This window comes from Cognatiyoonia sediminum, assembly GCF_900129845.1.
Classification (GTDB): Bacteria; Pseudomonadota; Alphaproteobacteria; order Rhodobacterales; family Rhodobacteraceae; genus Cognatiyoonia; species Cognatiyoonia sediminum.
Window position 1 is genome coordinate 1360303 of the sequence record NZ_FQXB01000001.1, and the last position, 115343, is coordinate 1475645.

The 115343-nt window shown below is 56.2% G+C and carries 108 protein-coding genes, 1 tRNA gene and 1 pseudogene (1 of these 110 running past the window's edge); 58 read left to right on the top strand and 52 right to left on the bottom strand.

What is annotated here, in order from left to right; genetic code table 11:
• From BUA85_RS06840 to BUA85_RS06855, 4 genes are all read left to right on the top strand, one after another.
• Positions 1-298 carry the 3' portion of a DMT family transporter gene (locus tag BUA85_RS06840; RefSeq protein ID WP_072900078.1) on the top strand. Its footprint begins 155 nt before the window's first position, so 298 of the gene's 453 nt are visible here — the last part of the coding sequence; its start codon lies off the left edge, out of view; it ends in the stop codon at positions 296-298.
• Positions 295-729, top strand: a complete 435-nt coding sequence (locus BUA85_RS06845; RefSeq protein WP_072900079.1) for a DMT family transporter — start codon at positions 295-297, stop codon at positions 727-729. The genes BUA85_RS06840 and BUA85_RS06845 overlap by 4 nt, the downstream gene beginning before the upstream one ends.
• 66 nt (positions 730-795) lie before the next feature.
• Positions 796-1374 carry a nitroreductase family protein gene (locus BUA85_RS06850; RefSeq protein WP_072900457.1) on the top strand — a complete coding sequence of 193 codons (579 nt, stop codon included), beginning with the start codon at positions 796-798 and terminating at the stop codon, positions 1372-1374.
• Positions 1371-2075 (top strand): EI24 domain-containing protein, encoded by a 705-nt coding sequence (locus BUA85_RS06855; protein WP_072900080.1) that lies wholly within the window; start codon positions 1371-1373, stop codon positions 2073-2075. The genes BUA85_RS06850 and BUA85_RS06855 overlap by 4 nt, the downstream gene beginning before the upstream one ends.
• On the opposite strand, the gene BUA85_RS06860 is transcribed toward BUA85_RS06855, so the two are convergent.
• Both BUA85_RS06860 and mce read right to left on the bottom strand, forming a co-directional pair.
• On the bottom strand, positions 2047-2325 hold the full coding sequence (locus BUA85_RS06860; protein WP_072900081.1) for a DUF1467 family protein: 279 nt from the start codon (positions 2323-2325) through the stop codon (positions 2047-2049). The genes BUA85_RS06855 and BUA85_RS06860 overlap by 29 nt on opposite strands.
• Positions 2325-2729 (bottom strand): methylmalonyl-CoA epimerase, encoded by a 405-nt coding sequence (gene mce, locus BUA85_RS06865; protein WP_072900082.1) that lies wholly within the window; start codon positions 2727-2729, stop codon positions 2325-2327. The genes BUA85_RS06860 and mce overlap by 1 nt, the downstream gene beginning before the upstream one ends.
• A gap of 146 nt (positions 2730-2875) precedes the next feature.
• On the opposite strand from mce, the gene BUA85_RS06870 reads away from it, so the two are divergent.
• Positions 2876-3592, top strand: a complete 717-nt coding sequence (locus tag BUA85_RS06870) for a response regulator (RefSeq protein ID WP_072900083.1) — start codon at positions 2876-2878, stop codon at positions 3590-3592.
• Here BUA85_RS06870 and BUA85_RS06875 read toward each other — a convergent pair.
• Positions 3585-4295 carry a GNAT family N-acetyltransferase gene (locus tag BUA85_RS06875; RefSeq protein ID WP_072900084.1) on the bottom strand — a complete coding sequence of 237 codons (711 nt, stop codon included), beginning with the start codon at positions 4293-4295 and terminating at the stop codon, positions 3585-3587. The two genes, BUA85_RS06870 and BUA85_RS06875, sit on opposite strands and share 8 nt — an antisense overlap.
• A gap of 130 nt (positions 4296-4425) precedes the next feature.
• Positions 4426-6285 carry an aspartate--tRNA ligase gene (gene aspS, locus BUA85_RS06880; protein ID WP_072900085.1) on the bottom strand — a complete coding sequence of 620 codons (1860 nt, stop codon included), beginning with the start codon at positions 6283-6285 and terminating at the stop codon, positions 4426-4428.
• 575 nt (positions 6286-6860) lie between these two features.
• Between aspS and carB the strand changes: the two genes are divergently transcribed.
• Both carB and BUA85_RS06890 read left to right on the top strand, forming a co-directional pair.
• Positions 6861-10232, top strand: a complete 3372-nt coding sequence (carB, locus tag BUA85_RS06885; protein WP_072900086.1) for a carbamoyl-phosphate synthase large subunit — start codon at positions 6861-6863, stop codon at positions 10230-10232.
• 107 nt (positions 10233-10339) lie between these two features.
• Positions 10340-11458, top strand: a complete 1119-nt coding sequence (locus tag BUA85_RS06890; protein WP_072900087.1) for a beta-ketoacyl-ACP synthase III — start codon at positions 10340-10342, stop codon at positions 11456-11458.
• Here BUA85_RS06890 and BUA85_RS06895 read toward each other — a convergent pair.
• Both BUA85_RS06895 and BUA85_RS06900 read right to left on the bottom strand, forming a co-directional pair.
• Entirely contained in the window at positions 11455-13722 is a 2268-nt protein-coding gene (locus tag BUA85_RS06895) for a molybdopterin-dependent oxidoreductase (protein ID WP_072900458.1), read from the bottom strand. The two genes, BUA85_RS06890 and BUA85_RS06895, sit on opposite strands and share 4 nt — an antisense overlap.
• Positions 13723-13779: 57 nt before the next feature.
• Entirely contained in the window at positions 13780-16062 is a 2283-nt protein-coding gene (locus BUA85_RS06900) for an adenosylcobalamin-dependent ribonucleoside-diphosphate reductase (RefSeq protein WP_072900459.1), read from the bottom strand.
• A gap of 215 nt (positions 16063-16277) precedes the next feature.
• Between BUA85_RS06900 and BUA85_RS06905 the strand changes: the two genes are divergently transcribed.
• Positions 16278-16709: a DUF1489 family protein gene (locus BUA85_RS06905; RefSeq protein WP_072900088.1), complete on the top strand. Its 432-nt coding sequence runs from the start codon at positions 16278-16280 to the stop codon at positions 16707-16709.
• Positions 16710-16724: 15 nt separating this feature from the next.
• Here BUA85_RS06905 and hisG read toward each other — a convergent pair whose 3' ends face one another.
• Genes hisG through hisS form a run of 3 tightly spaced genes read right to left on the bottom strand, consistent with a single transcriptional unit; the run spans position 16725 to position 19989 of the window.
• Complete coding sequence (gene hisG, locus BUA85_RS06910) at positions 16725-17417, bottom strand: ATP phosphoribosyltransferase (protein WP_072900089.1); 693 nt, start codon at positions 17415-17417, stop codon at positions 16725-16727.
• Positions 17414-18499: an ATP phosphoribosyltransferase regulatory subunit gene (locus BUA85_RS06915; RefSeq protein WP_072900090.1), complete on the bottom strand. Its 1086-nt coding sequence runs from the start codon at positions 18497-18499 to the stop codon at positions 17414-17416. The genes hisG and BUA85_RS06915 overlap by 4 nt, the downstream gene beginning before the upstream one ends.
• The gene (gene hisS / locus BUA85_RS06920; RefSeq protein WP_072900091.1) at positions 18496-19989 is read right to left on the bottom strand and encodes a histidine--tRNA ligase; all 1494 of its coding nucleotides are present in this window, start codon (positions 19987-19989) and stop codon (positions 18496-18498) included. The genes BUA85_RS06915 and hisS overlap by 4 nt, the downstream gene beginning before the upstream one ends.
• Positions 19990-20091: 102 nt before the next feature.
• Here hisS and BUA85_RS06925 point away from each other — a divergent pair, with 102 nt between their 5' ends.
• Positions 20092-20292 (top strand): SlyX family protein, encoded by a 201-nt coding sequence (locus BUA85_RS06925; protein WP_072900460.1) that lies wholly within the window; start codon positions 20092-20094, stop codon positions 20290-20292.
• Between the two features lie 44 nt (positions 20293-20336).
• On the opposite strand, the gene dnaE is transcribed toward BUA85_RS06925, so the two are convergent.
• Positions 20337-23834, bottom strand: coding sequence for a DNA polymerase III subunit alpha (dnaE, locus tag BUA85_RS06930; RefSeq protein ID WP_072900461.1), 3498 nt, complete (start codon positions 23832-23834; stop codon positions 20337-20339).
• 103 nt (positions 23835-23937) lie between these two features.
• Here dnaE and BUA85_RS06935 point away from each other — a divergent pair, with 103 nt between their 5' ends.
• The 11 genes from BUA85_RS06935 (at position 23938) to BUA85_RS06985 (ending at position 36714) form a co-directional block, all read left to right on the top strand.
• On the top strand, positions 23938-24225 hold the full coding sequence (locus BUA85_RS06935; protein WP_072900092.1) for an ArsR/SmtB family transcription factor: 288 nt from the start codon (positions 23938-23940) through the stop codon (positions 24223-24225).
• Positions 24226-24426: 201 nt separating this feature from the next.
• The gene (gene xdhA, locus BUA85_RS06940) at positions 24427-25782 is read left to right on the top strand and encodes a xanthine dehydrogenase small subunit (RefSeq protein ID WP_072900093.1); all 1356 of its coding nucleotides are present in this window, start codon (positions 24427-24429) and stop codon (positions 25780-25782) included.
• Positions 25779-28163, top strand: coding sequence for a xanthine dehydrogenase molybdopterin binding subunit (xdhB, locus tag BUA85_RS06945; RefSeq protein ID WP_072900094.1), 2385 nt, complete (start codon positions 25779-25781; stop codon positions 28161-28163). Before xdhA ends, xdhB begins: the two co-directional genes overlap by 4 nt.
• The gene (gene xdhC / locus BUA85_RS06950) at positions 28160-29053 is read left to right on the top strand and encodes a xanthine dehydrogenase accessory protein XdhC (protein WP_072900095.1); all 894 of its coding nucleotides are present in this window, start codon (positions 28160-28162) and stop codon (positions 29051-29053) included. Before xdhB ends, xdhC begins: the two co-directional genes overlap by 4 nt.
• Complete coding sequence (locus BUA85_RS06955) at positions 29050-30567, top strand: ABC transporter ATP-binding protein (RefSeq protein WP_072900096.1); 1518 nt, start codon at positions 29050-29052, stop codon at positions 30565-30567. Before xdhC ends, BUA85_RS06955 begins: the two co-directional genes overlap by 4 nt.
• Positions 30560-31642: an ABC transporter permease gene (locus BUA85_RS06960; RefSeq protein ID WP_072900097.1), complete on the top strand. Its 1083-nt coding sequence runs from the start codon at positions 30560-30562 to the stop codon at positions 31640-31642. The genes BUA85_RS06955 and BUA85_RS06960 overlap by 8 nt, the downstream gene beginning before the upstream one ends.
• Positions 31639-31935, top strand: a complete 297-nt coding sequence (locus BUA85_RS06965; RefSeq protein WP_072900098.1) for a hypothetical protein — start codon at positions 31639-31641, stop codon at positions 31933-31935. The genes BUA85_RS06960 and BUA85_RS06965 overlap by 4 nt, the downstream gene beginning before the upstream one ends.
• Before the next feature lie 10 nt (positions 31936-31945).
• Positions 31946-32860: an ABC transporter permease gene (locus BUA85_RS06970; RefSeq protein WP_072900099.1), complete on the top strand. Its 915-nt coding sequence runs from the start codon at positions 31946-31948 to the stop codon at positions 32858-32860.
• 28 nt (positions 32861-32888) lie between these two features.
• Positions 32889-33968 (top strand): BMP family ABC transporter substrate-binding protein, encoded by a 1080-nt coding sequence (locus tag BUA85_RS06975; protein WP_072900100.1) that lies wholly within the window; start codon positions 32889-32891, stop codon positions 33966-33968.
• A gap of 743 nt (positions 33969-34711) precedes the next feature.
• Positions 34712-35647: an aldo/keto reductase gene (locus tag BUA85_RS06980; RefSeq protein WP_072900101.1), complete on the top strand. Its 936-nt coding sequence runs from the start codon at positions 34712-34714 to the stop codon at positions 35645-35647.
• Complete coding sequence (locus BUA85_RS06985) at positions 35644-36714, top strand: NAD(P)/FAD-dependent oxidoreductase (protein WP_072900102.1); 1071 nt, start codon at positions 35644-35646, stop codon at positions 36712-36714. Before BUA85_RS06980 ends, BUA85_RS06985 begins: the two co-directional genes overlap by 4 nt.
• Before the next feature lie 2 nt (positions 36715-36716).
• Here the strand turns inward: BUA85_RS06985 and BUA85_RS06990 are convergent, their stop codons facing one another.
• Both BUA85_RS06990 and BUA85_RS06995 read right to left on the bottom strand, forming a co-directional pair.
• The gene (locus BUA85_RS06990) at positions 36717-39221 is read right to left on the bottom strand and encodes a GcvT family protein (protein ID WP_072900103.1); all 2505 of its coding nucleotides are present in this window, start codon (positions 39219-39221) and stop codon (positions 36717-36719) included.
• 145 nt (positions 39222-39366) lie between these two features.
• Complete coding sequence (locus tag BUA85_RS06995) at positions 39367-40353, bottom strand: 2-hydroxyacid dehydrogenase (protein ID WP_072900104.1); 987 nt, start codon at positions 40351-40353, stop codon at positions 39367-39369.
• A gap of 116 nt (positions 40354-40469) precedes the next feature.
• On the opposite strand from BUA85_RS06995, the gene BUA85_RS07000 reads away from it, so the two are divergent.
• Positions 40470-41006 carry an SH3 domain-containing protein gene (locus tag BUA85_RS07000; RefSeq protein ID WP_110559052.1) on the top strand — a complete coding sequence of 179 codons (537 nt, stop codon included), beginning with the start codon at positions 40470-40472 and terminating at the stop codon, positions 41004-41006.
• A gap of 50 nt (positions 41007-41056) precedes the next feature.
• Here BUA85_RS07000 and BUA85_RS07005 read toward each other — a convergent pair whose 3' ends face one another.
• From BUA85_RS07005 to BUA85_RS07025, 5 genes are all read right to left on the bottom strand, one after another.
• Positions 41057-43084 (bottom strand): M3 family metallopeptidase, encoded by a 2028-nt coding sequence (locus BUA85_RS07005; RefSeq protein WP_072900106.1) that lies wholly within the window; start codon positions 43082-43084, stop codon positions 41057-41059.
• A 51-nt stretch (positions 43085-43135) separates the two neighbouring features.
• Positions 43136-44182, bottom strand: a complete 1047-nt coding sequence (locus BUA85_RS07010; protein ID WP_072900107.1) for a HesA/MoeB/ThiF family protein — start codon at positions 44180-44182, stop codon at positions 43136-43138.
• The gene (gene dut / locus BUA85_RS07015; RefSeq protein WP_072900108.1) at positions 44179-44652 is read right to left on the bottom strand and encodes a dUTP diphosphatase; all 474 of its coding nucleotides are present in this window, start codon (positions 44650-44652) and stop codon (positions 44179-44181) included. The genes BUA85_RS07010 and dut overlap by 4 nt, the downstream gene beginning before the upstream one ends.
• Positions 44649-45851 carry a bifunctional phosphopantothenoylcysteine decarboxylase/phosphopantothenate--cysteine ligase CoaBC gene (gene coaBC / locus BUA85_RS07020; RefSeq protein ID WP_072900462.1) on the bottom strand — a complete coding sequence of 401 codons (1203 nt, stop codon included), beginning with the start codon at positions 45849-45851 and terminating at the stop codon, positions 44649-44651. The genes dut and coaBC overlap by 4 nt, the downstream gene beginning before the upstream one ends.
• Positions 45852-45914: 63 nt before the next feature.
• The gene (locus BUA85_RS07025) at positions 45915-46793 is read right to left on the bottom strand and encodes an RNA polymerase factor sigma-32 (protein WP_072900109.1); all 879 of its coding nucleotides are present in this window, start codon (positions 46791-46793) and stop codon (positions 45915-45917) included.
• Positions 46794-46885: 92 nt separating this feature from the next.
• Between BUA85_RS07025 and cobU the strand changes: the two genes are divergently transcribed.
• The 4 genes from cobU to BUA85_RS07045 are packed head-to-tail and all read left to right on the top strand — an operon-like array spanning position 46886 to position 50304.
• A complete protein-coding gene (gene cobU, locus BUA85_RS07030; RefSeq protein WP_072900110.1) occupies positions 46886-47413 on the top strand; it encodes a bifunctional adenosylcobinamide kinase/adenosylcobinamide-phosphate guanylyltransferase in 528 nt (175 codons plus the stop codon).
• Positions 47410-47988: a histidine phosphatase family protein gene (locus BUA85_RS07035; RefSeq protein ID WP_072900111.1), complete on the top strand. Its 579-nt coding sequence runs from the start codon at positions 47410-47412 to the stop codon at positions 47986-47988. Before cobU ends, BUA85_RS07035 begins: the two co-directional genes overlap by 4 nt.
• 58 nt (positions 47989-48046) lie before the next feature.
• Positions 48047-48736 carry a glutathione S-transferase gene (locus BUA85_RS07040; protein ID WP_072900112.1) on the top strand — a complete coding sequence of 230 codons (690 nt, stop codon included), beginning with the start codon at positions 48047-48049 and terminating at the stop codon, positions 48734-48736.
• A 56-nt stretch (positions 48737-48792) separates the two neighbouring features.
• Positions 48793-50304 (top strand): YifB family Mg chelatase-like AAA ATPase, encoded by a 1512-nt coding sequence (locus BUA85_RS07045; RefSeq protein ID WP_072900113.1) that lies wholly within the window; start codon positions 48793-48795, stop codon positions 50302-50304.
• Here BUA85_RS07045 and gshB read toward each other — a convergent pair.
• From gshB to rsmI, 3 genes are all read right to left on the bottom strand, one after another.
• On the bottom strand, positions 50301-51242 hold the full coding sequence (gene gshB / locus BUA85_RS07050) for a glutathione synthase (protein ID WP_072900114.1): 942 nt from the start codon (positions 51240-51242) through the stop codon (positions 50301-50303). The genes BUA85_RS07045 and gshB overlap by 4 nt on opposite strands.
• Positions 51243-51313: 71 nt before the next feature.
• Positions 51314-51664, bottom strand: coding sequence for a YraN family protein (locus BUA85_RS07055; protein ID WP_072900115.1), 351 nt, complete (start codon positions 51662-51664; stop codon positions 51314-51316).
• Positions 51661-52524, bottom strand: a complete 864-nt coding sequence (rsmI, locus tag BUA85_RS07060; protein WP_072900116.1) for a 16S rRNA (cytidine(1402)-2'-O)-methyltransferase — start codon at positions 52522-52524, stop codon at positions 51661-51663. Before rsmI ends, BUA85_RS07055 begins: the two co-directional genes overlap by 4 nt.
• Positions 52525-52625: 101 nt before the next feature.
• On the opposite strand from rsmI, the gene BUA85_RS07065 reads away from it, so the two are divergent.
• From BUA85_RS07065 to murJ, 3 genes are read left to right on the top strand one after another with little or no spacing between them, the layout of a single operon-like run.
• The gene (locus BUA85_RS07065; RefSeq protein ID WP_072900117.1) at positions 52626-53810 is read left to right on the top strand and encodes a penicillin-binding protein activator; all 1185 of its coding nucleotides are present in this window, start codon (positions 52626-52628) and stop codon (positions 53808-53810) included.
• A complete protein-coding gene (locus BUA85_RS07070) occupies positions 53770-56568 on the top strand; it encodes a [protein-PII] uridylyltransferase (protein ID WP_072900118.1) in 2799 nt (932 codons plus the stop codon). Before BUA85_RS07065 ends, BUA85_RS07070 begins: the two co-directional genes overlap by 41 nt.
• Positions 56565-58118: a murein biosynthesis integral membrane protein MurJ gene (gene murJ / locus BUA85_RS07075; protein WP_072900119.1), complete on the top strand. Its 1554-nt coding sequence runs from the start codon at positions 56565-56567 to the stop codon at positions 58116-58118. The genes BUA85_RS07070 and murJ overlap by 4 nt, the downstream gene beginning before the upstream one ends.
• Here murJ and BUA85_RS07080 read toward each other — a convergent pair.
• Positions 58115-58798, bottom strand: a complete 684-nt coding sequence (locus BUA85_RS07080; RefSeq protein WP_083526192.1) for a rhomboid family intramembrane serine protease — start codon at positions 58796-58798, stop codon at positions 58115-58117. The two genes, murJ and BUA85_RS07080, sit on opposite strands and share 4 nt — an antisense overlap.
• Positions 58799-58882: 84 nt before the next feature.
• Between BUA85_RS07080 and trpS the strand changes: the two genes are divergently transcribed.
• The 3 genes from trpS to BUA85_RS07095 all read left to right on the top strand — a co-directional run bounded on the left by trpS (position 58883) and on the right by BUA85_RS07095 (position 61552).
• On the top strand, positions 58883-59899 hold the full coding sequence (gene trpS, locus BUA85_RS07085) for a tryptophan--tRNA ligase (RefSeq protein ID WP_072900463.1): 1017 nt from the start codon (positions 58883-58885) through the stop codon (positions 59897-59899).
• A gap of 103 nt (positions 59900-60002) precedes the next feature.
• Entirely contained in the window at positions 60003-60494 is a 492-nt protein-coding gene (locus tag BUA85_RS07090; protein WP_072900121.1) for a VOC family protein, read from the top strand.
• A 188-nt stretch (positions 60495-60682) separates the two neighbouring features.
• Complete coding sequence (locus BUA85_RS07095) at positions 60683-61552, top strand: branched-chain amino acid aminotransferase (RefSeq protein WP_072900122.1); 870 nt, start codon at positions 60683-60685, stop codon at positions 61550-61552.
• On the opposite strand, the gene BUA85_RS07100 is transcribed toward BUA85_RS07095, so the two are convergent.
• Positions 61549-62304 carry a DsbA family protein gene (locus tag BUA85_RS07100; RefSeq protein WP_131802775.1) on the bottom strand — a complete coding sequence of 252 codons (756 nt, stop codon included), beginning with the start codon at positions 62302-62304 and terminating at the stop codon, positions 61549-61551. The genes BUA85_RS07095 and BUA85_RS07100 overlap by 4 nt on opposite strands.
• A 135-nt stretch (positions 62305-62439) precedes the next feature.
• On the opposite strand from BUA85_RS07100, the gene BUA85_RS07105 reads away from it, so the two are divergent.
• The 10 genes from BUA85_RS07105 to BUA85_RS07150 all read left to right on the top strand — a co-directional run bounded on the left by BUA85_RS07105 (position 62440) and on the right by BUA85_RS07150 (position 71281).
• On the top strand, positions 62440-62895 hold the full coding sequence (locus BUA85_RS07105) for a universal stress protein (RefSeq protein WP_072900124.1): 456 nt from the start codon (positions 62440-62442) through the stop codon (positions 62893-62895).
• Positions 62896-62972: 77 nt separating this feature from the next.
• Positions 62973-63536, top strand: coding sequence for a NifU family protein (locus BUA85_RS07110; RefSeq protein WP_072900125.1), 564 nt, complete (start codon positions 62973-62975; stop codon positions 63534-63536).
• Between the two features lie 49 nt (positions 63537-63585).
• Complete coding sequence (gene tsaB, locus BUA85_RS07115) at positions 63586-64188, top strand: tRNA (adenosine(37)-N6)-threonylcarbamoyltransferase complex dimerization subunit type 1 TsaB (protein WP_423219902.1); 603 nt, start codon at positions 63586-63588, stop codon at positions 64186-64188.
• Complete coding sequence (locus BUA85_RS07120; protein ID WP_072900127.1) at positions 64185-64604, top strand: GNAT family N-acetyltransferase; 420 nt, start codon at positions 64185-64187, stop codon at positions 64602-64604. Before tsaB ends, BUA85_RS07120 begins: the two co-directional genes overlap by 4 nt.
• A 178-nt stretch (positions 64605-64782) precedes the next feature.
• A complete protein-coding gene (locus tag BUA85_RS07125) occupies positions 64783-65778 on the top strand; it encodes a BMP family lipoprotein (protein WP_072900128.1) in 996 nt (331 codons plus the stop codon).
• Between the two features lie 80 nt (positions 65779-65858).
• Complete coding sequence (locus BUA85_RS07130; protein WP_072900129.1) at positions 65859-67394, top strand: ABC transporter ATP-binding protein; 1536 nt, start codon at positions 65859-65861, stop codon at positions 67392-67394.
• Positions 67394-68494, top strand: a complete 1101-nt coding sequence (locus BUA85_RS07135) for an ABC transporter permease (protein WP_072900130.1) — start codon at positions 67394-67396, stop codon at positions 68492-68494. Before BUA85_RS07130 ends, BUA85_RS07135 begins: the two co-directional genes overlap by 1 nt.
• Positions 68495-68497: 3 nt before the next feature.
• Positions 68498-69466, top strand: a complete 969-nt coding sequence (locus BUA85_RS07140) for an ABC transporter permease (protein ID WP_072900131.1) — start codon at positions 68498-68500, stop codon at positions 69464-69466.
• 154 nt (positions 69467-69620) lie between these two features.
• Positions 69621-70535 (top strand): sulfite exporter TauE/SafE family protein, encoded by a 915-nt coding sequence (locus tag BUA85_RS07145; protein WP_072900132.1) that lies wholly within the window; start codon positions 69621-69623, stop codon positions 70533-70535.
• Positions 70535-71281 (top strand): TIGR02186 family protein, encoded by a 747-nt coding sequence (locus BUA85_RS07150; RefSeq protein WP_072900133.1) that lies wholly within the window; start codon positions 70535-70537, stop codon positions 71279-71281. Before BUA85_RS07145 ends, BUA85_RS07150 begins: the two co-directional genes overlap by 1 nt.
• Before the next feature lie 2 nt (positions 71282-71283).
• Here the strand turns inward: BUA85_RS07150 and BUA85_RS07155 are convergent, their stop codons facing one another.
• The 7 genes and pseudogenes from BUA85_RS07155 to BUA85_RS07185 form a co-directional block, all read right to left on the bottom strand.
• A complete protein-coding gene (locus BUA85_RS07155) occupies positions 71284-72012 on the bottom strand; it encodes an SDR family oxidoreductase (RefSeq protein WP_072900134.1) in 729 nt (242 codons plus the stop codon).
• Entirely contained in the window at positions 72009-73541 is a 1533-nt protein-coding gene (locus BUA85_RS07160; protein WP_072900135.1) for an ATP-dependent DNA helicase, read from the bottom strand. The genes BUA85_RS07155 and BUA85_RS07160 overlap by 4 nt, the downstream gene beginning before the upstream one ends.
• Positions 73542-73581: 40 nt before the next feature.
• A pseudogene (locus BUA85_RS07165) lies at positions 73582-74211 on the bottom strand (acyl-homoserine-lactone synthase).
• Between the two features lie 85 nt (positions 74212-74296).
• Positions 74297-75085 carry a helix-turn-helix transcriptional regulator gene (locus tag BUA85_RS07170; RefSeq protein ID WP_072900136.1) on the bottom strand — a complete coding sequence of 263 codons (789 nt, stop codon included), beginning with the start codon at positions 75083-75085 and terminating at the stop codon, positions 74297-74299.
• Positions 75021-75239, bottom strand: a complete 219-nt coding sequence (locus BUA85_RS16775; protein ID WP_072900137.1) for a hypothetical protein — start codon at positions 75237-75239, stop codon at positions 75021-75023. The genes BUA85_RS07170 and BUA85_RS16775 overlap by 65 nt, the downstream gene beginning before the upstream one ends.
• Before the next feature lie 147 nt (positions 75240-75386).
• Positions 75387-76676, bottom strand: a complete 1290-nt coding sequence (gene ccrA, locus BUA85_RS07180) for a crotonyl-CoA carboxylase/reductase (protein WP_072900464.1) — start codon at positions 76674-76676, stop codon at positions 75387-75389.
• 121 nt (positions 76677-76797) lie between these two features.
• On the bottom strand, positions 76798-78186 hold the full coding sequence (locus tag BUA85_RS07185) for a 1-acyl-sn-glycerol-3-phosphate acyltransferase (RefSeq protein ID WP_072900138.1): 1389 nt from the start codon (positions 78184-78186) through the stop codon (positions 76798-76800).
• 136 nt (positions 78187-78322) lie between these two features.
• Here BUA85_RS07185 and BUA85_RS07190 point away from each other — a divergent pair, with 136 nt between their 5' ends.
• Together BUA85_RS07190 and deoD are read left to right on the top strand one after the other, a co-directional pair.
• Positions 78323-80290 carry a protein meaA gene (locus BUA85_RS07190; RefSeq protein ID WP_072900139.1) on the top strand — a complete coding sequence of 656 codons (1968 nt, stop codon included), beginning with the start codon at positions 78323-78325 and terminating at the stop codon, positions 80288-80290.
• Positions 80291-80357: 67 nt separating this feature from the next.
• Entirely contained in the window at positions 80358-81062 is a 705-nt protein-coding gene (gene deoD, locus BUA85_RS07195; RefSeq protein WP_072900140.1) for a purine-nucleoside phosphorylase, read from the top strand.
• A gap of 2 nt (positions 81063-81064) precedes the next feature.
• Here deoD and BUA85_RS07200 read toward each other — a convergent pair whose 3' ends face one another.
• From BUA85_RS07200 to BUA85_RS07220, 5 genes are all read right to left on the bottom strand, one after another.
• Complete coding sequence (locus BUA85_RS07200) at positions 81065-81499, bottom strand: hypothetical protein (protein WP_072900141.1); 435 nt, start codon at positions 81497-81499, stop codon at positions 81065-81067.
• Positions 81500-81509: 10 nt separating this feature from the next.
• Entirely contained in the window at positions 81510-82349 is an 840-nt protein-coding gene (locus tag BUA85_RS07205; RefSeq protein ID WP_072900142.1) for an urea carboxylase-associated family protein, read from the bottom strand.
• A gap of 31 nt (positions 82350-82380) precedes the next feature.
• Entirely contained in the window at positions 82381-83094 is a 714-nt protein-coding gene (locus BUA85_RS07210; protein ID WP_072900143.1) for a ZIP family metal transporter, read from the bottom strand.
• 17 nt (positions 83095-83111) lie between these two features.
• Entirely contained in the window at positions 83112-83891 is a 780-nt protein-coding gene (locus tag BUA85_RS07215; protein WP_072900144.1) for a succinate dehydrogenase iron-sulfur subunit, read from the bottom strand.
• A 101-nt stretch (positions 83892-83992) separates the two neighbouring features.
• Positions 83993-84943 carry a polysaccharide pyruvyl transferase family protein gene (locus BUA85_RS07220; RefSeq protein ID WP_072900145.1) on the bottom strand — a complete coding sequence of 317 codons (951 nt, stop codon included), beginning with the start codon at positions 84941-84943 and terminating at the stop codon, positions 83993-83995.
• Positions 84944-85029: 86 nt separating this feature from the next.
• Between BUA85_RS07220 and BUA85_RS16685 the strand changes: the two genes are divergently transcribed.
• Positions 85030-86124, top strand: a complete 1095-nt coding sequence (locus tag BUA85_RS16685; protein WP_165611594.1) for a glycosyltransferase — start codon at positions 85030-85032, stop codon at positions 86122-86124.
• Here BUA85_RS16685 and BUA85_RS07230 read toward each other — a convergent pair.
• From BUA85_RS07230 to BUA85_RS07270, 8 genes are all read right to left on the bottom strand, one after another.
• A complete protein-coding gene (locus BUA85_RS07230) occupies positions 86119-86406 on the bottom strand; it encodes a hypothetical protein (RefSeq protein ID WP_072900147.1) in 288 nt (95 codons plus the stop codon). The genes BUA85_RS16685 and BUA85_RS07230 overlap by 6 nt on opposite strands.
• A 436-nt stretch (positions 86407-86842) precedes the next feature.
• Complete coding sequence (gene sdhA / locus BUA85_RS07240) at positions 86843-88648, bottom strand: succinate dehydrogenase flavoprotein subunit (RefSeq protein ID WP_072900149.1); 1806 nt, start codon at positions 88646-88648, stop codon at positions 86843-86845.
• Between the two features lie 19 nt (positions 88649-88667).
• Positions 88668-89039 carry a succinate dehydrogenase, hydrophobic membrane anchor protein gene (sdhD, locus tag BUA85_RS07245; RefSeq protein WP_072900150.1) on the bottom strand — a complete coding sequence of 124 codons (372 nt, stop codon included), beginning with the start codon at positions 89037-89039 and terminating at the stop codon, positions 88668-88670.
• A 12-nt stretch (positions 89040-89051) separates the two neighbouring features.
• On the bottom strand, positions 89052-89435 hold the full coding sequence (sdhC, locus tag BUA85_RS07250; protein ID WP_072900465.1) for a succinate dehydrogenase, cytochrome b556 subunit: 384 nt from the start codon (positions 89433-89435) through the stop codon (positions 89052-89054).
• 188 nt (positions 89436-89623) lie between these two features.
• On the bottom strand, positions 89624-90649 hold the full coding sequence (locus tag BUA85_RS07255) for a MaoC family dehydratase (protein ID WP_072900151.1): 1026 nt from the start codon (positions 90647-90649) through the stop codon (positions 89624-89626).
• On the bottom strand, positions 90646-90849 hold the full coding sequence (locus BUA85_RS07260) for a DUF1737 domain-containing protein (protein WP_072900152.1): 204 nt from the start codon (positions 90847-90849) through the stop codon (positions 90646-90648). Before BUA85_RS07260 ends, BUA85_RS07255 begins: the two co-directional genes overlap by 4 nt.
• Positions 90850-90852: 3 nt before the next feature.
• Positions 90853-91398 carry an NnrU family protein gene (locus BUA85_RS07265; protein WP_072900153.1) on the bottom strand — a complete coding sequence of 182 codons (546 nt, stop codon included), beginning with the start codon at positions 91396-91398 and terminating at the stop codon, positions 90853-90855.
• Positions 91395-92237, bottom strand: a complete 843-nt coding sequence (locus BUA85_RS07270) for an HpcH/HpaI aldolase/citrate lyase family protein (RefSeq protein ID WP_072900466.1) — start codon at positions 92235-92237, stop codon at positions 91395-91397. The genes BUA85_RS07265 and BUA85_RS07270 overlap by 4 nt, the downstream gene beginning before the upstream one ends.
• 179 nt (positions 92238-92416) lie before the next feature.
• Here BUA85_RS07270 and BUA85_RS07275 point away from each other — a divergent pair, with 179 nt between their 5' ends.
• A complete protein-coding gene (locus tag BUA85_RS07275) occupies positions 92417-92734 on the top strand; it encodes a hypothetical protein (protein ID WP_072900154.1) in 318 nt (105 codons plus the stop codon).
• Here BUA85_RS07275 and BUA85_RS07280 read toward each other — a convergent pair.
• Positions 92731-93477, bottom strand: coding sequence for a sulfite exporter TauE/SafE family protein (locus BUA85_RS07280; protein ID WP_072900467.1), 747 nt, complete (start codon positions 93475-93477; stop codon positions 92731-92733). The genes BUA85_RS07275 and BUA85_RS07280 overlap by 4 nt on opposite strands.
• 99 nt (positions 93478-93576) lie before the next feature.
• Here BUA85_RS07280 and mdh point away from each other — a divergent pair, with 99 nt between their 5' ends.
• From mdh to lpdA, 9 genes are all read left to right on the top strand, one after another.
• On the top strand, positions 93577-94545 hold the full coding sequence (mdh, locus tag BUA85_RS07285) for a malate dehydrogenase (protein ID WP_072900155.1): 969 nt from the start codon (positions 93577-93579) through the stop codon (positions 94543-94545).
• Positions 94546-94783: 238 nt separating this feature from the next.
• The gene (gene sucC, locus BUA85_RS07290; protein ID WP_072900156.1) at positions 94784-95977 is read left to right on the top strand and encodes an ADP-forming succinate--CoA ligase subunit beta; all 1194 of its coding nucleotides are present in this window, start codon (positions 94784-94786) and stop codon (positions 95975-95977) included.
• 4 nt (positions 95978-95981) lie between these two features.
• Positions 95982-96866: a succinate--CoA ligase subunit alpha gene (gene sucD, locus BUA85_RS07295; RefSeq protein WP_072900157.1), complete on the top strand. Its 885-nt coding sequence runs from the start codon at positions 95982-95984 to the stop codon at positions 96864-96866.
• A gap of 758 nt (positions 96867-97624) precedes the next feature.
• A complete protein-coding gene (locus BUA85_RS07305; RefSeq protein WP_072900159.1) occupies positions 97625-100585 on the top strand; it encodes a 2-oxoglutarate dehydrogenase E1 component in 2961 nt (986 codons plus the stop codon).
• The gene (odhB, locus tag BUA85_RS07310) at positions 100582-102087 is read left to right on the top strand and encodes a 2-oxoglutarate dehydrogenase complex dihydrolipoyllysine-residue succinyltransferase (RefSeq protein ID WP_072900160.1); all 1506 of its coding nucleotides are present in this window, start codon (positions 100582-100584) and stop codon (positions 102085-102087) included. The genes BUA85_RS07305 and odhB overlap by 4 nt, the downstream gene beginning before the upstream one ends.
• An 87-nt stretch (positions 102088-102174) precedes the next feature.
• The gene (locus tag BUA85_RS07315; protein ID WP_072900161.1) at positions 102175-102519 is read left to right on the top strand and encodes a hypothetical protein; all 345 of its coding nucleotides are present in this window, start codon (positions 102175-102177) and stop codon (positions 102517-102519) included.
• Entirely contained in the window at positions 102516-102914 is a 399-nt protein-coding gene (locus BUA85_RS07320) for an MAPEG family protein (protein WP_072900162.1), read from the top strand. Before BUA85_RS07315 ends, BUA85_RS07320 begins: the two co-directional genes overlap by 4 nt.
• Entirely contained in the window at positions 102914-103324 is a 411-nt protein-coding gene (locus BUA85_RS07325; RefSeq protein ID WP_072900163.1) for an MAPEG family protein, read from the top strand. The genes BUA85_RS07320 and BUA85_RS07325 overlap by 1 nt, the downstream gene beginning before the upstream one ends.
• Before the next feature lie 91 nt (positions 103325-103415).
• Complete coding sequence (lpdA, locus tag BUA85_RS07330) at positions 103416-104804, top strand: dihydrolipoyl dehydrogenase (protein WP_072900164.1); 1389 nt, start codon at positions 103416-103418, stop codon at positions 104802-104804.
• Between the two features lie 78 nt (positions 104805-104882).
• Here the strand turns inward: lpdA and BUA85_RS07335 are convergent, their stop codons facing one another.
• Positions 104883-105530, bottom strand: a complete 648-nt coding sequence (locus tag BUA85_RS07335) for a GntR family transcriptional regulator (RefSeq protein ID WP_072900165.1) — start codon at positions 105528-105530, stop codon at positions 104883-104885.
• Between the two features lie 32 nt (positions 105531-105562).
• Complete coding sequence (locus BUA85_RS07340) at positions 105563-106255, bottom strand: M48 family metallopeptidase (RefSeq protein ID WP_072900166.1); 693 nt, start codon at positions 106253-106255, stop codon at positions 105563-105565.
• A gap of 108 nt (positions 106256-106363) precedes the next feature.
• Between BUA85_RS07340 and BUA85_RS07345 the strand changes: the two genes are divergently transcribed.
• Both BUA85_RS07345 and BUA85_RS07350 read left to right on the top strand, forming a co-directional pair.
• Entirely contained in the window at positions 106364-106696 is a 333-nt protein-coding gene (locus BUA85_RS07345; RefSeq protein WP_072900167.1) for a TIGR02300 family protein, read from the top strand.
• A gap of 65 nt (positions 106697-106761) precedes the next feature.
• Positions 106762-106837, top strand: a tRNA-Ala gene (locus tag BUA85_RS07350).
• Positions 106838-107073: 236 nt separating this feature from the next.
• Here the strand turns inward: BUA85_RS07350 and BUA85_RS07355 are convergent.
• The 5 genes from BUA85_RS07355 to BUA85_RS07375 are packed head-to-tail and all read right to left on the bottom strand — an operon-like array spanning position 107074 to position 111231.
• Positions 107074-108030, bottom strand: coding sequence for an ion transporter (locus tag BUA85_RS07355; protein WP_072900168.1), 957 nt, complete (start codon positions 108028-108030; stop codon positions 107074-107076).
• Positions 108023-109213 (bottom strand): low temperature requirement protein A, encoded by a 1191-nt coding sequence (locus tag BUA85_RS07360; protein ID WP_072900169.1) that lies wholly within the window; start codon positions 109211-109213, stop codon positions 108023-108025. Before BUA85_RS07360 ends, BUA85_RS07355 begins: the two co-directional genes overlap by 8 nt.
• Positions 109214-109232: 19 nt before the next feature.
• Positions 109233-109913 carry a glutathione S-transferase family protein gene (locus BUA85_RS07365; RefSeq protein ID WP_072900170.1) on the bottom strand — a complete coding sequence of 227 codons (681 nt, stop codon included), beginning with the start codon at positions 109911-109913 and terminating at the stop codon, positions 109233-109235.
• Between the two features lie 3 nt (positions 109914-109916).
• Positions 109917-110636 carry a glutathione S-transferase family protein gene (locus tag BUA85_RS07370; protein ID WP_072900171.1) on the bottom strand — a complete coding sequence of 240 codons (720 nt, stop codon included), beginning with the start codon at positions 110634-110636 and terminating at the stop codon, positions 109917-109919.
• The gene (locus tag BUA85_RS07375) at positions 110623-111231 is read right to left on the bottom strand and encodes an NAD(P)H-dependent oxidoreductase (RefSeq protein WP_072900172.1); all 609 of its coding nucleotides are present in this window, start codon (positions 111229-111231) and stop codon (positions 110623-110625) included. Before BUA85_RS07375 ends, BUA85_RS07370 begins: the two co-directional genes overlap by 14 nt.
• A gap of 130 nt (positions 111232-111361) precedes the next feature.
• Here BUA85_RS07375 and BUA85_RS07380 point away from each other — a divergent pair, with 130 nt between their 5' ends.
• A complete protein-coding gene (locus BUA85_RS07380) occupies positions 111362-111733 on the top strand; it encodes a winged helix-turn-helix transcriptional regulator (RefSeq protein ID WP_072900173.1) in 372 nt (123 codons plus the stop codon).
• 513 nt (positions 111734-112246) lie between these two features.
• Here the strand turns inward: BUA85_RS07380 and BUA85_RS07390 are convergent.
• Positions 112247-113053 (bottom strand): class I SAM-dependent methyltransferase, encoded by an 807-nt coding sequence (locus BUA85_RS07390; RefSeq protein ID WP_072900175.1) that lies wholly within the window; start codon positions 113051-113053, stop codon positions 112247-112249.
• 142 nt (positions 113054-113195) lie between these two features.
• Between BUA85_RS07390 and BUA85_RS07395 the strand changes: the two genes are divergently transcribed.
• The gene (locus tag BUA85_RS07395; RefSeq protein WP_072900468.1) at positions 113196-113903 is read left to right on the top strand and encodes a winged helix-turn-helix transcriptional regulator; all 708 of its coding nucleotides are present in this window, start codon (positions 113196-113198) and stop codon (positions 113901-113903) included.
• A 543-nt stretch (positions 113904-114446) separates the two neighbouring features.
• Here BUA85_RS07395 and BUA85_RS07400 read toward each other — a convergent pair.
• Complete coding sequence (locus BUA85_RS07400; RefSeq protein ID WP_072900176.1) at positions 114447-115343, bottom strand: LysR family transcriptional regulator; 897 nt, start codon at positions 115341-115343, stop codon at positions 114447-114449.

Sequence of the window (115343 nt, forward strand, 5' to 3'; positions counted from 1 at the left end):
CCTTGCTGTACTCAAACCCAAACGCGCCAAACCACTGCGCCCGCCGCTTTGGGCCTATCTCGCGGGCGTTGGTGGCGCATTCACCGTGATGCTCACCTCGGCCACCGTCAACACCAGCCTCGCTCTCTCCGGCACCATTGCGCTGGGCCTCGCAGGCCAAGTTGTGTTCAGCCTCTTCGCAGACATCCGCGGACTCTTTGGCCTGCCGAAGAAACGCCCCAGTGCCCGAGACCTCACGGCACTTGGCATGATCTTGTCCGGCGCGCTGCTCCTCGTCTTGATGGGAGGTAGCCAATGATCCCCTTCGTCCTTATGGCCTTCACGGCAGGCCTTCTCATTGGCCTCAGCCGACAACTCAACGGTCGCCTGAGCCTGTCGACTTCAGCGATGGAGGCCTCCTTCTGGAACCACATCGTCGGAGCGATCTTCCTAACCCTCGCCGCCTTCGCACTCGGTGGCCTGTTCGAAGGAGATCTCGAAAACATCCCGCTCTGGGCCTACCTCGGTGGCCCCATCGGCGTGATCTTCATCGCCGCCTCAAGCTGGCTCATCACACGGATCGGTGCGGTCTCAACCACGATGCTTATCATCGCAGGCCAGATGATCTTCGGCATCCTCCTCGACATGATACGCGGAGTCCCTGGTGACCTCACCATCCGCATCCTCGGAACCGCGCTTATCCTCGGAGGCATGTGGCTCTTGCATAGACCTGCGAAGGCCGCCGCCTAACATCCCAACCTTGCGACAAGAGACCGCCACCCTTATCTCTGGCGCACCAAGATGAAGGGACAGATCATGCCAACGCCGAGCCCAGACGCGCTAGATTTTTTGCTTACCAGACGCTCGCGCCCAGCAAAAACGCTGACCACCCCTGTCCCCGACATGGAAACCGTCAAGAAATTGCTGGTCGCCGCCGCCCGCACACCAGATCACGGCAAACTTGAACCTTGGCGCTTTATCGTTCTGGAAAAAGCCGCCCTTGCCCGCCTCGCCGATGCTATACCTGCGCGCGGTGCGGAACTGTCCATCGAGCCAGAAAAGATCGACAAAGCCGTCGCCCAATTCGGCAACGCTGATCTCGTCGTTGCGGTGGTGACCTCGCCAAAGCCGTCTGAGAAAATTCTCCCAATCGAGCAGGTCTATTCCGCCGGAGCCGCCTGCCTCGCCCTCTTAAACGCAGCACTCGCCGCGGGCTGGGGCGCGAATTGGCTGTCCGGCTGGGCCAGCCACGATGCGACCTTCGTGCAGGAAAACCTCGGTCTTGCAGCGCAAGAATCCATCGCGGGGTTTATCCACCTCGGCACAGAAACCAGTACACCCCCAGAACGGCCTCGCCCGAACATGGATCAAATCACCACGTGGGTCACGGAATGATCTTTCTCGATTTCTTCAAAGCGGTCAGTCAATTCGCAGACCCACGCTTCAGACGTGTGCTCTGGCTCGGTGTCGGCCTCACGATCGCCCTCCTCGTCGCCGTCTACAGCCTGTTCCTCTGGCTTATGAACCCAACCTTCGAAGGCGACATTACCCTGCCGATCATTGGCCCAGTCTCATGGCTAGGCGATCTGCTCAGCTGGGGCAGCCTTGGCCTAATGCTGATCCTCTCAGTGTTCCTAATGATCCCCGTCGCCTCTGCTATTACATCTTTCTTTCTGGATGATGTGGCAGAAGCCGTCGAAGATATGCACTACCCATATCTGCCAGCTGTCCCGCGAACGCCGTTCTATGACTCGGTCAAAGACACCGTAAACTTTCTCGGCATCCTGATCGCGGCCAACGTCCTCGCCTTTGCGATCTACGCGGTTGTGCCGTTTCTGTCCGTGTTCATCTTTTTTGCACTCAACGGCTTCCTGCTCGGCCGCGAATACTTCCAAGTCGCTGCCATGCGACGCTTAGGCCGCGAAGGCGCCAAAGAACTGCGCCGTCAAAATACAGGAAAAATATGGTTCGCAGGCTGCCTCATGGCTCTCCCGCTGTCGATCCCGCTGATCAACCTTTTCATCCCGATCCTAGGTGCTGCAACCTTCACGCACCTCTATCACCGGATCAGCGGGACGGCGGCGACATCCGGTTAAACCAATCGATATCCCGCACTGTGATCACGCCTGACCAAATAATCGCCGCCAAGATCACCCAGATCCCAAGCGCCCAAAGCGTGGTGATTTTGGCTTTGCGCTTCAACTGAGGATCAGCAGGTGCGGACGCATGAGTGCCCGGTACAATCTGGCCCTCGTCCCCTTGCGTGACCATGCGCAGCGGCAACACGATGAAAAACACCATGAACCAACAGACGGCATAAAGAACGAGTGCGGATGTAATGCCCATTAGACCTGTTCCAGCTCCACCAAACAGCCGTTGAAATCCTTCGGATGCAGGAACAACACCGGCTTGCCATGGGCCCCGATCTTTGGCTCTCCCGACCCAAGTACGCGCGCCCCTTCAGCTTTCAACTTATCCCGCGCCGCCAGAATGTCATCCACTTCGTAGCAAATGTGATGAATGCCACCCGACGGGTTCTTATCGAGGAAATTTGCAATCGGAGAGTCCTCACCCAACGGATAGAGCAGCTCAATCTTGGTGTTCGGCAGGTTGATAAACACAACCGTTACCCCGTGATCCGGTTCATCTTGCGGCGCGCCTACATCAGCGCCCAAAGCCCCTCGATACTGAGCCGAAGCCGCTTCTAAATCCGGTACTGCGATTGCAACGTGGTTCAAGCGGCCGATCATGGTCTTCTCTCCTTCAAAGTTGCTTGCCTTATGCAATCCGTCCCATCGCTTCGCAAGCCTCTGCGATATTCCGCCGCGTCCTTAACCAGTGATTCAGCCTTTGCATGGTTTGCTACTGACAACACACAACTCAAAGGGGACTCACCATGGACAAACTGGACGACCTACTCGCAGCCCAACAACCCACCGCGCGACGTCCCTTATTGGGCGTGACGATCCTTGTTGTCGAAGACAGCCGTTTCGCTTGTGAAGCGTTCCGGCTGATGGCGACCAAGTCCGGCGCGCGTATTCGCCGAGCGGACAGCATCACAAACGCCCGCCGCCACCTCGCCATCTATCGGCCATCGGTCGTCATCGTGGACGTGGGATTGCCCGATGGATCAGGCTTGGATCTGATCCAAAACCTCAGCCTAGGCAGCCCGAAATTGGATGTTATTTTGGGGATCAGCGGCGATCCTGATCAGGAAGATGCGCTTCTAAAGGCTGGTGCAGATCATTTCCTCGCCAAACCCATCGCCAATCTCGCAGAATTTCAATCCGCGATCTTGGATCACCTGCCGCGCGACCGCCAGCCACCCGCCCCCCGCGCGGTGAGCGAGGAAATGGTCGACCCCGATCGTATCGCCTTTCATGATGACCTCAACCATGCCGCCCAAGTTCTTGGCAACAGTCGCTCAACAGAGACGCTCGATTACATCACCCAATTCCTCACTGGCGTCGCAGCAAGCGTTGAAGATACCGAATTGCAAAGAGTCGTTTCACAACTCAAACATTTGCGGAACCAAGGTGCGCCAACAGATATTGGCATCGCGAAACTCACCGCTTTGGTCCAATCCCGCCTCGCTGCAGCGGCCCCTATGTAAGTGTGGGATCAGTCGTGAAGAGATGGGGCGCGGTGAGGTCGGCAAGCGACGTACGTTGTACCCCTGCAGCGTCAAAGTTTTCAGGTGAAAGCCATGTCTCATAGGCCTCGCGCAGCCCGACCCAATCCTGATCCGTGATCGCAAACCAAGCCGTATCTCGGTTGCGGCCTTTGACGATCATGTGGTTGCGGAGCACCCCTTCAAAGCTGAACCCCAGCCGCTGCGCTGCCCGCCGCGACGGCGCATTGAGCGCGTTGCACTTCCATTCCATTCGGCGGTAGCCGTTCTGAAAAACCCAATCGGTCATCAGATAAAACCCCTCCGTCGCAATGGGTGTTCGCTGCAAAGCTGGCGATAAGTTCACATTGCCAATCTCATTGCTGCCCATCGAAGTCACCGTTGTCCAGAAACAAGCATAACCAAGCGGCGTTTCCTGCCCTTTTGCGCGTATGACATAGGCAAATTTGTCCGTCTTGGCCTGCAAATCCTCCAAAATGCCCGCAAAGTCAGTTTCAGTCTGCGGCGCAGGCTCAAACAGATAATCCCAAAGCCAATCATGCCCCGCCATTTGTGACCACAAACCGGGTGCATCCCCAACCGCATCCAACGGCCTCAGCTCCGCCCATTCCCCAACCAAATGAAGATCGAGTGGTTCAGGCACCGCTTCGAACTCCGGCACCTCGAACCCTAATGGCCTATCCATCGCTCACTCCCAGCAACCTCACTTAGCACAAAGCTAGCTAAGTCCGACACACCCCGATATGGCCAGTCCGCCCCTTAGGGGCAGACCAATGCTCGCATCATCTTTGCAAAAAAATCGAAACCCCGCCGGATCAATCCTCAGGCGGCAGTACCCGCAGTCGCAATTCGCGCAATTGCTCATTCATCGGCTCAGACGGCGCACCCATCATCAGGTCTTCCGCCCGCTGGTTCATCGGGAACATGATGACTTCACGAATGTTCTCCGCATCCGCTAGCAGCATTACGATCCGGTCGATCCCGGCTGCACATCCGCCGTGAGGCGGCGCGCCATATTGGAACGCATTGACCATGCCGCCAAAACGCTTTTCGACCTGATCAGCACCATAACCTGCGATCTCAAACGCCTTGAACATGATCTCAGGCCGGTGGTTCCGAATGGCGCCGGAGACCAGCTCATACCCGTTACAGGCCAAATCGTACTGGTAGCCCAGAACATCCTCAGGATCGCCCTTCAACGCATCCATCCCGCCCTGCGGCATCGAAAATGGGTTGTGTTCGAAATCAATCTCGCCAGTCTCTTCGTCGCGTTCATAAATCGGGAAATCGACGATCCATGCGAAGGCAAAGCGATCCTCATCAATCAGACCCAGCTCCGCACCAATCACATTCCGCGCACGACCCGCAATCGCTTCAAACGTCTTCGGCTTGCCGCCTAGGAAGAACGCCGCATCGCCCAACCCAAGGCCCAGCTGCTGGCGAATGGCCTCCGTCCGCTCTGGGCCAATGTTCTTAGCGAGCGGTCCAGCGGCTTCCATACCGCCTTCAACCTCACCAGACTTCAACTTGGCCTGCGCTTCTTTCACGGTGATGCCCAGCTCCTGCGCCACCGCATCCGCCGTCTTTTCGCGCCAGAAGATATAGCCCATCCCGGGCAATCCTTCTTTCTGCGCATAGGCGTTCATCCGGTCACAGAACTTTCGGCTGCCCCCGGTCGGCGCAGGAATTGCCCGCACCTCGGTGCCGTCTTGCTCCAACAGCTTTGCGAAAATCGCAAAGCCAGAACCGCGGAAGTGGTCGGAGACCACTTGCATTTTAATAGGGTTGCGCAAATCCGGCTTGTCAGACCCATACCAAAGCGCAGCATCGCGGTACGAAATCTGTTCCCACTCTGCCGGCGCATCTACCTTGCGGCCACCGCCAAACTCCTCGAACACACCTGCAATCACAGGCGCGATTGTATCGAACACATCCTGCTGCTCAACAAACGACATTTCCATGTCGAGCTGGTAGAAGTCCGTCGGCGAGCGGTCTGCACGCGGGTCCTCATCCCGGAAACAAGGCGCAATCTGGAAATACTTGTCGTAACCCGAAACCATAATCAACTGCTTGAACTGCTGCGGCGCCTGCGGCAACGCATAGAACTTGCCCGGATGCAAACGCGAAGGCACCAAGAAATCCCGCGCACCTTCGGGGCTAGACGCAGTAATAATCGGCGTTTGATACTCGCGGAAGTCATTGTCCCACATCCGCTTGCGGATTGAAGCCACAACATCAGACCGCAGCTTCATGTTCTCTTGCATCGCCTCACGGCGCAGGTCGAGGTAGCGGTATTTCAACCGTGTCTCTTCGGGATACTCCTGATCGCCGAAGACCATCAAAGGCAGCTCTTTCGACGCGCCTAAAACTTCCATATCGCGAATGAAAACCTCGATCTGTCCCGTCGGGATCTTCGGGTTCACCAAATCCGCATCGCGGGCTTTCACCTCACCGTCGATCCTGATGCACCATTCGCTCCGCACCTTCTCAACATCAGCAAACACAGGGCTGTCAGGATCACACAAAACCTGCGTCATGCCATAGTGATCGCGCAAGTCGATGAAAAGAACGCCACCATGGTCGCGCACCCGATTGACCCAGCCAGACAAACGCACAGTTTGTCCTACCTCAGCAGACGTGAGTTCAGCGCAAGAATGGCTACGATAAGCGTGCATGGATTTATCCCTCAATTCGCGTCTGCGTGGGTTGACCAAGGGAACGCGCCAGAGTCAAGCCGTGCAGAGCTATATTGGACGTCCAATCGAGTTTTTGACGACAATTAGACCAACATCGGCCTTGGTAGGCCCCAATGTGACGTAGGGTCTGCTCAAAAGCTGCTGAAATTTCCGCAGAACTGACGCAAGCGCGCTAGGTTTTCCCCTCTAAACCAGAGCACCTCTCCCCCAAATGAACGTCAGCGACGAACACAATCGCTGTCCACTGGAGTTGCCATCATCCCCCCGGGTGAAAGTGCAGACCAACAACAGCGACGCACAGTTCGGACGCCCGCGCCCACTCACGGCGAGACCCCCGCTGGCGATCTCCGGCGGGGGTCAACTATTTTGGCCCCAAGGCGCATTGAAAACAAAAGCGTTTCTGCCTCGCCTATCCACAATGCATCGACACCGAAACCGTCCGTCCTAAATTTAATCCCAAATGCCCTTGCGGAGGGCGGCTTGATGCGTATAACGCACGACAATTTGGGCGCAGGGGATTGCCCAAACTGCAAAATTGAAGAGGGGCTGCCGCCATGCCGAAGCGTACCGACATCAAGTCGATCATGATCATCGGAGCGGGCCCTATTATTATCGGCCAAGCCTGCGAATTTGACTACTCCGGCGCCCAAGCTTGCAAAGCGCTGAAAGAGGAAGGCTACCGCGTCATCCTCGTCAATTCGAACCCAGCGACCATCATGACTGACCCCAACATGGCCGACGCGACATATATCGAGCCGATCACCCCCGAAGTCGTCGCCAAAATCATCGAGAAAGAGCGCCCAGACGCACTCCTGCCAACCATGGGTGGTCAAACCGGCCTCAACACCTCCCTCGCCCTCGATGACATGGGCGTCCTTGAAAAGTTCAACGTCGAAATGATCGGCGCGCGCCGCGACGCAATTGAAATGGCCGAAGATCGCAAACTTTTTCGCGACGCGATGGACCGCCTCGGCATTGAAAACCCGAAAGCCACCATCGTCACCGCCCCCTTCGCCGATGATCCGCAGCAACGCGCTTGGCCGCGCATCCAAGGCAACGACCGCTTCAAAATCCTCGAGGAAGGCGAACGTCTGGCCCTCGAAGCGCTCGAAGAGATCGGCCTCCCCGCCGTAATCCGCCCTGCCTTTACCATGGGCGGTACCGGCGGCGGCGTGGCCTATAACCGCGAAGAATACATCCACTACTGCCGCACTGGTATGGACGCCTCACCTGTGGCCCAAATCCTCGTCGATGAAAGCCTGCTCGGCTGGAAAGAATACGAGATGGAAGTCGTACGCGACAAAGCCGACAACGCTATCATCATCTGTTCCATCGAAAACGTCGACCCAATGGGCGTGCACACAGGCGACTCGATCACCGTCGCCCCAGCCCTGACGCTGACCGACAAAGAGTACCAGATCATGCGAACGCATTCGATCAACGTCCTGCGCGAAATTGGTGTCGAAACAGGCGGGTCCAACGTGCAATGGGCAGTGAACCCCGCCGACGGCCGCATGGTCGTCATCGAAATGAATCCACGGGTATCACGGTCCTCCGCGCTGGCCTCCAAAGCCACAGGCTTCCCAATCGCCAAAGTCGCGGCCAAGCTCGCCGTCGGCTACACGCTCGACGAACTCGACAACGACATCACCGGCGTCACACCGGCCTCTTTTGAGCCGACAATCGACTACGTCGTCACCAAAATCCCTCGTTTTGCGTTCGAAAAATTCGCGGGGTCCGAGCCTTACCTGACAACCGCCATGAAATCCGTCGGCGAAGCCATGTCCATCGGCCGCACCATCCACGAGTCGATGCAAAAGGCGCTCGCCTCGATGGAAACCGGCCTCACCGGATTTGATGAAATCGAGATCGCGGGCGCGCCAGATAAAGCTGCGATCACAAAGGCTTTGGCTCAGCAAACCCCAGACAGATTGCGTGTCATCGCTCAGGCCATGCGCGAAGGGCTCAGCAACGACGACATCCAAGCGGTCACCAAATTCGACCCGTGGTTCCTCGACCGCATCCGCGAAATCATCGACGCTGAGAAAACCATCCGCAAAAACGGCCTGCCAGTAACCGAAAAAGAGCTTCGCGCCGTCAAAATGCTCGGTTTCACCGACGCGCGGCTGGCCACACTGACAGGGCGAGATGAGGCGCAAATTAGGAACGCCCGCCACAACCTCGGCGTCACCGCTGTGTTCAAACGCATCGACACCTGCGCGGCCGAATTCGAAGCTCAAACGCCCTACATGTACTCCACCTACGAAACCCCTGTCATGGGCGACGTGGAATGCGAAGCCCGGCCGTCAAACAAAAAGAAAGTCGTCGTGCTCGGCGGCGGCCCCAACCGCATCGGCCAAGGGATCGAGTTCGATTACTGCTGCTGTCACGCCTGCTATGCGCTGAAAGATCAGGGCTATGAGACCATCATGGTCAACTGTAACCCTGAAACGGTTTCCACCGACTATGACACCTCCGACCGTCTGTATTTCGAGCCGCTCACCTTCGAACACGTCATGGAAATCCTGCGCGTTGAGCAGGAAAACGGCTCGCTCCACGGCGTCATCGTCCAGTTTGGCGGCCAAACTCCGTTGAAACTCGCCAACGCTTTGGAAGGCGCAGGCATTCCAATCCTCGGCACCTCGCCCGACGCTATTGATCTGGCCGAAGACCGCGAGCGGTTCCAAGACCTAGTCAACCGCCTGGGCCTCAAACAACCGACCAACGGCATCGCCCATACAGACGCAGAAGCTCTTGAAATCGCATCAGATATAGGCTTCCCACTGGTCATCCGTCCGTCCTACGTCCTCGGCGGCCGCGCGATGGAAATCGTCCGCGATCAAAGCCAACTCGAACGCTACATCTCTGACGCGGTCGTCGTCTCCGGCGACAGCCCCGTGCTGCTCGATAGCTACCTCTCCGGCGCGGTTGAGGTCGACGTCGACTGCCTCTCCGACGGCACCAACACCCACGTCGCGGGCATCATGCAGCACATTGAAGAAGCCGGCGTGCACTCGGGCGACAGCGCCTGCTCTCTCCCGCCGCACTCCCTCTCTGAGGCGATGATCGAGAAAATCCACCGCCAAACTGTGGCCCTTGCGCTAGAACTCAAAGTCGTCGGCCTGATGAACGTGCAATTCGCGGTGAAAGACGAAACCGTCTACCTCATTGAGGTCAACCCCCGCGCCTCCCGCACCGTGCCCTTCGTAGCCAAAGCAACGGACTCCGCCATCGCCTCCATCGCGGCACGCCTCATGGCCGGTGAGCCACTGACGAACTTCCCGATGCGTGAACCCTATGCCGAGGTGAACGACCCGATGGACGTCATGCCCCTCGGCGATGCCTTCACATTGGCCGATCCAAACACACCATGGTTCTCGGTCAAAGAAGCAGTCATGCCCTTCAACCGCTTCCCCGGTGTGGATACGATCCTCGGCCCAGAAATGCGTTCCACCGGCGAAGTCATGGGCTGGGCCCGCTCTTTCCCGCGCGCGTTCCTGAAGGCACAGCTCGGCGCGGGCACGACATTGCCGACAGAAGGCACCGTCTTCCTCTCCATCCGTGACGCCGACAAAACGGATGAGATGTTGACCGCAGCCAAAACCCTTACCGACCTCGGCTTCACCCTCTACGCCACACGCGGCACGGCGAAGTTCCTAACAGGCGCGGGCGTCGACGCTCAAACCGTTAACAAGGTCTACGAAGGCGGCCGCACGGTGGTCGACCAGATGAAAGACGGAGAGGTGTCGCTGGTCTTCAACACCACAGAAGGCGCCGCCGCGGTTGAAGACAGCCGCTCCATGCGTGCCGTGTGTTTGAACGACAAGATCCCGTATTACACCACAGCTGCCGGAGCACAGGCTGCGGTGATGGCGATGAAAGAAAGCGTCGAAGGTGAGATTAAGGTGCGGGCGTTGCAGGGGTAAAGACACATTACCTAGACCGCCAGTGACGCAAGGTCAGCGTGGGGGCAGACTCGACACGCCCTTTGCGGTAAACCACTTTAGACAGATTAGTCTTCAAGGGGTCCCTTATGCACAGCGTCGCGATCACTGGCACCGGTGTCTTCACACCTGAAAACATCATCACCAACGATGAATTGGTCGAAGCGTTCAACGCCTTTGCCGACAAGGAAAATGCCGCCAATGCCGCAGCAATCGAAGCGGGCGAAGCTGAGGCGATCCCTCATTCCTCGGCAGAGTTCATCGTTGCCGCCAGCGGGATCGAACGCCGATATGTCCTTGATAAAGAAGGCGTCCTCGACCCCGACCGCATGTATCCGAAACTCAACCCGCGCGCGGATGACATGCCCGCGATAATGGCGGAAATCGCCGTGGACGCTGCGCAAAAAGCCTTGGCGCAAGCCGGTATCGACGGATCAGACGTTGACCTTGTGCTCTGCGCTGCCTCCAATATGGAACGCGCCTATCCAGCTGTTGCAGTGGAGATCCAACAGCTGCTCGGTGCCGGCGGATTTGCCTTTGACATGAATGTCGCCTGCTCCTCCGCCACCTTCGGCATCCAAACCGCTGCGGACATGATCCGCGCGGGTTCCGTTCGCACCGCACTGGTTGTTAACCCCGAAATATGTTCTGCGCATCTAGAGTGGCGCGATCGCGATTGTCACTTCATCTTTGGCGACGTCGCAACCGCAACGCTGTTACAACGAGAGGAAGACGCAAAGGGCCTGCATTTCAAAGTACATTCCACTCGATGTGCGACGCAGTTCTCAAACAACATCCGCAACAACAACGGATACCTGCGCCGGACCCACGATCAAATGGAAGACCGCCGCGATATGCAGTTCATGCAGAACGGGCGCAAAGTGTTTAAAGAGGTGCTGCCATTGGTCAGCAAACATATCGCCACCCATATGGATGACGAAGGGGTGACATCTGCTGACCTGAAACGTTTGTGGCTGCATCAGGCCAATAAAACGATGAATGACTACATTGGTAAAAAGGTCCTGGGCCGGGAACCTGAGGCGGGCGAACAACCCAACATTCTGCAGGACTATGCCAACACCTCTTCTGCAGGATCGATCATCGCGTTTTCAAAGCACTCCGATGATATGACGCCAGGCGACAAGGGGATCATTTGCTCCTTTGGCGCAGGCTATTCAGTGGGCTCTGTCCTCGTCGAACGCGCCTAAGCTTCGGTCACAAACCTCGGCGGTCCACTCACAGTTAGGTCAGGCAAAGGCTTCGACCATTTCTCCGCCCTCACCACACAGGTGTGCGCCGCGTTACCTTGGCTCAATTCCGAACAGCCCTTGTCGAGCGTGAGAGCATTCGGATTTCCGTGGACCTCGAGATAGTCGCCATCTACAATCTGCGGATCATACCAGGCCCCCGTGGGCAGAGAGATACAGTCAGAACGAAGCACCTCACGGATCATCACCCCAGCCAAACAGGCACCACGCGCGTTGTAGAGCCGGATTACATCGCCAGCGACAACCCCAATTCGTGCTGCAGCTTCGGGATGCAAAGTGGCCACCTCCCGTCCGTCAATTTTAGAGCCGAGCGATTCATCCCCCATGTCGTTCTGACTGTGCAATCGTGTGTCAGGCTGACCGGTTATGAGGTGATATTCATTCGCCTCCAAAGCTATACCCTCGGTCGGCTCAATCCACGCAGGATGCCCAAAACAGTCATTCATTTCTTCACCTGCAAAGGATTGATTTGAAACGGTTATCTTCCCTGTTTCTGACCCCAAAGCCTCCCCCTCGGGGTCATCGATAAACCCCTTCAAAGCTATCCTCTGTTCCCCCGCATCGGGAATATCAAAACGCCCGATGTCCTTAAACGCCTCCCACTCTGGCAGCTCAAACCCGTGCTGCTTAGCCACGGTCTCACATCTCGCCCACATGTTCGCCTGCCACGCCTCTTCATCAAGCCCCTTGGTAAAGAGCGGACCAAATCCCATCCGATCAGACAACTCTGAGAAGATATCAAAATCGTGCCGCGCCTGTCCCGCAGGCTCCATCATCTTCGACATATACAGCAGCGTCGGATCGCGCCGGTTAAGCATCATATCATTGCGCTCAAGCGGCGTTGTCGCGGGCAGCACGATATCCGCCCGCCGCGCTGTCGCGGTCCAACTGTGTTCATTGGTAATGATGGTTTCCGGCTTGCACCACGCGGCCTCCAGCTTGCACAGGTCTTGGTGGTGATGAAACGGATTGCCGCCACTCCACCAGATCAACCGGATGTCGGGGTAGGTGCGGGTTGTGAGGTTGTAGCGATAGGGCTCACCCGGCGCGTTCAGGCAATCGGTGATCCGCGCCACGGGGATGAATTCCGACACAGGGTTAATCGGTACAGGGAACGACGGCCAAGGGAACAACTTCGCCGCTCGGCCAACGGGTGAGGTTGAGCCATACCCAAAAGCATATCCCGTCCCTGGCTGTCCAATCTGTCCTAACGCGCAAGCTAGCACCAACCCTGCCCAAATTGGCTGCTCTCCATGGTCCGCTCTTTGCATCGACCATGTCATACTGATCATGGATTTCGACCGCATCAGATCAGCGGCCAAAGCCTTGATCTGATCGCTCGGAAGGTCACAAATCTGCGCCGCCCATTCTGCCGTTTTTGGCAGCCCATCCGATCGGCCCACGAGATAATTTTCGAAATGATCCCAACCACTTGTGTAGCGGTCAAGAAACGGGCGATCGTGTTTCCCCGCCGCAACAATCTCATAGGTCAACGCGAGGATCAGCGCCGTATCTGTCCCAGGTTTGATCGCCCACCATTCGCCTTTGGCCTCTCCCTTCTCAGGTGAAATTGTGATGACCCGCACGCCCTTTGCGTCCAACTCATCAATCCACGGTCCAACCTCGTGATAGGAATTTCCTGCCGACATCACCTGTGCCGTACGCGCCGAAATACCGCCGAACGCCAACATGATCTCACAATGCTCTGACACCAATGGTTGCGCTGTCACCTGATCTTGGAACGCCGTGTTCTTCATCCCTAGAATATGCGGGAACAGCACCTCAGCCGCGGCGTGAGAATAGGTCTCACGCGACGAGGTAAACCCGCCTCCTAACGATAGAAACCGCCGCATCTGGCTTTGCGCATGATGGAACCGGCCGGAACTGGACCACCCATAAGAACCGCCAAAAATCGCGCTGTCGCCATGCACCTCACGCACCCGCGCCATCTCTCTCGACACAAGGTCCAGCGCGCGATCCCAACTGACCTCGACAAAGCTGTCGTTACACCGGTGCGCCCCGCCGTCCCCTTCAAGCCAGCCTTTTCGTACAGCGGGCTTCAGAACGCGTGTATCCAAATTGCGCACCGCGGAGACCCAACCTTTCCCAATCCGCGAAGGGGCCGGGTCACCAGTCAAAGGTGTCAGGTCGGTGTCGCCATCATTGAACTGATAGGCGCCCCAATGGGCGGCGGTGTATTTCATGATGGGCCCCTTACGGTTCGGCCAGATCATTTCACGTTACGCACTAGAGAGTGTCAATCATCCACACTTCGAGTACCCGCAAGACGCGCAAGTCATGCACCCTTCGACCATCCGCAATTCGTATGATCCACAGCTCGAACAGGCCTGACCCTTTGGCTTTTGGTTAAGCGCCACAACGTCGGCCTTCGGGTCTTCCTTCAGCCCCATGCCTTCACCGGCAAGGAACCCTGTAGCGATCATATGTTTCTCAATCACGCCGCCAATCGCGGCAAGTATCGACGGCACGTATTTGCCCCCCATCCACGCGCCTCCACGTGGATCAAACACGGCCTTTAATTCTTCAACAACAAAGGACACATCCCCCCCGCGGCGGAACACGGCGGAGATCATACGCGTAAGGGCCACGGTCCAAGCGAAATGCTCCATGTTCTTGGAGTTAATGAACACCTCAAACGGGCGACGGTGACCGGCAACGACCAGATCATTCACCGTGATGTAGATTGCGTGCTCGCTATCCGGCCATTTCAGCTTGTAAGTCGCGCCATCCAACTCTTGCGGGCGGTCGAGCGGTTCGGACATATAAACAACCTCTGCCCCATCGCCATCGACGGTGACTTGCGCAGGCGCTTCATCCGCTGGCTTTTCTTCGCTGACGGACAGGACAGAGCCGGTGACATCATTCGGACGGTAGGTTGTGCAACCTTTGCAGCCGGTGTCCCACGCCTCCATGTAGACCTCTTTGAAGGCTTCAAAGCTGATGTCCTCGGGGCAGTTGATCGTCTTGGAAATGGAACTGTCGATCCATTTCTGCGCTGCTGCCTGCATCCGCACATGATCCAAAGGCGCGAGTGTTTGGGCGTTGACGAAATAATCCGGCAGAGGCGCGTCACCTTTCAGGTCGCGCCACATTTGGACGGCGTAATCCACAACCTCTTCTTCCGTCCGGCTGCCGTCTTTTTGCAAGACCTTGCGGGTGTAGGCATAAGCGAAGACCGGCTCGATGCCGGAACTGACGTTTCCTGCATAGAGGCTGATCGTGCCGGTCGGCGCAATAGATGTCAGCAAAGCGTTGCGGATGCCATGTTCGCGGATCGCCTCTTTGACGTCTTCGTCCATATCCTGCATCGCGCCGCTGGCCAGAAACTTGTCCGCATCGAATAAGGGGAAGGCCCCTTTCTCGGCTGCAAGGTTCACCGACGCCAGATACGCGGCGCGGGCAATCGCGTGCATCCAGCGGTCGGTCTGACGCGCCGCCTCCTCTGATCCATAGCGCAGGCCCATCATCAAAAGCGCATCGGCAAGCCCCGTAACACCCAACCCGATCCGGCGTTTTGCAGCAGCTTCCTGCGCCTGTGCCTCCAGCGGGAATTTCGACGCGTCGACCACGTTGTCCATCATGCGAACCGCAGTCGCGACAAGATCATTCAGCGCCTCTTCGTCCAGTGCCGCCTCGGCTTCAAACGGGTCGCTGACCAACCGCGCGAGATTAATGGATCCCAGCAGGCACGCGCCATACGGCGGCAGCGGCTGTTCTCCGCAGGGATTCGTCGCAGCGATGATCTCGCAGTAGTTCAGATTGTTCATCTGATTGATGCGGTCGATGAAGATCACGCCCGGTTCGGCATAATCATAGGTCGACTGCATGATCTGATCCCACAGCTCCCGCGCTTGCACATTGCCATAAGTTTTGCCGTCAAAGACCAGATCCCACGCCCCACCAGATTTCACCGCTTCCATGAACGGATCGGTGACCAGTACGGACATGTTGAACATTCTTAACCGTGCTGGGTCAGATTTGGCCGTGATAAAATCAAGGATATCTGGGTGATCACAGCGCATCGTCGCCATCATCGCGCCGCGACGAGAGCCAGCGGACATGATCGTCCGGCACATGGCGTCCCAAACGTCCATGAAGGACAAAGGACCAGACGCATCAGCCGCCACGCCCTTCACGGCGGCACCTTTGGGTCGGATCGTAGAGAAATCGTAGCCGATACCGCCGCCCTGCTGCATGGTCAGCGCAGCCTCTTTGAGCATATCAAAGATGCCGCCCATATCGTCGGGGACCGTGCCCATGACGAAACAGTTAAAGAGTGTTACCGACCGCGCCGTGCCAGCCCCTGCGGTGATCCGACCAGCGGGCAGGTATTTGAAGTCTTCCAAGGCGGAATAGAATTTATCTTCCCAAGCCTTTGGGTCCTTTTCCACACTCGCCAAAGAGGACGCTATCCGCCGCCATGTATCCTCGACCGTGTCGTCAATGGGCGTGCCGTCCGCGTCTTTGAAACGGTACTTCATGTCCCAGATTTGCTCAGCAATAGGGGCAGAAAAACGGGTCATGGCGTCTCTTTCCGTAGAGGGTTTGGCAGGCGAGGACTGCATCTTAGTTGGTCAATTGGGATTCGTGAACCGAGGGCGTTCGAAAAAAGATCGAACTGATCACGAAGGTAGGAGGGAATCCATATATAGTAATTCTAGCAAAATCAACCTCAATATATGGGAAATCTGGTCCGTTTTTTGCTTGAAGCCACTCGGCACTTTTGCGACAAGCAAACATGTCCAAAACAGTCCATCTCATCAAGCTTTCCGTCGGCACAGAAGATGTCGCAGGGCTTGAGGCGTGGCAATCTCAAAAACGCGCACAGACCGAGGACGGATTGCCGCGGCACATCACGCGGATGTGGCCAAAGCGCGAAGATGAAATCCTGAACGGCGGATCGATCTTTTGGGTGATTAAGGGTGTTGTTTTGTGCCGACAGCCTGTCTTGAGGCTCGACGAATATGACAGCGCTGACGGTATTCGTCGCTGCGCGATTGTCTGTGAGCCCGGTCTGATCCGTGTGGAGGCAACGCCGCGTCGCGCGTTTCAGGGCTGGAGATACCTACCCGTGGATGACGCGCCGTGTGATCTGTCTCAAGCGCGCCAGCATGAGGATATCCTGCCGATTGAATTGACGCAGGCCTTGGCGGAAATTGGTGTGCGCTAGGACGCGACCCCTGACTCAAATCCCCAAAACCGACTGCAACTCTTTCAGCGTCACCCGCTGCCCATCGGTCCAATCGCGCCTTCGCCCGCGAAACAGCGTCGCCTGGCTGGCGTGGATCAAACCATCCGACAGGATGCGCAATCCATTGGCGCGTAGTGTTTCCCCCGTCGAGGTTATATCTGCAATCGCTTCTGCGGTTTCATTCTTAACAGTGCCCTCAGTCGCGCCTTGGCTGTCGACCAACTGATAATCAGCGACACCTTCCGCCTTCAAAAACTCACGCACCGACCGGTGATATTTCGTGGCAATCCGCAGGCGGAACCCATGCGCTGACCGAAACGCCGCAGCCGCCGCGTCAAGATCTTCGAGCGTGTCCACATCAACCCAGCAATCCGGCACCGCGATGATCAAATCAGCACCGCCAAAACCCATGGGCGCAAGTTCAACCACCTGACTGTCCCAATTGGCCAGCCTTTCGCGCACCAGATCGGAGCCCGTCACGCCGAGATGAATGCGCCCCGCCGCGAGTTCTCGCGGAATTTCGCTGGCAGACAGTAGGACCAATTCGACCCCGTCAATCCCATCAACGGCGCCTGCGTATTCGCGGTCAGACCCAGACTTGCGCAAGGTCACGCCACGCTTGCCGAACCAGTCGAAGGTTTTCTCCATCAACCGGCCCTTGGACGGTACGCCAAGTTTCAACGTCATAGCCCTTCCTCCACCGCGAGCAGCAGATCAGGTCGGATCACAGCGCCAACCGCTGGTACAGCTCGCCCCGCGCCGAGCTGTGCTGTCAACGCATCGTAACGTCCACCTGTGGCAATGGGTGGCAAGTCGGCGCGAACCGTGGAGTAAAACCCAAAGACGAAGCCGTCGTAGTATTCCATGTTGGTCCGGCCATAGCTGCCTTCGAACCGCAGCGCATTGACATCGACACCGTGGGATGCCAATGCCTCTGTCCGGCGGGCAAGGGTTTCTACAGCTCCGGCAATCGCGGGCAAATCAACCGCGATATCGCGCAAGGCACTCATGACGTTGGGCAGGGTTTCTTGCAGGCCAAGAATCGCATCCAGCAGGTCACGTTCTTCCGCGCCGATGGCGGGCGTTTTGGCATCATCGCGCAGGGCTTCGATCCGCGCGTTGACCTCTGACCGGCTGCGCAAACTGATATCTGCCCAAGCCCCTTCAAACGGGTCATCCGCCGCCAAAAGTTTCGTGCGGAACTTCGGTGTCGGGGTTCTCCCGCAGAACCGGTCTAACAGTGACTTGAACCGCCTAGGGCGCCAGAGATGACGCAGCAATGCAGCCTTGCGGGCATCGCTTGTTTTGAGGCCACTGATGGCCGCTGTCAGCAGCCCGATGTCGCCGGTTGCAGAACGGAGCGGGAGGCCCTCGACAGCCTTTGAAATTGCGGCAAAGACTTCGGCATCCGCACCGGCAATGTCTTGACCATCAAACACCTCATACCCGACTTGGATATATTCGTTGGCGCGGGACGCATCATGTTCTTGCTTACGATACACCGCGCCGGAATAGGTGTAGCGCGCGGGTTCAGCGAAGGTTTCCATGTGCATTTGCACAACCGGAACCGTGAAGTCCGGCCGAAGCATAATTTCACCGCGAAGAGGGTCGCTGGTGACATAAGCCCGCGCGCGAATGTCTTCGCCATAGAGATCAAGCAACGTCTCAGCCGGTTGCAATACATCCGCATTCACAACCTGCCCACCGAGGTCGGCGAACTGAGCTCTCAGCGCCTCCGCCCTGCAGAGAATTTGTTCGGTAGTGGTCATCCGTCCTGACCGTCCAAAATCTCTCTGATCTTTGCGACCATGTCCGAGCGCGCCACTTCAAATTGCTGCGGGCGGTCTTTCCATTCGTCTGGGCTGGCGCTTTCAGCGATCTTTGCGCCAAGGATCAGGTCTTTGATCTGAACGACACTGCGATCCGCTTCATCGCTGCCTTGTATGACCGCGACGGGAGAATTGCGCTTATCTGCGTATTTCAGCTGATTGCCGAAGTTCTTTGGATTGCCCAGATACACCTCTGACCGAATGCCCGCATTGCGCAGCTCTGCCACGATGGCCTGATAGTCCGCCATGCGGTCGCGATCCATAACGGTGACGATAACGGGACCTGTCGTCTCTTTGGTCAAACGCCCCTTCGCGTGAAGCGCGGCAAGCAGACGGTCCACACCGATCGAAACGCCGGTGGCGGGAACCTCTTGGCCGGTGAAGCGTTTGACGAGGTTATCGTAGCGGCCACCGCCAGAGACAGAGCCGAAGTTGCGCGGACGGCCCTTTTCATCCTGCACCTCAAAGGTCAGTTCAGCCTCATATACCGGGCCAGTGTAATAGCCCAAACCGCGCACTACAGCAGGGTCTATGACGATGCGGTCGGGGCCGTAGCCTTGCGCATCGAGAAGCGTCGCGATGGTTTCAAGCTCGTTCACACCGTCGGTCCCGGTCTGCGAACCCGTCACCAGTTCCATCAGACGCGCGACTGTGGCGGCCCCGGTATCACGACGCGCATCCATGAAGCCCATGACAATCTCGGCCTGTTCCACCGAAAGCCCCGCGCCTTTTGTGAAGTCGCCGCTGTCATCTTTGCGGCCCTCGCCGAGTAGCGCGCGGACACCATCGGTGCCAAGGCGGTCGAGCTTGTCAATGGCACGCAGAACGATCCCGCGCTCGCTTGCGAATTTGTCGGGATCGGACGGATCAAGCACGCCCGCGACTTCCATCACACCGTTCAGAACCTTGCGGTTGTTGACGCTGATCTTGTAGTCGCCGCGTGGGATGCCAACGACCTCAAGCGTATCAGAGAGCATCGCGCAAATCTCTGCATCCGCAGCCACGGTTGGCGCGCCGACCGTATCCGCATCACATTGATAAAACTGGCGGAAACGGCCCGGACCTGTTTTTTCATTGCGCCAAACCGGCCCCATCGCATAGCGACGATAAGGGGTCGGCAGATCGTTGCGAAACTGCGCGTAGACCCGCGCCAAAGGGGCCGTCAGATCATAGCGAAGGGCGAGCCAATCGTTATCCTCTTCCCACGCAAACACACCTTCATTCGGTCGATCCACATCAGGCAGGAACTTACCCAAGGCCTCCACCGTTTCTACCGCAGAGCTTTCCAGCGCCTCAAACCCGTAGTGATGGTACACACCGGCGATCTTGCTGAGCATTTCGGTGCGCTGCACCACTTCCGCACCAAAATAGTCGCGGAACCCTTTCGGGGTCTGCGCCTTGGGACGGGGCTGCTTTTTGACCTTGGCCATGTGCTGTCCTTAGGGTTGACGTTTCTGACCGCCGTTTAGCGTGGCGGGACGAAGGGGGCAACGCTGTTGTGGGACAGAAGTCGTGCGTGCTACATGCAAGCCATGGCCCAGACTGATCTTGAAGAACAAATCGCTCACCTGACCCGCTCTGTGGATGAGTTGTCTGACATCGTAGCACAACAGGCGACGGAGTTGGCGCTCGCGCAAAAGCGTATTGCGATGCTGATGGAGCGAGAAGCCAGTCGCGAGTTTGAAGGCGGTGGGTCCGTGCCATTGGCAGATCAGAAGCCGCCGCATTGGTGATCTGACCAGCCGCCAGGGGATTTTTTGGCCAAGGTGAAAGAGCTTTAGACCTCCTCGACTTCTATGACACCGCCAAGCGACCTAAGCGCCCCTTTGATTTGTGGGTTCACTGGGAAATCATCGCCGAGGTCGATCTCGACCTCTCCGGGTAGGTCGTCATTCATTAGGCAGAAATAGATCGGGCCGCGGCCGCCTTTGACACCGTCGCGAATTGCGTTCTCAAGGATCGTGGCGACGGATTGGATCGCAGTTGGTTCTTCAAGGTAGAGCCGGAGGCCCGCGTTGCTAACGTCCGTGACGGCGATATCGATGGGGGAAACGGAACGACCGAGGAGCTTGAGTTGATCTGCCTCCATCGTTGCTTCGGCTTGAATGACCACTTGGCTGCCGGTGTCGAGGTGTTCGCGGGCCGCTTCTAGCGTGTCCGAGAACATGGTGACTTCGTATTGGCCGGTGGGATCGGACAGTTGAACAAAAGCGAACCGGTTGCCGCGGGCGGATTTGCGTTCTTGCCGACCCGAAACTGTGCCCGCCATTTTGACGATGCAAGCCCCTCGTTCGGCTTTGGCGGTGACGTCGTCGAGTGTCAGCACTTGCTTGCGCTTGAGCGAGGCCATGTAGTCATCGAGCGGGTGGCCAGAGAGATAGAAGCCGATGGCTTTGAATTCTTCGGCAAGGCGTTCGGCTGGCAACCAATCGTCGCCGCCCATAAGGCGTGGTTCGGGCAGATCGTCGCCCGCTTCGCCGAAAAGCGAGACTTGGTTGGAGGCTTTTTGATCAAAGATCGCGGCGGAATAAGCAGAGAGCGCATCAAGCGACATCATCACGCGACGGCGGTTTGGATCGAGGATGTCAAACGCCCCTGCCCGCGCCATCATTTCCAACGGACGCTTGCCCACGCGACGCAGATCGACGCGGCGGGCGAAGTCGAAGAGGTTCACGAACTCCTTGTCGCCGCGTGCTTCGGTGATCAGTTTCATCGCCTCAACACCGACGTTTTTCAAAGCGCCCAGCGCGTAGACGAGTTTTTGATCCTGGACGTCAAAGGTGGCTTCAGACCGGTTCACACAGGGCGGGATGTAGTCGATGCCGAGGCCCTTTTTGACCTCTTGGAAATAAACGCCCAGCTTATCGGTTAGGTGCAAATCGCAGTTCATCACACCGGCCATGAACTCCACCGGATGGTTCGCCTTGAGCCAAGCCGTCTGATAGCTGACCACGGCATAGGCGGCAGCGTGCGATTTGTTGAAGCCGTAGTTGGCGAATTTCTCGAGCAGGTCGAAGACCTCTCGCGCCTTTTTCGGCTCAACCCCGTTTTCTTTGGCCCCTGCTTCGAATTTCGGGCGTTCGGCGTCCATCGCCTCTTTGATCTTTTTACCCATCGCGCGACGCAAAAGGTCAGCCCCGCCAAGGGAATAGCCCGCCATGACCTGCGCGATTTCCATCACCTGTTCTTGGTAGACGATGATGCCTTGGGTTTCCTTCAGGATATGATCGATTAGCGGGTGGATCGACTCCAGCTCTTTCTGGCCATTCTTCACCTCGCAATAGGTCGGGATATTCTCCATCGGGCCTGGGCGATAGAGGGCCACAAGCGCGACGATGTCTTCGATACAAGTCGGCTTCATACGCTTCAGCGCATCCATCATGCCGCTCGATTCCACTTGGAACACCGCGATGGTTTTGGCGGCGGAATAGAGGGCGTAGGATTTTTCGTCATCCAGAGGGATCGCGCCGATGTCGTTAATTGCGCCTTCGGGCGGCTGGAAGAGTTCGGTGCCATCCGCAGTCACATGCAGGTCGCGGCCAGATTTCAGGATCAGATCGACGGCGTTTTGGATCACGGTCAGCGTCTTCAGGCCCAAGAAGTCGAATTTCACCAACCCAGCTTGTTCCACCCATTTCATGTTGAACTGGGTCGCGGGCATATCGGAGCGCGGGTCTTGGTAAAGCGGCACAAGCTCATCAAGCGGACGGTCACCAATCACCACACCCGCCGCGTGGGTGGAAGCATTTCGCAGCAGCCCCTCGACCTGTTGGGCGTAGGTCAGCAAACGATCGACGACCTCCTCGGCTTTCGCCTCTTCGCGCAGGCGTGGCTCATCAGCGAGCGCTTTTTCGATGCTGACAGGCTTGACGCCTTCGACGGGAATCATCTTTGAGAGGCGATCCACCTGGCCGTAGGGCATTTGCAACACACGCCCTACGTCGCGGACCGCGGCTTTGGAAAGCAAAGCACCGAAAGTGATGATCTGCCCAACTTTGTCGCGCCCATATTTCTCCTGAACGTAGCGGATTACCTCTTCGCGGCGGTCCATACAGAAGTCGATGTCGAAGTCTGGCATCGACACACGTTCGGGGTTGAGGAAGCGTTCGAACAGCAGCGAATACCGCAATGGGTCAAGATCGGTGATCAGTAAGGCGTAGGCGACGAGCGAACCAGCGCCAGACCCACGGCCAGGACCAACCGGAATGTCGTGATCCTTTGCCCATTTGATAAAGTCAGCAACGATTAGGAAGTAGCCGGGGAAGCCCATGCCTTCGATGATGCCCAGTTCGAAATCGAGGCGTTTTTCGTATTCCTCAACCGGCGCCGCATGTTCGATGATCGACAGGCGATATTTCAATCCCTCTTGCGCTTGGCGGCGAAGTTCCGCGACCTCATCATCGGCAAATTTCGGTAGGATCGGATCGCGTTTGTAGGCTTTGAACGCACACCGCTTGGCGATCTCGATAGTGTTCTCGATGGCTTCCGGCAGGTCGGCGAAAAGCGTCACCATTTCTTGCTGCGACTTGAAATAGTGCTGCGCGGTCAGACGGCGGCGCGACTCTTGTTGATCGACGTAAGCGCCCTCTGCGATGCAGATTAGCGCGTCGTGGGCTTCGTAAAGATCAGTCTTTGGGAAGTAGACATCGTTGGTTGCTACAAGTGGCAGGTTTTTAGCATAAGCCATCTCGATAGTGCCACGTTCAGAAAGGCGTTCGGCCTCGGGCTGCCCGCCCTCGCCCGGGTGGCGTTGCAATTCAACATAGAGCCTGTCGGGATAAATCGTTGCGAGTCGGTCTAGCAGAGTTTCAGCTTTCGCACGCTGGCTTTGTTGCAAAAGGCGACCAATGGGGCCATCGGGGCCGCCGCTGAGACAGATGATCCCCTCATGATGCTGTGCCAACTCGTCCACGGTGACTTGAGGCAGTTGCCCTTCAGCGTCGAGATAGGCACAGGAGTTCAGCTTCATCAGGTTCATGTAGCCGGTTTCGTTCTGCGCCAGCAGAACCACCGCTGCTGGATCAGGCGCGCGTTTGCCCGGCTCGGTGGGCAGGTAGGTCAGATCGACCTGACAGCCAATGATCGGCTGTACCCCAGCACCTGCCGCGTATTCGGAAAACTCCAAAGCTGCGAACATGTTGTTACTGTCTGTAATAGCGACCGCCGGCATGTCCGCGCTGGCGCACAGCCCTGCGAGTTTTTTGACTGGTACAGCCCCTTCAAGCAGGGAATATTCAGTGTGGAGGCGTAGGTGGATGAATCGCGGATCAGACATAAAAACCACCATATGTTGTGGTTTGGGTCGGGGAAAGCTGAGAATGGTTAGTGAAAAAGCTAAGTGTATTGACGTCCCGCGCTAAGCCATTGAAACTGTTGAAATGAGCGATTCACTATCAACTATATTGGCGGCCCTTTCCGATCCCACACGTCGCGCTGTGGTGGAGAGGCTGATTCTGGGTCAGGCGAGCGTCAGTGAGCTCCATGCGCCCCACGATATGGCACTGCCGACGTTCATGCGTCACCTGAATGTGCTAGAGGCCAGCGGCTTGGTCCGGTCAATCAAACGCGGTCGGGTCCGGACCTGTCAAATTTCTATGGCTCCGATCCTTGAAGTGCAAGGGTGGCTGGCTTGGCAGACAACACTGCGCGAAGGGCGCGAGGATTAGCGCCTAAAAAGACGCGAGTACTGGCGCCTAAACAAAGGGCAAACCAAAAGCTACACGGTCGCTGTTCGCAGTTCATTCGCATTTTTCCTTGCCAAAACCACCCTCCCTTGGTTTCATTCCACCAAAAGGGGCTTACGCGTCTACGCCGCATCGACGCTGAGCGGAACCCTGAACCATCTGGTAAGGCGGCGGGCTTACATAATGACTGTTACGTTTCTTCTGAATGGAGAGACCGTTGAAGTGGACGCACCGCCCACGCGCACCCTATTAGAGTGGCTGCGCGAAGATGAGGATTTGTGCGGGACCAAGGAAGGCTGCAACGAAGGTGACTGCGGCGCCTGCACGGTGATGGTAACGGACGATCAGGGCGCGCGGGCTTTGAACGCCTGCATTCTGTTTTTGCCGCAACTGCATGGAAAGGCAGTCCGCACGGTCGAAGGGTTGAGCGGGCCAAAGGGTGAGTTGCATCCGGTGCAGAAGGCGATGATCAGCCACCACGGCTCCCAATGCGGGTTCTGTACGCCAGGGTTTGTGATGTCGATGGCTGTGGCGCATCGCAATGGCGCGACGGATCACGACGACCAACTGGCGGGGAACTTATGTCGCTGCACCGGCTACGCTCCGATCATTCGCGCTGCCCAAGCGACGCAGGAACAGGATGTACCGGAGTGGGTTGAGGATCAGCCGATCGACGTCGCGCCGCAAGCCTTCGCGCCGCATACAGAAGACGAGCTTGCGGCGTGGTATGAGGCGCACCCCGAAGGAACGTTGATCGCAGGCGCGACCGACGTAGGGCTTTTGGTGACGAAGCAGTTTCGCGATTTGGGAGAGGTTGCCTTTCTGAACAAATGCGCCGAACTGAAACAGATCACGCGTTCAGAAACAGAGTTCACGTTTGGCGCGGGCGTCACCATGACGGATGTGTTGGAGGCGGTCCGCGAAGATTATCCTTCCTATGCTGAGATGATCCGGCGCTATGGCTCTGTTCAGGTGCGCAATGCAGCGACGATTGGTGGAAACATCGCCAACGGCTCCCCCATCGGTGACAACCCGCCCGCATTGATCGCTTTGGGCGCTACTCTGAAGTTGCGCAAAGGGAAAGCGCGACGGGAAATGCCGATTGAGGATTTCTTTATCGACTACGGCAAACAGAATCGCACGCTCGGTGAATTTGTAACCGGTGCGCGCGTGCCTTTGGGGCAAGATGCTTTGCGCTGTTACAAACTAAGCAAGCGGTTCGATCAGGATATTTCTGCCGTCTGCGGATGCTTCAATGTGCGTGTTGAAGCCGGTTCGGTCGCCGAAGCACGGATCGCTTTTGGCGGGATGGCGGGCATTCCGAAACGCGCATCTGCTGTTGAGGCCGCGTTGGTTAGCAAGCCTTGGGACAGGGACACGGTTGAGGCCGCCGTGAGTTGTTTCAAAGATGACTTCACGCCTTTGACGGATATGCGGGCCTCCGCTGCCTATCGGTTAGAGGCGGCGGAGAACATGCTACGCCGGTATTTTGCCGAAAGCTCCGGTGCTTCGGTCAATGTGTTGGAGGTATCGCCATGAGCATTGCAAAACCCCTCCCCCATGATGCGGCGAAACTGCATGTGACAGGCGCAGCGCGCTATATTGACGACGTCCCGATACCAGCGGGTAGCTTACACCTCGCATTTGGCCTGTCAGAGGTGGCGCGCGGGCAGATCACCTCGATGGACCTGTCGGCTGTTCGCGCGGCGGAAGGCGTGGTCGAAGTGTTGGTCGCTGATGATTTGCCCTTCGCGAATGACGTCTCGCCCTCTGCACATGATGAGCCTTTGTTGTCCGATGGAACTGTTCATTACGTTGGACAGCCCATCTTTTTGGTGATCGCAAAAGGCCATCTGGCCGCGCGCAAAGCGGCACGGTTGGGCAAGATTGAGATAGAGGAAGAAACGCCGATCTTGACTGTAGAGGAGGCCTTGGCCGCGGATAGCCGCTTTGAAAACGGACCGCGGATTTGGGCAAAAGGCGATGTGGTCCCGGCCTTAGACGCCGCACCCCACCGATTAACGGGGTCTTTTGAGCTGGGTGGGCAGGAGCATTTCTATCTGGAAGGTCAAGCCGCGTTGGCGCTGCCACAGGAAAACGGCGATATGGTCGTCCAATCCTCGACTCAGCATCCAACCGAGATACAGCACAAAGTCGCAGAGGCTTTGGGGATTCCGATGCACGGGGTGCGTTGTGAAGTCCGTCGGATGGGCGGCGGATTTGGCGGCAAGGAAAGCCAAGGCAATGCTCTGGCGGTGGCCTGCGCCGTAGCAGCGCGCGCCACGGGACGGGCCTGTAAAATGCGGTATGACCGCGACGATGATATGATGATCACCGGCAAGCGGCATGATTTCAGGATCGACTATGATGTTGGGTTTGATGCCGATGGTAGTGTTCATGCTGTTGATTTCACGCAGTATACGCGCTGCGGTTGGGCGATGGATTTGTCTTTGCCAGTTGCGGATCGGGCGATGCTACATGCCGATAACGCTTATGATTTGCCCGCCGCGCGGATCACATCGCATCGTTTAAAGACCAACACCCAAAGCGCCACGGCCTTTCGAGGGTTTGGCGGGCCTCAGGGTGTCTTGGGCATTGAGCGTGTCATGGATGCTGTCGCCCATGAGTTGGGCCTTGATCCGGTCGCGGTGCGGCGGCGCAATTATTACCCGGAGATGGGGGCTGCCGCCGAAGCCGATGATTTGGGGGCTGCTGCCCACGTCAGCGATTTGGGGGCTGCTGCCCTCGAGGGCGATGCCCCCTCCCCCGCAGGTATTTCAGCTCAAAAGACAGGCACGACACCCTATGGGATGGAGGTGACGGATTTCATTCTGGACGGGATGACGGATGCCTTGCTGGTGACCTCTGACTATGAGGTGCGGCGGCGAGAGATTGCCGCGTGGAATGCACAGCAGACGATTTTGAAACGCGGGATCGCGTTTTCACCGGTGAAGTTCGGGATTTCCTTTACACTGACCCATCTCAATCAGGCGGGAGCCTTGGTGCATGTCTATCAAGATGGGTCAATCCATCTGAACCATGGCGGGACCGAGATGGGGCAAGGGTTGTTCCAAAAGGTCGCGCAGGTGGCGGCTTCCCGGTTCGGGGTACCGTTGGAGACCGTGAAAATCACGGCGACGGATACTGGCAAAGTGCCCAATACCTCCGCAACGGCGGCATCGTCAGGGTCTGACCTGAACGGGATGGCCGTGATGCAAGCCTGCGATGTGATCCGTGCGCGGATGACCGAGGCCTTGGCGTTGGATGCTGCGGTTGGCGCGGATGCGGTGCGGTTTGAGGATGGTGAGGTGCATGTTGGCGAACGGGTGATGAGCTTTGCCGAAGCAGCGAGCTTTGCCTATCAGTCGCGGGTCAGCCTCTCGGCCACAGGGTTCTACAAGACGCCGGATTTGTCGTGGGATCGGATCAAAGGTCAGGGGCGGCCGTTCTTCTATTTCGCTCAAGGCTGTGCAGTGACAGAGGTGGTGATCGACACGCTGACCGGCGAGAACCGGATCTTGCGGGCGGATATCTTGCATGATGCAGGGGCGTCCTTGAACCCTGCCTTGGACATTGGTCAAGTCGAGGGCGGCTATGTGCAAGGTGCCGGTTGGCTCACCACAGAAGAGTTGGTCTGGGACGATAAGGGCCGACTTCGGACCCATGCACCGTCGACCTACAAAATCCCTGCCTGTTCGGACCGGCCGGACGTTTTCAACGTTGCACTTTGGGATGCACCCAATCCGGCACAAACGATTTACCGATCCAAAGCCGTCGGTGAGCCGCCATTTATGTTGGGAATTTCGGCTTACCTGGCCTTGAGCGATGCAGTCGGGTCCTGCGGGCCTAACTATCCTGATCTTCAGGCTCCCGCCACAGCAGAAGAAGTGTTGGCAGCCGTTAGGCGGACCCGCGGATGACCTTTGATCGAGACGCGCTGAACCACGCGATTACAAAGCATGGAAAGGTCGCACGGGTTTTGGTGGCAAAAACCGCTGGATCGGTCCCGCGTGAAGCCGGAACCTCAATGTTGGTTTGGGTTGATGGACAGTCTGGTACCATCGGTGGCGGTGCATTGGAGTGGGAAGCCGCGAAGCAGGCCAGAGACATGTCGGAAGGCGAGAGCCGCGTTAAGACCATTCCGCTTGGCCCGAGTTTGGGCCAGTGCTGCGGCGGCAGCGTGACGCTTGTGACGGAGGTTTTTAGTGAAGGGTCTGTTTCAGACGGGGAAATCTGCGCGCGCCGTGTCAACGCGGTCGCCGGTGACATCCCAACGGCTGACAGGCTGCCGATTCTGAAAAACGGCTGGATCGTGGAACGCGTGAGTCAAAGCACTCGGCCCATTTGGATCTATGGTGCGGGCCATGTAGGGCGGGCTTTGATAGCGACTCTGTCGCCTTTGCCTGAGATCGAGATCACATGGGTCGACACAAGTGCCGATCGGTTCCCAGACCACATCCCCGACAATGTTAACCCGTTAGTGGCGGCTGATCCCACGCAGGTCCTGCGCCATGCTCCTGACACGGCGGAGCATCTGATTCTGACCTATTCGCATGAGATGGACCTCGCCTTATGCCATGCGGTGCTGTCCCATCGGTTTAGGTCCGTTGGTTTGATCGGGTCGGCGACAAAATGGGCGCGGTTTAAGCGTAGGCTTGCAAATCTGGGGCATTCTGCTGATCAAATTGCACGCATCGCCTGCCCAATTGGCGACCCCAGCTTAGGAAAACACCCGCAAGAGATTGCAATTGGCGTCGCAATGGCGATGCTGAACACTGAAGAACGCCGGGGGGCAATGGGGACAGGATGACAGGGACGCTATTGAAACTGGAGGGGCTGACCAAGGCCTATCCGGGCGTCGTCGCGAACGACAATGTATCGTTTGAAATCCAAAAAGGCGAAATTCACGCACTTTTGGGGGAAAACGGTGCGGGGAAATCCACTTTGGTCAAGACAATCTACGGGCTGGTGAAGCCAGATACGGGCCGGATGGAACTCAATGCCGCGGAGTTCATACCGCCGGAGCCTCGGGCCGCGCGCGCGGCTGGGGTGGCGATGGTGTTCCAACATTTTTCTCTTTTTGATGCGTTGAATGTGGCTGAGAATATCGCTTTGGGGATGGAGAATCCTCCGCCCCAACGACAAGTGGCGGCACGCGTCCGTGAAGTGTCAGAGAAATACGGGCTGCCGTTGGACCCTGATCGGATTGTGGGTGATCTTTCTGCAGGGGAGCGTCAGCGGGTGGAGATCATTCGTTGCCTTCTGCAAGACCCGAAACTCTTGATCATGGACGAACCGACCAGTGTTTTGACGCCGCAAGAGGTTCAAATTCTCTTTCAAACGCTGCGCCAGCTGTCTGAAGAAGGCACCGCGATCCTTTATATTTCGCATAAGTTGGAAGAAATTCGCGCGCTTTGCGAAAACGCAACCGTGCTGAGATTGGGGGCCGTGGTTGGCACCTGTGATCCGCGAGAGACCTCGGCACGGGATATGGCGGAGATGATGGTCGGTGCGTCGCTTCACGTGCCGGAAAAAGCTACGGCGGACACAGGCGAAACGGTTTTGGCGCTCAAGGCGCTTTCGGCCCCAGCCCCGCATCAGTTTGGCACGGCTCTGAAAGATCTGAACATCACGGTGCAGACTGGCGAGGTTTTGGGCATCGGTGGTGTCGCCGGCAACGGACAAGACGAACTGGTGGCCGCCCTATCGGGTGAAATGAAAACAGCCGCAGGGATGGTGGAACTTCGCGGCACGCCAGTTGGTCAACTTGCCCCGAATGCGCGGCGCGCCATGGGATTGTTGGCCGCGCCGGAGGAACGGATGGGCCATGCAGCCGCGCCGGATATGAGCCTGACTGAGAATGCCGTGATGACAGGGGTGACGCGCAAATCACTAGCCCAGCGCGGGTTCTTGAAATGGAAAGAGGCAAAGGCCTTTGCGGAGGACGTGATTTCGACGTTTGACGTGCGCACGCCGGGGCCAGAAAACGCCGCGCGGTCACTTTCCGGCGGCAACCTGCAAAAGTTCGTCATTGGCAGAGAGATTTTGCAAGACCCGGACGTGTTTGTTGTGAACCAACCGACATGGGGCGTGGACGCTGCCGCGGCTGCGGCCATCCGGCAGGCGATCCTTGATCTGGCGGCTAAGGGGGCTGCTGTGATTTGCATCAGTCAGGATTTGGATGAGCTGATGGAAATCTCCGACCGGTTCGCCGCGTTGAACGAAGGACGATTATCGGAGCCGCGTCCGGCTGCCGGACTGACGGTCGAAGAGATTGGCCTCATGCTGGGCGGTGCTCATGATATGGAGGCGGCCCATGCTTAGGTTGGAAAAACGGCCGCAGCCTTCGCGTGCGTGGACCTTTGCAACGCCCCTCTTGGCGGTCGCCTTGACGATGGTTTTCGGCGGTATTCTGTTCGCAGCCCTAGGCAAGAACCCGATTGGGGTGATCCGCACGATCTTCCTTGATCCGCTTTTCTCAGAATTTTCTTGGTTCTATCGACCACAATTGCTGATCAAAGGGGCGCCCTTAGTCTTGATTGCCATTGGCTTGTCGTTCGGCTTCCGCGCAGGCATTTGGAACATCGGTGCAGAAGGGCAGTATATTGTTGGCGCGATTTGTGGTGCGGCCGCAGGGCTCGCGCTTTATCCGGCTGAAACACGTCTGATCTTCCCGCTGATGGTGCTTGCTGGAGCCTTGGGCGGATGGGCCTGGGCCATGATCCCAGGCGTCTTACGGGTGAAGTTTGGGACCAACGAGATCCTTGTTTCGCTCATGCTGGTTTATGTGGCCGAACAGCTGTTGGCTTCCATGGCCTTGGGCCTGCTGAGAAACCCAGATGGGTTGGGCTTCCCCGGGTCGCGGAACTTGGCGCAATGGTCGTCGTCTGCAAACAATGAACTGATTGCCGGTTCAGGGATGCACTGGGGCGTTGTCGCGGCCTTCATCGCTGTGATTTTCGCTTATGTCGCGCTCAGCCGTCACATCTTTGGCTTCCAAGTGAAACTCTCTGGCCAAAGCCCCCGTGCTGCAACTTTCGCGGGGATCAATCCGGGCCGGTTGATCTTGATCTGTATGGGGCTGTCGGGCGCGCTCGCAGGACTGGCTGGCCTCTTTGAGGTGACAGGCCCAAGCGGTCAGATCAGTATCGATTTTAACGTTGGCTACGGCTTCACAGCGATCATCGTCGCGTTCTTGGGCCGGTTGCACCCGATTGGCATTTTGCTGGCGGGCGGCTTGATGGCGCTGACCTACATCGGTGGTGAGATAGCGCAGTCGAATCTCGGGTTGCCGGCAGCGGCGATCCAGATGCTGCAAGGGATGCTGTTGTTCTTCTTGCTCGCTGTCGACGTTCTCACCAACTACCGCATTCGAATTGGACAGGGGGCCGCAGCATGATGGCCACAAGAAGTCGTTCAAGGGCTGACTTTTGGTCCGGATTTTTTGCGGGAACTGTCCTTGCGGCTATCTTGATCGCAATGATCCCTTTGGTCGGTTTGGGTCTAGGGCTTGCCGCGCTTCTTACTAGCATTGCACCACCCGTCATCGTGTTTGCGGCTGTGATCGACGCCATCGTCGGTAGGTACAAAATTGAGGGTCGAACACGCTGGGCTGCTACTGAGCAAGTCGCTGGGTTTTTCTTCCCAATCGCTTTGGTCGGTGTGCCCGGCTTATATTTTTATCTGACTTAAGGACCCCGTAATGGACCTTTCAGCAATCAACCCCGTCCTCCTGCTTGCGTCCCTCATGGTGGCGGCAACCCCTATCCTGCTCGCCGCCATAGGTGAACTCGTGGTCGAGCGCGCGGGCGTCCTGAACCTCGGCGTCGAGGGCATGATGATCACCGGCGCTGTTTGCGGCTTTGTCGTCGCCGTCAACACAGGATCGCCTTGGCTTGGCTTCTTGGGCGCGGCTATTGGCGGAGCACTACTATCGGTCCTCTTTGGTGTCCTGACGCAATACTTGCTGTCGAACCAAGTCGCGACGGGACTGGCCCTCACGCTCTTTGGCCTTGGTGTCTCATCTCTGATCGGACAAGGCTACATTGGGATCAAAGGACCGGAGTTCCCCGATTGGCATATCCCGCTTTTGGGCGACATCCCGATCATCGGCCCCATCGTCTTCCAGCACGACCCAATGGTCTACGTCGGCCTTTTGATCTGCCTCGGCGTTTGGGCTTTCCTGAAGTATTCGCGCCTCGGATTGGTCTTGCGTGCTGTCGGGGAAAACCACGATGCCGCCCATGCGCTCGGCTATAAGGTGATCCGAATCCGGATGGCTGCGATCATGTTCGGTGGAGCCTGTGCCGGGCTTGGCGGCGCGTACCTCAGCCTCGTACGCGTGCCGCAATGGACCGAAGGCATGACCGCTGGCGCCGGTTGGATCGCTTTGGCCATCGTCGTCTTCGCGAGCTGGCGTCCGGGACGGCTTTTGCTGGGTGCCTATTTGTTTGGCGGGGTCACGGTTTTGCAGCTAAACTTACAGGCTGCCGGGTTGGCAATTCCTGTCGAATATCTTTCAATGTCACCATACCTAGCAACCATCGTCGTTCTGGTTATTATGTCAGCCGGACGCGCACCCGGTTCGCTGGGACGAATCTTTCACGCCTCACGTTGAGGCGTACGACCACCACAGGGGAGAAAACATGAAACTCAAAACACTACTTACCAGTGTTGCTTTGGCCGCAGGCCTCGCCACTGGAGCAGCGGCAGATGGCCACGAGAAAACCAAAGTTGGTTTTGTCTACGTCGGCCCAATCGGCGACGGCGGCTGGACATATGAACACCACCAAGGACTGCTGGCTGTCGAAGAAGAATTCGGCGATCAAGTTGAAACTGTCTACGTCGAAAGCGTTCCGGAAGGTGCGGACGCAGAGCGTGTGATGACACAGATGGCACTGGAAGGCGCTGACCTGATTTTCACAACGTCTTTTGGCTATATGGACCCAACGATCAACGTGGCTGCCAAGTTCCCAGATGTGAAGTTTGAGCACGCAACAGGCTTCAAGCGCGCGGACAACGTGTCCACCTACTCTGCACGCTTCTACGAAGGCCGCGCAGTGCAAGGCCACATCGCAGGCCGCATGACAGAATCCAACATAATCGGTTACATCGCATCATTCCCAATTCCGGAAGTGGTCCGTGGCATCAACTCTGCATACATCCACGCATCCCGCGTGAACCCTGATGTCGAGTTCAAGATCATCTGGGTCTACACATGGTTCGATCCTGCGAAAGAAGCGGAAGCGGCAAACGTTCTGATTGAGCAAGGCGCTGACATCGTTCTGCAGCACACTGACTCGACCGCACCGCAAGCAGCTGCTCAGGCTGCGGGTGGCGTTTACACGTTCGGTCAGGCATCCGACATGGCAGAGTTCGGCCCAGAGCCGCGCATCTCTTCCATCATCGACAACTGGGCGCCTTACTACATCGAGCGCACACAAGCGGTTATCGATGGTACATGGGTCAGCGAAGACACATTCGATGGGATCGACACTGGTATGGTTGAGATTGGCGAAATCTCAGACGTTGTACCGGCTGACGTGAAAGCAGAAGCTTTGGCTCTGATCGAATCCATGCGTACCGGAGAGTACCACCCCTTCACCGGTCCTTTGAACAAGCAGGATGGCTCTGCTTGGTTGGCTGAAGGTGAGGTCATCGGTGTTGGCGATTTGCTAGGCATGAACTTCTACGTTGAAGGTGTCAGCGGCGAGATTCCGCAGTAAGCCTGCCCTGATATGTTTCGAAGCGGGCCCGTAGGCCCGCTTTTTTTTTGGATCACTAAAACGACTCGTTTGGGCGAAAAACCTGCCTTTGGTTCCTGACCGGAAACAGAAGGCCATCAGGTGAATGGATTGATACCTAAAATTCGCGACAAACTGTCCCAAAAGCCCAGTTCTGACAGGCCGCCGAAACGGGTAGTTTGCCCTTAGGTAAAGAGTACCTTTTTTACGAGTTCATCGAAGGGTGACAAGTAATTTGTTCTTAGTATCCCTGTCGCCGCTTTTGGCTTTAGGTCCAACCTGAATTCCGATTGTGGCGGCAGGAGCTTTTCGAGAAAACCACCTCCAAAATCCCATGTTTCAGTTCGCAGAAAACAGTCGAACTCCGGTTAGCCCCGACTATCCAAAAGTTAGTCTAAAAAGAAATGACACGGCCAATTTATCCCGTATTTAGTGTGTTTGCTCGCCGAATGGTCAACAATCAGATTCTGATAGCTAGATTGACCACAAAAAAAGCGACCAACCTGTCCATTTAGATCAGTTCCCTAACCCCTAAAATCTGACTAAAAACTCACCTGTTATCAGGTTGAACAGTTCATCAGTTCTCGAAGGGTGATGAGTTTTTTGTTTAGTAATTTCCAACCGCTGCGTGTTTGCTAGTTTTGTGTTGATGTACCGCAGCGGTTGGGTTCTTTCCTCCCAAAAAAGAGAATTGACGATACGGTAGTTTTCGTAAAACTGCGCGCATGAAACGCCCTCTCCAAACAGTATCTGGCAAACCGACTTCGGTGCTTATTTTCGGCGCTATGCAATTTGGTGGCACGGCGGATCAATCCGCAAGTGAGGCTCTTTTTCATGACGCGCTTGAGGCCGGCATCAATCACTTTGATACAGCGTTTGCCTATACAGGCGGGGCGTCCGAAACCATTCTCGGTGAGTTGATCAAGAACAACCGCGAAGACATCTATCTTGCGACGAAAGTTGGCTATGTCGGCGGTTCCGGATCGGAGAACATCAAACAGCAGTTTTCAATATCGCAGAAGAGGTTGGATACTGACTACGTCGATTTGCTATATATGCATCGGTTTGATGCTGAAACGCCTTTGGAAGAAACATTTGAGACGTTGGCCGAACTGCAATCTGAAGGCAAAGTCAGACATATCGGCGTGTCGAATTACGCGGCTTGGCAAGTGATGAAAGCCCAAGCTGTGGCGGCGCAGTTTGAGACCCACATCGATGCACTCCAGCCGATGTATAGCCTTGTGAAACGGCAAGCCGAAGTTGAGCTACTGCCGATGTGTTCAGATCAAGGCATTTTACCGGCCACATATTCCCCTCTTGGTGGTGGATTGTTGACAGGAAAATATGCGTCTGGCGGCAAAGGGCGGTTGTCAGAAGATCACAGATATGCCGCGCGTTATGGCCCAGATTGGATGCATGCGGCAGCGCAGGGTTTGACTGAGATTGCAAACGAGCTCGCCGTAAGCCCGGCTTGCCTTGCTGTTTCTTGGGTGCTGAGGAGTTACTATAATGCCAACCCAATTGTGTCTGCCCGCAACGTGGACCAACTCAGGCCCTCTTTGACCGCGGCGAAATTTGATATGTCCGACGAACTCTATAGCCGTCTGAGCGCCCTCACGCCAACGCCTGCGCCTGCAACCGACCGATTGGAAGAAGCGTGATCGATTTCCTGATCATCGGCGGCGGGGTCGCTGGGTGCTCTGCGGCAGCGCATCTTTCGCACCAGGGGAAGGTCGTAGTCTTGGAGGCCGAAGATGCGCTTGCCCTCCATGCCTCTAGCCGTTCCGCTGCCGCCTTTGAGAAGAACTACGGACTGGCGTCGACAGTGGCCCTTACCGAAGCAAGCGAGGACGGTCATATTGCTTTTAACGTGTTGTCGCCGCGTGGGCTTCTCTTGCTGGCCAAGAAGAACGAAGACAGCGCTTTTGAAGGCGACATGCACACGCTTGGCCTCTCTGAAGTATCGATGGACGACGCGCTTGGTATGGTCCCAATCGTTAACAGTGATGTCGTCATGCGAGCGGCTCATCACAGCGCTATGTGGGACATTGATACCGACCGGTTGATCCAAACATTTGTCTCGCAAGCCAAAGGCAATGGCGCCGAGGTCCTGATCAAATCAAAAGTGTCGGGAATCGAGAAGACGCCGCGGGGCTGGACGATAGCCATGGGCGACACTCATCTGGATGCGAAATGCCTCGTCAACGCAGCTGGCCCTTGGGCAGACGAAATCGCTCAGATGGCGGGTGTGGCCACGATTGGCCTGCAACCCTATCGCCGCTCAATGGGCCGTATCCCAGCGCCAGCGGGCCTCGATGTATCGAAATGGCCTATGACGTTTGGCCCAGGAGAAAGCTGGTATGCGAAACCGGATGCAGGGGCGCTCATCGTCTCTCCCGCTGATGAAGACCCGATGGACCCGCATGACGCCTATTCCGATGACGTGATCTTGGCAGAAGGCTTCGCGCGCTACGAAAGCTATGTCACCGAACCTGTAACCCGTCTGATCACGTCATGGGCCGGGTTGCGGACCTTTGCTCCGGATCGGCAATTGGTCCTCGGACCGGAACCAAGTGAAACCAGCTTTATCTGGTGTGCAGGTCAGGGCGGATACGGGATGCAGTCGAGCCATGGCGCGGCACAGTTGATCTCTGAACTGGTAACTGGTCGGCCGACATCTCTGCCAGCCGACGTTGTTGAAGCTTTGTCTCCGAGCCGGTTCCGCTAGGCTCAGCCGTCCTTGCGGATCACTTCGTTCTTCGGATCGTAAGGGCTGTCCTGCACGATTTCCGCATCCCACAACTTATCCTGCATCTTGACCTTTAGCTTCGTGCCAACTTCAGCCAGCGCAGGCGGGACATAGCCCATGCCAATGCTCTTTTCGAAAGCCACAGAATATCCGCCAGAAGTCAGACGCCCGACACGCGTGCCATCGTGATAAAGCGCTTCACGGCCCCATGGGTCCGCATCATTAGGACCATCGATCAGCAGCGTTACACATTTGGAGCGGACACCTGTTGCCACCATCGCGTCCTTGCCGTGGAACTCCTTCTCCAAATCAATAAAGCGCGGCAGATCCGCCTCTTGCGGGGTCGCATCGCGGCCCAGCTCTGTCCCGAAGGCTCGGTAGGATTTTTCCTGACGGAGCCAATTCTGCGCGCGCGCACCAACCAGCTTCATCCCGTGCTTCTCACCAGCTGCCTCTAGCAGATCGAACAGATAGTTCTGCATCTCAATCGGGTGATGCAGTTCCCAACCAAGCTCACCGGTATAGGCCACACGGATCGCATTGACCGGACACATGCCAAGCTCGATCTTTCGGGCCGATAGCCATGGGAAGCGCTTGTTAGAGAGTGCTGTTGCCGGATCAGCGTCCTTGATTACCTCGTTCAACACATCGCGAGACTTTGGACCCGCAATCGCGAAGACGCCCCATTGTGTGGTGACATCTTGGATTTCGATATAGCCGAATTCGTCCGCCTTATCTTCGGCAGCCTTGCACATGAAATCAGCGTCATATTCCGTCCAAGCGCCAGCAGAAACGAGGTAGTAGTTGTTCTCCCCATTCCGCACGATGGTGTATTCCGTGCGGGTCGTCCCCGCAGCCGTCAAAGCGTAGGTCAGATTGATGCGGCCCACCTTCGGCAGCTTGTTACAGGTGAACCAATCCAAGAATGCGGTCGCTCCGAGGCCTTTGACGACATGTTTGGTGAAGGCGGTTGCGTCGATCAGGCCGACGCCTTCACGAATGGCCTTGGCTTCGTCGACCGCATATTGCCACCATGCACCGCGACGGAAGGACCGGCTTTCTTCGTCAAAGTTATCAGGCGCATCTAAAGGCCCGTAGTAGTTCGGGCGCTCCCATCCGTTCACCCAACCAAACTGCGCACCACGTGCTTTTTGACGATCGTATGCCGGTGCTGTACGCAATGGACGACAGGCTGGGCGTTCTTCATCAGGGTGATGCAGGATGTAGACATGATCGTAGCACTCTTCGTTCTTGCGCGCGGCAAATTCTGTGGTCATCCAGTTCTGGCTGTAACGCTTCGGATCAAGTGAGGCCATGTCGATCTCGGCCTCTCCCTCAACCATCATCTGGGCAAGGTAGTAGCCTGTGCCTCCAGCCGCCGTGATCCCGAAAGAGAAGCCTTCTGCAAGCCACATGTTCCGCAGACCTGGCGCAGGTCCGACAAGCGGGTTGCCGTCAGGCGTGTAACAAATTGGACCGTTGAAATCGTCTTTCAACCCGCTTTCCTCGCAGGACGGCACGCGATGGATCATGGCCATATACTGCTCTTCGATCCGTTCCAGATCGAGCGGGAAGAGATCGGCGCGGAAGCTGTCTGGCACACCGTTTTCGAAACACGCAGGCGCGTTCTTTTCATAGACACCCAAAATCCAACCACCGCGTTCTTCGCGCACGTAAGACTGCGCATCAGCATCTCGGATAACGGGGTGTTCTTGCCCACCCTCGGCCCGATACTTTACCAGCTCCGGATCTTGATCCATCACAATGAACTGGTGTTCCACCGGGATCGCAGGGATCTTAATGCCCAGCTTCTTGGCGGTGGTCTGCGCGTGGTTGCCAGACGCTGTCACGACATGCTCAGCTGTGATGACGATCTGCTCCTCAGAGGGAACAAGGTTGCCACCTTTTTCAACCATTTTCGTGCAAGTGACTTCCCAATGCGTCCCGTTCCAATGGAACCCATCCGCTTGCCATTTGCGTTCGATCATAACCCCACGCTGGCGTGCGCCCTTGGCCATCGCCTGTGTCACATCCGCAGGGTTAATGTAACCGTCGGTGTTGTGATAAAGCGCACCCTTCAGGTCTTCGGTACGTATAAGCGGCCAGCGTTCTTTGATTTGTTCTGGTGTGAGCCACTCGTAAGGGACGTCGCATGTCTCAGCCGTTGAGGCATAGAGCATGTATTCATCCATACGCTCTTGCGTCTGAGCCATACGCAAGTTGCCAACAACGGCAAAACCGGCGTTCAATCCGGTTTCTTCTTCGAGCGTTTTATAGAAATCGACGGAATACTTGTGGATGTGGGTCGTCGCGTAGGACATGTTGAAGAGCGGCAAAAGACCCGCTGCGTGCCATGTGGACCCAGAGGTCAGCTCATCCCGTTCCAACAGCATGACGTCGTCCCAGCCCGCTTTGGCGAGGTGGTATGCAATGGATGTGCCGACAGCTCCGCCACCAACAACAAGGGCTTTGACCTGCGTTTTCATGAGTGAGTCCCTTCATTCAGATGTTGCCGACAGATTGACGAAAACCGCCCCGCTCTGTCAGAACCACCCGACGCGTTGTGTCGCGAAACCGACTTTTCGTTCTTTCGGATAACGTTTTGCGACAAGATCAGTCGCGCGCTACGGATCAAAGCATCGAGGGCACGACCAAATCCGGCGGGCGGTGGCCATCGGCAAAGGTCTTAATATTGATCAGAACCTTTTCGCCCATCTCAATACGTCCTTCGACAGTCGCTGACCCCATATGCGGCAGCAGGATCACATTTGGGAGCGCCTTCAAACGTGGATTGATTTCATTCCCTCGTTCGAACACGTCCAAACCCGCCCCCGCAATTTCGCCAGCACGGATCATGCGGGTCAAAGCGTTTTCGTCAATCACTTCACCGCGGGATGTGTTCACAATAACCGCGGTGGGTTTCAGAAGGCGCAAACGGCGGGCATTCATCAGATGAAAAGTCGACGGCGTATGCGGGCAATTGATCGACAGCACATCAATGCGCGCCACCATTTGATCGAGGCTTTCCCAATAGGTTGCCTCCAAATCCTCCTCGACCTCAGGCCGAAGCCGCCGCCTATTGTGATAATGCACTTGCATCCCGAAGGCAGAAGCCCGACGCGCAACGGCCTGCCCGATCCGACCCATGCCAAGAATGCCAAGACGGCGCCCTTTGATCCGACCGCCAAGCATGGCCGTTGGCGCCCAACCGCCCCAATCATCTGACTGCGCGATCCGAAACCCTTCTGCCAATCGGCGCGTGACGCCAAGGATCAGCCCCATGGTCATATCGGCCGTATCATCCGTCATCACATCGGGCGTGTTAGAGACGTGAATGCCACGTTGCCGGGCCGTCGCCACATCAATGTTGTCGACACCGGCACCGTAGTTGGCGATCAGCTTCAAACGATCACCCGCCCGAGCCAGCAGAGCGGCGTTAAGTTGATCGGTAATCGTAGGCACCAAGACATCCGCATTGGCCATCGCCTCTGCCAACTCATCCGTGGTCATCGGCGTGTCATCTTCGCGCAATGTCACGTCAAAGAGTTCTGACATCCGCATCTCGACCTCACTCGGCAACCGTCGCGTGACAACAACACTTAGCTTTCTGCTTGGCATTCTTCCCCTCTCGTCGCTTCCCAAGGTGCGCGTTTCCTGTCAGGTTGCCCGCATATGACGCGGGGCACAAGAACCCACGCGCGACAAAATTGAGCGGCAGAAGGATCAGGGCATCCATGAGGGCAAATTGGAGACGATTGCTTTGGCTTGGCGTGGCTATGTGCTTGGCCCATGCGGTATCAGCTCAAGAGGTGTCCCAAGCCAGCAATGCACCTGCACCGGCGCCAGCTTTAGGGCCTGAAACCAATCTACCTCTCCCCCGCTACGTGTCTTTGAAAGCCAACGAAAGCAACGTCCGCCGTGGTCCATCACTCAGCCATCGGATCGATTGGGTGTTTCAACGCAAATCCATGCCGCTTCAAGTGGTTGCAGAATACGGCCACTGGCGCCGCGTGATCGATCGCGACGGGTTGGGAGGCTGGGTGCATTACACCATGCTGTCTGGCGTCCGTACGGTAATTATCGAAGAACAGATTGGCTTGCTGCGGCGGCCTGAAACTGAAGCGCTAGAGACTGCAATTCTCGAAGCAGGCGTGATTGCCCGTCTTGGCGAATGCGACACCGACTGGTGCCGCCTGACGGCTGGAGGCTACCGCGGCTGGGCGCAAAAGGCCCAGCTTTGGGGTGTGCTCCCTGACGAGGTCAGGGAATAAAGATCGGCCCGGCCCTTCGGGGAGAGTTTTTTGGCCAAGATGAAAGAGCCTTAGGCCGCTTTGTCTAACCCTCTTCCCTTCAAGAGAGCATCGACGCCTGGAAGGCGACCACGGAAGGCTGCATAGAGTTCTTTGGCATCGACGGAGCCGCCGGATGACAAAACGGTGTCTTCCAGTTTCTTCGCCAAACCAGCGTCGAATGGATCGCCCACCTCTTCAAACGCAGCAAAGGCGTCTGCGTCCATCACCTCTGACCACATGTAGCTGTAGTATCCGCTGGAATAACCGTCGCCTGCAAAGACATGGGCAAAATGGGGCGTCGCGTGGCGCATACGGATTGCGTGGGGCATTCCGATTTCTTCCAGTACCTCAGCCTGTTTTTGCATTGGATCGGCGGGGGCTGGCCCGTCGTGGAACGCCAAATCGACGAGCGCAGAGGCGACGTATTCCACCGTTTGGAACCCCATGTCATAGGTCGCCGCCGCCAACATCCGGTCGAGCATATCTTTCGGCATCGGTTGGCCGGTTTCCGCATGTGTCGCAAATTCGGCGAGCACTTCCGGGACTTCTAACCAATGTTCATAAAGCTGGCTTGGAAGTTCCACAAAATCGCGGGCGACAGAGGTGCCGGAGATGCTTTCGTAGGTTACATTCGACAGCATCTGGTGCAGAGCGTGGCCAAATTCGTGGAACAAGGTCCGGGCGTCGTCGTAGGACAGGAGCGCAGGTTCGCCTTCTGGTGGTTTGGCGAAGTTACAGACGTTGACCACATGGGGTTGAATGTCACCCGCAAGCCGTTGCTGCGCACGCATCGCCATACACCATGCGCCGGACCGTTTCGAAGCCCGCGCGAAGTAGTCCCCGATAAAGACCGCGACATGAGCACCGTCGCGCGTGACGTTCCAAATACGGACGTCATTGTGGTAGCTGGTCTCGTCCAGCGGCACGAATTCAAGGCCGAAGAGGCGGTTTGCGCAGGCAAATGACGCCTCGATCATGCGGTCGAGTTGCAGGTAGGGTTTTAGTTCTGCCTCATCGAGGTCGTGTTCAGCCTTGCGCCGCAGTTCGGAATAGTAGCGCCAATCCCAGGCCTCCAACGGCCCCTCGTACCCATCGTTATGAAGCATGGCTTCCAACACGTCTGCATCTGCCTCCGCGCTGGACTTTGCCGGCGCCCAGACTTGCATCAACAGATCACGAACAGCGTCGGGCGTCCCCGCCATCTCGGTTTCGAGTTTGTAGTCAGAAAAGGTGTCATACCCCAACAACTGCGCCCGTTCCTCACGCAATTTCAACGTCTCCGCTGCAATCCCGCGATTGTCGGTCTTGCCGCCATTTGCTCCCCGCGCAGCCCACGCCTCATACGCCTTTTGCCGCAGGTCCCGCCGAGGCGAGAATTGCAGGAACGGCACAATCAACGACCGCGAGAGCGTCACAACAGGGCCATCCGCTTCCTTTTCTGCACCCACGGCTCGGGCAGAAGCGATGACGAAATCAGGCAAGCCTTCTAAGCCGGCCTCAGCCAAAGGCATGAACCAATCGCGTTCATCCGCCAAAAGGTTCTGGGTAAACTCGGTTCCCAGCACAGAAAGACGCGATTTCACCTCGCGCAAACGGTCTGATTTCTCGCCTTCCAACTGAGCGCCTTGGCGCACAAATCCACGTCGCGACAACATCAGAACCCTTTGCTGTTCATCGGTCAGGTCAAGCGCGTTGCGCTGTTGCCAAAGGGTATCGATCCGTTGGAACAGATCTTTGTTCTCAGACACTTCCGATCCGAAAGCGCTGAGCTTCGGTGCAAACTCCCGCTGCAGTTCTTCGCGCTTTGGATTGCTGTCTGCACCCGCGACACCATAAAACACACCAAAGATTCTGCCCAAATCGACCTCGGCCAATTCCAGCGCTTCAATTGTGTTTTCAAAAGTGGGCGGCTCGGGATTTTCACCGATCGCTTTGATCTTGGCGCGTGCTTCGTCCAATGCTTGATCCACTGCGGGGGCAAAATGATCGTCCTCGATCAAATTAAACGGCGGCAGGCCAAAGGGCGTGTCCCAATCTTGCAAAAGCGGGTTGGTCATGTCGGATCTCCTTTGTTTAGGAGCTAGTGTCAAAACGGCGGATTTGCCAGCCTAGCGCGCGCCTTTTCCATCACAAATGGGACAGTCCGCGCGCGGCTTAAGCGCGATCGTGCGCACATCTGCGTAAAGCGCGTCGTAAATCATCATCCGCCCACGCAATGTGTCGCCCGCGCCGGTGATCGCCTTGACGGCCTCAACCGCCATCATCGATCCAATCACACCTGGAAGTGGGCCGATTACGCCGGCCTCTGCGCAAGACGGGACAAGGCTGGGATCAGGGGCGGTTGGGAAGACACAGGCGTAGCAAGGTCCACCTTTCGATGGATCATAGAGGCTGATCTGCCCTTCCCATTGGGTCAGGGCGGCAGCGATCAGCGGCTTTTCCAGTTTCACCGCAGTTTCATTCACCAAATATCGCGTGGAGAAATTATCGCAGCCATCAAGGATTAGGTCATATTCTGAAAAAAGTTCCTCTGCGATCTCCGCATTTAGTCGCCGATGATAGGTTTTAACATCTACAAAAGGGTTTTGCGCGACAATGGCGTCGGCGGCCGATTGCACCTTTGGATCGCCAATCCGCTGATCCGCATGAATAACCTGCCGCTGCAAGTTGGCGTTTTCTACCGTGTCGTCGTCGATCACACCAATCGTGCCAACGCCAGCCGCTCCGAGGTATTGAAGCGCAGGCGCGCCCAATCCGCCCGCCCCGATGACCAACACCTTAGCATTACGCAGGGCCTTCTGCCCCGGCCCGCCGATTTCGCGCAGGACGATGTGGCGCGCGTAGCGATCAAGTTCGGTTTCAGAAAAACTGTCGCTTCGGACTGGAGGTTCAGGTGCGGGTTGCGCCTTTTCCTTGATCATCTGAAACAGCATCCGATAGCCGAAGGCAATCGCTGCAAATCCCAGAAGGAGGCCCCACAACCGAGCATCCCCGCCGGTATTTTCACGCAAAGGATGGCCGTCGGGTAAAATGATCTGCACCGCTATGACCGCGACAAGAAGCAAACCAATCATCGTCCAACGCGCTTGCCGCGGGGTTCCCATGGCCATGCCGATGCCCCAGAGCGTCGCCGCCATTGCTGCGACCATAATCATGCGTCGGTGCCCGTTGATCCGAATCCGCCGCGTCCACGATCTGTCGAATTGAGTTTATCTACCAAGATGAAAGAGCTTTGAATCGCAGGGGCAACGACCATTTGCGCAATTCGCATTCCGTGTGTGATTTCAAACGGGTCTGAGCCGAGGTTGATCAAGATAATGCCCACCGAACCGCGATAATCGCTGTCTATGGTGCCAGGCGCGTTCACGAGGGCGACGCCGTTTTTGAGAGCCAGGCCGGAGCGGGGACGGATTTGAACCTCAAAGCCTTCGGGGATCGCCATGCTGAGGCCCGTCGGAATCAGCGCCCGTTCACCAGCGGCGATGGTCTTACCCGCCCCTCGATCCTCTACGCGAAAATTCGCGCGGATGTCAGCACCTGCGGCCCCCGCGGTTTCATAACTAGGAAGGGCAAGTGTTGGGTCCGCCCACTCTTCCCAGCAAAGCTCGATCAGTGGCGAGTTCATTCAGTGGCACCAAGGTGGTCAACAATCGCATGGGCCAAACGGGTCGCAACCTGATCTTTTGTCATGCGCGGCCAGACGTCAGCGCCGCTGTTATGGATCAGCGTCACAGCATTCTCTGACCCGCCCATGATACCCGTTTCAGGAGACACATCATTGGCAAGAATCCAGTCACACGCTTTGCGTTTTCGCTTGGAGGTGGCGTTTTCAATGACATCATCTGTTTCCGCAGCAAAACCGATAACCAATTCAGGGCGGTTTTTCTTCAGCTGAGACACAATCGCAAGAATGTCAGGGTTTTCTGCGAGCTCAATCGACGGCAGACCCTTCCCATCCTTCTTGATTTTGCTGTCGCCTGCGTTGGCAACGTGCCAATCGGCGACTGCTGCGGCAAAGATTGCAACATCGGCTGGCAGCGCATCTTCCACCGCCGCCAACATCTCAGACGCGGTCTGAACTGGCACAACGTTCACACCGCTTGGTACTGGGTGGCTCGCTGGGCCGGTTACAAATGTCACATCGGCCCCAAGCGACATCAAAGCCCGCGCGATTGCGGTGCCTTGTGCGCCAGACGAGCGGTTCGCAATATAGCGCACTGGGTCAATGGGTTCATGGGTTGGGCCAGAGGTCACGATGGCGCACCGCCCTTTCAAAGGACCGTCGCCCAAAGCAGCCTCTGCTGCCGCAACAATCTCCAGCGGTTCGGCCATACGCCCGGGGCCATATTCACCGCAGGCCATATCGCCTTCTTTCGGGCCAACCGCCAAAATCTCATCACTTTGCAATGTGGCTAAGTTTCTTTGTGTCGCCGCATGGGTCCACATCCGGACGTTCATCGAAGGCGCAATTAAGACGCGCTTATCGGTTGCTAGTAAGACCGTGGAAGCCAAATCATTTGCGCCGCCATTGGCCATCTTGGACATCAGATCCGCAGTTGCAGGGGCCACAACAATCAAATCCGCAGCGCGTGATAGCTCGATATGCCCCATCTCGGCCTCATCAGTGAGGTTGAAAAGGTCTTCAAACACTTTCTCGCCGGTCAAAGCAGATACGCTCAGAGGTGTCACAAATTCCGAACCGGCTTTCGTCAGAACAGCGGTAACTTTCGTTCCGCGCTCACGAAATTTCCGGATCAAATCCAACGACTTGTAGGCAGCGATACCACCGCCAATGATCAAAAGGATATGTTTGTTCGCCAGCATCGGCTTCTCCTGCATATGCGGGCCGACACTAGGCGAACTTAGGGTAGATTGACAATCCGTCGCTTAGGCGAAGAACGCGTGAACCTCAGAGCTTTCTGCTTCAAGTTTTTTGCGCATCTTGCCGAAGGCTGCAGCTTCGAGCTGACGCACACGCTCTTTCGACAGCCCTAGTTCAACACCGAGGCTTTCAAGCGTACGAGGGTCTTCGCGCAGCTTGCGTTCGCTAACAATGAAACGCTCGCGCTCATTCAACGACGCCAAAGCGGACAATAACCATTGGCGCAGCGTGTCCTGATCGTGGTTGTTCTCCACGGTCTCTGCTGCCTGCGGACCATCATCCTCTAGCGCATCGATCCACTCGCGACCTTCATCTTCTGTCGATTGAGTCGCGTTGAGCGAGAAATCGGAGCCTGAAAGGCGGCCTTCCATCATCTCCACATCGTGGATCGGCACACCGACTTCGGTCGCGATCAATTCGTGCATCACATGACGCTCAAGCACTTTGCCTTCGGCTGCGGCTTCGCGTTCCAAACGGGCTTGCACACGGCGCATATTGAAGAAAAGGGATTTCTGGCTGCTGGTTGATCCGGTGCGCACCATAGACCAGTTGCGCATCACATAATCTTGGATGGATGCTTTGATCCACCACACCGCATAGGTCGAAAAACGCACGCCACGGTCGGGGTCAAATTTGTCAGCCGCCTTCATCAACCCGACGGAGGCTTCTTGAATTAGGTCATTCATCGGCGCGCCGTAGCGCTTGAATTTAGCCGCCATAGAGATGGCAAGTCGCATGTAAGCGTTGATCAGACGATGCAGCGCCTGTTCATCTTTGTGATCGCGCCAAGCGTAGGCCAAAGCCAATTCTGTCTCAGCGTCAAGCAACTCCGCTTTCATCGCGGTGCGGGATAACGTCTGATCATTAAACCCGTCGAATGCCATTCTTCTCTCCCTTGTGCATTGTCTCACCCTTTCTGGGTGGTTACTGATGTGGTTACGTCACCAATCGGGCATTGGATCAAAAAAGATTTGCGATGGCATTGCACAAACTCACATTCGTTCTAGGCGGCGCGGCTTCCGGAAAATCGGCTTTGGCCGAACAGATCTCCGACGCGACAGGTAAGCCGAAGGTCTATATAGCCACCGCGCAGGCGTTTGATGACGAGATGAGGCAGAAGATCGCGGCGCATCAGGTGTCGCGGGGCGACAGTTGGCTTACTGTCGAAGAACCTTTTGATTTGGTCGGGGTTTTGGAACGCCAGAGCGCCGAAAGTGTGGTTTTGGTTGATTGTCTGACCCTGTGGCTGACCAATATCTTGCTTGCCGACCATGACTTGGATGCAGAGTTTGGCCGTCTGATTCAGGCGTTAGACGGCCGCGGTTGCGAGTTGGTTCTTGTGTCGAACGAAGTGGGTCAAGGGATCGTGCCTGACAACGCGCTGTCTCGAAAATTCCTCGCCGCGCAGGGTCGGCTCAACCAAAAGGTCGCGGCGTCGGCTGACACGGTGATCGCGGTCATGGCTGGCCTGACAATCGCGTTGAAGGGGGAGATGCCGCTATGACCCATTTTTGGTGGGTCAGACACGGGCCGACGCATCAAAAGAACTTTGTCGGCTGGCGTGATGTACCTGCGGATTTGTCCGATGCGGATTTGATAGGGCGTGTAAGTGATTACCTGCCTCAAGATGCTGTCGTCATCTCTTCTGATCTGTCCCGCGCCATCACAACCGCTGACGTCATCCAAGACCGTCGCGAGCGGTTGCCGCATGATCCGCGCCTGCGGGAGTTTAATTTCGGCGCTTGGGACGGATTGAAATTCGATGAGGTTGCAAAGCGGGATCCGGAGCTGAGCCGCGCCTTTTGGGAAAAACCGGGCGACCTTTCAGCGCCCGATGGTGAAAGCTGGAATGACGTTTCAAGCCGCGTCAACACGGCAGTCGACCATTTGATCCAAACTCAATCAGCAACCCACATCGTTGCCGTCGCCCACATCGGTGTCATCATGACCCAAATTCAAAAGGTCGTCGGCGACGATCCCTACAAAGCGATGAGTTTTGAGATCGACAATTTCTCTGTCACGGATTTGCGCTATTCCGATGGTCAATGGTTCCGAGGTGAAATCAATCACCTCCCTTGATACCTGATGTCACGAAAGGTCGTTTGGCGATCCGCCCGTAGCCGCATAGGCTATTTCCATGACCTACGAACTCTATATCGGCGACCGGTCATTTTCGAGCTGGTCCTACCGCGGCTGGCTGATGCTGGAAAAGTTTGACCTGCCTTACACCACCAAACTTGTGGGCCTTTACGCTGGCACTATGGCCGACGAAATGACCCATCTTGCACCTGCAAAAACCGTTCCGGCCATGGTCACACCAGAAGGTCATGTTTTGACCGACAGCTTAGCGATGGGCGAAACATTGGCAGAGCGCCACCCTGACGCCGGGCTTTGGCCGGCGGACCCAGCCGCCCGTGCCCTCGCCCGCTCGATCACGGCTGAGATACACAGCAGTTTCATGCCTTTGCGCGACGCCTGCCCGAACATGATCTACTGCACATGGGACGGATTTGAACCCAGCGAAGCAGTCTTGCAGGACATCAAGCGGATCGAAGAGCTATGGGCGCTCGCTCGCAGCCGTCATGGCACAGACGGCCCGTGGCTCTACGGCGCGTATTCCTTGGCGGACGTTTTTTACGCTCCCGTCGCGTTTCGAATGACAACCTACAAGCTGCCCATCTCTGAGGCGTCTCAAGTTTACGTAAACGCTCACCTTGCTGATCCTGCCTTCGCCATCTGGAAAGCAGAAGCAGACAAAGAATCCTATGACCCATTTCCCTATGACTTGGGCTTGACGCGTCAACCTTGGCCGTCGAGCGCGGGTTAACACTTCGTTCACTATGATCGCAGTACCCATTCTTAACAATTTAAGGATGGTTCACTTTGGTCGCTCACGCCTACACGGTCGCATTTGAAGGGATAGAAGCACGTCTCGTCGAAGTGCAATGCGCCGTCTCACCTGGCCTGCCGGCCTTCAACCTTGTCGGCCTACCCGACAAAGCCGTGTCAGAAGCCAAAGAACGCGTGCGCGCGGCCCTGACGGCGATGCATATCGCCTTGCCGCCAAAACGGATCACGCTGAACCTCTCCCCCGCCGACTTGCCAAAAGAAGGATCGCACTTCGATCTGCCCATCGCCTTGGCCCTGCTGGCCGCATTGAATGTCATCCCTGCAGAGGACGTCGCAGCCACAGTCGCGCTCGGCGAGCTGTCTCTCGATGGCAGCCTCGTCTCCGTCATCAGCGCCCTACCCGCCGCCATGGCTGCGGCACAGGAAGACCGATCACTGATGTGCCCCCAAGGATGCGGAGCAGAGGCCGCCTGGGTCGACGCCGTCAATGTCCTCGCCCCAGACAGTTTGCTGCAGGCGGTCCAACACTTCACAGGCCAATCCATCCTCACCTCTGCGCAGCCCGGAACGGTCAAGCACACCAACGGTCATCGTGACATGGCAGAGGTCAAAGGTCAGGAACGCGCAAAACGCGCGATTGAGATCGCGGCGGCCGGACGCCATCACATGATGATGATCGGCACGCCCGGGTCCGGCAAATCCATGCTCGCTGCACGCATTCCAGGCATCTTGCCCGATCTGACGCCAGCCGAGGCGCTGGAAACATCGATGCTCCATTCCCTCTCCGGTCTGCTGGACGAAGGCGGCATAAACCGCACCCGACCCTTTCAAGACCCGCACCACACTGCCTCTATGGCCGCCATCGTCGGCGGCGGACGAGGCGCAAAACCCGGGCAAATCTCACTCGCTCACAACGGTGTCTTGTTCATGGACAAACTCCCCGAATTCCCCCGCACCGTGCTAGATACCCTACGCCAACCCATTGAAACCGGCGAAGTCGTTGTCGCCCGCGCCAACGCCCATGTGCGCTACCCCTGCCGGTTCATGCTCATCGCCGCGGCCAACCCCTGCAAATGCGGCTATTTCACCGACCCTGCGCGTGCCTGCGCTCGCGTGCCAATGTGCGGTGACGACTATTTAGGTCGTATTTCTGGCCCGCTGATGGATCGCTTTGATTTACGCGTGGACGTACCACCCGTCGCATTCACCGATCTCGACCTGCCCGCCGATGGCGAAAGTTCTGACCAAATCGCGCGCCGCGTGGCAGACGCACGCGCGCGGCAATCGAAACGCTATCATGCGATTGATGCGATCAGGGTGAACGCAGATGCCGAAGGCACCATTTTGGAAGAGCACGCAACACCGGATACCGAGGGCCGCACGCTCCTCACCCAAGCAGCCGAGAGGTTTGGGCTAACCGCACGCGGGTACCACCGAGTGCTACGTGTGGCGCGAACGATTGCCGATCTGGATGCCTCGGAAACTGTCCGAAAACCCCATATCGCGGAAGCCATCAGCTTTCGCGTCCCGTCAACTGAATCCTAGGCCCGACGCGCCTCAATCGCCTGCCAAATCTTTTCAGCCACGTTGGTGCCGTCAAACCGCTCCAACTCCTGAATGCCAGTGGGCGAGGTGACGTTGATTTCCGTCAACCAATCTCCGATGACATCGATACCGACAAAAATCTGACCCTTTTCGCGCAACAAAGGCCCGATGGCCGCGCAAATCTCGCGATCCCGCTCAGTCAGCTCGACCTTTTCTGGCCGTCCACCCACATGCATGTTTGAGCGCGTCTCGCCCGCTGCGGGTACACGGTTGATGGCACCAACCGGCTCCCCATCGATTAGGATCACCCGCTTATCGCCCTTGCTCACGTCAGGCAGGAACTTTTGCATGATCAATGGCTCGCGATTGATCCCACTGAACAACTCATGCAGCGACGCTAGGTTGCTGTCAGACTGCGACAGCTTAAAGACGCCAGCGCCGCCATTGCCATAAAGCGGTTTCAAAATCACATCGCCGTGGTCTTCACGGAAGGTCTTCAGCGTCTCCAAATCACGCGCAATCATCGTCGGAGGCGTCAACTCTTGGAAGGACAGCACAAGCAGTTTTTCAGGATAGTTCCGCACCCAAAACGGATCATTCACAACGAGCGTCTCTGGATGGATCATGTCCAACAGATGCGTCGTAGTGATGTAGCTCATGTCGAACGGTGGATCCTGCCGCAGCCACACTACATCCCAATCACTCAGATCAACCTCTTGCTCGGCGCCGAGCTCAAAATGATCCCCCTCAACGCGCCGCACAGTAAGCGGCCAACCGCGCGCCAAAACATGCCCATCACGATAGCTCAGCTTATCAGGTGTGTAGTAAAACAGCTCATGCCCGCGCGCCTGCGCCTCCTCCACGATACGGAAACTGCTGTCTGCATTGATATCTATTGGGCCGATCGGGTCCATCTGAATGGCGACTTTCAGAGACATTGGCACACCCCACTGTTGATCTTCACCTTCGCTACATGGCGCAGCCCAAAGATCAGTTCAATGGGAAGTCGTCAGTGAAAGATCACATTCTCAAGGATTCTGATGTCACCAGTCGCATCAACCGTCGGCACATCGAAACGGCAATCCGCGTCGCAATCCGTATTCAGACTGAGAAATTCCTCTACCGCGCCGTAAATTCTGTTTTGTTGCCGCGCACTCAATTTTTGAACCGCAATGTCGTGCGATCTGCTTTTCTTGACTTCAACAAAGACAGTTTGCCCATCTCGCGTCGCAATCAGGTCTATCTCGCCACGTTTGCCGCGCCATCTATTCGCAGACAAAGAATACGCTGCGGATAGATAGGCCGCCGCAACCGCGTTTTCGGATGCAACACCCGCATGGTAGCCAACCGATCCTGTCATTCCTGTTCCTTCATATCCAACGCGCGCTGGTACACGACCTTACGCGGCAAACCTAACGCGCCAGCCACAGCCGTTGCCGCATCCTTCACGCGCATCGTTTCTAGTGCCCGCCTTAGGGCCATATCGACATCGCCATCAGAAACAGCATCGTTGTTAGACCGATCAACAACCACGACGAGTTCGCCTTTCACGGTGACGTCTACGAACCGATCAGCCAAGTCTTTCAAAGTACCTCTTTGCACCTCTTCAAACTTCTTTGTCAGTTCGCGACACACAGCCGCCGATCTCTCACCCACCAACGTATCCGACAAATCAATTAACATTTCCCCAATGCGTTTGGGCGATTCAAAGAAAATAAGCGTCATCTCGACATCACGCAGTTCCGCAATGGCTGCGCGTCTTTGAGATTTCGTAGACGGCAAGAAACCAATAAAAGCAAAGCGATCTGTTGGGAGCCCAGACAACGTTAGAGCGGCCAAAGGTGCGGAGGGACCCGGTGCGCAGGTCACTGAATGCCCCGCTTCTGTGGCAGCTTTCCCCAATTCATATCCCGGATCAGCGACCAAAGGCATCCCAGCTTCGGAGAAATATGCAACAGATTTCCCCTCTTCCATCTGCGCAATCAAACGTTCAACAACCTTCGGCCCACTGTGATCGTGGAACGCAACGAGAGGGCGGTCGCGCAGGGGAACCCCATGAATTTCCATAAGTTTTCGCGTCGTCCGTGTATCTTCGGACGCCAAAACGTCTGCCGATGCAAGAATATCCAAGGCGCGAAGCGTGATGTCCCGCGCTGTTCCGATTGGTGTGGCCACGAAACAAAGACCGGCTGGCAAAGGGCTTAGCTTAAAATTCGTCATGGACCCTTCCTTCTGCGCCTTTATGATGCTCCTAACACATTCGGTGAAGGGCTCACCAATTTTCTAAGCCCGCAACAGGATCAATTCGGAGGATTACCCGTATGTCTCACTCGGTTGCGTTGCCAAAATTCTTGATCGGCAAACTCTTTGCTATTTTGTCATTTGCCTGGCTTGTTGCCTGTGAACCGGTCGCAATCGATACGAATGCAAATACAGGTCAACGGATTGACACATCGATCCCCGTTCAAGTTGCTCTTCTCGTTCCCGGGGGTGGCACCGAAGGGTCCGACCAACTGATTGCGAATGATCTCGAAAGTGCCGCGCGTTTGGCCATTGGTGATTTGAACGGTGTGGACGTCGATCTGCGCGTCTACAACACCGGATCCGACCCCGCGCAAGCCGCGACGGTCGCGCGCGCAGCGGTAGATGACGGTGCAAAAATTCTTCTTGGGCCGCTCTTTGCAGAATCCGCAAATGCTGCAGGCGTCGCAGTCGCAGGTGACAACGTCAACGTGCTGGCTTTCTCAAACAACCCCGCAATTGCTGGCGGTAACGTCTTTGTTTTGGGGTCTACATTCGAAAATACGGCCAATCGTTTGTCGAACTACGCGGCGAGAAACGGGATCGTGCGCATTGGTATCGTGCATGGCGATGATGTCGCTGGACAGGCCGGCCGAAATGCAATCGCGACTGCGCTGCGAGCGAATGGTTCGCAACTGGCCGGCGTCGAGAGCTATCCCTTGTCCCAGCAGGGTATCTTTACGAGCGTCGGACAGATCACCTCCTCGCTACGGGCAAATGATGCGCAAGCGGTTTTCCTTACTGGCGGTGTGACTGGCGATCTGCCGATTATTGCCACGGCATTGGATGACAACGGACTTGGCGCAGACGAAATCCAATACATCGGCCTGACCCGCTGGAATGCGGTGCCGCAGGCGATGTCGCTTCCCAGCCTTCAAGGTGGCGTCTTCGCAATCCCCGACCGTGCTTTGACCGCAAGCTTCGAATCCCGCTTCTTTGAAGCATACGGCGCAACACCCCATCCGCTCGCAGGTTTGGCCTATGATGGCATCGCTGCCATTGGTGCACTGGTTGCCACTGGCAATCCAGACGCACTGACCAAGGCTGCTTTGACCACGCCTCAAGGGTTCCAAGGGACAAATGGTGTCTTCCGTTTGCTGCCCAACGGTCTTAATGAACGGGGATTAGCAATCGCAACTTTGCAAGAAGGCCAGGTCGTTATCCTTGAACCAGCACCAAGATCCTTCGGAAGCGCTGGCTTCTAAAGCCGAAAGTGCCGCTGGCCCTCTGATCTGCGCACCAGAGGCCCTATTCAATAAAGCCGCCGTCAGTGAGCGGCTTCACAGGCATATTGAAGCGGCAACTAGTCAAAAAGAGCAACGTAAAGCGATCGTCAACGTCCTCTCCGAGGCAATGGCAAACGGACGATCGGCTATTAAAGACGCTTTTCTGGCGTCGCCCTTGGCGGCGCAACAGACCACGACGTCCTATAGCTGGCTTACGGATCATGTCGTTTCAGCGGTGATTGAGACCGTCAAGACCCACCTCCACCCTTTGCCAAATCCAACCGATGCGGAGCGCCTGAGTGTCATCGCGGTTGGCGGCTACGGACGGGGGGAAATGGCGCCTTTCTCTGATGTAGACCTTCTCTTTCTCACACCCTACAAAATCACGCCTTGGGCCGAGAGCGTGATCGAATCCAGCCTCTACATCCTTTGGGACTTGAAGCTCAAAGTTGGCCACGCGAGCCGTACGGTCAAAGATTGCGTCCGTCTTGCCAAAGAAGACTTCACCATCCGTACCTCTTTGGTGGAATATCGTTTTCTCACAGGTGACGAGGCCTTGGCCAAGTCCTTGGGCGAAACGCTGTGGAAGGACCTGTTCCGCAATACGGCATCGGAATTCATAGACGCCAAACTGGCCGAACGGTCCGAAAGGCACCGCAAACAAGGCGGCCAACGCTATGTGGTTGAGCCGAACGTCAAAGAAGGCAAAGGCGGGCTGCGCGATTTGCAGTCCCTTTATTGGATCAACAAATATATTCACCGCGTCCAAGACGCATCAGAACTGGTGAAGTTCGATGTCTTCACCGAGGATGAATTCAAAACATTCCGCGATGCCCACAATTTCCTTTGGGCCGTACGGTGTCACCTGCATCTAATCGCCAATCGTGCGGTCGATCAGCTGACCTTCGACATGCAAGTCGCCGTGGCAGAGGCCATGGGATACAAAGACAAGGCTGGTCGCCGCGCCGTCGAAGTCTTCATGCAGGATTATTTCCGCCATGCGACCCGTGTGGGCGAATTGACCCGTATCTTCCTGACCGCACAAGAAGACGCCCGAAAGAAATCAGCACCCATGCTGGAGAGGCTGTTCACACGGCGACGCCGCGCAAAGCCACCTTACGCGATTAAGCAAAATCGCATCACGATTGCCCAGCCGAAAGCTTTCTTATCCGACAAGTTGAATATGCTTCGCTTGTTTGAAGAAGCTTTGCGCACGGGCACCTTGATCCATCCAGACGCAATGCGATTGATCGCAGCAAACCTTCATCTCATCGATCAAGACATGCGTGACAGTAAGGAAGCCAACAAAATCTTCCTGGATTTGATGCTGAAGCACGGCAACCCAGAACGGGGCCTACGCCGGATGAATGAGCTCGGCGTCTTGTCGGCTTTTGTGCCGGAGTTTGAGCACATCGTCGCGATGATGCAGTTCAATATGTATCACCACTACACGGTTGATGAGCATATAATTCAGTGCATTAGTGTCCTAAGCTCGATTGAGCATGGTGAATTGAAGGAGGATTTGCCGATAGCTTCTGGCATCTTGGAGCGAGGTGTCAATCGACGGGTTCTCTATGTCGCGCTGCTACTTCATGACATCGCAAAAGGTCGTCCAGAAGATCACTCAATCCTCGGCGCGCAAATGGCACGAAAAATCGCGCCGCGGTTTGGCTTGAATAAGAAAGAATACGAAACCGTCGAGTGGTTGATCCGTTATCACCTGCTGATGTCAGATGTGGCACAAAAGCGAGACATCTCCGAACCGCGGACAGTCCGAGGATTCGCCAACGCAGTGAAATCGGTCGAACGCTTGGATTTACTGACCGTCCTAACAGTTTGCGATATTCGAGGCGTTGGCCCAGACACTTGGAACAATTGGAAAGCAGTTCTGATCCGGAACCTCTATGGCGCCACGCGTGACGCGCTTGAAAACGGCCTCGAAGATGTGAACCGCGAAAGTCGCGAAGCCGAAGCCAAGCGTCAACTGCGCGAGGCTTTGTCGGGTTGGGATGCAAAGGAGCTTCGCAAAGAGGTTGGCAGGCACTACGGCCCTTATTGGCAAGGTCTGCCGCCCGCAGCACAGGTTGTTTTTGCGAACCTGCTAAAAGACCTCGACGATGCGGAGGTTGCTATCGATCTCATGCTCGACCAAGACCGCGACGCTACCCGCGCCTGTTTCGCCATGGTGGATCACCCTGGCCTCTTCAGCCGCGTCGTCGGCGCGTTGGCCTTGGTGGGCGCAAACATCGTGGATGCACGGACCTACACGACGAAAGACGGCTACGCCACAGCGGTCTTCTGGGTCCAAGATGCAGACGGTGCACCCTATGAAGAGGCTCGATTGCCGCGACTACGCACAATGATCCAAAAGACGCTCAAGGGCGAAGTGGTCGCCCGCGACGCGTTGAAAGATCGCGACAAAATCAAGAAACGCGAACGTGCGTTTAAGGTGCCAACGAACATCACCTTCGACAATGACGGGTCGGAAATCTACACCATCATCGAAGTCGACACCCGCGATCGCCCCGGACTTCTGTTCGACCTGACCCGAACTCTTGCACATAACAACGTCTATATCGCCTCTGCCGTTATCGCGACCTATGGTGAGCAAGTTGTGGATACATTCTATGTAAAAGACATGGTGGGGCTTAAATTCTACTCTGACTCCAAACGCACTGCGTTGGAGAAGAAGTTGCGCGACGCGATTGCGCAAGGGTTTGAGCGGGCCACCGCATGAAGCCCATCCGCCTCATGGCTGGTTTCTTTACTGTGGGCCTTTGGACCTTTCTGAGTCGTATTTTCGGATTTGCCCGCGACATTCTAATTGCCGCAACGCTCGGCACTGGTCCCGTGGCCGAGGCTTTTCTAATCGCATTCTCGCTCCCCAACCTCTTTCGCCGTTTTTTTGCCGAGGGCGCGTTCAACATGGCCTTTGTGCCGATGTTCTCGAAAAAGGTGGAAGGGGGCGATGATCCACATCGGTTCGCGCAAGATGCTTTTGTTGGATTGGGATTTGTCCTGACTGTGTTCTCGGTCGTCGGCATCATCTTTATGCCGCTCCTCGTCACAGCAATGGCCTCGGGCTTCAGAGGCGACGAACGATTTGATTTGGCGGTCCTCTATGGCCGGATCGCTTTCCCTTACATCCTCTTTATCTCTCTCGCGGCCCTCCTCTCAGGCGTGTTGAACGCTGTCGGTCGGTTCATGGCAGCCGCTGCCGCCCCTGTGTTGTTAAACGTCATATTCGTAGTAACGATCGGCATCACATTCATGGGCGGTTCGACCGAACCAAGCGAGATTGGCAGCGCCCTCGCCTATGCCGTACCCGTCGCGGGCATCGCGCAACTGGCCCTCGTCTGGGTCGCAGCAAAGCGCGCGGGCTATCCGCTAAAATTCGCGCGGCCTCGGATGACGCCGGAATTGAAACACCTTGCGATCATCGCGCTGCCCGCCGCACTGGCCGGCGGCGTTGTTCAGATCAACCTGCTTGTCGGGCGCCAAGTCGCTAGTTTCTTTGATGGTGCGGTTGCTTGGCTGAGTTACGCGGACAGGCTTTACCAACTTCCGCTAGGCGTCGTCGGCATCGCGATTGGAGTCGTGTTGCTGCCCCATCTTTCTCGGAGATTGCAGGCGGGCGATACCGCCGGAAGCCGCGATGCTTTTAATCGCGCCACAGAAGTCAGCCTCGCCCTAACGATACCTGCATCGTTCGCTCTCATCGTGATCCCCGTCCCGCTGATCAGCGTGCTGTTCGAACGCGGAGCCTTCACCGCAGAAGACACGCAAGCAACGGCTTTGGCTGTCGCCATTTATGGTCTCGGATTGCCCGCTTTCGTCTTGCAAAAAACTCTGCAACCGCTGTTCTTTGCCCGAGAAGATACAAAACGGCCCTTCCACTACGCCTTGATTGCGATGGTGCTGAACGCCGCATTGGCCATCGGCCTAGCCCCCGTCATCGGCTATATCGCCGCAGCTGTTGGAACATCCGCAACCGGCTGGGCCATGGTTGCTCTGCTCTGGCGCGGGTCGCGCGGTATGGGCGAAGCGGCGATGGTCGGCGCGCGCCTCAAACGCCGCACCGGACTGATCATTGTCGCATCGGTTGGGATGAGTGCCGTTCTATTCGGTCTGACGCTCGCATTGGCGAACAGCGCCTACACTGCTTCGACCGTTCTTGGCCTGACCATTTTGATCGCCAGCGGGATCATCAGCTACTTTGGCATCGGCCAACTGATCGGTGCGTTTAAACTGTCAGAGTTCCGTTCCGCCATGCGCCGCAGCGCTTAGCGCGGACGCCGCATCCGCTTTACAAAAGCTGTCCACCCACCTGGCGCGGCCAAAATGCTGGCAAAGAAACCCGCAATGAACCCAGCCAGCTCAGCAATCCAAATCTGATCTCCGCCAAATACCAAGCCAAACACAAGTTGAATGGCGAGCAATATCCCGATGAGCCGGAAGGCCTGCAACTGATTTGCACCGAGCGAGCCTAATCGAACAAAAATCACATAAGTGTAGGCCCCGATCAAACCGTAGACTGGCACGAAAGACCCATAAAGAGGACGCAAGCCATCCAACAGGATACCAAAAACCAAAGCGCCGAAGATGATCGAGACGAAAAAGACGATGAGCATGGGGACATTCCCAAAAATCTCGCCCACAAACTTGCCCAGCGCCAAGGTCAACGCGGCAGCGAAGATCGAACTTAAGAAACTGCTGTTGACGAAGGCATAGGTCACAAATCTCTTTAGCAGATCAAAACTGTATTCATTGCGTTCAATGATCGCGTCCCACACCAGCGGCGAATAGGCATATTCCTGAAGCGCACTTAACCGCCAACCGATCCCCTCGGCCCCGCCAACAAAGCCTGCACCGGCGGCAGAAAAGACGATCTCCACCCCAATGATCAGCAATGCCATGGCAATCGCTGCGGGAGGAATGGCATTCACGGGGCTTTCATACTGCTCCATCACGGTGTCCTGTTGTCATTGACCAAACGCTCTGGCATGGGTAAGCGACGTTTTCTGACAATTCCAGACCGGTTTTACACGATCATGACCCAGTCCTTCACGCCTCGCGTCTTCTCTGGCATCAAACCCTCCGGCGGTTTGACCCTTGGCAACTACCTCGGCGCCATCAAACGCTTTGTCGGAATGCAAGGCGGAGAGTTCGAAACGGTTTACTGCGTGGTTGATATGCACGCGATCACGGTCTGGCAGGATCCAACGGAACTAGCGACGGCGACGCGCGAAGTCGCTGCGGGCTATATGGCTGCCGGCCTAGATCCAACAAAGTCCATTCTGTTCAACCAATCTCAGGTTTCTGCTCATGCCGAGCTGGGTTGGATCTTCAACTGTGTGGCCCGTGTTGGTTGGATGAACCGCATGACCCAATTCAAAGACAAAGCAGGCAGCAATGCTGAGAAAGTCTCGCTGGGCCTTTACGCGTACCCTTCATTGATGGCCGCCGACATTCTGCTCTACCACGCCACCCATGTGCCGGTGGGCGAGGATCAGAAACAGCACGTCGAACTGACCCGCGACATTGCGGCGAAATTCAATCACGACTTCAAGGTTGATTTCTTCCCCGAAACCGAACCGGTGATCGAAGGCCCCGCCACCCGCGTCATGAACCTGCGAGACGGCACCAAGAAGATGTCAAAATCTGGTGAAAGCGACATGGAGCGGATCAATATGCTCGATGATGCCGACAAGATCGCGAAAAAGTTCAAAAAGGCAAAAACCGATCCGGAATCGCTGCCAGAAACACTGGACGGCTTAAAAGATCGGCCTGAGGCGCGAAACCTCGTCGATATCTATTCGGCGCTCAACGACTCAACACCAGAAGCTGTGATTGCCGAATATGCGGGCGCGGGCTGGGGACAGTTCAAACCAACCCTTGCCGATCTGGCCGTCGCGAAACTCGCGCCGATTTCGGAAGAGATGCAGCGCTTGATGAACGACCCCACCGAGATTGACCGCATTCTTGCCAACGGCGCGGAAAAGGCGCGCGGCATCGCGAACCCGATCTTGAAAGACACCTACGATATCGTGGGCTTCCTGCGCGGCTGATCTGCAGCAGCGCACAGAGCCTCTGCATCCGCAAAACTGGTAAATTGGGAAGGCATACCCATATGCTATTTCAATTCTTACTATTTTTGTCGGAGTTTCAAAAATGACAAAATCTGGTTTTGCCACCCCTCACATCGGCCACGTTCATTTGAAAGTGTCCGACCTTGACCGCGCTGTTGCGTTTTATCGAGACATCATTGGCTTGGACGTGATGACTCGCATGGGCGACAAAGCTGCCTTTCTAGGCGCTGACGGTTATCATCATCACATCGGCCTCAACACTTGGGAAAGCAAGGGCGGTACGCCAGCGCCACGCGGCCATACGGGCCTCTACCATACTGCGTTTCTCTACCCCGACCTCGCTACGCTCGCGCAAACGCTTCGACGCGCGTTGGACGCTGGTGTTGAAATTGAAGGCGCGGCGGACCACGGCGTCTCACAAGCGATCTACTTCAATGATCCAGACGGCAACGGGATCGAAATCTATGTTGATCGCGACGAAAGTGAATGGCCTCGCGATGCCGATGGATCACTCAACTTGCCGACCAGCCGGTTCGATTTGAATGCGCTGCTTGAGACATACGAGACGTCCTAACTGTCACAAATCTGAATCGCGTACATCCTAGAAATAGGGCACCCATGATTCCCCAACATGGACGGTTGCGTTCCCTGTCCTAGCAACCGAATTCAAATGCGTCCGGTCCCGTCTGCACCGGACGCATTTTTGTTTGCGGGTTTACCTTTTCACCGCGCCATCCTAGCTTCCGCCGAGGGAGGACCACCATGGCAGTTGGAACGGACATCAAGACCTATTTTGAGGGGCAATGGCACACTGGCGATGTCCCGATCATGCGCGCCGCTGACCACGGAAGCTGGCTCGGAACGACCGTGTTTGATGGTGCTCGGTTTGTGAACGGACGTGCGCCCGACCTTCAGTCGCATTGTGAGCGGGTGAACCGCTCCGCCGAGGCGCTTTTCATCAAACCTTCTGTCTCAACCGAAAATATGATCAAGTTGATCCGTGAAGGGTTACAAAGTTATGGGCCTGAAACAGCCGTCTACATCCGCCCGATGTATTGGGCGATCGATGGCGGACCGACAGGAGTTTTGACAAAAACTGGTGAAACGGGCTTTGCCGTCTGCCTCGAAGCCATACCGATGGCACCAGAAACCGCCACAACGACCCTAACCCGCACGCAGTTCCGGCGTCCTGTTTTGGAGGATGCCGTCGTAGGCGCCAAAGCAGGCTGTCTCTATCCAAACAACGCCCGCATGCTAGCGGAAGCGCAATCAAAAGGGTTCGGCAACGCGCTCGTCGCAGATGCGATGGGGAATGTTGCCGAAACGGCCACCGCCAACGTCTTTGCCGTGAAGGATGGAGAGGTTTTCACGCCAATTGCGAATGGCACATTCCTCGCCGGGATAACGCGCGCGCGGCATATCGAGAACCTCCGCGCAGATGGCGTAACGGTTCATGAAACCGTGATGTCTTTCCAGGATTTCCACGACGCGGATGAGGTTTTCACCTCAGGCAATATGATGAAAGTCACACCGGTCAGCGCCTTTGACGACACCAACTATCAGGTTGGACCCATTACCAAACGCGTGCGGGAAATGTACTGGGATTGGGCCGCGACCGAAACACCGATCTAGCCTAGATGGCCGTCTTCGTGTTCTCTCGCGATAAGCTGTCTTAGGTTCGTCGGCGAAATGCGCCCTTGCACGAGCGTCCGCCCCACAACAAGACCCGGCGTTCCAATTAGCCTGAAGCGATCAAACAGGACCGATGCGCGATCCAGCTTTTGCTGGGTCTGAACGCTGTCGAAATCGGCCCAGAACTGACCTTGATCAAGTCCCAGATCGTCGGCCAACCGCGCAAGGTAAGGTCGGGTCACAACCACTGGGCGTGAGACCAATGCGTCGTGAAATGGGACATACGCGCCTTGTTCGCCCGCCGCGATAGCTGCTCTCGCGGCGAGCTCTGAAGGTTCTCCGAACAACGGAACTTCATGCCACGTGATGTCGATGTTTTCTGACTTTGCGGCCTCAATCAGATCGCTACTGAGAATGCGGCAATAGGGACAATAGAAATCCGAGAAATACGCAACTTGAACGGCGTCTTCGTTTTGCTTGTCGGCGAATAACGAACCTTGGAAATCCGCGTCTACCGAAGCTTCGGCAGCAGACAAATCACGACTAGGTTCGGCGTCTAACCCTGCAAACACATCTACTGGCGCAGAAATCTCTCCACCAGAAATCTTCCTGTATCCAGCAGGATCATCTAACGGCTCAAAGTCAAAGTCCGAGGACAAGCTGTCATAAATCCGTGGCGCCATTTGCCACCCGACGGCAATGGTTGCCAAACCTCCGAAAAAGAACAATCGCCTCTTTGTGCCGTCGTTCATGGAATCGCCTAGTTTCACCGCTACACAAGTAAGATCGTTAGAAACCCCAAAAACGCAAGAACGGCTTGCGAACGCGGTTGCCCTTCCCACCCCGTTCCGTCACATTTGTGGGACCAACAGACAAAGGCAATTCCTATGCGCAAACTTATGGTGGTTCTGGATGACAGCAAAGAATGCCTCAACGCGATGCGCTTTGCCGCTATGCGGGCGGCGCATTCTGAGGGTAGCGTCACTGTGCTGGCCGTTATTCCACCTGAAGAGTTCAACCATTGGATCGGCGTTGGAAACATCATGCGCGAAGAGGCGCGGGAGCGTATCGAAGTCCATTTTGAGGTTTTCGCGAAATGGATGCGTGAGAAGCAGAATATCAATCCTGAATTGGTGATCCGCGAGGGTGTGGCCGTTCAGGAAATCATGTCGCAAATCTCGGAAGACCCTGAGATTGGAATTCTGGTTCTTGGAGCGGGGTCTGAAAACAACGGCCCTGGTCCTTTGGTCACAAAACTCAGCCGCCAAGCTGGCACCTTGCCGATCCCGATAGCCATTGTGCCCGGCGATATTTCAAAAGAGCGCTTGGAAGCCATTACCTAATAGTTTAGAATAATTCTAAACTTGACATAACGGGCTGCCAACCACATCTGTAAAGCCTGATAAGAAAGGTCGTGAATATGTTCATTCAAACAGAATCGACACCAAACCCAGCGACGTTGAAATTCTTGCCGGGCCAAGATGTGCTTGGCGTTGGAACAGCCGATTTTCCAACGGCAGACTCGGCCAGAAAATCGCCTCTTGCCACTCGGATCTATGCGGTTGATGGCGTGTCGGGCGTGTTCTTCGGCGTTGATTTCGTCACGGTGACGAAAGCGGACGATGTGGAGTGGGACCATATCAAGCCTGCCATCCTTGGCAGCATCATGGAACACTACCAATCCGGTCAGCCCGTGATGGATGGCGATCACGCACCAGCAAGCGGCCATGCAGAGCACACCGGCGGTGACGGCGAGATTGTTGATCAGATCAAAGAACTGCTCGACACACGCGTCCGTCCGGCTGTGGCACAAGACGGTGGCGACATCACATTCCACGGGTTTGATCGCGGTGTTGTCTACCTGCACATGCAAGGCGCCTGCGCCGGCTGTCCGTCTTCCACGCTGACGTTGAAAATGGGCATAGAAAACCTTCTGCGCCACTATATTCCTGAAGTGACTGAGGTGCGCCCGGTTGCCGCCTAAACCAACCATATTAGCCTTTGATACATCGGCGGCGCATTGCGCCGCCGCTTTGTTATGTGAGGGTCGGCTGGCTCAACGGGTCGATGAAATGGCGCGCGGTCAAGCTGAGCACCTGATGCCGATGCTGGAAGACATGCTTCAGGCCGATGGACTGATGTGGAGCGACTTAGATGCAATTGGCGTCGGCGTCGGACCGGGTAATTTCACCGGCATTCGTATTTCAGTTTCAGCGGCGCGCGGCCTGGCCCTTGGATTGGGCAAACCCGCTATTGGCGTCTCAAACCTTGAAGCGCAAGCATATGGTTTGGAAGGTATCTTGGTAAGTTGCCTAGATGCGCGTCGAGATCGTGCTTATGTTCAAGTTTTCGGCGACATTGGGTCAGCTTCCCAGCCAACTCTTTGCGATATGCGGCGTGATGACATGCCCCCCTTAAATCCTAAGTCCGAACCAAAGATAGTGGGGAATGTAGCCACTCAGATTGGCGACCTTATGGGATGGCAGCCAATTCGACAAAGAGGAACGACCATCGAAGCCATCACGCAGATCGCTGCGCGTCGGCTCCATAGTACCACCGAACGCCCTGCCCCACTGTACATCCGCACCGCAGACGCCGCCCCGCCACGCGATCTTCCCCCGACGGTGATCCCGTGATCGCAAAGGCCCTCACCGAAACACACGCCTTAGCTTTCAATGATGCGCGCCCGTGGTCAGAGCAGGAATTTGAGGAACTCCTCAAACAGAACAGAGTCACACTGATCGGTGACGCCCAATCTTTTATCCTCGCAAGACAGGTCGCAGACGAGATCGAAATCCTGACCCTAGCGACCCACCCTTCGCTACACCGCCAAGGGTACTCCACCAAAAATCTAGAGAACCTCGTTACTCAAGCCCGAGAAAACGATGCATCGACCATTTTTCTCGAAGTCGCTGCCGACAACCGTCCAGCCATCGCTCTCTATGATAAAGCGGGATTCGCTCAGATCGCGACCAGACCTGCCTATTACGCACGCACACATGGTGCGCCCGTTGATGCTTTGATCCTGCAAAAGAAACTGGACCCTGCGTAAGCGGCCGTTTTCCTGTGGAAAACAACGTAAACCCCGCCTGAATCACGAAAAAGCTGTTGACCCCCGCCGCCTGTCGTTGCCTTATCGTACGATGATCCGACGCCGTCGGCTCGCTTGTATGGGGGTGACAAGCGCTTGTGTTGTACTCACCCCCCAACATTCGACTTGGGAGAGACCAATGACATTCATGAAAAAAATGATGAGCGCTACTGCCGCGCTGGCCCTGACAGCAGGTGCTGCAGCCGCAGACCCAGCGATCGTCTTTGACCTTGGTGGTAAATTCGACAAATCCTTCAACGAATCCGCATTTAATGGCGCGATGCGTTGGGCCGAAGAAACAGGCGGTTCCTTCGCAGAAGTTGAACTGCAATCAGACGCTCAGCGTGAGCAAGCTCTGCGCCGCTTTGCAGAGTCAGGCGCAAACCCAATCGTTATGGCTGGTTTCGCATTCGCTACTGCTCTGAACGAAGTGGCCGCAGACTACCCTGACACGAAATTCGTTATCATCGATATGGTTGTCGATCAGCCAAACGTCCGCTCTGTTGTCTTCAACGAGCACGAAGGTTCGTACCTCGTTGGCATGCTTGCCGCGATGGCTTCCGAATCCGGCACTGTCTCCTTTGTCGGCGGCATGGACATTCCGCTGATCCGTAAATTCGCATGTGGCTACGCACAGGGTGTAAAAGCAGTGAATGCTGACGCAACAATCGTGGCAAACATGACAGGCACAACACCTGCCGCTTGGAACGACCCGGTTAAAGGTTCTGAGCTCACGCTGGCACAGATCAGCCAAGGTTCTGACGTTGTATTTGCTGCTGCTGGCGGTACAGGTGTAGGCGTTCTTCAAACAGCTGCAGACAACAACATCCTCTCCATCGGCGTTGACGCAAACCAGAACTACCTGCACCCAGGTCAGGTTCTGACATCCATGCTCAAGCGCGTCGATAATGCTGTTTACGAAGCATTCTCTGCAGGCGTTGACGTGGAAACTGGCTTTAACGCGATGGGTGTAGCGAACGAAGGTGTTGGCTATGCACTAGATGAGTTCAACGCTGAACTTGTGACTGCAGAAATGGCTGAGATGGTTGATGCCGCAGCCGCGTCAATCGCAGCTGGCGAGCTGGCAGTACACGACTACTCCAGCGACGAGACCTGCCCAGCGCTGGAATTCTAATCCGCGTTTTTTAGGCCTAAGATCATGGGCCGCGTCTGAGGTAAGGCGCGGCCCATTTCAATTTCAGACTTGGTGTTTTCATGTCCGAGACCGCACCCGCGATTGAGCTAAAAGGCATCTCCAAAGCCTTTGGCCCCGTTCAAGCCAACAAAGACATCTCCATCCGCGTCATGCCCGGAACGATCCATGGGATCATCGGCGAAAATGGCGCTGGGAAATCGACCCTCATGTCGATTTTGTACGGGTTCTATAAGGCCGACGCCGGCGAGATTTGGATTTCGGGGCAGAAAACCACAATTCCTGATAGCCAAGCTGCGATTGCCGCCGGCATTGGTATGGTGTTCCAGCACTTCAAACTGGTCGAAAATTTTACGGTACTCGAGAACGTCGTTCTTGGTGCCGAAGACGGTGCCCTCCTCCGCCCATCGCTGGCCAAAGCGCGGCGAGAGTTGAAGGCACTGGCCGAGGAGTATGAACTCAACGTTGATCCAGACGCTCTGATTGAAGACATCGGCGTGGGCATGCAGCAACGCGTGGAAATCCTCAAAGCGCTTTATCGTCAGGCCGACATCCTGATCCTGGACGAACCAACCGGTGTTTTGACACCAGCCGAGGCCGACCAGTTGTTCCGTATCCTTGAGCGTCTCAAAGAAGAAGGTAAGACAATCATCCTCATCACGCATAAGCTGCGGGAGATTATGGACACGACGGACACGGTGTCGGTGATGCGGCGCGGTGAGATGACCGCAACTGTCAAAACTTCTGAGACGTCCCCCCCAGAATTGGCCGAACTTATGGTCGGTCGGAAAGTCTTGTTGCGGGTTGAGAAGAAACCAGCCGAGGTTGGCGACAAAATCCTTGAAGTTCAAAATCTTAACGTCACTGACGAAAAAGGCGTTCACCGCGTTAAAGACGTGAGCTTTGATGTTAAGGCCGGTGAAATTCTTGGTATTGCGGGCGTCGCAGGGAATGGCCAATCTGAGCTGCTCGAAGTGCTTGGCGGCTATGAAAAAGCCACGGGATCGATCAAGGTCAACGGTCAAGAGATCGACCTGACCGGCGCCAAATCTGACGGCCGCAGTCGCCGCGAACGCGGGATCAGCCACGTTCCAGAAGATCGCCAGTCCGAAGGGCTGATCATGGACTATATGGCTTGGGAAAACGTCGCCTTCGGTTATCACCACGATGATCGCTATAACAAAGGCATCCGTATGGACAACGCCGCCATCCGCGCCGATACCGAGGCCAAGATGGAACGATTTGACGTGCGCCCGCCAAACCCGAAGCTGGCGGCCAAAAGCTTTTCTGGCGGCAACCAGCAGAAAATCGTTCTGGCGCGAGAAATCGAACGAAATCCAGATCTTTTGCTGATTGGCCAACCCACGCGGGGGGTCGATATTGGGGCTATCGAATTCATTCACCAGCAAATTGTCGCCTTGCGCGATCAAGGCAAAGCGATCTTGCTGGTCTCCGTTGAATTGGAAGAAATCCTCTCCCTCTCAGACCGCATCGCTGTGATGTTTGACGGGCGGATTATGGGTGAACGGATGCCGGACCAGACCGATGAAAAAGAACTTGGCCTGCTGATGGCCGGTATGACGAAGGGGGCCGCGTAATGGATGTGATGCCAAAATGGGCCGAAGTGGTCCTCGTCCCGCTGATCAGCCTCCTTCTCGCTTCGATTCTGTCGGCCATCGTCATCCTTGCCATCGGTGAAAATCCTTGGGATGCGCTAATGCTGATGATCGACGGCGCGCTCGGATCAACCTATGGATGGGGTTACACGCTCTATTACGCCACCAACTTCATCTTTACCGGCCTCGCTGTCGCCATCGCGTTTCATGCGCGGATGTTTAACATCGGTGGTGAAGGGCAAGCCATGCTAGGCGGTTTGGGTGTTGCTCTTGTGTGTCTCTATATTCCTTGGCCCCACTGGTCTTTGGCGTTGCTCGGCGCGTCCGTTTCTGCGGCTATTTTTGGCGCAGCATGGGCCACCATCCCAGCGTTCCTACAAGCCAAGCGCGGCAGCCACATCGTGATCACCACGATCATGTTCAACTTTATCGCCGCTGCCCTACTGAACTTCTTGCTCATCGGCGCACTCAAGCCGACAGGCTCTATGGAACCAGCGACCGGAAAATTCCCTGAAACGACCCATCTGCCTTCATTCCAAGACATGTTCTCGACTGCCGACAACGTCATGTTCCGCGGCGCGCCTGCAAACATAAGTTTCTTTGTCGCCGTAGCCGCCTGTTTTGCCCTCTGGTTCCTGATCTGGCGCACGCGCTTAGGATATGAAATCCGCGCCTTCGGTCACTCTGAAAGTGCTGCGAAATACGCAGGCATTAGCCCAACCAAAATCATCATGATCGCGATGATGATCTCCGGTGCGCTGGCAGGAATGATGGCGATTAACAACGTGATGGGCGAAGCTGAACGGCTGGTTCTGAACGCAGTAGAAGGCGCTGGTTTCATCGGCATCGCCGTGGCGCTTATGGGCCGCAGCCATCCCTTTGGCGTTTTCCTAGCTGCTCTGCTTTTTGGGTTCCTCTACCAAGGTGGCGCAGAACTGGCGCTATGGACGTCGATCCCGCGTGAACTCATCGTCGTGATCCAAGCGCTTGTGATCCTCTTTACAGGCGCGCTGGACAATATGGTTCGGATGCCATTGGAACGTATTTTCCTCGCCTTCCGAAAACCAGCGAAGGGGGCTTAAGTCATGGATCTGCTGACCATCCTCCAAATCCTCGACAGCTCCGTCCGTCTTGCTGTGCCGCTTCTATTGGCTTGTCTTGCTGGTCTCTATTCCGAACGCGCCGGTATTTTCGATATCGGCCTTGAAGGAAAGATGCTCGCGGCCGCCTTCATGGCCGCAGCCATCGCTTATACCTCAGGCAGCGCATGGGTTGGCCTTTTGGCCGGGATCGGTGCCTCTCTCGTTCTCTCAGCAGTTCATGGTGTGGCGTCGATCACATTCCGAGGCAACCAACTGATCTCAGGTGTTGCGATCAATTTCCTTGCCGCTGGCCTGACGGTTGTCATTGCGCAAAGCTGGTTTGCACAAGGGGGCCGGACTCCAACGCTCCAAGGCGATGCACGATTTGAACCGATTACGCTTCCCTTTGCGGAAAGCCTGCAAAGCGTCCCTGTGATTGGCCCGATTTACTATGAATTGATCTCCGGTCACTCGGTCTTGGTCTACATCGCGTTCCTTCTAGTCCCGCTCACATGGTGGGTGCTCTACCGTACACGCTTTGGCTTGCGCCTGCGGGCTGTCGGAGAAAACCCTGCCTCGGTCGATACCGCTGGTATCTCTGTTGTCCAACTGCGCTATATCGCTGTGATCATCTGTGGCGTTCTCTGTGGCCTCGCGGGAGCCTACCTCTCGACCGCACTGCAAGCAGGCTTCACCAAGGACATGAGCGCCGGACGCGGTTTTATCGCACTCGCCGCTTTGATCTTTGCGAAGTGGCGCCCTTGGCACGCGCTCTACGCAACTCTGCTTTTCGGCTTCCTGCAAGCCCTGGCACTGCGCCCTGACCTTCTGGAAAACACACTTGGCTTCAAGGTGAACGGACAGCTGCTCGATGCGCTGCCTTACATCTTAACGGTGGTTATTCTGGCAGGGTTCGTTGGCAAAGCCATCCCTCCGCGTGCAGGTGGGGAACCCTACGTCAAGGAAAGATAGCAAAGGCTTCTTAGAACCAGTTGCCGCAACGGATTAAGTCCAAAGGGGCGGTTTATGCTGCAAACGCAGAAAAAACCGCCTCTAGGGGTTTGACACGACGCCTAGAAAGGTGCTGATACGCGTCAGCAGCATCTGAGTCTGCGGGACAAGCCCAATGCAAATCTACCTTCCTATCGCCGAAATTTCGGTGAATGCCTTCCTGCTTTTCGGCCTCGGCGGAATTGTTGGCATTTTGTCGGGTATGTTTGGCGTTGGTGGCGGTTTCCTCATGACACCGCTTTTGTTCTTTATCGGCATTCCACCCGCGGTCGCCGTTGCGACCGAAGCCAACCAAATCGTGGCGTCCTCATTCTCCGGCGTGCTCGCGCACCTTAAAAGAAAAACGGTCGACCTGCGTATGGGAACGGTCCTTCTAATCGGAGGTTTGATTGGTGCAGCTTTGGGTGTGTTGATCTTCAACTACCTGAAATCCCTTGGACAGGTCGATCTGCTGGTCCGGCTCTGCTACGTCGTGTTCCTTGGCATCATCGGCAGCTTGATGTTTGTCGAAAGCCTCAACGCGATCCGCCAAACCAACACGCCAGGTGCCGCTCCAAAACGACGACGCCATAACTGGGTGCATAACCTTCCCTTCAAAATGAAGTTCCGCGTGTCTGGGCTTTATATCTCAGTCATTCCACCAGTTCTGGTTGGTATTTGCGTTGGCATCCTCGCGGCCATCATGGGCGTCGGCGGAGGGTTCATCATGGTTCCGGCCATGATCTATCTGCTCGGAATGCCCACAAAAGTCGTTGTCGGCACCTCACTCTTTCAGATCATCTTCGTTACCGCGTTCACTACGATGTTGCACGCTACGACGAACTATACAGTCGACATCGTGCTGGCCGTATTGCTGCTGGTCGGTGGCGTGATCGGCGCGCAAATCGGCACACGAATTGGCGTCCATCTAAAAGCGGAACAACTGCGCATTCTATTGGCTCTAATGGTCATCGCCGTCTGTGGTAAGCTCGCACTGGATTTGATCCTGCAGCCGTCGGAACGCTATTCCATCGGAACGGGAGGCCACTGATGCTACGCCTTCTCGCCCTGCTCCTTGTGCTTGCAATCCCCTTACAAGCAGAAGAAATCGTTTCAGACCTCAGCCAAGATGAAGTGTCGATCAACGCCACCTTTGACGGCTCCGATATCCTTGTCTTCGGCGCCATCCGCCGCGATGCGCCAGAACCAGAAGGCGAACTTGGCGTCATCATCACCGTCGCGGGCCCCGACCAACACGTCACAATCCGGCGCAAAGAACGCAAGTTTGGCATCTGGGTAAACTCCGACGAGGTCGAGATCGAGCAAGCGCCATCCTTCTATGCGGTTGCGAGCAACGCCCCACTCGAAGACATCTTGCGGCCCTCAGAAGACCTCAAAAACCGTGTCACAACCTCCCAAGCCGTGCGGCAGGTCGGTGCAAACGTGCTCGACAGCGGTAGTTTCGCTAAGGCCCTTGTGCGGATCAAAAGCGATCAGGATTTGTACCAGCTGAACGAAGGTGCAGTGAGCCTCTCAGAAGACACGCTCTTTAGCACCTCGATCGAGATGCCCGCCAACTTGACCGAAGGTGACTACGCAACACGCATCATGCTCACCCGCGATGGCACTATCGTGGATACCCATGAAACGGTGATCCCAGTACAGAAAGTCGGGATCGAGCGCTTGCTCTACAACATGTCGCGCGAAAACGCCTTCTGGTACGGGATCATGTCGTTGGCCATCGCGATCGCGGCCGGATGGTTGGCCTCAGCTGCGTTTAGCCTGATACGGCGCTAGGGCTACCCGCGCCCGATGTAGGGCATCTGCGTCGCCATCAACGTCTGGAACTGCACATTGGCGTTGAGCGGCAGGTTCGCCATCGACAGCACCGCATCCGCGACCAATTGCACGTCCATCATCGGCGGCGGCGCATCACCGTTCTCCACCGCCCGCCGCGCCAATTCGCGCAACATATCGGTTTCAGCGTTGCCTATATCAATCTGGCCGCACGCGATGTTGAAGGGCCGCCCATCCAGTGAAATCGTCCGCGTGAGGCCCGTGACACCATGCTTTGTCGCCGTGTAGGTTATCGAACCCTCTCTCGGCACATGTGCGGAAATAGAGCCGTTGTTGATGATCCGCCCCCCTTGAGGGTCTTGCCTGCGCATCTGCCTGAAGGCCGCGCGTGCAGCGAGAAACATGCCGGTCAAATTCACGTCCACCGCCGACTGCCAATCGTCCAGCGAAATCTCATCGACAGGCGCAGCAGACGTAAAAATGCCCGCGTTGTTGAAAAGAACGTCCAAATGATTGGTTTTCGCAATCAATGCCTCGAACGCCGCTTCAACGTCCGTTTCTTTTGTGACATCGCCCGTCAAAACGACAGCATTCTTGCGCCCCTGCGCGACCTCCTGCAAAGCCGCTTCGCGCCGCGCCATAAGCCCAACGATCCAACCCTCTGCCAGAAACGTTTCTGCCACTGCACGCCCAATCCCGCCACTGGCGCCTGTCACCATGATCGTCTTCATATCTGCTCCTCCGCCGATAAGGTCAGCTCCGCCGCAGGTGCGCGTAGATCATCAACCGTGAGTGGCCCTTCCGGCCGCCCCAGCCGATTGCGCACGACCCAGCGCAATTGGTTTTCTGCCCGCGTTATCGCCACATATGCCAATCGCTTCCACAACGGTTGACCCGCCTCGACCCGTCCCATGCGACTGGCCGCATAAATATCAGGCGCAAACACCTGCACAGTATCCCATTGCGACCCTTGGGCCTTGTGGATGGTGACTGCCGCCCCGTGCAAAAATGTGGCACCCATACGCGCCGCAAAAGGAATGAAGGGCTCCTCATCCCCTTCCTGTTCGATCTTTACGATGGACGCGGCGCTCACTTGCGGGTCTTCCGCACCGAAAACATGAAGGCGAGAAAATCCCGGCTTGCGCCCCGGCCCAAGGTAGATGACCTGCGCCCCCTTGGTTAGTCCACGCGCCTCCAAGTCCAGCCGTTTCTTGCGGTGCTTCATTGGCAATTCGATCCCGTCGCAAATCAACGGTTCGCCTTCCAGCAACTCGTCCTCTGGCGCATTATAAGCCGCGCGGAAGGCGTGGATTAATCTTATCCGCGTCGCATTGCGCCAAACCAAAGCGGGGGAACGCGCCATCAGGCCTGCCTCGACCCGCTGTGCGAGAACAACCCGTTCATCGCGTTCAGCGGCTTCTGTCACCATCCGCTCAAACCCATAGAAATCGAGCTGCGGGTCGGCCAACGCATGGGCCAAATCCAAGATCGGGTTGTCTGCATCCTGTCGATGGACGCGGTTCAATTTCAACACGCGGTTTTCGAGTAAGGTCTCAAACACCATACCACCCTCGGATTGAACCGGCGGGAGCTGCGCTGGATCACCAAACAACAGAAGCGTCGGGAAAATCTCCTGCAAATCCTCGAACTGCTTCTTATCCAGCATCGAACTTTCGTCGATGAACCCGATATCCAACGGCTCCTCGCGCCGTTTCCAGCCCGTAATGAAATCGCTGCCCCGCAGCCCCGCCGCCGCCAAGGCCGCGGGAATGGATTTGTTCTGCTGATAGGACGCAAACGCCCGATCAAGGGCTACATCTGTCAGCCCTTCAATCTCTGGCTTGTCGCCTTGCCCGGCCAACCATTCGGCGATCTTTTCGTATTCAGGATCATAAACGGGCGTGTAAAGAATTCGGTGGATCGTCGTCGCGGGCACACCTCGATTACGCAACACGCTCGCCGCTTTGTTCGTTGGTGCAAGGATCGCGAGGGTGCGCCTGTCCTTCTTCTTGCGCCCCTCCCAATCGCCAGAAATTACATCCACACCCGCTTCTTCCAAAGCTCGGTAAAGCTCTGCCAACAACAGAGTTTTGCCCGAGCCCGCCTTTCCTACAACAGCCAAAACGGACGAAGCATCGGAGCGTGACGGTTGCAGCAAACTCTCATCCAGATCGACGCCCGATTGCCTCAAAACAACCGCTATGTCGTCCCAAGCAGCCGCCTGATCTTCGGAAAATGAAATCGCGTTATGAGCTGTCATGGCGGGACACTACCCGCCCGCGAGAGTGGCTGCCAGAGGATCAGGCGGCGATTGACAACTTAATTGGTCGCCCAAACGAACGCTCGAACCACGCTTCGGAAATTTCTGATGAAATTCCTGCGCGACGCAACACGCGGCGCCGATCTTCATCGCGGTAAGACCACAACCCCACGCTGACTTTATCGCGCCCGTGGCCATCGCTTCCGATAACTTAGGGCGCCGTCCCGATCATATTGTAAATTCTCACCATGCGCGCATCAAAAACGCCAAGCACATGACTTAGTCCAAAGGCGCGCACCAACTCCCCACCGGCAACAGACAGCAAAGCTGCCGTGCGAGAATTCGCATCTGGCGATAAGCAAAATCGGGTACATTCCCAAATGAATGGTGACATTATCTGAGCATCGGCGAGGTGAGAAAAATGATCATTCACCATTGTCCGCCCCGTCGTTGGCAAGAAACGCATAGAGCCGCCATGTCGACCGCCGGGTGTTTCCCAAATCAGATAGAGCGGATTCAATGCGTCGCATTCATCCCGCTCCCACCCAATTTCATCAACAGCGACGTCCCAACCTAGTCGTTGTTTGAATTGTATAGCTCGGTCACGGTGCATCGTGTCTTGAAGCGTTGGGTAGTTGTGTATCTCATCGCCATAGACAAACCTGATCATCTGTATCCCTCCAAAGGTTCAACGCCTTTGAAAGGTGGCTGTGTTAACTAAGAAACCGGTTAACGAACCGTCCGGTCCTTAAAATTCAACCCACTTTCTCTATGAGAGCCTCATCTTTGCCGGGCCATTTACTTTCTTCGACCAGAACGGTTCCACCCATCAAAATTTGCCCCTCGCTGAGCGCCCTAGCAACGGCGTGGGTTGTGTTGAGAGCACCCAATTTCGCGCGAGCACTTTCGATATAGGCACGAAGCGTATGTTCAGAAATCGACAACATATCAGCGACTTGCCCACGACCGTACCCCATTGCCAGGTAGGTCAAGCTGTCAACCTCACGAGGTGAAAGTGGTCTGCTCGGCTTCTGCTTTCCGCCGTCTTTAACTTCTAGCGCCTTCTGATTCAGATAGTGGGCGACGAGAATAATGTCGCGCTGATAGGTCATCGTTAGGTCTGCCCAGCGATTGTCGGAGCATGTGTGCGACACTGTAAAGAGTGCGAATTGTCCATTCGGCCCCCGGATCGGAACCGAATACCCTTGGTTGCCAACTCCAAAGTCAATCGCATCCTTTCGAAATTGCCGCGCGGATTTTGAAGACCAGTCCAGCCTTTTCCAGTCAACAGGATGAAACCGCTGAAAACAGCCAAGAATAACCGGATGTACCCGCAGATAGTCCTTGTCAATGTAATGTTGGACCCAACTTGGCGGGTAACTCCCAAAGCCAAATTGTTCGCCGTCCGCGCTGACCCAATGGTAAACAACGTGGTCTACGCCGAACCAATCGCGCAGTCCGACAACCCAGTTTTGAATTTCAGCAAAGTCCTTTTTGCGCCCCAACTCCCGTAAAGAGCGCTCGATTGTGTTGGCTATCACCATTTGGCACCAAAGATTTCTCTTCGGATGTCGCCGCGATTTCGACCGATGCCACCTTCGTGGTTTGCGCCAATTGATCCGTGAGCAGTTGCAGATCGTTGTCTTGGGCAAAGGACCTTAAATCGGTCAACACGTCGAGTATCCACTTATGTCCCATAGTCAGCCTCCGGCGAATTAGTTAACGAACTATTAACAACCTATGGCAGCATTGATAACTTTTTGATGGCTATTCACAACTTCGCCCTCCCCAGAAATAGGGAGGGCGAAAATTGCTAACAGTCGGGAAATGCTAGAAGGAAGAATTTCAGCGCTTCGATACGGCGATTGTATCCTCAAGCGTGCGCAAGCCCGTTTGTGTGGCCTGAACCAAGACAGACATGTTGCCTGGCTTATGCTCATTCTTACGCATCTTGATATGCGCATCAGGGATTTCGTCCCACTTGAAACACTCAGACATGCAAGGATCCAAACGCTGCTCCAGCATCAGCTGGTTGGCCGCACTCGCCTGTTGCAAGGTGGCGAAGTGGCTGCCCTGCAAACGCTTCTGGTGCATCCACATGTAACGCGCGTCCACTGTAAGGTTATACCCCGATGTGCCCGCACAGATCACAACCATGCCGCCTCGCTTCACAACAAAGCTAGAGACAGGGAAGGTTGCTTCACCAGGGTGCTCAAACACCATATCAACGTTGTTGCCTTTTCCGGTGATCTCCCAGATCGCTTTGCCGAATTTCCGAACTTCCGAGAACCACTTGTTGTATTCCTCGGTGTTGACCTCAGGCAATTGCCCCCAGCAATCGAAATCCTTCCGGTTCAACACGCCCTTGGCGCCCAGCGACATCACAAAGTCACGCTTGTCTTCATCGCTGATAACACCGATCGCATTGGCGCCTGCGGTGTTGATCAACTGGATCGCGTAAGATCCCAAGCCACCGGACGCGCCCCAAACAAGGACATTCTGACCCGGCTTTAGCTCATGCGGGTGATGGCCGAACAACATGCGATACGCTGTTGCAAGCGTCAGCGTGTAGCAGGCGGCTTCTTCCCATGTCAGATGCTTCGGACGATGCATCAACTGCTGAGACTGCACACATGTGAACTGCGCAAAAGACCCATCAGGTGTTTCATAGCCCCAAATCCGCTGGGTTGGAGACATCATCGGATCACCGCCGTTACAATGCTCGTCATCGCCATCGTCTTGGTTACAATGAATGACAACTTCGTCGCCGACTTTCCAGCGCTTCACCTTATCACCAACCGCCCAAACGATGCCGGATGCGTCAGAGCCTGCAATGTGAAAGTCTGCTTTGTGAACGTCGAACGGGCTAATCGGAATGCCCAAGCCAGCCCAGACGCCATTATAATTCACACCTGCGGCCATAACGAGAACCAAAACCTCGTTGCTGTCCGGCTTTGGCACATCAACAACTTCGATCTGGAACGCCTTATCAGGCTCGCCATGACGTTCGCGCCGGATCGTCCATGCGTACATTTGTTCTGGCACATGACCCATTGGGGGCATTTCGCCAACTTCATAAAGGTCTTTTTGAGGGGCGTCATAGACGTGAATGTCTGCGTTTTGATCCAAGGCCATCGGGGTCACCATCGCTGAGGTTTCTCTAAAATTGCCGCACCGCAGAATCGGCGCTTCATCGACTTAATATTCGACGCAAGAGTAACTTTGCAACCCTGTGATTGCATTTTTTGTAATTTAATTACTTTGCAATCGCAGAAATTTCGACCTCTTCAGCGAAATGATGTGCAATGGATCGCGCATAATACTCTAAAACTGGCCGTCCCAGTTCTGTCGCAACAATCTGACCGCCATTTCTTGTGACTATCTTGCGCCGTTCAAGGCGCTTTAAAATATCATTCACGAGTTCAGTTGCTTCCCGTTTCGGGCGCGGCATCGATTTACTCTTCAGCATGTCAAGTTTCTGTTCAACAAACCGCACAATGTCGGCTTCGGAATCGGGCTCATCCGAAAGGATGGCTGAAGCCACCAAAGGTGCGGAAAGAACCGGTACGACATCACGAATACGGTTCATGAGTTCATCTGCGACCGCTTCTGTCAGTACGTCGTCTTCAAACTTCCCGCGATACTCACGCAGAGACAAGGGCGTCCCGAATCCCACAGATGCGGTTCCGTAGCCTCGCGCCTGTCTCGTTATCAAACGCCAGAAATATCCGAACGTTCCACCCAAAGCGGTCATCACGGGCGGCCGGAATCGCCGCACCCCAGTGATATCCGCTTTTACAAGAAACTGGTCTTCCAAGACTCGATCATAGTTCAAACCAACCGGCACAAAAACAACGTCCCGCTTGTCTGGATCATTGCCCTCAACAATGTAGTTGAGCAAACCCAGCTTCGGCTCACCAACCGCTCCCGTCAAACTCAATCCACCCTCAGGGAACATCGCCTGCGTGACGCCACCGTCCGTTGCCATTTGCACATATCGTGCCAAAACAGCCCTATATAAACGGCCACGAGACTTACGCCGGATAAAGTAGGCCCCCAGCATCTTGATCAGTGAACTCAGCGGCCAAATCCGCGCCCACTCCCCAACCGCATAAGACAAGGCACCGGCGCGGCTGACCAAATAGGTGACCAACACGTAGTCCATGTTGCTTCTGTGGTTCATTACAAAGACCACCGTCGCGTCCTTATCCACGCTTTCGAGCGTTTCGCGATCGAACGCACCCAGTCGAATGCGATACAGCGACCGGCTAATCCACTTCGCCAGTCGCATACCCACGGTGAAATACAAGGTAGCGGAAAAGCTGGGGACGATCTCACGCGCGTAGCGTTCGGCAGTCTCGAAGGCGACGTTTTCGGGTACGTCATGCGAGTCCGCGTACTCCACCACAGCCTCTGCAATTGACGGATCGTAAATCAGCCGCTGGATCATGTCGTGACGCTTGGCGAGTTTAAACGGCTCGATTGGTCGTTGCAGTCTCGTGTTCAATTTCGCGACGAGCCGCTCCGCCCGTTTGCGAAAAAACCAACGCACTGATGGAAACAAGAAATGCGATGCAAGCGTCACCGCCGCGAAAAGCACCAAAAGTACAAAGGCCCACAGCGGCATGGTGATAGGTTGCGTCATCAGGCAACACTGCCACCGAAAACAGAAATGGTAAATCCCGTCATGCCGCAACGCAGCGAATTGACAGCGACCAATAATGTCCTATAAATCAATTCTTGCGAAATAATATTGCGTGATAAGATTCGAGGTGCCCACCATGTCGCAAACGCAGAAAGACCGCCCTTGGCTGTTTCGGACCTATGCCGGTCACTCCACCGCTGCGGCATCCAACGCGCTCTATCGTGGCAATCTCGCCAAAGGTCAAACAGGCCTCTCTGTTGCTTTCGACCTGCCCACGCAAACCGGCTACGACAGCGACCACGAACTCTCTAAAGGTGAAGTCGGCAAAGTCGGTGTGCCCGTGTGCCACCTTGGCGACATGCGCACGCTCTTCAATGATATCCCGTTAGAGCAGATGAACACCTCCATGACGATCAACGCGACGGCCCCTTGGCTCTTGTCGCTCTACATCGCCGTGGCAGAGAAACAGGGTGCTGATGTCTCCAAACTGCAAGGCACAGTTCAAAACGACATCATCAAAGAATACCTTTCGCGCGGCACGTACATCTGCCCGCCAGAACCGTCGCTCAGAATGATTACCGACGTCGCGGCTTACACGCGCGAGCATCTTCCCAAATGGAACCCGATGAACGTGTGCTCCTACCACCTGCAAGAAGCCGGTGCGACGCCGGAGCAGGAACTCGCTTTTGCGCTCGCCACTGCGACAGCTGTCTTGGACGATCTGAAAAACAAAGTGCCCGCCGAACACTTCCCCGCCATGGTCGGCCGGATTTCCTTCTTCGTAAACGCAGGCATCCGCTTTGTCACTGAGCTTTGCAAAATGCGCGCCTTTGTCGAGCTTTGGGATGAAATCTGCCAAGAGCGTTACGGCGTCGAAGACCCCAAATTCCGCCGCTTCCGTTATGGTGTGCAGGTCAACTCTCTTGGCCTCACGGAACAGCAACCGGAAAACAACGTTTACCGCATCTTGATCGAGATGCTGGCCGTCACCCTCTCCAAGAAAGCCCGCGCGCGCGCTGTGCAACTCCCCGCGTGGAACGAAGCCCTTGGTTTGCCCCGCCCTTGGGATCAGCAATGGTCGCTTCGGATGCAGCAAATCCTGGCCTATGAAACCGACCTGCTGGAACACGACGACCTCTTTGATGAAAACCCAGCCATCGACCGCAAGGTCAACGCGTTGAAAGAAGGTGCGCGCGCTGAACTTAAGCAAATCGACGGCATGGGCGGCGCGGTGGGCGCGATTGCCTATATGAAAGGCCGCTTGGTCGAATCCAACTCCAACCGCATCGGCGGGATTGAGACCGGCGACACCACGGTTGTCGGCGTGAACAAATGGCAAGCGGGCGAAACGTCACCGCTGACGGCGGGTGACGATGCCATAATGGTAGCCGATGCGGAAGCCGAAGCCGATCAGCTCAAACGCCTCGCCGCTTGGAAGTCAAACCGCGACGCAGCAGCCGTCAAAGCCGCCTTGGCCGATCTACGAGACGCCGCAAAAGACGGCTCGAACATCATGATCCCATCCATCCAATGCGCCAAAGTGGGTGTGACCACCGGCGAATGGGCCGACGTCGTTCGCGCCGCCTTCGGCCAATACCGTGCGCCCACGGGTGTCAGCGCGAACCCATCGAACCGCACCGAGGGCTTGGACGACATCCGCGAACAGGTTGACCTCGTTAGCCAGACCCTTGGCCGGCGCCTGAAATTCCTCGTCGGCAAACCGGGCCTCGACGGACACTCCAACGGCGCCGAACAAATCGCCGCCCGCGCACGCGACTGCGGCATGGACATCACCTATGAAGGCATCCGCCTGACACCCGATGAGCTCGTCGACGCCGCCCGCAACGATGAAGCCCACGTCATCGGTCTCTCGATCCTTTCCGGCTCACACATCCCGCTCATCGCCGCTTTCATGGATAAAATGCGCGCGGCTGGCCTCGGCCATATCCCTGTAATCGCAGGCGGAATTATCCCCGACGACGACGCAGAAAAGCTGCGCGCTATGGGCGTCGCCAAGGTCTACACACCAAAGGACTTTGAACTGAACAAGATCATGACCGACATCGTGACCCTCGTAGACCCCAGTGCTATCGCCGCCGAATAGGATCGGATTGCCAAAGCTGCTCAACTGAGGGACACTTGTTGCGACAACGAACAAGGCGAGGGTCATCATGAGCATTCACATCGGCGCAAATCCCGGCGACATCGCAGAAACCGTCCTGATGCCGGGCGATCCGTACCGCGCGAAATGGGCTGCGGAAACGTTCCTCCAAGACGTTGTTTGCATCAACGAAGTGCGCGGTATGTTGGGCTTTACCGGCACATGGAACGGCCACCGCGTTACAATCCAAGGCTCCGGTATGGGGATGCCATCGCTTTCGATCTACGTGAACGAGCTAATCAAAGACTATGACGCCAAAACCCTGATCCGCATCGGGTCTTGCGGTGCGATGCAGGAACATGTGGGCATCCGCGATGTGATCCTTGCTACCACTTCCTCGACACTCTCAACCCCCTCCATCGGGATGTTCAAAGAGCTCAACTTCGCGCCAACGGCCGACTTTGACCTCTTGCACAAAGCCTACCACGCAGCAGAAAGCAAACCATCACCCGTCCATGTTGGCGGCATCTATTCCGCGGATGTTTTCTATGACGAACGCCCCGATCTTAACGAGCAGATGACGCGCCACGGCATCCTCGCGGTCGAGATGGAATGCGCCGAGCTTTACACCCTCGCCGCCCGCTACAAGCGCCGCGCTTTGGCGGTGCTCACGGTCAGTGACCACCTCATCACTCATGAGGCCCTGCCGTCCGAGGACCGCGAGAAGTCTTTCGGCGATATGGTCGAAATCGCTCTAGAGGCTGCGTTTGCCTAAATCTATTGGCAGCTGCTCACCTTATCGGCAAAGGCTGCCAAATACTCATCTGCACCAACACTTACCGGAACAGATATCTGCTCGCCCGGGCGGTTCGGCACAACGCAATCCTCGCCTACAATATCGGTGCACATCACTTCATAGCCATTGGCACCCCAAAGCGTGACAGCATCAGCGACAATTTCCAACCGCGCCATGTCCACTTGGGCCAAATCAATATCGATACGCAAACTGTCTTCTGAGACGTCATCACCGTCGAATTCAGTGACCGTCTTGCTCAACATGCAACCATCCAATTCGAGCGTTACGGTATAATAGTCCCCGTTCGCCCAAGGCGTAGACGTAAACGGCTGCTCCGCCAAAATCGTGCTTTCGCTATCCGCAAAAGCCGCCGTACCACACAGAGCAGCGACACATCCAAAACAAAACTTCTTCATAAATTCCCTCTTACCTTCCGTGGCTGCGATCATAGCCATTGATCGGTGGCGATTGCCAACCTTCTGTCGACGCTGGTTTCAGAACTTCCATCTTCAACGGGTAACAGGCCGCCGCGTCGCTCGAATGCTCTGAACTGCAGTCCCCTCCGGGACAGGCGCTCAAGACCGCCAGCAAATCAATCTCAGCAAACAACTCCAGATAATCCCCCGGGCTCACTGGGCTCGCTTTCATAAAATACTGCCCCGTATCGCGTGTGAAGCCAGTGCACATGAAGACGTTCAACACATCATGCACAAGGTTTTCCGCCGCATTCATCGACAAGCCAGCCGCATCCGCCAAGGCGCGGGTCAGGTTCGAGTGACAACAATGGTGATACTGCGTGTCTGACAACACATTGCCGGTATAGGGATCGCAGCGTGTGCCGATAACATCGTGTACACTGCCGCCATATTGGTCCATCCCGTACCAATTCAATGTATCATCGGTCACGGTTGCCATCGGTCTAAGGTACGGAAAAGTCGACCACATTCTGTCGCCCGTGGTAATATGCGTCCCATGCAGAGCACGGGTTTTCCCCGAATAGAACCGTTCTGCAAGGTTTTGAGCGTTGAACAGGTTGAGATCCCCCACCTGCGGCCCCTCGACGCTATGAATGCGCAGAAAATGCCCAGAAGGGACTTTGATCGCCGCGGCCTCTCTGGGCGGTGCGATAGCCGTATCCACAAGCTCCAAACCGTCTCGAAATGACGCATAGAGCGCCATATCAGGCTGCGGTAGGGTCTCCGTTGGGTAGCAAATCACCGGCTCTATGGCGCGCCGTTCTTCCGCGTCGGATGGGGCATTGGACATGATCGAGGCTCCCTTTCGTATCGGGCAATGATCAACCGATAACCATCTCTCCGGCAAGACCTAAGGCAAAACCAGCAACAGCCCCCAATGCAGGAAGACCCGTTCCAGAGATGTGCGATTCAGGTGCAATGTCTTGAAACAAAAGATACAAAATTCCGCCCGCTGCAAACATCATAATGGCACCAAGTGTCTCTGGGGCATCTGACAAAAACACCAACCCCAAACCGGCGCAAAGCGGGCCTAACAAGGCCAGCGCAAAGAAGGTCATGATGATCTTCCCGCCATTCGATTTCTCCGGCTTGAACATCTCCCGAAAGGCCGAAAAACCCTCAGGCACATTCTGAAGAAAAATCATCAATGCCAGCAACTTAGCCGTCGCCGCTTCGGTTGCTAGCAGCGCACCTAACGCCAGTGCCTCCGGCAAGAAATCCAGCAACATTGCCAACATCAACGCGCCGCCACCGCCTTTGCGTTCCAGCATCTTGTCGACGATAAAGAAAACGACCCCACCGCCAAGAAAGAGCGACACCGCTACAAGGGGTGATAGGGCTTCGACACCGGCAGGCACCAAAACCAGAGCAATCGCAGACAAAAGCGCGCCGCCGCCAAAAGCGACGATGGTATGCATCACCTGATCGGCGATTTGGCGATTTGAGATATGAGCGTACCGAGCAAGAATAGCACCTAGCGGGATCGCCAGGCCTGCAAGAGTTGCAAGGAGAAGAGCGTAACTAAGCGCGGGCATGCAAACCTATCGCGCGATCACACCACTCGTTCAACCATCATCTGTTTGATCTCAGAGATCGCCTTGGCAGGGTTCAAACCCTTCGGGCAGGTCTTCGCGCAGTTCATGATGGTGTGGCAACGATAGAGCTTGAACGGATCTTCGAGGTTGTCCAGACGTTCGCCTGTCGCTTCGTCTCGGCTGTCGACCAACCAACGATGCGCCGCCAAAAGTGCGGCTGGCCCAAGATAGCGATCGCCATTCCACCAATAGGATGGGCAAGAGGTCGAGCAACAGGCGCACATCACGCATTCATAACCACCATCCAGCTTTTCGCGATCTTCAATCGATTGCTTCCACTCTTTTGCAGGCGTGTTCGTTTTCGTCTCAAGCCATGGCATGATCGAGGCATGTTGCGCATAAAAATGGGTCAGGTCAGGGATCAGGTCCTTGATTACAGGCATATGCGGCAGCGGGTAAATCTTAATATCACCCTTCACCTCATCCATGCCGTAGATGCAGGCAAGCGTGTTGATCCCATCAATGTTCATCGCGCAGGATCCACAAATCCCTTCACGGCAGGACCGGCGGAAAGTCAGCGTCGGATCGATCTCATTCTTAATCTTGATCAACGCGTCCAGAACCATCGGGCCGCATGTGTCCATGTCGACAAAGTAGGTATCCACCGATGGGTTCTTTCCGTCATCTGGGTTCCAACGATAGATTTTCACGGTCCGCAGATTGGTCGCACCTTCCGGTTTCGGCCAGGTTTTACCGGTGACCATGCGGCTGTTCTTTGGCAGTGTGAGTTGAACCATATCGTTCCCCTTTCGGCTACGACGTTTTGTACCACCCCTTTGAGAAAAAAGCCAATGAGAACAGGCGCGAAAACACCCAATTTCGCTCGTTTTTCGTGAGTTTAGCTCGATTTGAACTGATCTAAGAATAGGTCAATCTTTTCTTTCGGCAGTGACAACTCACAGGTCAGGTCACCGTTCAAACGTTCTGCCAATTTGTGCATCTCCGAGCGCGGAAGCGTAGGCAGCGAAACTTCCGCTCCGATATCGCGCGCGCGGTTATCGATCGCAATGGCAAGGACCCGCCGCCCATGGTGCAATCCGCGAATTGAACCGTGCAGACGCGTCCCCACGACATCAACTTCCGTCGATGACAAGAAGGCGTCATAGGCCGACAAATTGGGCGGAAGAACCTTCACTCGGCCTTGATTGTTTAAGGTCCGCAGATACTCAAGATCACGCGGCTGTTGCGGCCAGAAATACACATCCTCGTAGAGATCAAGCATCTGATCCAACATCTGCTGATCCAAAGGGTCTGCTTTGTGTTTGGTCAGCGTAAAGCAAACCGCACCCGGTCTTTTGGCCGGATCGACCTTTACACGAGGCGCCGCCCACAATGTCGGACAACTCGTATTCACACTTTTCAAACCGCAAGCTTCGACAATGCGTGCCCCGGTTTCGTCTCTCACCGCATGAACGAAATTAGGAGCGAGCACGCGTTGCAGGAACGCCAATTGTCGACGTTCAATCTTTTCAAAGTCGCGATTGGCCCCGACACCAAAGAGAACAACTTTACCTTCGATCGCAGAAATATCTTTCCGGTCGACGTACCAAATATACTTTTTCCCAACGCGATATTGGTGTCGCAGGGCATTTGTTCCCAACAGCAAAACTAAATCCGCCTTTCCAGCCAGATCGCGACTGTAGACACCAAGGCCATCATGCCCCGCAGACGTTGTCACATAGGCATCCGAAATCAATGGCAACAGATGTGACTTAATCTCGCTCATGATGATTTCGTCACCGACGTTGTCTGAGCCAATCGATGTGTCAATCAGGTGTAAATGCCGCATTGATCGCCGAACCCTTTGCAATTGACGCCTTGCATCCATGCCAGATTAGCTATCTGGTCACCACTGAATTGTATCTTGAGGCAATCATGTTTGCACTGGCCGTCGGCAATTTTTCTGTGACCTCGCAAACCTTCGTGCACCAACACGCACAGAAGATTGCGCCTGGGAGTACGGTCTTTGTCTCTCATCAGTCGTTCGATAATCCCGATTTACCCGGTCCGCACCTTTATGCCTTAAAACGCACCCCTCAGGTCGCAAAGTCAGATTTTCAGGTCGGCCCGCTAGCTCGATTCACACCTCGAAACCGGTTGATCTCGCAGTTCTTGAAGCATCACGGTGTTCACACAATGATGGCCGAGTTTGGCACATATGGGGTGAAAATCCTACCAGCCGCCAAGGCCGCTGGCTGCCAGTTCTATGTCCATTTCCATGGCTGGGACGCCTCTAGCGTCTTGAACGATCCGACATTTGTGCGACGCTACAAGAAGATGTTTCAAATCGCAGATGGGTTCTTTGCACCTTCTCGGTTCATCGCAGATAAGTTGATCAAAATCGGTTGCCCTGACGACAAAATATGGGTCACGCCATGCGGCATCGAAATCGCCGACTTCCCTTATTCTAAAGGAACGCCAGGTCGTTGCCTTGCCGTAGGTCGGTTCATCGACAAAAAAGCCCCTCACATCACCGTTGAGGCATTTGCCAAAGCAGCCAAGGGCAATCTCGACGCTCATCTGGATTTCGTCGGCGACGGTCCAATGATGGACGAAGCAAAATCTGTGGCAGAGAAGTTCGGTGCATCCGATCAAATTACGTTCCATGGGGAGCAACCGCACGCGTTCGTCAAGGAGCTCATACAAACTTGCAACATATTTCTGCAGCACTCCGTCACAGCGGAAAACGGGAATGTCGAAGGGTTACCGGTCGCAATTTTGGAAGCGATGTGTGCTGGCGTTGCCGTGGTTTCGACCCGCCACAGCGGTATTCCAGAGGCCGTGCTGGAGAATGAAACAGGCTTGCTGTGTGACGAACACGAAGTCGACCAAATGGCCGCATCTATCCGACACCTACTCACAGACCCAGAATTGACGGCCAAGCTAGGGTTGGCTGGACACGAAAGAGCCAAAAGTCAGTTTGACATCGATCTATCGATCTCGATCCTTAGGTCGAAAATGCGCCTATAAATCCCGCAAAACTGGCGGTCGGATCGGCAATTCGCCGGTTAAGTTGAACACGCAGCTTTCGTACAACGCGACCGGATCCGTACCGCGAATGAAGTCCGAACTGACGCCAATTGAGCCATTCACAAAGCCACCGCTGTTGCTGTTGACTCCAATGCCAATCTCAACCTCGGGCCCCTGAGCTGCACGGGCGCGTTCCTCGCATTGATCAGCCGCCCGTTCGGGCGAGATGGGAGCGCAGGCAACAAGGATCGGGGCTCCTATCGTAAAGGCCAGATACCTCATTTCAGCCCTACGCAATATTGCGTTCCAGCCCGCATGACGCTCGAACCAGCGGGACACGGACTTATCGGCGCGCTTCTGCTTGAACCAGCGGGGTTTCCCCGCGCTTGATTGAGCAAAACGTCGTATGCTCCAGGGTTCTGCAAATAGGCTTGCGGGTCTTCGATGCCAAAACGCTCTAAGCATGCGCGGAACCTTTGGTTCGCAGCATCTTTTTCGGCAGTCGTCGCAACCGCGCTCACAAAAATCGAAGCAATCACCGCCCCAACACTTTCAGTACTTGTCACGCTGGTCCCAGCCCTTTGACGCTCTTGTTGCCAGTCGGAACGGCATTCTTCTGGTGAAGAAGCTGGCGTTCCACGAACAGACGCTTGTGAACAACCAGATAAGACCAACGCCGAAACTGCCACCAAGCCAAACGACCTAGTAATGGTTTGCATTAATAAACCCTCGCTTTAGGTGCGATCTTCTTGAGATCAACGCCACCTTCAGCGGTTGTTGTCAGCGGGTCAAGGTGTACGGGGCGATAAGACAGTTGCGTCTTTGGGCCATCCACGGTCGCCAAAGTGTGTTTGCGCCACTTTTTGTCGTCGCGATCTGGATAGTCTTCATGTGCATGGGCACCACGGCTTTCTTTGCGTGCTTCCGCTCCCACAATCGTAGCCAATGCGTTTGGCATCAGGTTTGTCAGCTCCAACGTTTCCATCAGATCGCTGTTCCAAACGAGGCTACGATCGGTGACTTTGAGGTCATCCATCTTGCCCGCGATGCCTTCCATCTTCTTGACCCCTTCGGCCAAGGTCTTGTCAGTCCGGAACACAGCAGCGTCTTCCTGCATCGCCTTCTGCATTTCCAGACGCAACTCAGCAGTGCCGGTTGCGCCGTTCGCATTGCGAACGTTGTCAAAGCGATCAAATGCATAGTCCACAGAGGCTTGGTTCAACGCCTGGTTCGGCGCATCCGCATCAACTACCTCACCCGCCTTGATCGCTGCGGCGCGACCAAAGACCACGAGGTCGATCAAAGAATTGGATCCCAAACGGTTCGCGCCATGCACAGACGCACAGCCAGCTTCACCAACGGCCATCAAGCCAGGCACGATTGCATCTGGATCATCTTTGGTCGGGTTCAGAACCTCACCCCAATAGTTCGTGGGGATGCCGCCCATGTTGTAGTGCACCGTCGGCAACACTGGGATCGGCTCTTTCGTCAGATCGACGCCCGCGAAGATACGCGCGCTTTCGGAGATACCGGGCAGACGCAGATCAAGCGTCTCTGGCGGCAAGTGGTTCAGGTGCAAATGAATGTGATCACCATTCGCTCCAACGCCGCGCCCTTCACGGATTTCCATCGTCATACAGCGCGACACAACATCCCGAGAGGCAAGATCCTTATAGGTCGGGGCATAACGCTCCATGAAGCGCTCACCTTCGGAGTTGGTCAGGTAACCGCCCTCACCACGCGCACCCTCGGTAATCAGACAGCCCGCGCCGTAAATCCCGGTTGGATGGAACTGAACAAATTCCATATCCTGCAACGGCAAACCCTGACGTGCGACCATACCGCCACCGTCGCCCGTACATGTATGCGCTGACGTGGCAGAGAAATAAGCGCGGCCGTAGCCACCAGTCGCCAGCACCGTCGTCTTGGCGTTAAACACATGCATGGTGCCATCGTCCAGCTTCCAGGCAACAACCCCCTGACACTGCCCGTCTTCAGACATGATCAGATCGGTCGCAAAATACTCGATAAAGAATTCAGCCTTCTGCTTCACCGACTGACCATAAAGCGTGTGCAAGATCGCGTGACCAGTCCGGTCAGCAGCCGCACATGTCCGCTGCACGGGCGGGCCTTCACCAAACTCTGTCGTATGTCCGCCAAACGGGCGTTGGTAAATCTCACCTTTTTCGGTCCGAGAGAACGGCACGCCGTAGTGTTCCAGCTCATAGACCGCCTTGGGCGCCTCTCGGGCGAGGTATTCCATCGCGTCCGTGTCACCCAACCAATCAGAGCCTTTCACCGTGTCATACATATGCCACTGCCAATGATCCGGTCCCATGTTGGAGAGGGATGCCGCAATGCCGCCCTGTGCTGCTACAGTATGTGACCGAGTCGGGAAAACCTTGGTGATACAGGCCGTCTTTAGCCCCTGCTCTGCCAGGCCAAGCGTGGCCCGCAGACCAGCACCACCAGCCCCGACAACAATCGCATCATAGGTATGCGTCTCATATTCATAAGCAGCCATTGTTCATAAACTCCGTGGCTTAAAGGGCGAGGCGGATGATGGCGAAAACGCCGAGTGCGGCAGCACCGTAGGACAGGCAAATCACGCCAATGATCAGCCCCTTGCGGGCAAGCCCATGCACATAATCTTCGATCAGGGTCTGCGCACCTTTGGCGAAGTGAAAGAAACCAACGAGCAGCGTCAAAATCGCGATCACAGCAGGTACGGGGCGCGAGTAGTAGGCAACAACCTCTTCATAGGTTCCGCCCAAAACACTGCCAAAAGTAAACATAAACAGCGGCACCAAAATCAAAAGCGCCACAGAGGTCACCATCATCTGCCAATGGTGTTCGGTTCCAGTTTTTGCGGACCCCATGCCAGAGGCGCGCTTGCGATCAGTCAAAAAAGCCATCTTAGCGCTCCCTTAAGTTACGATGATAGTGAAGATGGTCATCAGGACAGACCCGATGATCATGACAAGGCCAAGTGTTTCTGCCTGTTCAACCTTCAGCATCCGACCCGTATCCCAGATCAAATGCCGGACGCCGCCAAGCAAGTGATACCACATCGCCCAGACCGACAGGAACAAGACCAGATCACCGAACCAGCTGCGCAGGAATGCATCGGCGGTTGCGAAGGCTTCTGGCCCCGTTGCGGCGGCTGCAAACCACCAAACGATCATCAAGGCGGCCACGATCAAAGCGTTACCCGTGATCCTCACGAAAATAGAGGTCATAGATGTCATTTGGGGGCGATAAATGGTCAGGTGCGGCGACAAAGGCCGGTTTCCCCGATTTACGTCAGCCATAACTCGGTTCCCTTCGGTTGCGGGCCGCTCTGCGGCGTGGCTACAGTCGCACCCTATTTGCACGATGTTGAGGGCCGAGTCACGCATTCGACGCTCAAATTATTGAGAAAAAACGTCACAGTTGGAGTGTTTGCAAGATTTGTGATCACGATTAATTTTTGCGTGATCACAAATTGTGAAGCCACTGCCTAGACCGGCAGCAAAGCCCAGTAGTCGAGATCAAGTAAAACACTCGGATGGTACTTGCCATCATCGGTCTTCCACTCTCCGATCTTGCCCTTCGTCGCGACCAATCTTAGGCGAATGGCACCAACACCTGGAGCATCCGTCTCAGCCTTATCCAAAACCTCGGACCAGGCCCGCACCGTGTCACCCGAGAAACATGGGTTCGCATGGGCACCCCCGTTCAGGGCGACCATCATTTGTGCATTCGCCAGACCATTGAAGGACAAAGCCCGCGCCAATGAGATCACATGGCCCCCATAGATCAACCGCTGCCCATCGGCGCGGTTGGTCGCATCAAAATGCACCTTCGCGGTATTCTGCCAAAGGCGCGTCGCCATCATGTGTTCGGCTTCTTCGATCGTGACGCCATCGACGTGATCGATCACTTCGCCAATCGCATAGTCGCCAAAACGATGCGCCTCACCGGCCTGTTCAAAATCATACTCCGAGAAATCTAAACCTTCAGGGATAACCAGATCATTGGCGGCGACCGATTTGGCCAACTCAGGGATGACCGTCGCCGGCGCATCCCCTTCTGCACGCCGTCGCACCATGACCCAGCGCACATACTCCAGCACGGCCTCGCCATGCTGATTGCGCCCCGTCGTCCGCACCCAGACGACGCCGGATTTTCCGTTGGAGTTCTGCTTTAGCCCGATCACTTCAGAGGACGACCGCAAGGTATCCCCTGGCCAAACCGGCCTCAGCCATCGCCCCTCGGCATATCCTAAATTGGCCACCGCATTCAGCGAAATATCCGGCACCGTTTTGCCAAACACCAAATGAAACGCGATCAGGTCGTCCATCGGGGACTCAGAAAGCCCACAGGACTGCGCAAAAGCATCTGAGGAATAAAGCGCCCCGCGTGCCGGATAAAGCGCGTGATACATCGCTCGTTCCCCACCCGAAACGGTGCGCGGCACCGCATGGTGGATCACCTCACCAAGGCGGTAATCCTCAAAAAAACGACCTGCGTTTGTCTTGCTCATTGCTGTCCCAAATTCATGTCTGGATGATAGTCTCCGTCGATCTCTTTCACGACGGCCTGCGCACAGCGCATCACGCCATTTGCATGATCAAAGGCGTATTGGGGATCGCCATAAAGCGCCCAACCCTTTGAAATCGCGCCTGAAACCTTATGGCAAAAAGCTGCCGTATCATCTTCGGTCAGGAGTCTGTAAATCTGCATGTTCTATCCAAACGGGTTGTAGCCAAGCCATAGGTGAATGGCCGAAACGACGCTGAACACCACCAACGTCGCGATCACCGCAGTGACCTCTTTCTTGATCGGAACCGCGTGATAGGCCTCCTTTGGCCCTTCTGCGCGATTGATCAAAATCATCTCAGCGATGGCCCAGACGCCAAGGCCGCCAAACAACAGGAATGACGGGCTGTCGCCATTCACCAACAGATGCGCGACGCACCAGACGACGACTGCCGTGAGCTGCGGATGCCGGATCAACTTTGTGACGCGCGTTTTCGCGCCACTGCTGGCGAACAGATAAAACGCAAACAACATCAGCAGGTTGTTGATCCCGACCAGAGCTGTCGATCGCCCCCAATAGAATGTGCCATCCGCTCCACGATAGCCAATGACCATCAACACAATCGCTGCAACCGAAGCCAGCGCAACGATGCCCTTGCCTTTTTCCCCAAAACCCGCGCGTTGATCCGGCGCCAAGCGTTTCCAGAAATGGGCCGCGCTCCAAAGGAGCAAACCAGCTGTAATAAGAATCATGAGGCCTCCAACGTTGCGATTGCTTCTGCTTTCGCCAACGTCGCGCGGGCGGTCTCCACATGCAAGTTTTCAACGATCTTTCCATCCACAACAGCGACGCCCTGCCCACCGGCCACAGCGTCCTCAAAGGCCGCGATCTGGCGACGGGCCAGATCAATCTCAGCCTCGCTCGGCCCGAACACCTCATTCGCAATTGCCACCTGAGCTGGGTGGATCAGCGACTTTCCGTCAAACCCAAAGTCACGCCCCTCATCACACTCAGCCCGCAAGCCCTCTTCGTCCTTAAACGCATTGTAAACGCCATCAATCGCGATCACCGCACACGCCCGCGCTGCCAACAAACAGGTCTGCAAAGACACTCTCATCGCCGCTCGGGTCCGCGAATTGAGTTCCTTCGCCAAGTCGTTTGTCCCCATCACGAACCCTTCGAGGCGTGGATGGGCTGCAATTTCGGCTGCGTTCAAAATGCCCTGAGGTGTTTCCATCATCGCCCAAATCGGCACATCTGGCAGTTGCGCCGCCAAAGCCTCGACATCCGCCGCACTGTTCACCTTTGGCAACAAAACCGCGTCACACGCCATTTCGGCGACCGCCGCGACATCTGCCGCTCCCCAATCTGTATCGAGTCCATTGATCCGAACGACCTTATACCGCGGTCCATATCCACCCGCAGCCAACGCCTCCTCCAATGTCTCCCGCGCCGCCGCCTTTTCATCCGGCGCCACGGCATCCTCTAGATCGAACAAAATTACATCCACAGGCAGCCCGCGCGCTTTGTCCAACGCACGATCGCGGGAGCCGGGAATATAGAGGGCGGAGCGTGTGGGACGGTGAGTCATATCTTCCTCGCAATAAAGTTGCGCATTCATGCCCTCATTCGAACAAATCATTCAAGCGAAAAATGCTGCGGCGCGGCGCAAACCGACCGTGACGGTCCGTTAACCGCTTTTTTCACGCGTTCGAGCAGTCTGAGACGCAATCAATCAAACGCAATTTTCAATACCAAGAGGGACGCCCAATGAACCACCAAAAGCTCATTCTCTGGTCCATGGCCTTTTTCGGGATGTTGCTTACCGCGCAACTCGCCCCCGCCCAAACCCGCAACTGCGGGCCGCATCAGGCGGTTGTAGAAAGATTGGCGGCAGGCTTCGGCGAAAGCAGGCAAGTCATTGCACTTGATGCCGCGAACAACGTTTTAGAGGTCTTCGCCTCCACCGAAACCGGCACATGGACGATCACTCTAACCCAACCTGGTGGCCCTACTTGCATTGTCGCAGCAGGGGACCACTATCAACACGTGGCCGAACCGCTACCGAACACAGATGAGGGCGCCTAGAGCCGCCCGACCCCATCCCAAATGAGTTTGAGCGAGATGAGCAGAAGCGCCCAAACCACGATCCGAAAAAACAGCTTTGTCGGGATCCAGCGCACAAGCGCCACTCCGGCAAACACAGCAAGGATAGCTGGCACCATGAGGATCAAAGCTATTTGTAGGTTCTCCACGTTGAGCTGGCCCAACGCCCAATAAGGGATCAGTTTTACAAGGTTGATATAGGCAAAGGCGATTGTCACAGTGCCTGCAAAAACCAGCTTTGGCATGCGAAGGGGCAATGTATAGACCTGATACGGCGTCGCACCCGAGTGACTCACGAAACTGGTAAACCCCGTAATTGTTCCCCAAAATATTCCAGGACCAATCTTGGCCTCACGACGCGGTCGCTCTTCCTGCCGCTCCAGCAACATTGCGAGGGCAAACACGGTACCGATCAGGCCCAGCAGAATCGTCACCATCGCTTCTGAGATCAGATCGACGGTCGCCCAACCTATAAAAACACCAATCGGCATCACTGCGCACATGATCGTCAAAACGCGCCGATCAAAGTGTTTTCGGTACAGATAAACGCCAAAAACATCGGACGCGATAAAAACCGGCAACAGCAAACCCGCTGCAACGACCGGTGAGATGACAAGCGATAACACTGGCACCGCCATCGCCGTGATCACCGGAACACCGCCCTTGCCAAGACCGACGAAGATCGCGGCCAAAACGGCTGTTATCCAGAATACGGAACCTTCCACGCTGATCACCTTTGCTTATGCCGCGCTGCAGCACTCTTGCACCCTGCGCGTCAAACGAATAGGCAGTGCCGCAGATTCACTTCGCATAGGAAGAACATCATGGCCAGACCCAAGATTGCCCTGATCGGCGCCGGACAAATCGGCGGCACACTCGCCCACCTCGCAGCAATCAAAGAACTGGGCGACGTCGTCCTCTTTGACATTGCCGAAGAAGGGGACATCGCACGGGGCAAAGGCCTCGACATCGCAGAAGCAGGCCCAGTGGCTGGCATCGACGTCGCGCTCAAAGGCACCAATGACTACGCCGACATCGCAGGCGCTGACGTTTGCATCGTCACAGCTGGTGTCGCTCGCAAACCTGGGATGAGCCGCGACGACCTTCTGGGCATCAACCTCAAAGTCATGAAATCCGTCGGCGAAGGCATCGCCGCACACGCGCCAGACACATTCGTGATCTGCATCACCAACCCGCTCGACGCGATGGTTTGGGCGCTGCGTGAATTCTCAGGTCTGCCGCACAATATGGTCTGCGGCATGGCGGGTGTTCTCGACAGCGCACGCTTCCGTCACTTCCTTGCAGAAGAATTCGACGTTTCCATGCGCGACGTCACTGCCTTCGTTCTTGGCGGCCACGGCGACACCATGGTTCCATTGGCCCGCTATTCAACAGTTGCGGGTATCCCGCTCCCTGATCTGGTAGAAATGGGCTGGACGACGCAAGAAAAACTGGACGCTATCATCCAGCGCACACGCGACGGCGGCGCAGAAATCGTGGGCCTTCTGAAAACCGGCTCCGCCTTCTACGCACCTGCAACATCCGGTATCGAAATGGCCGAAGCCTATTTGAAAGACCAAAAACGCCTGCTGCCTTGTGCGGCACATGTAGACGGCGCTTACGGTCTGAACGGCACCTATGTCGGCGTTCCAACGATCATCGGCGCAGGCGGCATCGAGCGTGTGGTCGAAATCAAGATGAACAAAGAAGAGCAAGCCATGTTCGACAAATCCGTCGACGCCGTGAAAGGCTTGGTTGATGCGTGTAGAGGAATCGACAGCTCCTTGGGCTGATCCATTCCAACAAACTTACCTTACGGAAGCGCCTCTATTCTGAGGCGCTTCTTTTCGTTTTTGGTGCGCTCAAACCCCTTTAAACACTGAGTCGTAGGACAATTGGTTAATTTGTGATCACACTTTTTCTTAGTGTGATCACAAATGTCGCTTTTTCCGATAACATTCTCGCGAAGTTGTTTTTTTAGCTGCGACACTGTGCTTCATTGCCCCAAACAAAGCCACGTAAGGGATTGCAATGAACATCCACGAATATCAGGCCAAGGCGCTTTTGCGCGACTTCGGCGCCCCTGTCAGCGACGGCCGTGCCGTTCTCAAAGCCGAAGATGCAAAAACTGCGGCCGGTGAATTGGATGGCCCCCTTTGGGTTGTCAAGGCACAGATCCACGCAGGTGGCCGCGGCAAAGGCAAATTCAAAGAAGCCGACGCTGGCGAAGCAGGCGGAGTACGCCTGACCAAATCCGTGGAAGAAGCTGCCGAAGAGGCCAAAAAGATGCTGGGCCGCACGCTGGTCACCCATCAAACCGGACCAGCTGGCAAGCAAGTCAACCGCGTCTATATCGAAGACGGCTCCGGCATCGAGACAGAGATGTACCTCGCGCTCCTCGTCGACCGCGCCACGTCCCGCGTGGGATTTGTCTGCTCCACCGAAGGTGGCATGGACATCGAAGAGGTCGCCGCCTCAACCCCAGAAAAGATCCTGAACTTCACCGTTGATCCAGCCACCGGCTACCAGCCCTACCACGGCCGCCGCGTGGCCTTTGCCCTCGGCCTCGAAGGTCAGCAGGTCAAGCAATGCGTCAAACTGATGGGCCTCCTCTACAAGGCATTCATCTCAAAAGACATGGAGATGCTCGAGATCAACCCACTGATCGTCACCGACAAAGGCGATCTGAAAGTCCTCGACGCAAAAGTCTCCTTTGACGGCAACGCGGTCTACCGCCACGCCGACGTCGCCGCCCTTCGCGACGAAACCGAAGAAGATCCGAAAGAACTCGAAGCCTCCAAGTTCGACCTCAACTATATCGCCCTCGACGGCGAAATTGGCTGCATGGTCAACGGCGCGGGCCTCGCGATGGCGACAATGGACATCATCAAACTCTACGGGGCCGAGCCTGCCAACTTCCTCGACGTGGGCGGTGGTGCAACGAAAGAGAAGGTGACCGAAGCCTTCAAGATCATCACCTCTGACCCCAACGTCAAAGGCATCCTTGTGAACATCTTCGGCGGCATCATGCGCTGCGACGTCATCGCCGAGGGCGTGGTCGAAGCGGTGAAAGAGGTTGGGTTAAAAGTCCCCCTCGTCGTCCGCCTTGAGGGCACCAACGTGCAGCAGGGCAAAGACATCATCAACAACTCAGACGTCGACGTGATCGCAGCCGATGACCTGAAAGACGGCGCTCAGAAGATCGTCAAAGCAGTGAAAGGTTAAGATCATGGCAATTCTCGTAGACGAAAACACCAAAGTCATCTGTCAGGGCCTCACCGGCTCTCAGGGTACATTCCACACCGAACAGGCGATTGCCTACGGCACCAAAATGGTTGGTGGCGTCACACCAGGAAAAGGTGGGCAAACCCATCTTGATCTGCCGGTCTTCAACAGCGTGCATGAGGCGAAACATGTGACCGAGGCCAACGCCTCAGTCATCTATGTGCCGCCGCCGTTTGCAGCCGATTCAATCCTCGAAGCCATCGACGCCGAGATGGAACTGATCATCTGCATCACCGAAGGCATCCCCGTGCTCGACATGATGAGCGTGAAGAAGGCGCTCGAAGGCTCGTCCTCCCGCCTGATCGGCCCGAATTGCCCCGGCATCATCACGCCGGATGCCTGCAAGATCGGCATCATGCCCGGCCACATCCACAAACGCGGCTCCGTCGGTGTTGTATCGCGCTCGGGCACGCTGACCTATGAGGCGGTGAAGCAGACCGCTGACTCAGGTCTTGGTCAGTCCACAGCCGTGGGCATTGGCGGCGACCCGATTAAAGGAACAGAGCATATCGACGTGCTCGACATGTTCCTCGATGATGATGAAACCCAATCCATCATCATGATCGGTGAGATTGGCGGCACGGCGGAAGAAGAAGCCGCCGAATTCCTGACCGAGCAGAGCAAAAAGGGACGTTGGAAGCCCGTCGCTGGCTTCATCGCAGGCCGCACCGCCCCTCCAGGCCGCCGCATGGGCCATGCGGGCGCGATTGTCGCTGGTGGTAAAGGTGACGCGGAAAGCAAAATCGAAGCGATGAAGTCCGCGGGCATAGTCGTGGCCGACAGCCCAGCGACACTGGGAGAGGCCGTGCTGGAAGCGATTGCGAAGTAGATGACTTCGGTTGCTGTTCATACCAAGGGCAGCGCCGGACCCGAGGGGGGGCGTGAAACGCCCGCCCTGGGGGGCGGGTCGGGCGCTGCCCGGCCTATCGCCCGGACGATGATGGCACTGTTGCGAGTAACTCATACCACTATTTACGCGTTAGCTTTAGCAGTTACAGCCCCCTCAACAGCCTTAGCTGACGAAAGATACGCCGTTCTATTGGTCAACGATATATGCCTAAATTCGGAACTGTCACATCAGGACCGAATAGATGAAGTTGACAAACGCGGCTGGACGAGAAGCGGAGGCAATGGGCTGCAGTTTGCAGCTTCAGTGGCTGCGGCTTTTGAAGAACTCGCACCAGAGCTTTCTGAACAACTTAATTCTGACCTAAGATCAGAAGAGTGGTCTGAACACCTTTGGAGAGAAGGAAATTTAGTTAGATCCACTGCTGCAATATGGGAGCAGCCCACGTCTTTCTTAGCGCCAAATGGAGCTCACCTAATCCTTACGAAGACTTCTGCTGGACCTCACATTTGCATTTTTCTTGCTCCCGAACCACGTTCGCTTATTTTTGGTAGGTTTGGCGTTGTGGGTCGAACCAACTACGTAGATGGCAACGCCATTTTCAGAGGCGCGCTTCATGACGATGGCTCCCTACTAGAATACCGGGAAATAAATTCTAAAACTTCGAAAAAGCTATTTGGATCAAATGGCTACAGGTTTCTTGCACTAGTCTTGCTCAATAAAACGACAGAGGTCCCAACATGACCGACCAATCCCCCAACGACGTCTTCCATTCCTCGTCCTTCCTGCAAGGGCACAACGCGGAATATGTGGAGCAACTCTACGCCCGCTACGCCGATAACCCCGGCGCGGTGGATGAAAGCTGGCAGGCGTTCTTCCGCTCCCTCGGAGACGCTCCTACGGACACGAAAGCAGAGGCGGCTGGCCCCAGCTGGGCGCGCACCGATTGGCCGCCACAACCAAATGACGACCTGACCGCCGCGCTCGACGGTCAATGGCCCGCCGAACCCGAAGCGGCTGGCAAAAAGATCAAAGAGAAGGCCGCCGAAAAAGGCGTCACGCTGGATGAAAACCAAGTTCGCGCCGCCGTGCTCGATTCCGTCCGCGCTCTGATGATCATCCGCGCCTATCGGATCAGGGGCCACCTTGTGGCCGACCTCGACCCGCTCGGCATGCGCGACGCGACCCCGCACCCAGAACTGGACCCTGCCTCGTATGGCTTCAAGCCAGTGGATATGGATCGCCCAATTTTCATCGACAACGTGCTTGGCCTCGAAGTCGCGACGATGACCGAGATTATGGCGATTGTGAAACGCACCTATTGCGGCACCTTCGCCCTGCAATACATGCACATCTCCAACCCCGAGGAAGCCGGTTGGCTGAAAGAGCGCATCGAAGGTTATGGCAAAGAGATTGCTTTCACCAAGGAAGGCCGCAAGGCGATCCTTGGCTCGATGGTAAAGGCCGAGGGTTTTGAGAAATTCCTCCACGTCAAATACATGGGCACCAAGCGTTTCGGCCTTGATGGCGGCGAAAGCCTGATCCCCGCGATGGAACAGATCATCAAGCGCGGCGGCCAACTGGGCCTCGAAGACATTGTCATCGGCATGCCGCATCGCGGGCGTCTCTCTGTCCTCGCCAACGTCATGGAAAAACCCTACCGCGCGATCCTGAATGAATTCGAAGGCGGCAGCTTTAAGCCAGAAGACGTCGATGGCTCAGGCGACGTGAAATACCACCTCGGCGCCTCCTCCGACCGCTCATTCGACGGCAATAACGTGCACCTGTCCCTCACCGCGAACCCCAGCCACCTAGAGGCAGTGAACCCTGTCGTTCTGGGCAAGGTCCGAGCCAAGCAGGATCAGAAGAACGACGAAGACCGCACAAAGGTCATGGGCATCCTGCTCCACGGTGACGCAGCCTTTGCTGGACAAGGCGTTGTGGCCGAAGGGTTTGGCCTCTCTGGCCTCAAAGGGCACAAAACCGGCGGTACGATGCACATCGTGGTCAACAACCAGATCGGCTTTACCACAGCTCCGCACTTCAGCCGGTCCAGCCCGTACCCAACTGATATTGCACTGATGGTGGAAGCCCCGATCTTCCACGTGAACGGCGACGATCCAGAGGCTGTTGTCCATGCGGCGCGCGTCGCGACCGAGTTCCGTCAGAAATTCCACAAAGACGTCGTGCTCGACATCATTTGCTACCGCCGCTTTGGTCACAACGAAGGCGATGAGCCGATGTTCACCAATCCGGTGATGTACAAGAAGATCAAGACGCATAAAACTTCTCTGACGCTCTATACCGAACGACTCGTCCGCGACGGTTTGATCCCCGAGGGTGAGATCGAGGATATGAAAACCGCCTTCCAAGCTCATCTGAATGAAGAGTTTGAGGCCGGAAAGAACTACAAGCCCAACAAGGCTGACTGGCTCGATGGCCGCTGGTCGCATCTGGACAAACGCGATGGCGAATACCAGCGCGGTCAAACCGCGATCAAACGCGAAACCTTCGACGAGATCGGCAAAGCGTTGACCACCGTGCCGGAGGGTTTCCCGATCCACAAAACGGTTGGGCGCTTGGTCAAAGCCAAGACCGAGATGTTCGAAAAAGGCGAAGGCTTCGACTGGGCCACTGGCGAAGCGCTGGCCTTCGGCTCCCTCGCACTTGAAGGCTTCCCTGTGCGCCTCGCCGGTCAAGACTGTACGCGCGGCACGTTCAGCCAACGCCACTCCGCCTTCATCAACCAAGACACCGAAGAACGCTACTACCCTCTGAACAACATCCGAGAGGGTCAGGCGCAGTACGAAGTGATCGACTCGATGCTCTCCGAATACGCGGTGCTGGGTTTTGAATACGGCTACTCCCTCGCCGAACCCAACGCGCTGGTTCTTTGGGAAGCGCAGTTCGGCGATTTCGCCAACGGCGCGCAAATCATGTTCGACCAGTTCATCAGCTCGGGCGAAAGCAAATGGCTGCGGATGTCCGGCCTTGTTTGCCTGCTGCCTCACGGCTACGAAGGCCAAGGACCTGAACACTCCTCTGCCCGCCTCGAACGCTTCTTGCAGATGTGCGGGCAGGACAACTGGATCGTCGCCAACTGTACGACGCCTGCCAACTACTTCCACCTACTGCGCCGCCAGATCCACCGCGATTTCCGCAAGCCGTTGATCATCGTGACGCCGAAGTCCTTGCTCCGCCACAAAATGGCGATCTCCAAGGCCGAGGAATTCACCGAAGGCTCCAGCTTCCACCGGATCATGTGGGATGACGCTCAGTACGGCAATTCCGACACGAAACTGGCGGCCGATGACAAGATCAAGCGCGTCGTCATGTGCTCCGGCAAAGTCTACTACGACCTGCTGGAAGAACGCGACGCTCGCCGCATCAATGACATCTACATCATGCGCTACGAACAGTTCTATCCGTTCCCTGCGCAATCCTCAGTCAAAGAGCTTGAACGCTTCAAAAATGCCGAAATGGTCTGGTGTCAGGAAGAACCCCGCAACCAAGGCGCTTGGACCTTTATGGAACCCAACCTTGAATGGGTCCTCACACGGATCAAAGCCAAGCACACCCGCCCCGTTTACGCAGGCAGACCGCCCTCGGCCTCCCCTGCCACCGGCCTTGCCAGCCAACACAAAGCCCAACAAGCAGCCCTCGTCGATGATGCGCTGACCATCAAAGGATCAAAGAAATGAGCACAGAAGTTCGTGTCCCAACCTTAGGCGAATCTGTCACTGAGGCCACCGTCGCCACATGGTTCAAAAAACCCGGCGATAGCGTCGCTGTGGATGAAATGCTCTGTGAGCTTGAAACCGATAAAGTCACCGTCGAAGTCCCCAGCCCCGCCGCTGGCACATTGTCCGAGATTGTGGCCGCCGAAGGCGATACCGTCGGTGTCGATGCCCTGCTTGCGCAAATCTCTGACGGGGCCGCCGCCCCTGAGCCAAAGGCGGAAACACCAGCCCAAGCGCCCGCACCTGCTGCGGCCTCTGGCGGTGGTGAAAACATCGACGTCATGGTTCCAACGCTTGGCGAAAGCGTAACAGAAGCGACGGTTTCCTCTTGGTTCAAAGCCGCTGGCGACGCCGTCGCACAGGATGAAATCCTTTGTGAGCTGGAAACCGATAAGGTAAGCGTCGAAGTGCCCGCCCCCGCCGCTGGCGTCCTGTCAGAGATCGTCGCTGCTGAAGGCACAACCGTCGATGCCTCTGCCAAGCTGGCCGTCATCGCCGCAGGAGCCGCAGCCGCAGCGGCCCCCGCGCCTGCCGCCGCCGCACCAGCCGCAACCGCTAGCGCACCCGCTGGCATGAAAGACGGCCCCGCGGCTGAAAAAGCACTCGCCGAGGCTGGTATGACCCGTGATCAAGTCGCTGGTACCGGCCGCGATGGTCGCGTCACCAAATCCGATGTCGCTGCCGCAGTTGCTGCTGGCGGGTCCGCCCCGGCGCCTGCGGCGACCGCGCCCGCCCCACGTGCCCCCGTCGCCGCCGATCAAGCCGCACGCGAAGAGCGTGTGAAAATGACGCGCCTGCGCCAAACCATCGCCAAGCGCCTGAAAGACAGCCAGAACACCGCCGCGATGCTCACCACCTACAATGAGGTCGACATGACCGAGGTGATGGCCCTGCGCAACGAATACAAAGACCTGTTCTTGAAGAAACACGGCGTGAAGCTCGGCTTTATGTCCTTCTTCACCAAAGCCTGCTGCCACGCACTGAATGAAGTGCCAGAGGTGAACGCAGAGATTGATGGCACAGACATCGTCTACAAAAGCTACGTCAACATGGGCATCGCTGCAGGCACACCCACCGGCCTCGTGGTGCCTGTGATCAACGACGCAGACGCCATGTCCTTCGCTGCGATTGAGAAAGCGATTGCCGAGAAGGGTGCAAAGGCGCGTGATGGCAAGCTGTCGATGGAAGAGATGCAAGGCGGCACCTTCACCATTTCCAACGGCGGCGTCTACGGCTCCCTGATGAGTTCTCCGATCCTGAACCCGCCACAGTCCGGCATCTTGGGCATGCACAAAATCCAAGACCGCCCGATGGCGATCAACGGAGAGGTCGTGATCCGCCCGATGATGTATCTCGCCCTCAGCTATGACCACCGGATCGTGGACGGTAAGGGTGCTGTGACCTTCTTGGTGCGCGTGAAAGAAGCGCTAGAGGATCCACGTCGGTTGTTGATGGATCTTTAAACAGATGTTCCGCGCCGCACATAAGGGCATCGCGCGGACCTCAGGGGTGGGCGTGAAGCGCCCTCTCCTCGGGGGGAGGTCCGGGCGATGCCCGGCGACGCCGGGCAACCAGCTATGAACTCACCAAAGTCGAAAGATAGTGACGAAGGTACTCCCGATGGAACTGTTTATTGGCTTTCAAAGCATCTAGGTTGGCAACCAACATTGGGGTCTGAAATGCCGTCCTTGTGTGTGGTCTCAGCCATAGCCAAAGACAGCGACCATGAACACTGCGCTGGCTGCTGGGAAAAATTTGGGAGCGGAACAAAATTTGAAGGCAAAATTTTTGCGACAAACAAGGACTCGGAAGTAGCAAAACACTTCGTCTGTGAAAATTGCTGGGATTTGATGAAAAAAGTAAAAAATGGCGAACGAAAGGTAACAAGCCAATGACATCGGAACTCACTTACCTGCTATACACCGTTATCCTTCTGATCGTTCACGTGCTTTTTCAAGCTACCTTGTCTGACTTATCAAAGGGCCTTGGCTGGGCCCTCGGTCCTCAAGATGAACCACGTGACCAAAACGCCGTCGCCGATCGTGTCCAACGGGCGTTGCGTAATTTTCTCGAAACCTTTCCAGCGTTTGCAGCCTTGGCCCTCATGCTCGCCGTGACGGACAGCGGGACGGCTCAATCAGCTTTGGGTGCAGCAGTCTATTTCTGGGCTCGTATCGCCTATATTCCCGCGTTTGCATCTGGCCTTCCGCTCGTCCGGTCGATTGCCTGGTTCACATCTCTCGGCGGGTTGCTCCTGATGATCCTACCGTTCTTCATAAGCGCGACTTGATGACCCCTGAACTCCAAGTCCTCGCCTACGCCGTTGTCCTGCAAGCGACCCAATTCGCCCTGATGTCGATCTCGGCCAACCTCGACCTTGGCCCCTCCAAGACCCTCTCAGCCCGCGACGAATCCCACCTCGGTGGCCCGCTCTCAAGCCAGCTCTCCGACAAACCCGCCCGCCTCTACCGCGCGATGAACAACCACTTTGAGGCGCTGATCCTCTACACCGCCGCCGTTGTCGTCGTCGTCCTTGGTGACAAGACAACCGGCCTCACCGCGATCTGTGCATGGACCTACCTCGCCGCCCGCATCCTCTACGTCCCCGCCTACTACTTCGGCTGGGCGCCTTGGCGCTCTCTGATCTGGTTCACGGGCTTTCTCGCCACCCTCGCAATGGTCCTCTCCACATGGATTTGACCACCCCCTATATGTCAGCTTGTATGTACGGGCTGTGTACGCTGTGTGTACGCACGGTGTACAAGCAAAATAAGGAAAAAAGGAGCCTCCCATGGCCAGCTATGATGTCATCGTAATCGGAAGCGGACCCGGCGGATATGTCAGCGCAATCCGCTGCGCCCAGCTTGGTCTCAAGACCGCGATTGTCGAAGGTCGCGAAACCTTGGGCGGCACCTGCCTGAACGTCGGATGTATCCCGTCCAAAGCGCTCCTGCACGCGACCGAAATGCTGCACGAAGCACAGGCCAATTTCGCCAAGATGGGCCTCAAAGGAAAAGCGCAGACGGTCGATTGGAAGCAGATGCTCCAATACAAGATGGACACCATCGGGCAAAACACCCAAGGCGTTGAATTCTTGATGAAAAAGAACAAAATCGACTGGCTGAAAGGCTGGGGTTCGATCCCCGCCGTCGGACAAGTGAAGGTCGGCGATGAGGTGCATGAGGCGAAAAACATCATCATCGCCTCCGGCTCGACACCCACGGATTTGCCCGGTGTTGAAGTTGACGAGAAAACCGTCGTGACCTCTACAGGTGCGCTTGAATTGCCAAAGGTTCCAAAGACATTCGTCGTCATCGGCGGCGGTGTCATCGGCCTCGAACTCGGCTCCGTCTACGCCCGATTGGGCGCAGAGGTCACCGTGATCGAGTTCCTAGACCAGATCACCCCCGGCCAAGACAAAGAGATCGCCAAAACCTTCCAGCGCACCTTAAAGAAACAAGGCATGAAATTCGTCATGGGTGCCGCTGTACAGTCGGCCAAAAAGAAAGGCACTAAGGCCGAAGTCACCTACAAACTACGCAAAGATGACAGCGAACACACCATCACCGCTGACGCTGTCCTCCTCGCCACCGGCCGCCGCCCCTATACCGACGGCCTCGGCCTTGCAGAGCTTGGCGTCGAAATGACGGAGCGAGGCCAGATCAAAACCGACAGCCACTACCGCACCAACGTCACTGGCATCTACGCGATCGGCGACGCCATCGAAGGCCCGATGCTGGCCCACAAAGCCGAAGACGAAGGCATGGCCTGCGCCGAAGGCATCGCTGGCCAACACCCGCACGTGAACTACGGCGTCATCCCCGGCGTGATCTACACCCACCCAGAAGTCAGTAGCGTCGGCGCAACCGAAGAAGTGCTGAAAGACCAAGGCGTTGACTATAAGGTTGGTAAATTCAGCTTTATGGGCAATGGCCGCGCCAAAGCAAACTTTGCAGGTGACGGTTTCGTCAAAATCCTCGCCGACAAAGCGACCGACCGCATCCTAGGTGCCCATATAATCGGCCCAATGGCCGGCGATCTGATCCATGAGATTTGCGTCGCAATGGAATTCGGCGCCACCGCCGAAGACCTCGCTCGCACCTGCCACGCACACCCCACTTACTCAGAAGCGGTCCGCGAAGCCGCCCTCGCCTGTGGCGACGGCGCGATACACATGTAAGCATTTCCTCTTGCCAAAAATACCTCGGCGGTCTGGAGGCAGCGCCTCCAGAAAAAGGGGTGGGCGGGCGGGCCCGCCCTACCCCTTCAACATCCGCAATCCCTTGGTCGCATCTGCACGAATGGCCAAGCGTAACCCCGGCTCATCCCCGGCTTTCAACGCGCTCAAAATCAGCCGATGGCTCGCTGGTGGCTCTGTCCGGTTCAAACGCCCGTAAAGCGCGCTCATCGTCGGCCCTAACTGCAACCACACGGTCTCTGTCAAAGCCAACATCGCCGGCGCCTGCGCTCTCAAATACAACGTCCGGTGAAACTCCAAATTCATCCGAATATACCCCGGTGCATCATGCCGGGCGACCATCTGCGATACGCGGTTGTTGATCTGCTCGAGCCGCTCAATCAGTGCCAAGTGCGCCCGCGGCAAAGCCCGGCTGGCGAGTTCCGGCTCCAGCAGCGCCCTCAGTGCCGCTAACTCCTCAATCCGTTCGTTGGAGAGTTCCGGCGTCGACACGCGCCCGGAGGACGACAGCGACAAAGCCCCTTCAGCCACCAAGCGACGCACCGCTTCGCGCGCTGGCGTCATCGAGACATCAAATTCCTTCCCGATCCCGCGCAGCGTCAGCGCCATTCCTGGCTTGATCTCCCCATGCAGAATGCGGGTTCTGAGCGTTCGATAAACACGCTCATGCGCAGCGCCTACACCATCTTGCGTTTTAGGTCTTATCATGCGGTAATTTTGTGATCACAAATAAGCGATTGTCAATTACCGAAGTCATAACGATGCAAGCTATCCCCGTTTTCTCGCAGCCACCGACGATGCACCTCATAGTCCGGCATCAGCCCCGCCACAGTCTCCCAAAAGGCCGCCGAGTGGTTCATTTCCACCAGATGCGACGCCTCATGAGCAGCGACATAATTCAGCACATCAACAGGTGCCATGATCAGCCGCCAGGAATACATCAGCACCCCTTGTGACGAACACGACCCCCAGCGCGACCGCGTGTCTCGCAAACTTATGCGCGTATACCGCCGCCCTAACTCAGCTGCATAATGATCCGACGCCACAGCAAGCGCGTCCCGCGCCTTCAGCTTTAAAAGCGCCTTCAACCGCACTCCCGATTGGGACGCATCATCGGGCACATAGAATACGCCGTCCTCAAACCGAGCGCGCCTCACTTCCGCCGCAACAATCGGCGTCTCTACCCCGCCAAACATCACGCTACCGCCAATCTGAACGGAGGCTTTCGGCATTACATCCCCAAGGTGTTTACGCAACCACTCCTCCCGCTCTTGCAGAAACGCCATCGCCTCTCGGTCACTGCTGTATTTCGGGACGGTCAGAGACACCGCGCCATCCAGCCGCGACACCCGCAAGCTTAACCGTCGCGCCCGCGCTGATGTCTTCACATTCACCGCAATCGGGGGGTTGCCAATGCTGAACTGACGGCCCATATCCACCCTTCATCATTCAAACGTGTCAAAGCCTTTGACACCACGCTGTGCTTATGGCAGTTGGCGACGATCCGCTGCAAGAGCACGTTAAACAAAAGGGATTCGAGTATGCCGAAGGAAGAATGGGGAACCAAACGTCTGTGCCCAGAAACCGGCAAACGTTTCTACGATCTGAACGCTGACCCAATCATTAGCCCGTATACTGGCAATGAGGTCGCCGTCGACACTGGCAAGACCCGCACCATGGTTGCAGATGCCGAAGACGCACAAACCAAGAAAATGCAGGATGCCAGCGAAGATGATGATCTGGTGCTGGACGATGACGTCGATGACGATGATGTCGACGCCGATCTGGGCGATGATGTCCTCGACGACGACGATGACGACGATACAGTATCGCTGGACGAGTTGGCCGACGTGCCAACCAGTGACGAAGAATAATCCAGCCGGGGCGCGATCTTTTGCTTGATCTCGCCCCGCTCGCTGCCTAGAACGCAGCACAGTAAGGGGCCTTAGCTCAGTTGGGAGAGCGCTTGCATGGCATGCAAGAGGTCAGGGGTTCGACTCCCCTAGGCTCCACCAAAATCTCGAAAAATTTCGCCTTAAATATTTGATTTTACTTATCTATTTAAGTTTCCCACAAATTAGACCTCATCTGCCCCCCTTTATGCCACCTTTTTAATGTGCATTGGGCTGGGTCTGCTCCTTGCGACGCGGTTAGGTGTCGCGGCTGGCTTTTGCCAACTGAAAGTACCCAATCACGCACCAGGGGCAGACCACGTCTGAGACGATTTCGACACGAATGGGCGTTGATGTGGTCATGCGGATGTCTCCTTTTGATCTGACAAGCTACGCCCGCAGGACGGGCATAGATGCAATCGGGCCTGAACCTCTGCTTCAACCTCACTTCGGATTTGAAGAGCGGCGCGATAGGAAAGCCCGAGGGATTTACGTAGGTCTTCGATCTCGACCTCCTCTGCGTCACATATAAAGCCGTCCTCCAGCGCGCGCCGAAACTCCGCCTGCATGCTGGAGCGTCTGCGATGCAACTGGTCGTTTAGGCCACTGGCAAGGATGCCTGCTGGAAGGGCAGCCATGCCGATCCCAAGCACAGTGATGATGGCTCCAAATATTTTTCCCGCAATGGTTACGGGTGTTACATCACCGTAGCCCACGGTTGTCAGTGTGGCGACAGCCCACCACATGGCCGCCGGGATCGAGCCAAAGGCGTCGGGCTGCACTTGATGTTCCACTAGCCAGGCCCCGCTAGCCGCAAGCACCAGCATCACGATCAGAATGAAAAAGCCCGCGAAGAAAGCGCCTGCCTCTTCCTCGAAGACAGCCAGCAACATTCCAAGCGCAGGAGAGTAGCGGGTCAGCTTGAGGAGACGGACGATCCGGAACGCGCGCAGAATCCGAAGGTCAACTGGGAACAGCAGCACCAATAGGGCCGGGAGAATGGCCAGCAGATCAATGATGGCTGATGGTGTGACCACCCAAGCCCTGCGCGACCGGTTTTGCGGGTTTTCGGGGACGACCCAAAGACGGGCCGCATATTCGATGATGAACATCGTCAATGAGATGCGCTCGAAGACATCAAATGCAGGCTGCCATACGGCGTAGATTGTACTGACCGTCTCCAGAATGACTGCCGTGACATTGGCCGTGATCAGCAAGATCAGCGCAATTTCCAGCAAACGTGGGCCTCTGGCTTCTCGGTCGGGACGTTCAAGCCACCAGTAGACCCGGGCGCGAAGGCTTGCGTGTTCACTCATGCCGAAACCTTAGCCACGCGCGGGTGACCGGGATGATGATCTGGGAAAACAAGGCCGTGCCCCACAGCAGATTGCCCACAATTGCAGGAACATGCGGCACGATAAAGAACGTGGTAATGGCCAATGCGATCCCGAATAAGCGGACATCCCCGCGACCGAATTCCGATGCGACACGATGTTCGATGACGTGCTGCAAAGCCCACAGCATGGCGATGTACCCGGCCAAGCCAAAACAGCCGATAGCCGCGTATTTGGTGGGATAAGGGGCCCAGAACCCTACCTTGACCTCGGCGGCAAGGGCCACGCCCACCATCACACCACATAGCATCAGAGAAAGGTGCGACAGCCACCACGTGATCAGTGTCGACGGCCGATTGTCCTTTGGTTTCCCATTGCCGACGAAGTCAAAATAGATCCAGCACATGACGAACATGGACACACCACCGATGACGAAATTGACCAACACGTCAGGAGAGACCTTGTAAATGCCCTTTTCCGAGAGAGTGACCACCAATTTGAAGAACCCTTCCCCCAGCACGATCAGGGTCAACAAAGCAAAGCGCTCGGCCATGTGACCGGCCCGCGGGATGAACCTGTCAAACCGAAGGACAGAGACCTCCGGGATCATGTAAGGAAGCTGCGTCGCCACCATCACCGCTGCAAAGGCCCAGAAGGCAAAGGGTTTTGGCAGGAACGCGGTGATTGCAAACAGGACAGCGAAGATCGCGAAATTCCTGGCCTGTTCCGAGCACATGGAATGGCTGGACGCATTGACGCGCCGCGCGCGAAGATACAGCGCGGCGAGCATGGCGCGGTTGGCTGCAAAGCCGAGTGCAAAGAACATCCAGCCGCCCCCTTCTATGGCTGGAATGGCCGCCGCCATGAACATCAGCGTACAGATCATCACGGACATGATTACCCGATGCCAGACATCCGTACTGACGTAGATCGAGTTGAAAAGGCTCAATTCACCCCATGCGTACCAGAGCGCGACAAAGACCCCCGCAAACACCAGGAAACCCTGCACATCCAGATGATGCGACAGGTAGTTTCCAAGCTGAAAAATCGTCACAACATGGATGAGATCGTAGAAAAGCTCGGTCCAGTGCACGTGTTCATGCGTGTGATCGAGTTCGTGATGGTGCTGTGGTTTCCGCCACATCGGATGATCGTGCAACGCCATGTACATCAATCCCTATCTGTCAGGCCGCATAGCGGGCACGCGCCCATCTGACGACTTCGGTTTTTTCTTCGCTAGCGATGACGGAGGCAAAGCCGGGCTGATCGAAACAGCGTCCCAGCCATTGGGCGACCATCGGCCAGCGTGCTTCATCGAGTTGAAATCCGGCCAACCTGGCGCCGCGCAACCAACTTGCCATGGCGATATCGGCCACGCTGAAATCCCTTGCCACAAAGGATTCGTCGCCGATCAGGTTCGCCACGGTGTCAAGCAAAGGCGGAGCAAGCTGCGTAATAGCGTTTTGTACCATGTCTTCCTTGCCCTGGGCTTTACCGAAGTAATACGGCACGACGATCCGTTGACCGAACATCATACCGCCGAAGACCTGGGCCATCTGACCGTCGGCAAAGCGTTGCACGTCGAGGGCGCGGGCACGCAATTGAGGGTCTTTTGGAATGATGGCGGGCGACGGAACGGTCTGATCGCTCCAGGCCACGACATCGGCGCTCTCGGTGATCGGTGCCGCACTTTCGCCCGGGATGAGCACGGGCACAGTCCCCGCCGGATTGACGGTCAGCACTTTCTCGCGCTCAGTGTAAGGGACGATGGGATCAAGCGTGTAGCTGATCCCTTTCGTCTCAAGTGCGACCCGAACCTTGCGCACGAAGGGGGATACCGGATAGCCGATCAGAGCGACGCCCATGGCTCAGCCCTTCTTGGCGTCGGACGCGAACCGAGCCGCGTTTTCCGCCGCAAAAGCGCCGTCGTCGGCCTTGGCGTCCCAGAATTGCGGTTGCGCCTTGGGAATGGTCAGGGCCTTTTGCACGGCGGGGCGAGCGTCAATCCGGTCAAACCACGCCTTAAGGTGTGGCAGGTCATCAACCTCGACCTTGGCCCAGACATAGGCCCGCGCCCATGGATAAGTGGCCATATCCGCGATGGTGTATTCATCGGCAGCTAGCCAATCCCGCCCTTCAAGACGTGTATTCATTACCTCAAGAAGGCGACGCGATTCCGACACATAGCGATTGATCGAATAGGGCTCGTCATGCCCGTTCGGGGCCGCGATGCGTTGGAAGTACATGGCTTGCCCCATCATTGGACCAATGTGACCAACCTGAAAGAACAGCCACTGCATGACCTCGGACTGCTTCACTGGATCGGTCGGCAGGAACTCTCCGTATTTCGTAGCCAGATGCCACAGAATCGCCCCGGATTCGAAAATCGCGCGATCCTCGGCGCGATCCACGATGGTCGGGATTTTGCCATTAGGATTGAGCTTCAGATAGCCCGGTGCCTTCTGTTCCTGCTTGGCGAAGTTGATGAAGGTCAGATCGTAGGGGACTTCAGCTTCCTCAAGGAAAATGACGGGCTTATACCCGTTCATCGTGGCGGCGGTATAGAGGTGAATGTCAGGTTGCGACATGGGACGTGTCTCCGAAATGAGTGGTGAGATGCGTGTCGAAACGCGCGAAATCGGCTGTGACGTTGGGATTTTTCATCACGTCATGAGCCGAGAAAGTTGGCAGGGGCGTCATGCCGAAGAACTTGGCGTTCAGGTGGACGGGGCGTAGTAGATCGTCGATGCTCGCGCCTTCGAAGAAGGGTTCGGAGGAATCGTCAAACGCCTCTGACGGCGCATTCAACGTGGTTGAGATCATGTAGCGTGTGCCGGTCAGCGCCCCGCCCATACCGTAGTTGGCCTTTGGCGCATCGGGGCTGCGGCCATCGCCGTTGCAGAGGCGCCCGTCCATGCCTGCGGTGTACACCTCATCCATGTATTTCTTGAATGACCACGGCACGCCCATCCAGTTCACCGGGAACTGCATGATGATTGTGTCGGCCCATTGGTGATTGGCGATTTCTTCCTCGACATCATACCCCTCGGCCACCTTTGTGAGCCGCAGGTCGTGGCCTAGGGCCTTCAGGACCGCCTCGGTGCGAGTGGCAAAGGCTTCGTTGAGTGCGCCCGGTGCAAAGGGATAAGGCTGTGCGCCGTTGAGAATGAAGATGTTGCTCATGTGGATTACCCTTGGATTGGAAATGCGAGTCTCTTGACTCGCGTAGGTCTGTTGGTGAAGTTGCGTGAGCAAGATACAAAAATCAACCAGTATACTTTTGGTAACCTAATAACACGCGAGGGCGAACAAGATGAAGGCAAGAGTGGAAGCCGACGCAAAGGGGCGCCGCCATGTGCATGACGCCTGTATTGAGCCCTGCGCAATCGAACGCGGGATGCGGGTTATTGGCGGTAAATGGACCGGATCGGTCCTCTGGCACCTCAAGGACGGTCCTGTGCGGTTCAACGATTTGGCCCGCATGATTGGGGGCGCGTCAAAGAAGATGATCACAGAAAGACTACGTCAGTTGGAGGCACAAGACCTGATTAACCGGCAGGTGATGGATACCGCGCCAGTCTCTGTTCAATATGAAATCACGGAGTTTGGCCGCACGGCCCTGGGTTTCTTGGAAGAACTTCGAAAATGGAGTGAAAGCCTGCCGGAAGACATGGTGAATGACTGAGCTTCCGCGCCTTAAACCCTTGCCGATCCCCGAGATACATCCCATTCCCGAATACGCCGCGACAGGAGCATTGGCAGAAACGTTTGCGTGCATAAAGCAAGGCTTGGGCATGCCTTGGATGGGAGTCATTGCCATGTGTCTTGCTGCCTTCACACCCGATCAAAGCGTGAGCCAGCAAATAGGGTCCATGCTTTGTGAAGTTTGAAAGCGGCGACTAGTTTTGAATGATGGAGTGCCGACCTTGTCCCGCGACCTCATTCTTGAGCGTGTCGTTTCCGCTGCGGATGGAATGAACGCCCGGTTTTCCCGCTGCGCAGCGGCGTAGAGATTTACGCTGTTGCAGCGATTTCCGCGCAGCGAGAAAACTAAATTCACAGGTTGGGCTCAGTCCTGCCATTCGCTGCATAGCAGCGGGTTGCAACCATTTGAACTGCAGCTAGGCGGGACAAAACGACCATTGCTTTGGAGCTATCCAACGGCCGCTTCTGAGGGCTAAGTCTTTCGCGCCAATCGCTATTCAGTTGATAACCTGGCAAGCACCACCTTGAAAGCGGCGCCGAACTCGATCCGACCATCTGCCTTGCGGTATGGAGCGATGGCCGAACGATGCGCTTCATCCACCGCATCCTTGCCTGCCAAGCTTATTGCATTGGCAGCTACGCCAGATGCGGCGAGACCCGCGAGTGCCGCCGGTTCATCGGGATAAGACCAAGGACTTTCGACATCGAATACATCGTATGCTTCGAACCCGCCTTTCTCAACGAACTGACGCAGAACTTCGTCATCAGACAAAGCGAACGGGCCCGGTGCGTTGGGTGGCGGCGGCGGCAAGAGCGGCTTCAAAACTGTCACTACCTCAGCTGCTTCCATGCCTTCCGGATTGCCCCAAGTCGCGATGGCTATTGTGCCACCGGGTGCAAGGACGCGTTTCACCTCTGACAAAGCTTCGGCGACATCCCCGGCATATTGGATGGCATTGAAACTTGTCACCAGATCAAATCTGCCATCTGCAAACGGGAGTTCCTGCAAATCCCCTACTTGAAAGGCCGCTGCCGGTAACCGGGATTGGGCAATGTCGATCATCGCACTCGATGCATCGAGACCAGTCACCACCGCTCCCAGCGCGCTGGCTTTTGCGGCCGCCATTCCTGCCCCGCAACCGATGTCGAGATATCTTGTCCCCTCGCCCACGCAAGTTCGGTCGAGAACCGCATCGAAAACAGGTGCGATTGAGGCTTCCTGATACTTAGCCCAATCCTGCGCTCGGTGGCCCCACAACTCTCCGTTGGCGACCCCTGTCATCCTGGTGTTCTGTGTCATCGTTTTCTCCTCACTATGCGATGACCAACTCAACCATGGCGCAGTTCAGTCAGAGTAGTGCGTAGAAGGTACTGATGCTGGTACTTCAGGCGTACTAGCCCAAGTGCGTTTGCTGGGTATGATGGGCAGTGAGGAGTTTCTTATGAACGTCAAACCATACGGTCTTCTATGTCCGATTTCCCGTGCCAGCCAATTGCTGGAACCTAGATGGACTATTCCAATCCTGACTGAAATTTGGGCCGGAGCCACCAGGTTCAACACTTTGCGACGACGCCTTGGCAGCATCTCCCCCGGGGTTCTCTCCCGGCGACTTTCGGAGATGGAGCACAATGGTCTAGTTGAACGTGTCGAAGACAAAGCAACGGGTGCCGTGGACTATATCCGTACGCCGAAATCCGAAGCGTTGGAACCTGTCATCAAAGCGCTCGGGGTCTGGGCACAGCAGAACATTGAGGCAGAGGTTGCGCTTGCTGGAACACTTGCCTCACCTATGATGTGGAAGTGTCAAAGCGTGCTCCAGGTAGACGCTCTGCCTGACAAGCGATCCGTGATCCGCTTTCATTTCAGGGATGAGCCAACGGACTACGACACTTTTTGGTTTCTGGCCCAACGAGGAACGCCTCCTGAACTTTGCGTCCACGATCCTGATCTGGATGTTGACCTATATGTTGAAACAACACTGGTCGCGATGGGCGGAATTATCATGGGGCGAACGACGTTGGCAAAAGAGACAGAACTGGGTTCCTTCTTTCTGAGTGGCGATCCACGACTGGCGCGGACATTTCAAAACTGGCTACCCCCAGCACCCTACGCGAAGGTTCCTGACATCCTCCCACTGCGACTGGAGTGAGAAAACCGGACGTTCGCTGAGCGCGCAGCATTTGGGAGGTCTGGGCTCCTTGCAGTCGTTCGCTGTGGCTCGAAATAACGAACGCTTAGCGGACGAAGTGCACTTGTGCGCTTTCAGCTTTCGTTGACGCAGAGAACCTTCGCGACCGCAGCGCTCAAATTCAAGCACTACCCTGTATTTCTCTTTAGCGGTCGTTTGAAGGAAAGTGTCTTAGGTATCCCAATCCCCCCATTATTGGGCGCGCAAAGGCCTTTATGAAACTTCTAGGCCTTCTGCCGTACCTCCCTAGCGAGAATCCGATCTGCGTGCTTCGTATCAGCATCGAAAGCAGAGCCGTTGGTGCGAGGCGTATCTGCCGTGGATCGGCTAAGTGCAGGTCATAGGCAATCCCGGTCGGTGTTAACCCGGGGCGGGCCAGATAAATGACACGGTGGTTACGAAATCTCTGGCTGACATGGGCTATGATGGCCCGATCGGTATGGAGGCCTTTGCCAAGGGCGATGAAATCGCAGCACTTGAAGCTTGTTGGAGCGCATTCACGCTTTAGATTGTCTTCGTGCGGCCGCGCGCAAAGTCAGCTGCGGTGTCGATAAAGCTTCGGACGGTCGCCGGCACGAAATTTTGCTTGGTATAGGCAAAGACCGCTCTGAATGGCGCGGTCTTGTACTGCGGCAAGACAGGAATCAGGTCCGGATCACCCTGCAGATTGGGAAGATTGAAGCGTGGCAAAAGACCAATTCCCAAGCCCTGCTCAACGTAGTGCTTTAGGGTTTGAAGGTCGTCCACGTCCAGCCAGCCCGACGACTTCAAAGACAGGGTTTCACCTGCCGGGCCCATGAGGTCGATTTTGCTTTGCCGCGTGCGAAGCCAGATTAACCGATGCCGCTCCAGATCTTCGGGGCGGGTCGGAAGGGTGAACTGTGCCTGGTAAGCCGATCCAGCCCAGAGAGACAAAGAGCCGTTTGTGAACGTTCGAATAACAAGGCTTGCGTCGCTGAGCTCACCGATACGTATGGCGAGATCAACTTGTTCCGAGACCAAATCGACAAAGCTGTTTGTCACGCGAAGGTCGACGTGAACATCCGGATAGCGCTTGAGATAGGTGTCGATAATCGGAGCCAATGCGATCTGTGCAATATCGGGTGGGGCGGTCATGCGCAGGGTTCCCTGTGGCTCTGACCTATTCTGTTGCAGCGCGGCACTGGCCTGTTCGATCGTTTGAAGCGCGGGTGCACAACTGCGGTAGTATGCGTCCCCGGCCTCAGTCAGGCTTTGCTTGCGCGTCGTGCGTCGCAAAAGCGAGACGCCAAGCTGCTCTTCGAGACGCGATACCTTCGCGCTGACGGTCGTGGTTGGCATGCCGAGTTTGCGTGCTGCGCCCGCAAAGCTTTTGGCCTCAACAACTGCCACGAAAACATCCAGCCCATCGAGCTTGTTCAT

Excerpts from the sequence above, each read along its gene's own strand:
- BUA85_RS07380 (WP_072900173.1), top strand. The coding sequence starts at position 111,362 with ATGAAGGCAAGAGTGGAAGCCGACGCAAAGGGGCGCCGCCATGTGCAT.
- mdh (WP_072900155.1), top strand. The coding sequence starts at position 93,577 with ATGGCCAGACCCAAGATTGCCCTGATCGGCGCCGGACAAATCGGCGGC.
- BUA85_RS07130 (WP_072900129.1), top strand. The coding sequence starts at position 65,859 with ATGTCCGAGACCGCACCCGCGATTGAGCTAAAAGGCATCTCCAAAGCC.
- sucC (WP_072900156.1), top strand. The coding sequence starts at position 94,784 with ATGAACATCCACGAATATCAGGCCAAGGCGCTTTTGCGCGACTTCGGC.
- sdhC (WP_072900465.1), bottom strand. The coding sequence starts at position 89,435 with ATGGCTGACGTAAATCGGGGAAACCGGCCTTTGTCGCCGCACCTGACC.
- BUA85_RS07220 (WP_072900145.1), bottom strand. The coding sequence starts at position 84,943 with ATGCGGCATTTACACCTGATTGACACATCGATTGGCTCAGACAACGTC.
- BUA85_RS07365 (WP_072900170.1), bottom strand. The coding sequence starts at position 109,913 with ATGGGCGTCGCTCTGATCGGCTATCCGGTATCCCCCTTCGTGCGCAAG.
- BUA85_RS07390 (WP_072900175.1), bottom strand. The coding sequence starts at position 113,053 with ATGACACAGAACACCAGGATGACAGGGGTCGCCAACGGAGAGTTGTGG.
- BUA85_RS07230 (WP_072900147.1), bottom strand. The coding sequence starts at position 86,406 with ATGAGGTATCTGGCCTTTACGATAGGAGCCCCGATCCTTGTTGCCTGC.
- BUA85_RS07150 (WP_072900133.1), top strand. The coding sequence starts at position 70,535 with ATGCTACGCCTTCTCGCCCTGCTCCTTGTGCTTGCAATCCCCTTACAA.
- odhB (WP_072900160.1), top strand. The coding sequence starts at position 100,582 with ATGAGCACAGAAGTTCGTGTCCCAACCTTAGGCGAATCTGTCACTGAG.
- BUA85_RS06995 (WP_072900104.1), bottom strand. The coding sequence starts at position 40,353 with ATGCCAAGCAGAAAGCTAAGTGTTGTTGTCACGCGACGGTTGCCGAGT.
- BUA85_RS07190 (WP_072900139.1), top strand. The coding sequence starts at position 78,323 with ATGTCGCAAACGCAGAAAGACCGCCCTTGGCTGTTTCGGACCTATGCC.
- BUA85_RS07080 (WP_083526192.1), bottom strand. The coding sequence starts at position 58,798 with ATGGAGCAGTATGAAAGCCCCGTGAATGCCATTCCTCCCGCAGCGATT.
- coaBC (WP_072900462.1), bottom strand. The coding sequence starts at position 45,851 with ATGCTGGCGAACAAACATATCCTTTTGATCATTGGCGGTGGTATCGCT.
- BUA85_RS06900 (WP_072900459.1), bottom strand. The coding sequence starts at position 16,062 with ATGACCCGTTTTTCTGCCCCTATTGCTGAGCAAATCTGGGACATGAAG.
- BUA85_RS07340 (WP_072900166.1), bottom strand. The coding sequence starts at position 106,255 with ATGGGCCGTCAGTTCAGCATTGGCAACCCCCCGATTGCGGTGAATGTG.
- mce (WP_072900082.1), bottom strand. The coding sequence starts at position 2,729 with ATGATCGGCCGCTTGAACCACGTTGCAATCGCAGTACCGGATTTAGAA.
- BUA85_RS07275 (WP_072900154.1), top strand. The coding sequence starts at position 92,417 with ATGAACCACCAAAAGCTCATTCTCTGGTCCATGGCCTTTTTCGGGATG.
- BUA85_RS07140 (WP_072900131.1), top strand. The coding sequence starts at position 68,498 with ATGGATCTGCTGACCATCCTCCAAATCCTCGACAGCTCCGTCCGTCTT.
- BUA85_RS07335 (WP_072900165.1), bottom strand. The coding sequence starts at position 105,530 with ATGATAAGACCTAAAACGCAAGATGGTGTAGGCGCTGCGCATGAGCGT.
- BUA85_RS06960 (WP_072900097.1), top strand. The coding sequence starts at position 30,560 with ATGCTTAGGTTGGAAAAACGGCCGCAGCCTTCGCGTGCGTGGACCTTT.
- BUA85_RS07005 (WP_072900106.1), bottom strand. The coding sequence starts at position 43,084 with ATGACCAACCCGCTTTTGCAAGATTGGGACACGCCCTTTGGCCTGCCG.
- hisG (WP_072900089.1), bottom strand. The coding sequence starts at position 17,417 with ATGACGTTGAAACTTGGCGTACCGTCCAAGGGCCGGTTGATGGAGAAA.
- BUA85_RS07210 (WP_072900143.1), bottom strand. The coding sequence starts at position 83,094 with ATGCCCGCGCTTAGTTACGCTCTTCTCCTTGCAACTCTTGCAGGCCTG.
- deoD (WP_072900140.1), top strand. The coding sequence starts at position 80,358 with ATGAGCATTCACATCGGCGCAAATCCCGGCGACATCGCAGAAACCGTC.
- BUA85_RS07125 (WP_072900128.1), top strand. The coding sequence starts at position 64,783 with ATGACATTCATGAAAAAAATGATGAGCGCTACTGCCGCGCTGGCCCTG.
- BUA85_RS07345 (WP_072900167.1), top strand. The coding sequence starts at position 106,364 with ATGCCGAAGGAAGAATGGGGAACCAAACGTCTGTGCCCAGAAACCGGC.
- BUA85_RS06975 (WP_072900100.1), top strand. The coding sequence starts at position 32,889 with ATGAAACTCAAAACACTACTTACCAGTGTTGCTTTGGCCGCAGGCCTC.
- BUA85_RS06890 (WP_072900087.1), top strand. The coding sequence starts at position 10,340 with ATGCACAGCGTCGCGATCACTGGCACCGGTGTCTTCACACCTGAAAAC.
- BUA85_RS07255 (WP_072900151.1), bottom strand. The coding sequence starts at position 90,649 with ATGAGCAAGACAAACGCAGGTCGTTTTTTTGAGGATTACCGCCTTGGT.
- BUA85_RS07000 (WP_110559052.1), top strand. The coding sequence starts at position 40,470 with ATGAGGGCAAATTGGAGACGATTGCTTTGGCTTGGCGTGGCTATGTGC.
- BUA85_RS07145 (WP_072900132.1), top strand. The coding sequence starts at position 69,621 with ATGCAAATCTACCTTCCTATCGCCGAAATTTCGGTGAATGCCTTCCTG.
- BUA85_RS07065 (WP_072900117.1), top strand. The coding sequence starts at position 52,626 with ATGTCTCACTCGGTTGCGTTGCCAAAATTCTTGATCGGCAAACTCTTT.
- aspS (WP_072900085.1), bottom strand. The coding sequence starts at position 6,285 with ATGCACGCTTATCGTAGCCATTCTTGCGCTGAACTCACGTCTGCTGAG.
- murJ (WP_072900119.1), top strand. The coding sequence starts at position 56,565 with ATGAAGCCCATCCGCCTCATGGCTGGTTTCTTTACTGTGGGCCTTTGG.
- hisS (WP_072900091.1), bottom strand. The coding sequence starts at position 19,989 with ATGGCCAAGGTCAAAAAGCAGCCCCGTCCCAAGGCGCAGACCCCGAAA.
- BUA85_RS07095 (WP_072900122.1), top strand. The coding sequence starts at position 60,683 with ATGGCAGTTGGAACGGACATCAAGACCTATTTTGAGGGGCAATGGCAC.
- BUA85_RS06860 (WP_072900081.1), bottom strand. The coding sequence starts at position 2,325 with ATGGGCATTACATCCGCACTCGTTCTTTATGCCGTCTGTTGGTTCATG.
- cobU (WP_072900110.1), top strand. The coding sequence starts at position 46,886 with ATGGCATTGCACAAACTCACATTCGTTCTAGGCGGCGCGGCTTCCGGA.
- xdhC (WP_072900095.1), top strand. The coding sequence starts at position 28,160 with ATGACCTTTGATCGAGACGCGCTGAACCACGCGATTACAAAGCATGGA.
- BUA85_RS07090 (WP_072900121.1), top strand. The coding sequence starts at position 60,003 with ATGACAAAATCTGGTTTTGCCACCCCTCACATCGGCCACGTTCATTTG.
- BUA85_RS07395 (WP_072900468.1), top strand. The coding sequence starts at position 113,196 with ATGAACGTCAAACCATACGGTCTTCTATGTCCGATTTCCCGTGCCAGC.
- BUA85_RS07185 (WP_072900138.1), bottom strand. The coding sequence starts at position 78,186 with ATGACGCAACCTATCACCATGCCGCTGTGGGCCTTTGTACTTTTGGTG.
- carB (WP_072900086.1), top strand. The coding sequence starts at position 6,861 with ATGCCGAAGCGTACCGACATCAAGTCGATCATGATCATCGGAGCGGGC.
- BUA85_RS07370 (WP_072900171.1), bottom strand. The coding sequence starts at position 110,636 with ATGTCGCAACCTGACATTCACCTCTATACCGCCGCCACGATGAACGGG.
- BUA85_RS07325 (WP_072900163.1), top strand. The coding sequence starts at position 102,914 with ATGACCCCTGAACTCCAAGTCCTCGCCTACGCCGTTGTCCTGCAAGCG.
- BUA85_RS07205 (WP_072900142.1), bottom strand. The coding sequence starts at position 82,349 with ATGTCCAATGCCCCATCCGACGCGGAAGAACGGCGCGCCATAGAGCCG.
- BUA85_RS06990 (WP_072900103.1), bottom strand. The coding sequence starts at position 39,221 with ATGAAAACGCAGGTCAAAGCCCTTGTTGTTGGTGGCGGAGCTGTCGGC.
- BUA85_RS06965 (WP_072900098.1), top strand. The coding sequence starts at position 31,639 with ATGATGGCCACAAGAAGTCGTTCAAGGGCTGACTTTTGGTCCGGATTT.
- BUA85_RS07025 (WP_072900109.1), bottom strand. The coding sequence starts at position 46,793 with ATGGCATTCGACGGGTTTAATGATCAGACGTTATCCCGCACCGCGATG.
- BUA85_RS07260 (WP_072900152.1), bottom strand. The coding sequence starts at position 90,849 with ATGCAGATTTACAGACTCCTGACCGAAGATGATACGGCAGCTTTTTGC.
- BUA85_RS06845 (WP_072900079.1), top strand. The coding sequence starts at position 295 with ATGATCCCCTTCGTCCTTATGGCCTTCACGGCAGGCCTTCTCATTGGC.
- dnaE (WP_072900461.1), bottom strand. The coding sequence starts at position 23,834 with ATGTCTGATCCGCGATTCATCCACCTACGCCTCCACACTGAATATTCC.
- rsmI (WP_072900116.1), bottom strand. The coding sequence starts at position 52,524 with ATGACGAATTTTAAGCTAAGCCCTTTGCCAGCCGGTCTTTGTTTCGTG.
- BUA85_RS16685 (WP_165611594.1), top strand. The coding sequence starts at position 85,030 with ATGTTTGCACTGGCCGTCGGCAATTTTTCTGTGACCTCGCAAACCTTC.
- BUA85_RS06925 (WP_072900460.1), top strand. The coding sequence starts at position 20,092 with ATGGCCCAGACTGATCTTGAAGAACAAATCGCTCACCTGACCCGCTCT.
- BUA85_RS06850 (WP_072900457.1), top strand. The coding sequence starts at position 796 with ATGCCAACGCCGAGCCCAGACGCGCTAGATTTTTTGCTTACCAGACGC.
- BUA85_RS07355 (WP_072900168.1), bottom strand. The coding sequence starts at position 108,030 with ATGAGTGAACACGCAAGCCTTCGCGCCCGGGTCTACTGGTGGCTTGAA.
- dut (WP_072900108.1), bottom strand. The coding sequence starts at position 44,652 with ATGAACTCGCCACTGATCGAGCTTTGCTGGGAAGAGTGGGCGGACCCA.
- BUA85_RS07270 (WP_072900466.1), bottom strand. The coding sequence starts at position 92,237 with ATGACTCACCGTCCCACACGCTCCGCCCTCTATATTCCCGGCTCCCGC.
- lpdA (WP_072900164.1), top strand. The coding sequence starts at position 103,416 with ATGGCCAGCTATGATGTCATCGTAATCGGAAGCGGACCCGGCGGATAT.
- BUA85_RS07035 (WP_072900111.1), top strand. The coding sequence starts at position 47,410 with ATGACCCATTTTTGGTGGGTCAGACACGGGCCGACGCATCAAAAGAAC.
- BUA85_RS07360 (WP_072900169.1), bottom strand. The coding sequence starts at position 109,213 with ATGGCGTTGCACGATCATCCGATGTGGCGGAAACCACAGCACCATCAC.
- BUA85_RS07110 (WP_072900125.1), top strand. The coding sequence starts at position 62,973 with ATGTTCATTCAAACAGAATCGACACCAAACCCAGCGACGTTGAAATTC.
- BUA85_RS07215 (WP_072900144.1), bottom strand. The coding sequence starts at position 83,891 with ATGGTTCAACTCACACTGCCAAAGAACAGCCGCATGGTCACCGGTAAA.
- BUA85_RS07040 (WP_072900112.1), top strand. The coding sequence starts at position 48,047 with ATGACCTACGAACTCTATATCGGCGACCGGTCATTTTCGAGCTGGTCC.
- ccrA (WP_072900464.1), bottom strand. The coding sequence starts at position 76,676 with ATGGCCTTGGATCAAAACGCAGACATTCACGTCTATGACGCCCCTCAA.
- BUA85_RS06915 (WP_072900090.1), bottom strand. The coding sequence starts at position 18,499 with ATGACCACTACCGAACAAATTCTCTGCAGGGCGGAGGCGCTGAGAGCT.
- BUA85_RS07100 (WP_131802775.1), bottom strand. The coding sequence starts at position 62,304 with ATGAACGACGGCACAAAGAGGCGATTGTTCTTTTTCGGAGGTTTGGCA.
- BUA85_RS06955 (WP_072900096.1), top strand. The coding sequence starts at position 29,050 with ATGACAGGGACGCTATTGAAACTGGAGGGGCTGACCAAGGCCTATCCG.
- BUA85_RS07320 (WP_072900162.1), top strand. The coding sequence starts at position 102,516 with ATGACATCGGAACTCACTTACCTGCTATACACCGTTATCCTTCTGATC.
- BUA85_RS07135 (WP_072900130.1), top strand. The coding sequence starts at position 67,394 with ATGGATGTGATGCCAAAATGGGCCGAAGTGGTCCTCGTCCCGCTGATC.
- xdhA (WP_072900093.1), top strand. The coding sequence starts at position 24,427 with ATGACTGTTACGTTTCTTCTGAATGGAGAGACCGTTGAAGTGGACGCA.
- BUA85_RS16775 (WP_072900137.1), bottom strand. The coding sequence starts at position 75,239 with ATGGGACATAAGTGGATACTCGACGTGTTGACCGATTTAAGGTCCTTT.
- BUA85_RS06870 (WP_072900083.1), top strand. The coding sequence starts at position 2,876 with ATGGACAAACTGGACGACCTACTCGCAGCCCAACAACCCACCGCGCGA.
- BUA85_RS06895 (WP_072900458.1), bottom strand. The coding sequence starts at position 13,722 with ATGAAATACACCGCCGCCCATTGGGGCGCCTATCAGTTCAATGATGGC.
- BUA85_RS07105 (WP_072900124.1), top strand. The coding sequence starts at position 62,440 with ATGCGCAAACTTATGGTGGTTCTGGATGACAGCAAAGAATGCCTCAAC.
- trpS (WP_072900463.1), top strand. The coding sequence starts at position 58,883 with ATGACCCAGTCCTTCACGCCTCGCGTCTTCTCTGGCATCAAACCCTCC.
- BUA85_RS07400 (WP_072900176.1), bottom strand. The coding sequence starts at position 115,343 with ATGAACAAGCTCGATGGGCTGGATGTTTTCGTGGCAGTTGTTGAGGCC.
- BUA85_RS07010 (WP_072900107.1), bottom strand. The coding sequence starts at position 44,182 with ATGATTATGGTCGCAGCAATGGCGGCGACGCTCTGGGGCATCGGCATG.
- BUA85_RS06935 (WP_072900092.1), top strand. The coding sequence starts at position 23,938 with ATGAGCGATTCACTATCAACTATATTGGCGGCCCTTTCCGATCCCACA.
- sucD (WP_072900157.1), top strand. The coding sequence starts at position 95,982 with ATGGCAATTCTCGTAGACGAAAACACCAAAGTCATCTGTCAGGGCCTC.
- BUA85_RS06980 (WP_072900101.1), top strand. The coding sequence starts at position 34,712 with ATGAAACGCCCTCTCCAAACAGTATCTGGCAAACCGACTTCGGTGCTT.
- sdhD (WP_072900150.1), bottom strand. The coding sequence starts at position 89,039 with ATGGCTTTTTTGACTGATCGCAAGCGCGCCTCTGGCATGGGGTCCGCA.
- BUA85_RS06970 (WP_072900099.1), top strand. The coding sequence starts at position 31,946 with ATGGACCTTTCAGCAATCAACCCCGTCCTCCTGCTTGCGTCCCTCATG.
- BUA85_RS07375 (WP_072900172.1), bottom strand. The coding sequence starts at position 111,231 with ATGAGCAACATCTTCATTCTCAACGGCGCACAGCCTTATCCCTTTGCA.
- gshB (WP_072900114.1), bottom strand. The coding sequence starts at position 51,242 with ATGTCTCTGAAAGTCGCCATTCAGATGGACCCGATCGGCCCAATAGAT.
- sdhA (WP_072900149.1), bottom strand. The coding sequence starts at position 88,648 with ATGGCTGCTTATGAATATGAGACGCATACCTATGATGCGATTGTTGTC.
- BUA85_RS06855 (WP_072900080.1), top strand. The coding sequence starts at position 1,371 with ATGATCTTTCTCGATTTCTTCAAAGCGGTCAGTCAATTCGCAGACCCA.
- BUA85_RS07265 (WP_072900153.1), bottom strand. The coding sequence starts at position 91,398 with ATGATTCTTATTACAGCTGGTTTGCTCCTTTGGAGCGCGGCCCATTTC.
- BUA85_RS07055 (WP_072900115.1), bottom strand. The coding sequence starts at position 51,664 with ATGACAGGATCGGTTGGCTACCATGCGGGTGTTGCATCCGAAAACGCG.
- BUA85_RS07305 (WP_072900159.1), top strand. The coding sequence starts at position 97,625 with ATGACCGACCAATCCCCCAACGACGTCTTCCATTCCTCGTCCTTCCTG.
- BUA85_RS07155 (WP_072900134.1), bottom strand. The coding sequence starts at position 72,012 with ATGAAGACGATCATGGTGACAGGCGCCAGTGGCGGGATTGGGCGTGCA.
- BUA85_RS06905 (WP_072900088.1), top strand. The coding sequence starts at position 16,278 with ATGTCCAAAACAGTCCATCTCATCAAGCTTTCCGTCGGCACAGAAGAT.
- BUA85_RS07200 (WP_072900141.1), bottom strand. The coding sequence starts at position 81,499 with ATGAAGAAGTTTTGTTTTGGATGTGTCGCTGCTCTGTGTGGTACGGCG.
- BUA85_RS07315 (WP_072900161.1), top strand. The coding sequence starts at position 102,175 with ATGCCCGGCGACGCCGGGCAACCAGCTATGAACTCACCAAAGTCGAAA.
- BUA85_RS06875 (WP_072900084.1), bottom strand. The coding sequence starts at position 4,295 with ATGGATAGGCCATTAGGGTTCGAGGTGCCGGAGTTCGAAGCGGTGCCT.
- xdhB (WP_072900094.1), top strand. The coding sequence starts at position 25,779 with ATGAGCATTGCAAAACCCCTCCCCCATGATGCGGCGAAACTGCATGTG.
- BUA85_RS07170 (WP_072900136.1), bottom strand. The coding sequence starts at position 75,085 with ATGGTGATAGCCAACACAATCGAGCGCTCTTTACGGGAGTTGGGGCGC.
- BUA85_RS07160 (WP_072900135.1), bottom strand. The coding sequence starts at position 73,541 with ATGACAGCTCATAACGCGATTTCATTTTCCGAAGATCAGGCGGCTGCT.